The sequence below is a fragment of the Streptomyces sp. CWNU-52B genome (assembly GCF_047444975.1).
Classification (GTDB): domain Bacteria; phylum Actinomycetota; class Actinomycetes; order Streptomycetales; family Streptomycetaceae; genus Streptomyces.
The window spans coordinates 1-115,343 of sequence record NZ_JBLFJV010000030.1 but is presented as its reverse complement, the minus strand read 5'-3'; the positions used below and the strand labels follow the sequence as shown (position 1 = coordinate 115,343).

Here is a 115,343-nt window from a genome sequence, read left to right as displayed (position 1 = left end):
CGTCCGCGCGGTTGCCCGAGGAGACGAACGTCGACACGCCCGTCACACCCGTGACGCCACCGCCGCGCCGGTGCAGCCGGGACAGCAGGGCCACCCCGATGGCCCCGGACTGGGCGAACAGGCCGATGCGCCCGGTGCGCGGCATCTCCGGCGCGAGCGAGGCGTTGAGCCGGGTCCGTGAGGAGGTGTTGATGACCCCGAAGGCGTTCGGTCCGATGAGGCGCATGCCGTACGTACGCGCCTGGCGCACGAGCTCGCGCTGGCGCTCCCTGCCCTCGGGGCCGCTCTCCGCGTACCCGGCTGAGACCACGACGAGGCCCTGCACCCCGTGCTCCCCGCACTGGGCGACGGCTTCGGGGACCCGCTCGGCCGGTACGGCGATCACGGCGAGGTCGACGGGTTCGGCGATGTCCCGCACGGAGCGGTGGGCCGGGACTCCGGCCAGCTCCTTCTCCTCCAGTGCGCCGTTCACCGCGTGGAGGCGGCCGGTGAATCCCGCGTCGCGCAGATTCTCCAGGATGCTGCGTCCCACTCCCCCCGGGGCGCGGCCCGCTCCGACGACCGCGACCGAACCGGGGGCCAGGAGCCGGGCCACGGAGCGCGCCTCCGCCCGCTGTTCCCGCGCACGCTGCACGGCGAGCGAACGATCGGTGGGCTCCAGGTCGAACTCCAGGCGTACGACGCCGTCCTCGAAGCTGCGCTTCTGCTGGTAGCCCGCGTCCGTGAACACCTTGATCATCTTGTTGTTGGCGGGCAGCACCTCGGCGGCGAAACGGCGGACGCCCCGCTCGCGCGCGACGGCCGCGACATGCTCCAGGAGGGCGGACGCCACGCCACGGCCCTGATGGGCGTCCTGGACTAGGAAGGCGACCTCTGCCTCGTCCGCGGGGGCGGAGGCGGGCCGGCCGGCCGCGTCGATGCGGTCGTAGCGCACGGTGGCGATGAACTCGCCGCCGACGGTGGCCGCGAGGCCCACCCGGTCCACGAAGTCGTGGTGGGTGAAGCGGTGGACGTCCTTGGCGGACAGGCGCGGGTACGGCGCGAAGAAGCGGTAGTACTTCGACTCGGCGGACACCTGCTCGTAGAAGCTGACGAGACGGTCGGCGTCGTCGGCCGTGATGGGCCGGACGCGCGCGGTACCGCCGTCGCGCAGGACGACGTCGGCCTCCCAGTGAGCGGGGTACTCGTGCCGGTCCGGCGGGGTCTGCATGGGGCCCAGAGTACGACTCGGGTCCGACAACGGCGGGGTCACCGCCCGGCCGTGGGACCGCCCGGCGGCGGGCGGACCGCTGCGCGGGCGTGGGCGGGCTCGCGTCCGGCGAGGGGGCGAGGCAGGCTTGGGGGTCTCGGCCGTTCCGGTCCGGGGCCACGTGGGGCCGGACCTGGGCCACGTGGGGCAGGACCGGGGCCCGAGGCTGACCAGGGCGGGCCGGGCCTCGTCCGCCGGGGCACGCTTCACCGTATGGAACACTGGTCTAGACAACCTTGAGACATCTGAAGGGCAGCATCACATGGCTGAGCGCCGCGTCAACGTCGGTTGGGCCGAGGGCCTTCACGCCCGTCCCGCCTCCATCTTCGTCCGGGCCGCCACGGCCTCCGGCGTCCCCGTGACGATCGCCAAGGCCGGTGGCGACCCCGTCAACGCCGCTTCCATGCTCGCGGTCCTCGGCCTGGGCGCCCAGGGCGGCGAGGAGGTCGTGCTGGCCTCCGACGCCGAGGGCGCGGACGCCGCGCTCGACCGTCTGGCGAAGCTGGTCGCCGAGGGCCTCCAGGAGCTCCCCGAGACGGTCTGACCGTCCGACACGCCTGATCGGTCCGACCGACCAGACCAGTCCGACCGGCCAGTCCGACCGGCCTGAACGGACCGGTCTCGCGGATCTCTTACGGCGGAGCGGCGTCCCCCGCGTCCCGGGTGGCGCCGCTCCGCCGTATGCACGTCCGGAGCCAGCCGCGTACAGGGCACGACACCTATTGAGGTACGGCGCGTCCGAGACGGGGATATCCGCGTCCGCCCCCGATTTCCGCGCACACGAAAATCACGTGCCCGGCAATTGCGGGCACGCGGAAAAATAGGCAGCGGAAATAGTCTCCTGCCGAATAACTCTCTTTGTATACGGCGCTTCTGTTAATGCCGCAGGCCCTCTGTGTTTACGGGATGTTGCGAAGTCCTCACACGCTCGACGCGGTCCCCGCCGGGAAAGCGGAGCCGGTGCGCGCTCGTCGCCCGCTCGGTGTGCAGCGCCGTGATCGCCCGCGCCCGGTCGCTGTCGCCGCGGGCGACGGCGTCCACGATGGCGCCGTGCTCGGTCCAGGACTCGGCCGGGTGCGCGGGCGCCTCGACCGAGTACATCCAGGCGATCTTGTGCCGCAGCTGACCGAGTGTCGAGGTCAGCGCCGGGCTGCCCGACGCCTGCGCGAGCGTCTCGTGGAACCAGCCGCCCAGGGAGCGCAGGTCCTCGCTGTTCCCCCGCCTGGCCCGCTCCTGACCGAGCCTGACCAGACCCCGCAGCACCTTCAGATGGGCCTCGGTGCGCCGTTGCGCGGCACGGGCGGCGCCCAGCGGCTCCAGCAGCACACGCATCTCCAGGAGATCGGCGGCCTCCTGCTCCGTGGGCTCCGCGACGCACGCGCCCGCGTGCCTGCGGGTGACCACGAACCCCTCCGCCTCCAGGGTGCGCAGCGCCTCGCGCACGGGGACCCGCGAGACGCCGTAGCGGCGCGCGAGCAGTTCCTCGGTGAGCCGGCTGCCGCGTTCGTAGACACCCGCGACGATGTCGTCACGAATCGCCGTGCATACCGAGCGCGCGGGAATACGCATGACCGGACCTCCGCCTTAATCCCCGCGAAACGCGGTCGATTGACGCCTGTTCGGTGACTCTATTGCAGAGAACGGGAAATTCCGAAGGCAGCCGGGAATCCATGGATATTTTTTGGACACACGGCGCCTCTGAACAGGCAGTCGTCCGGTACGAAAGTGTCCGGAAGGGGTCGGAGCACGCGAAGGCCCCGGCTCGGTGAGCCGGGGCCTTCGACAGGGTGTCGCGGTCAGACGTTCACGCCGTGCGAGCGGAGGTAGGCGACCGGATCCATGTCCGAGCCGTACTCCGCGGTGGTGCGCGCCTCGAAGTGCAGGTGCGCTCCGGTGACGTTGCCGGTCGCCCCGGAGAGGGCTATCTGCTCTCCCCCGGTGACCGTCTGGCCGACCGAGACTCCGATGGACGAGAGGTGCCCGTACTGGGTGTACGTGCCGTCGTTCATCTTGAGGACGACCTGGTTGCCGTACGAACCGCCCCAGCCGGCCTCCACGACCGTGCCGGAGCCCACCGCGTGCACGGCGGTGCCGCTGGCGGCGTGGAAGTCGATGCCGGTGTGACTGCCCGAGGACCAGACACCGCCGCCGGCCTGGTAGGCGGTGGAGACGTACGAGCCGGTGATCGGCGCGGTGAACGCGTTGAGCCGCTTGCGCTCGGCCTCGCGGGCCGCACGGGCCTCGGCCTCGCGCTCCTTCTCGGCTTTCGCCTTGGCCTTCGCCGCGGCTTCCTCGGCGCGCTCCTTCGCGGCGGCCTCGGCCTTCTCCCTGGCCGCTGTCTGGGCGGCGGCCTGCTGCTGGGCCGCCGCCTGTGCGTCGATCTCCTGGGCGACCGAGTCACCGAGGGTGACCGCCTGGGTGAGGCCGGTCTGCTCGACGGGGCTCTCGGCAGCGAGGGCGGGGGCCGCCAGGGTGCCTACGACACCGGTGGTGGCGAGTGCGGCGACTCCCACCGTCCTGCGGGTCGAGCGGGTCGTGCGGGTCATACGACCGGGAAGACGGTGCTTCCCCGTGGCGCGGGTGAACGCCATGAAGTGGCTGGTCCTTTCCTTCCTTCTCGCCTACCGGGTTAGCTGACGGGTTCGGAGCAGGAAGGTCTCCTACAGACCCCCTTCGGGAAGGGCGTCCGATTCACCCCAGGGACACACGGGTCCCCGGCTCCCCTGGCTCGCGCCGTACGGGGACTCGGCGATGACTGTCCGGTGCCGCGGACGCGGCGCACTGCCTGACGAACAGCCGGACCGACGCTAAGCGGGGCCGCTTTCGATCGACAAACGGAACCCGGCTTTTGTAGCGCACGCCACAGGGCAGACAGGCAACCTCCGCATCAATATGGATAAACAGTGGACGAACCAGTACACGAAGAGACCCGGGCGACCGATGGGTCACCCGGGCCTGTCCCAGTCCCTGCCGCAGTTCCTGCCGCAGTTCCCTGCCGCGGTCTCTGCCGCAGTTCCTGCTCCGGTCCTACTCCGGTGCCACGACGCTGACTTCGCCGATCCCGAGGGCCTTGACGGGCTCCTCGATCTGCGAGGCGTCACCGACCAGGACGGTCACCAGACGGTCCACCGGGAAGGCGTTCACGGCGGCCGCGGTGGCCTCCACGGTGCCGGTCGCGGCGAGCTGCCGGTACAGCGTCGCCTGGAAGTCGTCCGGCAGGTGCTGCTCGACCTGGTCGGCGAGGGTGCCCGCGACGGCTGCCGCCGTCTCGTACTTCAAGGGCGCCACACCCACCAGGTTCTGCACGGCGACGTCGCGCTCGGCGTCCGTCAGGCCCTCGGCGGCGAGGGTACGCAGCACCTTCCAGAGGTCGTCGAGCGCCGGGCCGGTGTTCGGGGTGTCCACGGAGCCGCTGATGGCGAGCATCGAGACGCCCGTACCGTCCGGAGCGGAGCGCAGTACCTGCCCGAACGCCCGTACACCGTAGGTGTATCCCTTCTCCTCGCGCAGGACACGGTCCAGGCGGGAGGTGAGGGTGCCACCGAGGCAGTACGTGCCGAGCACCTGGGCCGGCCACACGCGGTCGTGCCGGTCGGCGCCGACACGGCCGATGAGCAACTGTGTCTGGACGGCTCCGGGGCGGTCGACGATGATCACCCGGCCGGTGTCGTCGGCGGTCACCGACGGCACGGGACGCGCCTCGGCCTGCGATCCGGTCCAGGTGCCGAGCGTGTCGCCGAGCAGCGCGTCGAGGTCGATGTCGGTGAGGTCTCCGACGACGACCGCGGTGGCCGTGGCGGGGCGCACGTGCCGCTCGTAGAAGGCACGGACGGCCGCCGAGTCGATCGCGGTGACCGTCTCCTCGGTGCCCTGGCGCGGGCGCGACATGCGCGAGGTCGCCGGGAAGAGCTGCCGGGACAGCTCCTTGGCGGCCCGGCGGGCCGGGTTGGCGCTCTCGTGCGGGATCTCGTCGAGCCGGTTGCGCACCAGCCGCTCGATCTCGCCGTCCTCGAACGCGGGCGCCCTGAGGGCGTCGGCGAGCAGGCCGAGCGCCTTGGGCAGCCGGGAGACGGGGACTTCGAGGCTGAGCCGTACGCCGGCGTGGTCGGCGTAGGAGTCCAGCGTGGCGCCGCTGCGCTCCAGCTCGGCGGCGAACTCCTCGGCGGAGTGCTTGTCGGTGCCCTCCGAGAAGGCTCGCGCCATGATCGTGGCGATGCCGTCCAGGCCCTTCGGCTCGGCTTCCAGCGGGGCCGCCAGAAGGACCTCGACGGCGACGACCTGCTGGCCGGGGCGGTGGCAGCGCAACAACGTCAGGCCGTTGTCGAGCGCGCCGCGCTCGGGTGCCGGGAAGGCCCAGGGCCTGGCCTCGCCGGCCTGGGGCTGCGGGTGGAACTCCATCGTGGCGAGCTCGGTCACTTGGCCGCCTCCTCGTCGGTGTCTTCAGCGGCGGCGCCGGTGTGCTCGGCGGCGTCGGTCTCTTCCGGGGCGTCGGTCTCCTCGGCGGCGGTCGGCTCGTAGACCAGCACCGCGCGGTTGTCGGGGCGCAGGCGGGCCTTGGCGACCTCCTGGACCTCCTCCGCGGTGATGTCGAGGACACGCTGGACGGCGGTCAGGGCGAGCTGGGGGTCGCCGAACAGGACCGCGTACCGGCACAGTTCGTCGGCGCGGCCCGCGACCGTGCCCAGCCGGTCCAGCCACTCGCGCTCCAACTGGGCCTGGGCGCGCTCCATCTCCTCGGCCGTGGGGCCCTCCTCGGCGAACCGGGCGAGCTCCTCGTCGACGGCGGTCTCGATCACCGGGACCTCGACGTCGCCCGACGTCTTCACGTCGAGCCACCCCAGGGAGGGCGCTCCGGCGAGGCGCAGCAGGCCGAACCCGGCCGCGACGGCGGTGCGGTCACGGCGTACGAGCCGGTTGTAGAGCCGGGACGACTCGCCGCCGCCCAGAACGGTCAGGGCCAGGTCGGCGGCGTCCGCCGCGCGCGTGCCGTCCTCCGGGAGCCGGTAGGCGGCCATCAGCGCGCGGGCCGGGACCTCCTCCTCGACGACCTCGCGCAGCTCCTCACCGATGGTCTCCGGGAGCGAGCCGTCGCGCGGGGCGGGCTTGCCGTCGTGGCCGGCGACGGAGCCGAAGTACTTCTCGACCCAGGCCAGCGTCTGCTCCGGGTCGATGTCGCCGACGATCGACAGCACCGCGTTGTTGGGCGCGTAGTAGGTGCGGAAGAACGCGCGCGCGTCGTCGAGGGTGGCCGCGTCCAGGTCGGCCATCGACCCGATCGGCGTGTGGTGGTAGGGGTGCCCCTCCGGGTACGCGAGGGCGGTGAGCTTCTCGAAAGCGGTCCCGTAGGGGACGTTGTCGTAGCGCTGCCTGCGCTCGTTCTTGACGACGTCCCGCTGGTTCTCCATGGACTCGTCGTCGAGCGCGGCGAGCAGGGAGCCCATGCGGTCGGCCTCCAGCCAGAGGGCGAGCTCCAGCTGGTGGGTCGGCATGGTCTCGAAATAGTTGGTCCGCTCGAAACTCGTCGTCCCGTTGAGCGAACCGCCGGCTCCCTGCACCAGTTCGAAGTGGCCGTTGCCCTTCACCTGGCCGGAGCCCTGGAACATCAGGTGCTCGAAGAGATGGGCCAGCCCGGTGCGGCCCTCGACCTCGTGGCGCGAGCCGACGTCGTACCAGAGGCACACCGCCGCGACCGGGGTCAGGTGGTCCTCGGAGAGCACCACACGCAGGCCGTTGGCCAGGCGGTGCTCGGTCGCTGTCAGGCCGCCGGAACCGGCCTCGGCTGTGGCCGTGTGACCCATGGGCATGTACGTCCCTTCGATCGCGGAAAACTGCTGAATTCCTGCTAGTCGTGCCACTGTATGCAAGCGCGCGGACGGCTGGCGAAGTTCCCGCGTCGGCTACGCCGAGAGCGAGCACCCGGGCGCCCTCTGGTACGCGGCCTCCGGCGGCGTGCGGAGGGCGGCACGGCCGCACCCGAGGGGCGCGGGTGGCGGTATCGTCCTCGGCGGCCGAGCCTGCGGACGCCTCCGGATGCCGCCGGACGCCTCCCGCGAACGGTCGCACGCCGACCTCCCGGGCTTCGTACGGGCGGTGACGCGATAGCGTCCGGGGATCTTGGCAAACGGTCGGAACCGGGGTTCCGAGGTCTGCCGAGGTCGCTGGAACCGCGGTCCACGTGGCCTGTTGAGGCGGTCACGCACCCGCCCCACGAGGCCCGTACGGACGGGTCGTGGTCCGCGTTGTCAGTACTCCGGTCCACAATGGACCGCGTCAGAACCCGTTCATGCCCCGGCAGAGACCGTGAAGGAGTCGCAGCAGCGATGGCCCGCCGCAGCACGAAGACCCCGCGACCCGATGACGACGCCGACTTCGAGGAGCGCATCCTCGACATCGACGTCGTCGACGAGATGCAGGGCTCCTTCCTCGAGTACGCGTACTCGGTCATCTACTCCCGAGCCCTGCCGGACGCCCGCGACGGCCTCAAGCCCGTGCACCGCCGCATCGTCTACCAGATGAACGAGATGGGGCTCCGCCCCGACCGCGGCTATGTGAAGTGCGCCCGCGTCGTCGGCGAGGTCATGGGTAAGCTCCACCCCCACGGCGACGCGTCGATCTACGACGCCCTGGTCCGCCTGGCCCAGCCCTTCTCCATGCGGCTGCCCCTGGTCGACGGCCACGGCAACTTCGGTTCGCTGGGCAACGACGACCCGCCGGCCGCCATGCGGTACACCGAGGCGAGGATGGCCGACGCCACCTCCCTCATGACGGAGTCGATCGAAGAGAACACGGTCGACTTCAGCCCGAACTACGACGGCCAGGAGCAGGAGCCGGTCGTCCTCCCGGCCGCGTATCCGAACCTCCTGGTCAACGGCGCGTCGGGCATCGCGGTCGGCATGGCGACGAACATGGCGCCGCACAACCTCGGCGAGGTGATCTCCGCCGCCCGCCATCTGATCCGCCACCCCGGCGCCGATCTCGAGACGCTCATGAAGCACGTCCCGGGACCCGACCTGCCCACGGGCGGCCGGATCGTCGGCCTCTCCGGGATCAGGGACGCGTACGAGTCGGGCCGCGGCACCTTCAAGATCCGCGCGACGGTGGCCGTGGAGAACGTGACGGCGCGCCGCAAGGGCATCGTCGTCACCGAACTGCCCTTCACCGTCGGCCCGGAGAAGGTGATCGCGAAGATCAAGGACCTGGTCGGCTCGAAGAAGCTGCAGGGCATCGCCGACGTCAAGGACCTCACCGACCGCGCCCACGGTCTGCGCCTGGTCATCGAGGTCAAGAACGGCTTCGTGCCCGAGGCCGTCCTGGAGCAGCTCTACAAGCTGACGCCGATGGAGGAGTCCTTCGGCATCAACAACGTGGCACTGGTCGACGGCCAGCCCCTCACGCTGGGCCTGAAAGAGCTGCTGGAGGTCTACCTCGACCACCGCTTCGACGTCGTGCGCCGCCGCAGCGAGTTCCGCCGCACCAAGAAGCGCGACCGGCTGCACCTGGTCGCGGGCCTGCTCGTCGCGCTGCTGGACATCGACGAGGTCATCCGCCTCATCCGCTCCAGCGAGAACTCCGCCCAGGCCAAGCAGCGCCTGATCGAGCACTTCTCCCTGAGCGAGATCCAGACGCAGTACATCCTGGACACGCCGCTGCGCCGGCTCACCAAGTTCGACCGCATCGAGCTGGAGACCGAGCGCGACCGGCTCAACGGCGAGATCGACGAGCTGACCGGCATCCTGGATTCGGACGCCGAGCTGCGCAAGCTGGTGTCGGCCGAACTGGCCGCGGTGGCCAAGAAGTTCGGCACCGACCGGCGTACGGTGCTGCTGGAGTCCGCCGGTTCCGCCGCCACGGCCGTCCCGTTGCAGGTGGCGGACGACCCGTGCCGGGTGCTCCTGTCGTCGACGGCGCTGCTCGCGCGTACGGCCAACGGTGACCCCTTCGGGGAGAGCGAGAGCCGGCGCGTCAAGCACGATCTGATCATCTCGGCCGTCCCGGCGACGGCACAGGGCGAGATCGGCGCGGTCACGTCCGCCGGACGGCTCCTGCGGATCAACGTCATCGACCTCCCGCAGCTGCCCGAGACCGCCTCGGCGCCCAATCTCTCCGGGGGCGCTCCGGTCTCGGAGTTCCTGACCCTGGAGGGCGACGAGCAGGTGGTCTGTCTGATGACGCTCGACGAGTCGTCACCGGGCCTGGCGCTCGGCACGCAGCAGGGTGTGGTCAAGCGTGTGGTCCCGGACTATCCGTCCAACCGGGACGAGCTGGAGGTCATCACGCTCAAGGACGGTGACCGCATCGTCGGCGGGGCCGAGCTGCGCACCGGCGAGGAGGACCTGATCTTCATCACCGACGACGCGCAACTGCTGCGCTACCAGGCCTCCCAGGTCCGCCCGCAGGGCCGGCCCGCGGGCGGTATGACCGGCGTGAAGCTCGTGGACGGCGCGAAGGTGATCTCGTTCACGGCGGTCGATCCGGCCGTGGACGCGGTGGTCTTCACCGTGGCGGGTTCGCGGGGCACGCTGGACGACTCGGTCCAGACGACCGCGAAGCTGACCCCCTTCGACCAGTATCCGCGCAAGGGCCGGGCCACGGGTGGCGTGCGCTGCCAGCGGTTCCTGAAGGGCGAGGACTGCCTGAGCCTGGCCTGGGCCGGACCGGCTCCGGCGCGCGCCGCGCAGAAGGACGGCACACCGGCGGAGCTGCCGGAGATGGACCCGCGACGTGACGGCTCCGGGGTCTCGCTGGCGAAGACGGTCTCGGTGGTGGCGGGCCCGGTCTAACCCCAGCCCCCGGTCCGTTCTTCCTGCTCCTCCTGCTCCTGTACGTATCGAAGGACGCCCCACATGTCGCGCTCGTCGGCGTGTGGGGCGTCGTCCTTGCACGCCTCCAGTTCCTTGGCGAGGGCGGGGGCGTCGATGCCGGAGCCGATGAGGACGAGCTGGGTGAGACGCTCCCCCGGAGGCCAGGGCTCCGGGTAGAAGCGCAGGAACCGGCCCACGGCGTGCACGGCGTAGCGGTTACGGGGGTCGGCGAGGCCGAAGTCGACGTAGCCCTTGATGCGGTACAGGCCATCGGGCCTGCTGTCGAGGAAGTCCATCAACCGCCGGGGCCCCAGGGGCACTTCGGAGGTGAAGGAGACGGACTCGTAGGCGGAGTGCAGATGACCGGGATGCTCGCCGGCGTCCCCGTGATCAGCGTCTTCCCGCCGATGGAGGTCGTCGAAGGACAACTGCCCGATACGCTCCTCGGTCGGGCGGCAGTCGAAGAGGAACTCGGGGTCGACCCGCCCGTACGAGGCGGGTACGACAGCGGCGCCGTCGGCGAGTGTCCGCACGAGCCCGATCACCTGGTCGGGGTCGTCCACGCGGTCCGCCTTGTTGACGACGACCAGGTCGGCGATGGCGAGGTGCCGGTCGATCTCGGGATGCTTCTCGCGGGTGGGCCCGAACTCGGCGGCGTCGACGACCTCCACGAGGCCGCCGTAGACGATGCGCGGGTTCTCGCTGGCGAGGAGCATCTTCACCAGTTCCTGCGGTTCCGCGAGACCGCTCGCCTCGATGACGATCACGTCGATCCGCGCGGAGGGCCGGGCGAGCCGGTCCAGGTAGAGATCGAGTTCACTGGCGTCGACGGCGCAGCACAGGCAGCCGTTGCCGAGGGAGACGGTGGAGTCGCCGAGGGCGCCGGCGACGGCCATGGCATCGATCTCGATGGCGCCGAAGTCATTGACAACGGCGCCGATACGGCTTCCGCCGCCGTGGTGCAGGAGGTGGTTGAGCAGGGTGGTCTTCCCGGAGCCCAGGAAACCGGCGAGAACGAGGACCGGGATCTGCTGGGGGCTCGCCTGACTCAACGCGCGACCTCTCTCGCCAAAGCGTGCACCGGCTCACGGACCGGCTCTCACGACGGGGAACGAATGCTCACCAAGGATACGAGCCGTCGGAATGCGCCTGAAGTGAACGATTGTTAGCGGCGCTCGCGGGGCACACGTCAGGCATGGCGCCGAGTTGCGCGACCCGCGCTTCCCTCCGTGCGCCGCCTCTCCGCCTCCCAGCCGATCAGAGCCGCTCGGCATCCTGGGAGACGGCAAGCGCCGCCCAACGCTCGCCGGTCCGCTCCCTGTCGACCCGCACCGACGACCGGCGAACGGTCGCCTGATTCGGGGGTTGACATGAACACACGGAATTACGGAATCCGGGGGTGCAGCTCGGCCGTAGCGGCCGGGCTGACTTTCACAGTTGCCGTCAGCGTCATCATCGCTCAACAGTGGCAGTTCAAGAAGCTGCGCCTGAGCGAGCAGCAGCACACCAACCTGGCCAACCAACAGCGGCTCCACTGGGAACTACTGAGCAAGGCCATGGAGGACCCAGCGCTGGCCGCCGTGCTCGACACGCACGACGGCGCCATTCCACCGGACAAGCACCGTCAGTTTCTCTTCGCCAACGCGCTGTACACGAACGCGCTGCTCGCTTATCGCATCGGCAACATCAATCGGGCCGAATTTTTCGGACATCTGCGTAACACCCTACAAAACCCAATTTTCCGGGAGTACTGGGAAGCGAGTCGGCCGGCTCGCGCCAGCCTCGTCGCAGATTCGGTCGAGGCACAAGTGGGCCGCATGATCGACGGCTTGATCAACGACCTGGACGAGGCCGACACCGACGAATGGTGGGTGGTGGGCGATCTGCCCGACTGAGCCCCCACCCTGCAGGCACCCGCACAGGCAGCGAAACATGCGAGCGAGTTGCCGCCCCACACCGGCAGAGGCTCACTGACCCCTCGAACATGACAGGCGCCTACGGCCGGACCCGATCCACACAGTATGAATGACCACCATGAGGCCGCTCGCAAAGCATTGCCGAAGATCAGCCGCGGGCACTTGACCCACGTCAAGGGCGACATTCCCGCCATTGAACACGTCAAACAACTGCAACGACGGCTCACGACCACCTCTCTGTCCCGCGACCGGGCACCCCAGCACCCCATGAGAGACAGAAGGATGGCCAAAAATCGATGATCAATCGTTTCAGGCGAGATCGATCTTAATGATTGGCTACCGTCTGTGACATCACCAGACATCACCCGCCGCATTGGCGCATCCCCTAGGCAGCGCGGAAGCGTCGATGGTCAAACCTGTCCAGACATTTTCGAGCTGAGCGACGGCTCCTTCGCCATCATCGGTGCCGACAGAACCAGCACTCTTGACGGCAAACTACCGACCGACGCAGGACGATCGAGCGACGAACGGATCGTCGTCATCACTCGAGAAACACTAATTCGCGCCAAGATCGACATCCCTGACGCCTGACCAAGAGGCCGCAGGCCTGGCAAGAGACCCACAGCCCTCCCCGTCCACCCATTACCAATAGTTACACAAACAGGGATATAGCGGACCCGCGGATTGGGCCTGACTGCACTGCCGGTCAGGCCCAATCCGCTCATGCGGGCTCAGCACACTACGGGCCACCGTCCGACCATGCCTACACTCAGCCCCTCGGCGGCACCGCCACCGGCGCCCCCGGCCCCACATACCGCGCCGCCGGTCGAATGATCTTCGGGTCCTCCGCCTGTTCCAGGATGTTGGCGCTCCAGCCGACCACCCGTGCCGCCGCGAATGTCGGTGTGAACATCTCGCGTGGGAGGCCGCAGAGCTCCATGACCACGCCCGCGTAGAACTCCACGTTGGTGTGCAGCTCACGACCCGGCTTGAGCTCCGCGAGGATCGCCTCCACCCGCCGCTCCACCTCGACCGCGAAGTCGACCAACGGCCCACCGAACCGCTGCGCGATCTCACGCAGCATGCGCGAGCGCGGATCCTCCGTGCGGTAGACGGGGTGCCCGAAGCCCATGATGCGCTCGCCGGCCAGGACCCGTTCCCGAATCCAGGGGTCGATACGGTCAGGCGTCCCGATCGCGTCGAGGGTGTCCAGGGCTCGGCTCGGGGCACCACCGTGCAGCGGGCCGGAAAGGGCCCCCACCGCCCCGACGAGGCACGCCGCCACATCCGCCCCCGTCGACGCGATCACCCGGGCAGTGAAGGTTGATGCATTGAATCCGTGATCAATAGTTGAGATCAGGTACTGCTCGACGGCCCGGGCCCGGCCGGGCTCCGGCTCCGAACCCGTCATCATGTAGAGGTAGTTGGCTGCATACGACAGATCGTCCCTCGGCTCCACCGGATCAAGGCCCCGCCCGAGCCGGTGAAGCGCCGTCAACAGCGTCGGCACAGCCGCCGAGGCCGCGAGCGCGTCCTCCCGGCGCCGCTCGCCGTCGAGGTCGTACACCGGCCGGAACCCACGCGCCGCACCGAGCAGCGACAACCCGGTCCGCATCCCCGCGAGCGCCCCGGCCCGCCCGCCGGCCGCGGCGATCCCGGGCAGCGCAGCCCACACCTCCCCGGGCAGCCGACGCAGTGCCGCCGTCCGCGCGACAAAGGCGGAACGCTGCGCCGCGTCCGGCAGTTCACCATGCGTCAGCAGATGCCACACGTCCTCGAAGCCGCGGCTCCGCGCGAGTTCCACGGCCGAGTACTGGCGGTAGTGATAGAACCCCTCAAGTCCTCTGACGTCACCCAGCACGGTGTCGGTGACGACGACGCCCGCGAGTCCTCGCGGAACCTCGACAGAAGCGACTGCGGCCCGGCCGGTCACGGCCTGGTTGATCGACATGTTTGCCTCCCTGGACTTGATTCGACTGTCCATGCTTGACTCGATCCTTGTCAATATTGATTCAGTCAATACAACCGCGCAGATACCTCGCAGATACGGTGATGCCCATGAGGGATCAAGAAACGGCCCCGGCGTACGAAGGGCGACGCATCAGCACCGTCGAAGCCGCCGAACTGCTCGGCGTGAAGCCGGAGACGGTGTACGCCTACGTGAGCCGTGGCCGGCTCAGCAGCCGGAGCAACCCGGGCGGCCGAGGCAGCACCTTCGACCCGAAGGAGGTGGAGGCCCTCGCCCGCCGCAACCGGCGTGAACCCGCCGAGAGTTCACCGGCCGCGGGCAAGCTCTCCGTGCGCACCCGGATCACCCTGATCGACAGGGACCGCTACTACTTCCGAGGCGTCGACGCGACCGAACTCGCCGCACGCCACTCCTACGAGGAAGTCGCGGAGTGGCTCTGGACCGGCGTACTGCGCCCCGGCGTCACCTTCACCGCCCCCGAGGCCTCCGTCACGGTGGCGCGCCGCGCCGTCGACTCCCTGCCCGAGCACACGGGCCCCACCGACCGGCTCCGCGTGGCCGCCATCGCCGCGGCGACCGCCGACCCTCTGCGGTTCGACCTCTCCGAGGAAGCCGTCCTCGGCACGGCCCGCACTCTGATCCCCACACTCGTGGCCGCCCTGCCCCCCATGAGGCACGACAGTCGGGGGGACGACGGTCCACTGGCCCACCGCCTGTGGTCCCGGCTCAGCGGCCGCGAAGCCCCGGAGGCGTCCCTGCGGGCCCTGGACACGGCCCTCGCGCTGCTCGTGGACCACGACCTGGCCGCCTCCACACTGGCGGTCCGGGTGGCCGCCTCGGCCCGCGCCCACGCGTACGCCGCCGTCTCGGCGGGCCTCGGCGTCCTCGAAGGCCCACTTCACGGAGCGGCCAGCGGCCTGGCCCACCGGATGCTCCTGGAGGTCCTGGACCTCGGCACGGCGGCTCCGGTGATCGCCGACGAGCTCCGCGCCGGCCGGCGCGTCCCGGGCCTCGGCCACCGGATCTACCCGGGCGAGGACCCCCGTGCGCGGGCCCTGTTCGCTCTCCTGGAGGAGATCCCCGAAGCGGCTCCCGCCCTGGCGGCGGCTCGCGACGTCGTGGCCACCGCGGCCCGCCACGTCCCGCTGCACGCCAACGTCGACCTGGCCCTCGCCGTCCTCACCGCCTCGTCCGGCATGCACGCCTCGGCGGGCGAGACGATCTTCGCCGTGGCCCGCACGGCCGGGTGGATCGCCCACACCCTGGAGGAGTACGGCGAGGCGCCCCTGCGGATGCGCCCGAGCGGGCACTACGTGGGCGAACGGCCGCCCCAGCCACTTCCGGAGCAGTGACACCAGCGGCCCCGGAGGCCGCCACGAGCCAAGTCAGGTTAGGCTCACCTCTGTGAGTACGTGCGCGAAGGTCTCACGAGACCTGGAGGAGCCCCTCGCGGGGACCGCCGCCACGGCGAGGACGTGGCTGCTGGTCGAACAGCCCGGTCCCTGGGGCGCTAACGCGCTGACATCGAGCCACCTGGATCCCGTACTGGGTCGTGCCCTGGAGCAGGCCGCCGAGGGCACCGGCGTACGCATCGCCCTGATCCGCCGCCCCGGACGCCACGCGGACTGCCACACCGTCGCCGAGCGGCAGGTGTACGCGGCCCACACCACTCCGGGCAACGTATGGCTGCACAGCGCCACCACGTCAGCCCCCGAACGCCTGCTCACACTTGATTTCACCGCGCTGGGCAGAGGCCTGCCCCGCACCTTCGAGACGACGCTCGACGGCCGCCCCCACACCGGGGACCCGCTCGCCCTCGTGTGCACCAACGGCAAGCGCGACCGGTGCTGCGCCCTGCTCGGCCGCCCCCTCGCCGCCGAGCTCGCCGCCTCCGGAGTGGAGGGAGCGTGGGAGGTCACCCACCTGGGAGGCCACCGCTTCTCGCCCACCCTTCTCGTGCTGCCGTTCGGCTACGCGTACGGGCGCGCCGAAGCCCACGCCGTCAAAGAGGTCCTCCAGGGCGTGCGGGAAGGACGGGTCGTCACCGAGGGGTGCCGGGGCAGTTCCGCCTGGGAACGCCCCGGCCAGGCCGCGGAGCTGGCGGTCCGCGAGAGCGTGTCCGAGGACGCGGCGGGCACGCTGAGCGTGGTCGGCACCGAGGGAGAGGCGCCCCGCTGGGAGGTGACCGTCGCCCACAGGGACGGCCGCCGCTGGCTCGTCACGGTCGTGCGGGGCGCCGCCTCGCCGCCCCGTGCGGAGAGCTGCGGGTCGGCGCTCGGTTCTCCCGCCCGGATGGACGTGGCAGCGGTGCGCGAGCTGTCGCAGACCGCCGCCGTGCGGCCCCCGCCCCGCTGACCAGGGCTTCCGAACGAGATCCACGCCACACCCGTTACGGCCCGGCGCACGGCTCCCCGTACCGTCATGGGTATGAGCCCCACTCCCCCTGCTCGACGACTCCGCCTCGGCATGCCCAGGCGGATGTTCTCGCAGGTGCTGCTGATGCAGGTGGCGATCGCCGCCGGAGTCGCCGTACTCGCCACGGGCCTGTTCCTCGCGCCGCTCAGCGACCAGCTGGACGACCAGGCGATGCGACGCGCGCTCGCGATCGCGCAGACCACGGCCGCGCAGCCTCGGCTCGCCGAGGAGCTGACGTCGACACGCCCCTCGGCGGACGGGCCCGTCCAGGCCGAGGCGGAGCGGGTCCGCACGGCGAGCGACGCCGAGTATGTCGTGATCATGGACATGCGCGGCGTGCGCTGGTCGCACACCAACCCCGCCGAGATCGGGGAGCGCGTCTCCACGGACCCTCGGCAGGCTCTGGCGGGCCAGGAGGTCATGCAGATCGACGACGGCACGCTGGGCCGCTCCGCCCGCGGCAAGGTGCCGCTGCGCGATGCCGACGGCGTCATCGTCGGCGCGGTCTCCGTCGGCATCGAGTACGACAGTGTGCGGGCCCGTCTGGTCCATGCGATCCCCGGCCTTTTCGCCTACGCGGGCGGGGCGATGGCCGTCGGCGCGCTGGCCGCGTACCTGATCTCACGGCGGATGCAGCGTCAGACCCGTGACCTGGCCTTCTCGGACATCGCCGGGCTCCTGGCGGAACGTGAGGCCATGCTGCACGGCATCAGGGAGGGCGTCGTCGCGCTGGACCGCGAGGGCCGGATCCGGCTGCTCAACGACGAGGCCCGGCGGCTGCTCGGCCTCGGCGACGAAGCCGTGGGGCAACCTCTGGGCACGGCGCTCGGCGAAGGGCGTACGACCGATGTGCTGGCCGGCACCGTCAGCGGAACCGATCTGCTGACCGTCCGCGGGCAGCGGGTCCTGGTCGCCAACCGCATGCCGACCGACGACGGTGGCGCCGTCGCCACGCTGCGGGACCGCACGGAGGTGGAGCAGCTGGGCCGCGAACTCGACTCCACCCGCGGTCTCATCGACGCCCTGCGCGCCCAGGACCACGAGCACGCCAACCGGATGCACACACTGCTCGGGCTGCTGGAACTGGAGATGTTCGACGACGCCGCGGAGTTCGTCGGCGAGGTGGTCGGCGACCACAGGGCCACCGCGGAACAGGTCACCGAGAAGATCCACGACCCGCTGCTCGCCGCTCTCCTGCTGGGCAAGGCGACCGTCGCGGCGGAGCGCGCGGTGGCCCTGCGGATCTCCGACAGGACGCTCTTCCCCGACCTGCTGGTCGACGCCCGGGGACTGGTCACGATCGTCGGGAACCTCGTCGACAACGCGCTCGACGCCGTCGCGGGCACCCTCCACGCACGCGTGGAGGTCGAATTGCGCGCCGAAGGGCGTACGGCCGTGCTCAAGGTGCGGGACACCGGGCCGGGTATCCCTGAAGGACAACGTGAGTTGATCTTCACGGACGGCTGGTCCACCAAGGAACCGCCGGCCCACCGCGAGCGAGGGATCGGCCTGTCGCTGGTGCGCAGGCTCGCCGAACGGCAGGGTGGCAGCGCACGCGTCACTCAGGCGCGGGGCGGGGGCGCGGAGTTCACGGTCGTGCTGCCGGAAGCGCTGGCGGAGGCCGGGCTCACATCCGAGCCTGAGCCCGGCACCGCGCCGAAGAGAGCCACCACGACCACCGAGGAGGAGCCGCGATGATCGAGGTACTGGTCGTGGACGACGACACCCGGGTCGCCCGGGTCAACGCCGCCTATGTGGAGAAGGTCGCGGGTTTCCACGTCGCGGGCGAGGCACACTCGGCGGCTGAGGCGCTGCGGCAGGTGGAAGCGCTGCCCCAGCTGGACCTGGTGCTGCTCGACCACTACCTGCCCGACGAGACGGGTCTCACGGTCGTCCAGGAGATGCGGCGGCGCGGTCACCAGACCGACGTGATCATGGTGACCGCGGCCCGTGACATCACCACGGTCCAGGCGGCGATGCGGCACGGCGCCCTCCAGTACCTGGTGAAACCGTTCGCCTTCGCCGGGCTGCGCGCGAAACTCGAGGCGTACGCGGAACTGCGCCGCACTCTCGACGGCGGCGGCGAGGCGGAACAGGCCGAGGTCGACAGGATCTTCGGCGCCCTGTCGGCGGGCACCGAACCGGATCTGCCCAAGGGGCACTCTCCCACCACGACGGAGGCCGTCCGCCAGGCACTGATGACCGCGGAAGGCCCCCTGTCCGCCCAGGAGATCGCCGAACGGACCGGCCTCAGCCGGCAGACCGCCCAGCGCTATCTGAAGCTCCTGGAGCGCACCGGCAGGGCCACGCTGAGTCTCAAGTACGGCGACGCGGGCCGCCCCGAACACCGCTATGTCTGGGCGACCCGCGCCTGAAAGCCCTGCCGGAGCGCCCCGAAGTTTCGGGGCGCCTCAGACGGCGCCCGCTCCTGTGAGCGCCCGCACCTCGGTCTCCGCGTGCCTGGCCTCGTCCGGCGGCTCCGGCGACGTGACCGTGCCGACCCAGCCCGCGAGGAATCCCAGCGGGATGGAGACCAGGCCCGGATTCTCCAGCGGGAAGTACTGGAGGTCGACTCCCGGGAACAGCGAGGCGGGGCTGCCGGACACCACGGGCGACAGCAGCACGAGCACCAGCGCCGGCACCAGGCCCCCGTACACGGACCACACCGCGCCGCGTGTGGTGAAGTTCCGCCAGAACAGCGAGTACAGCAGGACGGGCAGATTCGCCGACGCGGCGACCGCGAAGGCGAGTCCCACCAGGAACGCCACGTTCAGGTCGCGTGCGAGCAGGCCGAGCGCGATGGCCACGACGCCGATCCCGACCGCGGCGGTCCGCGCCACGGCCACCTCACTGCGCGGCTTCGCGTGCCGGCTGCGCAGGGACGCATACAGGTCGTGGGCCACGGACGCCGAGGAGGCGAGGGTGATGCCGGCGACCACCGCGAGGATGGTCGCGAAGGCGATCGCGGCGACGACCGCGAAAAGGACCGCCCCTCCGGTGGACCCGGCGCCGCCGCCCAGATCGAGAGCCAGGAGCGGAACCGCCGTGTTCCCGGCCGCGTTCGACCCACGGACCGCGTCGGGGCCGACGATCGCCGCCGCTCCGAACCCCAGCACGATCGTCATCAGGTAGAACCCGCCGATCAGGCCGATCGACCAGACGACCGAGCGCCGGGCGGCCCTGGCGGTCGGCACCGTGTAGAAGCGCGACAGGATGTGCGGCAGCCCGGCCGTGCCGAGCACCAGCGCGAGCCCCAGGCTCATGAAGTCGAGGCGGGACGTCCAGTCCCCGCCGTACTTCAGCCCCGGTGCGAGAAACGCCTTCCCGTGCCCGCTCCGCTCCGCCGCCGTACGCAGCAGGTGGTTGAAGTCCCCGTGGAACCGCATCAGGACGAGCACGGTCAACGTGACCGCCCCGCCCATGAGCAGGACCGCCTTGACGATCTGGATCCACGTGGTGGCCCGCATCCCCCCGAACGACACATAGACGACCATGAGCGCGCCGACACCGATGACCGTCCAGGCCTGGGCCGCCTCGCTCGTCCCTCCGAGCAGCAGCGCGACCAGGCTGCCCGCCCCCACCATCTGCGCCACCAGATACAGCACGGACACGGTCACCGAGGAAGTGCCCGCGGCGATCCGCACCGGCCGCTCACTCATACGTGAGGCGACGACGTCGGCGAGCGTGAACCGTCCGCAGTTGCGGACCAGCTCGGCGACCAGGAACAGCACGACGAGCCAGGCGACGAGGAACCCCACCGAGTACAGCAGCCCGTCGTAGCCGAAGAGCGCGATCAGCCCTGAGATGCCGAGGAAGGAGGCGGCGGACATGTAGTCGCCCGCGATGGCAAAACCATTCTCCATCGGCGAGAAGAGCCGGCCGCCGGCATAGAACTCCTCCGCCGAACCGTGCCGGTGACGGCTCACCCAGGTCGTGATCCCCAGCGTGACCGCGACGAACACGCTGAAGAGCAGCAGGGCCAGCGTCTGATGGTTCCCGGTCACCTCGCACCACCCGTGACGCCGCGCGTCAGTTCCTGTGTGTCCCAGCGCAGATCGAGCGCGGCACGGTCCCTGCGCAGCCGGGCGTGCCGCGCGTAGGCCCAGGTGAAGAGGAACGTCGTGAGGAACTGGCCGAGCCCCGCCACCATCGCCACGTTCACCGCGCCGACGACTGGCCGCGCCATGAGACCCGGCGCCGTGGTCGCCGCCACGACATAGGCCACGTACCAGGTGAAGAAGACGGCGACGGCCGGGATCACGAACCTCCGATACCGGCTGCGCACCTCCTGGAAGGCGGCACTGCGCTGCACCTCCAGATAGACGTCGGCGGCACGGGCGCTGCGGTCCTCCTGTTCCTTGCGCGCGGGCGGCACGACGGGAGCGGGCGCGCCCGTACCGTCCAGCTCCCCCCACCCGGAGGCGAGCGCGTCGTACCAGGGGTCGTCGGTCCGGACCCTTGCGGGGTCGGGACCGTCGTGCTTCTCCACCGAACTCTCCTTGTCCGCCGCCCGTTTCGGCCGCGTACCCAAGGATGGACAGATGGGGAAGATCCCTGACTCTTCTCACCGCGCACTTCACCCCATCAGGTGACTCACCCCCCTGGAGGGCGCACAAGTCCCTTCGCGAAGGCGTAACGGACTGCCTGCGCACGGTCCTTGAGCCCCGTCTTGGCGAAGAGGTTGTTGATGTGTGTCTTCACCGTGGCCGTGGACACGTGCAGCTTGCGCGCGATCTCCTGATTGGTCAGGCCGTCGGCGATCAGCACCAGCACCTGTGCCTCCCGCGCGGTGAGCCCGTCCGGCGCCTCCGGCGAAGGCGCGTCCGGTTCCGGCTCCGACAGACGCTCCAACAACCGCCGCTGGATGCCCGGCGAGAGCCCGGCGTCCCCGGACAGCACGCTCCGCACGGCCCGTACGATCTCGTCGCCGCCCGCGTCCTTGGTGAGATAGCCGCGGGCCCCCGCCCTCAGCGCGGGAAACAGCGACTCGTCGTCCGCGTACGTGGTGAGCACCACGACCTGTGTCCTCGGGTACTCCGACCTGATGCGTCTGGTCGCCTCGGCTCCGTCGCAGCGGGGCATGCGCAGGTCCATCAGCACCACGTCCGGGTCGAGCTCGGCCACCAGCCGTACGGCCTCGTGGCCGTCCGCGGCCGCGCCGACGACCTCGATCCCCGGCAGCAGCCCGAGCAGCATCACGATGCCCTCACGCACCACGGTCTGGTCGTCCGCCACGACCACTCGGGCCGGCGCCGCACCGCCCTCCTCCGTCATACGGGCACCTTCAGCGTCACCATGAACCCCTCCTCGTACGGTCCGGCCTCCAGCGAGCCGCCCAGCAGCTCGGCCCGCTCCCGCATTCCGAGCAGACCGTATCCGGCGCCGGTGTGGGTGAACTCCCCCGCCGGCGCGCCCGAGTCCCGTACGTTCAGCGTCACTTCGTGCGGGCCGTAGTCCATCCGGATGCGGACCTTGGCGCCCGGCGCGTGCTTGCGGACGTTCGTCAGGGCCTCCTGAGCAACTCTGCGGGCAGCCTGGGACACCTCGGCCGACAGCAGCCTCCGTTCACCCGTGACAGTGACTTCGGCACCGTCGGTCTCGGCGACGAGCTCGCTCAGGAACTCCTCCAGCGGGGACAGCTCACCCCTCAGCGCGGAGAGCGCCTGTCTGGTCTCGGCGAGCCCTTCGCGGGCCATCCCGCGGGCCGCCACCACCCGGTCGAGGACCTGGTCCCTCTCCGCGCCTCTCTCGATCAGCAGCCTGGCCGCCTCAAGGTGCACGAGCTGGGCCGAAAGGCTGTGCGCCAGTACGTCGTGGATCTCCCGGGCTATCCGGGCCCTCTCCGCCAGGGCTGCCGACTCCGCCTCGGCCGCACGCGCCGCGCGCTCCTGGACGAGCAGGCGCTCGGTGCTGCCGCGGGCCTCGGCGTCCAGCCGGAGCACGTAGCCGAGCAGGGCCAGCCCTCCGGTCGTGGCCACGGTGGGCAGCCAGCCGTCGTGATCGACGACCGCGTAGGCCCCCAGCGCCGCGGAGGCGGCCGGAAGGGCGGCCGTCAGGGGCAACCGCTCCATCGCGGTGACACCGCACACGCACCACAGGACGAGGGACGGCACCCGCAATCCCACACCGTGTGCCACCGCCGCGGCGGCGAACAACATCATGAACAGACCCAGGGAGGGCAGGAGCCGGTGGTCGAGTGTGGCCCTCCTGAACCCCCAGACCCCGAAACCGCACGCGAGGACCCCCAGAACGGCGGCCGCGACACTCCAGCCACGCAGGTCGCTGTGCGCGAAGGTCGTCCCCAGGAGGACCCCGAGGGCGAGGAGGCGCGCGCCCATGTCCAGTGCGCGCCGAGGCCTGGGCACTCCCGCTCGGGAGAGCGCCTCGCGGGAGGGCCAGCGCTGCCAGACGTTCTCTGTCACACACGCTCCTTCCGCAGGGACCGGGGCACGGCTTCACCGTATGCCGCGCTCGGCCCGCCCATCGGATGTGGTCCCTGCGCCCGCCAGGCCAGGATGCCGGAGCGGACGAGCAGTGTCAGGGCGAGCCCCAGGAGCAGGGCGGAGGTGTCCTGGTGGAGACCGATCGCAGCGCCCAGGCCGATCAGGGCGGCTCGCAGGGCCATGCCGATGACCCAGACGAGAACGCTGCCCTTGCTGCCCCTGCTCCACACCGCTCCGTCCGGCGTCGCCCAGACGCGCGTGGTCCAGGCCCAGCCGAGGCCGGTGGCCAGAGCGATGAGGAGTTCGAAGCCGAGCAGGACGGCCGATGCCGTCCGATGCCCGGGGTCGATCAGGCCGGGCTCGCGCAGGGCGAGAAAGACCAGTACAGCGGGCGCGACCCACCAACGCCTGTCAGCCGCTATCCGCTGGGTACGGAACTGGCGGGCGATCACCAGGACGGCAACGGCGAGAATCGCCAGCACATCGACAAAACCGGACATCGCGGCCTCCGTGGGCGAAGAGTGGAAGGTGACGCCAGCTGGTGCTGTCGACGCCTTCGACGCTACGGAAACGGGCCGGGCGGCAGATCGGAGCCAGGGTGGATCATGGGTGGATCCCGGAGACGACTGGCCTCCACCCACGGGTGGAGACGATCGCCGCGCCGCCCCGCGACCGCCACGGTCTCGCGTCGTCATGCCCTCGCGTCCTCGGCCTTCGCGCCCTCGCACACGCGGAGACCGGATGCCCGGCAGGCCGCAGGGGCCCGGCCGGACATCCGGCCGGGCCCCATAGATCCGCCTTGTGCGACCTCCGCGGCCCGTGCGCCCACGCAGCCTGCGCGTCGGTCCCTACGGACTACGCGTCGATGCGCGAACGATCCAGCGTCGCAGCCGAGCTGGAGATGAACTCCTTGCGCGGAGCGACGTCGTTGCCCATCAACAGGTCGAACACCTGCTCGGAGGCTTCGAGGTCGGTGATGTTGATCCGGCGCAGCGTGCGGTGGCGCGGGTCCATGGTCGTCTCGGCCAGCTGGTCCGCGTCCATCTCCCCGAGGCCCTTGTAGCGCTGGATCGAGTCCTTGTACCGCACGTTCTTGCGCTGGAGCTCCAGCACGGTCTCCCGCAGCTCACGGTCCGAGTACGTGTAGATGTACTTGTCCTGGCCCTTCTTGGGCTGGCTCAGCTCGATGCGGTGCAGCGGGGGCACCGCCGCGAACACTCGTCCCGCCTCGACCATCGGCCGCATGTAACGCTGGAAGAGCGTCAGCAGCAGGATCCGGATGTGCGCGCCGTCGACATCGGCGTCGACGAGAAGAATGATCTTCCCGTAGCGTGCCGCGTCGATGTCGAAGGTCCGGCCGGACCCGGCTCCTATGACCTGGATGATCGCACCGCACTCGGCGTTCTTCAGCATGTCCGTGACGGACGCCTTCTGAACGTTGAGGATCTTTCCGCGGATCGGCAGCAGCGCCTGGAACTCGGAGTTCCGGGCCAGTTTGGCGGTACCGAGCGCGGAGTCCCCCTCGACGATGAACAGCTCGCTGCGCTCCACGTCGTCGCTGCGGCAGTCGGCGAGCTTGGCCGGCAGGGAGGAGGATTCCAGGGCGGTCTTCCGCCGCTGGGCGTCCTTGTGCTGACGGGCCGCGATCCTCGTACGGGCGGCGGAGACGGCCTTCTCCAGGACGACGCGAGCCTGAGCGGCCGCGTCCCGCTTCGTGGAGGTCAGGAACGCCTTGAGCTCCTTGGAGACCACGTTCGTCACGATGCGGCGGGCCGCCGAGGTGCCGAGCACCTCCTTCGTCTGCCCCTCGAACTGAGGTTCGGCGAGGCGCACGGTGACGACGGCGGTGAGGCCCTCCAGGGTGTCGTCCTTGACGACGTCGTCCTCGGCGACGCGCAACAGCTTCTTGGTGCGCAAGACCTCGTTGATCGTCTTGGCGACAGCCTGTTCGAAGCCCGCGACGTGGGTTCCGCCCTTGGGCGTGGCGATGATGTTCACGTACGACCTGAGCGTCGTGTCGTAGCCCGTGCCCCAGCGCATCGCGACGTCGACGCCCAGCTCCCGTGTGACCTCGGTCGGAGTCATCTGACCGTGGTCGTCGAGGACCGGGACGGTCTCCTTGAAGGTGCCCTGGCCGGAGAAGCGGAGCACGTCGCAGACGGGCTTGTCGGAGGCCAGGTACTCGCAGAACTCGCTGATGCCGCCGTCAAAGCGGAACGACTCCTCACCCTTGCTGCCCCCTTCGCCGAGCCCGACCTCGTCGCGGACGACGATGGTGAGGCCGGGCACCAGGAAGGCCGTCTGCCGGGCGCGCTGGTGCAGGTTCTCCAGGGAGAGCTTCGCGTCCTTGAGGAAGATCTGCCGGTCGGCCCAGTACCGGATGCGCGTGCCGGTGCGGGTCTTGGGGATCCTCTTGAGCTTGCGCAGCCCGGACGACGCCTCGAACGTGGCACTGTCGCCGTCGCCCTTGAAGGCGCCGGGCGTGCCCCGCCGGAAGCTCACCGCGTGGGTGCTGCCGCCCCGGTCCACCTCGACGTCCAGGCGGGCCGAGAGCGCGTTCACCACGGAGGCGCCCACGCCGTGCAGGCCGCCGGAGGCCGCGTACGAGCCGCCGCCGAACTTGCCTCCCGCGTGCAGCTTGGTCAGTACGACCTCGACACCGGACAGGCCGGTTTTGGGCTCGACATCGACCGGAATGCCCCGGCCGTTGTCCCGCACCTCGACCGAACCGTCGTCGTGCAGGGTCACGTCGATGTGGTCGCAGTAGCCTCCGAGGGCTTCGTCGACGGAGTTGTCGATAATCTCCCAGAGGCAGTGCATCAGACCGCGGCTGTCGGTCGATCCGATGTACATGCCCGGGCGCTTCCGCACGGCCTCGAGGCCCTCGAGGACGAGCAGGTGCCGCGCGGTGTAGTTGGAACCGTCCCGGTCTGCTCCGGTCAGCAGGGCTGTGGACGGCACGGACGTCTCGGCGGTCACGCGGTTCGCTCCTCGCTGAATTTCAGTTGGGGCCCTTTTGGGTAAGGGCCCGGCTTCGGTCACCGGTCCGAGGGTACCGAGGCCTGGTAGAGCCGTTGTAACGCCACCCTCGTCCGAAACGCAGACTAGTCCAGAGTCGCATGCTTGTTCGATCCCTCGTTGGAGTGAAGTACATATCACGTTCCCTTCCAGGCATGAACCATTTAGGCTCCGGGCACGTCCTCAAGAACAACCGGCAAGCCAGCCGGGAGGACTGAACCTGACAGAGCGCGAACCCGTAAGACACGAAGACACGCAATACGGCTCATTCGCCGCCAACCGGCAGCAGACAGCCGACTCGGAAAGATTTTTTTCGAGGAAGAGCCACGAGCGGGAACGTTTTCGGCCTGGTTGGATGTTGACCCTGGTACGACAGCTCGTCGAGCTAGAGAAGAGGCGACGTGACTACTGTTCTGACCCCCGCGAGCCCACTGACGGCCGCTGACCGCTGCGACCGTTGCGGCGCCCAGGCATATCTGCGCGTCGTCCTCCTCAGCGGTGGTGAACTGCTCTTCTGCGCCCACCATGGGCGTAAGTTCGAGCCGGAACTCAAGAAGATCGCCGCTGAGATACAGGACGAGACGGAGCGGTTGACGGCCGCCCCGGCAAGCGCCAATGACGAAGAGCACTGACACTTCGCGCAGACGACGAGCCATCTCCGGCACAGGCCGGTGACCGGGCGGCCGCCCCTGGATGCAGGGGCGGCCGCCCGCGCTCGTGCCTGCGGAGCGCCCCTCGCACCTCAGCGCCACCCGACCACCCAACCCCCAGCCACCCCCCGCCCGAGGAAGCCGTCAGGCGGCCCTCAGTGGTCCCCTCCGAGCGCTGTGACGACTCCTGAGGCCCTCGTGTAGACCCCGGGGCTGCCGGCCCGCCCACAGCCGCTCCCCCACGACACAAGGCCGATCAGGCGCCCCTGAGCGACCAGCGGCCCGCCGCTGTCCCCCTGGCAGGCGTCCCGGCCACCGCCCTCCTCGCCCGCGCACAGCATGGAGCCGGAGAGATACGTTCCGTCCGCGCTGCCCGGATAGGCCTCCTCGCAGACGGCGTCGGACAGCACCTGCACGCGCGACGCACGCAGGGAACTCGCGTAGTCGCCGCCCCCTGTCGTGTCGCCCCACCCGTAGACCACGGCGTCCGTACCGGGCTCGTAGGCGGCGTCACCGGGGCCCGCCATGCGCATGACCGACTCGGCGGCGAGCGGCTCCGCGAGAGTGAGCACAGCGAAGTCCCCCGCGTTCGTGTAGGCGTCGTGCCGTGGATTGATCCAGATGTCGCGGACGGCGACCTCACTGCCCCCGTCGGCACTCAGGTCGCCACGCCCCGCGACGACCTTCAGATCCTGGACCTGCCGACGCGGCGCACCCAGCACTTCCTCGCTCAGACAGTGGGCGGCCGTCAGTACCGTGGACCGCCCGATCACCACGCCCCCGCAGAACTGCCCCGCACGCGTACCCCCGAACCGGTCACGGCTGGACAGGGCCACCGTCCAGGGGGTCGCGGAGATGTCCACCGGATAGCCGCCGATGACGACGTCGGCCGTCGCGGGGACCGGGCACACCAGCGGTATCGCGGCCACCGAGGCCACGAGGGCCAGCGCTCGGGCGAAAGAACGACGCATGCGCACTCCTCACTCCTGGGCTGTCATGAGACACCCAGGGTGATCCACACGGTGGCACCTCGCACTCCGCACAGACTCCGCACAGACCGAGGGCCCGGCTCCCTCCACGGGAACCGGGCCCTCGGTGACGTACTGCGGCCGAGGCCTAGTCGAGGTAGTCGCGCAGAACCTGCGAGCGCGAGGGGTGACGCAGCTTCGACATCGTCTTGGACTCGATCTGACGGATGCGCTCACGCGTCACGCCGTAGACCTTGCCGATCTCGTCGAGAGTCTTCGGCTGGCCGTCGGTGAGACCGAAGCGCATCGAGACGACGCCCGCCTCACGCTCGGACAGGGTGTCGAGCACGGAGTGCAACTGCTCCTGGAGGAGCGTGAAGCTCACCGCGTCGGCCGGCACGACCGCCTCGGAGTCCTCGATGAGGTCACCGAACTCGCTGTCGCCGTCCTCACCCAGGGGGGTGTGGAGGGAGATCGGCTCACGACCGTACTTCTGGACCTCGATGACCTTCTCGGGGGTCATGTCGAGTTCCTTCGCCAGCTCCTCCGGCGTGGGCTCGCGGCCCAGGTCCTGGAGCATCTGGCGCTGCACGCGCGCGAGCTTGTTGATGACCTCGACCATGTGCACCGGGATACGGATGGTGCGGGCCTGGTCGGCCATGGCGCGGGTGATCGCCTGGCGGATCCACCACGTGGCATACGTCGAGAACTTGTAGCCCTTGGTGTAGTCGAACTTCTCCACCGCGCGGATCAGACCGAGGTTGCCCTCCTGGATGAGGTCCAGGAAGAGCATGCCGCGGCCGGTGTAACGCTTGGCCAGGGAGACCACCAGACGGAGGTTGGCCTCCAGGAGGTGGTTCTTGGCCCGGCGGCCGTCCTCGGCGATGATCTCCAGCTCGCGCTTGAGCTTCGGTGCGAGCTTGTCGGCGTTGGCCAGCTTGTCCTCGGCGAACAGTCCGGCCTCGATGCGCTTGGCGAGCTCGACCTCCTGCTCGGCGTTGAGCAGCGGGACCTTGCCGATCTGCTTGAGGTAGTCCTTGACCGGGTCGGCGGTGGCACCGGCGGCGGCGACCTGCTGCGCGGGCGCGTCGTCCTCGTCCTCGTCGGACAGGACGAAGCCTTGGGCACCGTCCTCGGTGGTCTCCTCCGTACCGGTCTTGGCCGCGCCCTGAGTCTCCTCGGTCGCGTCGTCGTCGACCGCGTCGGCGTCGTCCTTCTTGGCCGTGGTCTTCTTGGCCGCCGTCTTCTTGGCGACGGTCTTCTTCGCGACCGCCTTCTTGGCGGTCGTCTTCTTGGCCGCGACCTTCTTGGCGGCCGCGTCCTCGGCGGGAACGTCGGCGTCAATCACCGGCGTGGCGGTGGCGGTGGCCTTCTTGGCCGTCGCCGTCTTCGCCGCGACGGTCTTGGTGGCGGTGCGCTTGACGGGACTCTTCGCTGCGACGCTCTTCCGGGTGCGCTTTGGCTCCGCGGCACTGACCATCAGCGTCACACCCTCTTCCTCGAGGATCTGGTTGAGGCTGCGCAGTACGTTCTTCCACTGAGTGGCCGGAATCTGGTCAGCTTCGAAGGCCCGACGCACGTCATCGCCGGCGATCTGCCCCTCAGCCTTTCCCCGCTCAATGAGCGCCATGACAGAGACGGACTCGGCGATCTCCGGCGGGAGCGTACGGGATGTGCTGGCCGACACGAACAACCTCTCGGAACGTTGGAAAACGGCTTCCGGCACCGTCCACTGCGGACAGGAGCCGACGACCGCCGACTTCGGAATGGGCCGACGGCGCGGGCGGGAGCCGGAGAAGAGTCACAGCGCCTGGAACGGCGCCCTTATTCCCTGCTCGACTGTCACCTCTTAGGTCATCGTGCTGTCCCCAAGAGCGTTACGCCCAATCTGCGTGGCCCGAGTCACACCTCGTAAGCATGTAAAAGTGTGCAGACATGGTCAGAGACGGTCATCCCGGGGGCCAGCACCCCATCGCACCGTCGGGCCCCGCCGGATCCTCCTGGGATCCGGCGGGGCCCGACGGCAGACGGTTCGCCGGCCAACGATGCCGTGCGGGGAGTCCGCTCCCGACCGCGCCATCCGCGGTACGCGATCAGTGCTCGCGCGGCGCGGGCACGACGCGCTCCACCTCGGGGTGGGCGGTGAGCAGCTGCCGCATGGCTGTCTCCGCGGCCGTGGCGTCGCCCGCCGCGAGCGCGTCGGCGATACGGCCGTGGTGCGCGAGGGACGCCTCGGTCGGCCGGTCGCAGCCCGCGACCGGTCCACCGGAGACCTGGAGCGCGGCCGACACGATCCCGGAGAGGTGCTCCAGCATGCGATTGCCGGCGACCTGGATGAGCAGGGAGTGGAACTCCGCGTCGGCCCGCGAGAAGGTGAGCGCGTCACCCTGCCCCATCGCGTGTCCCATGATCTCGACCATGTCGGTGATCCGCTGCTGGACCTCCGGCCGGCCGTGTCCGGCTGCCAGGCGGGCGGCCAGCGGCTCGATCGTCCAGCGCAGCTCGCCGAGCTCACGACGCTGATCGTCGCGCTGCGGGCCGAAGGCGCGCCATTCGATGATGTCCGGGTCCAGGAGGTTCCAGTCGCTGACCGGACGCACCCGCGTGCCGACATTGGGGCGGGCACTGACCAGGCCCTTCGCCTCAAGGACTCGGAGCGACTCACGGACGACGGTGCGGGACACCTCGAACCGCTGGCCGATCTCCTCGGGCACGAGCGGGCGATCGGCACCCAGGTCGCCGGAGACGATCATCTGACCGAGCTGTTGAACCAGTTGGCCATGCAGGCCGCGTCCACGGCTGCCGGCGGTACGTCGGCCCACGCGGCCCAGCTCGGGGTCCGTGGCGTCCCACACAGATGCGCCCAGGCGGTCCGCGCCGGGGCCCTCCGCATAGGGATAGCGGTCGAGTTCGCCCGGACCGGCGAGGCCGGAGTCTGCGGAACGGGCGGCGGTCATCATGGCGTGCGCAAGGGTAGTCACGGATCCTTTGTCGGCGTCGTCTCCAACTCCCTTGAGGTCTTTGGTGAAAAGCACACGAAAGGGTGATCGCTCACCCCGTCGCAATTGACGCCTTATCGGAAAGAAATGGGCGTTCTGCATGGAGTTGTGCGCAGGAGGGGAACACGCGTGCACGGACGGTCGTCATCGAACCCTGCTCCGCAGGGTCGTGAGCAGATATGCGCAGAGCAGAGCCGTAAGTGACAACATCAGTGCACCACCGACGGGTTGAGCGATCACACCTGCCACGGCGGCCACATATTGCTCACCTCCGAACGGCCACTGCACCAGCACCAGCTCACGGAGCCTGGCCGAGAACCCGGCAGCCGTCCGAACCGACGGCCCCTCCAGAACCTTTTGTACGACCGGCACGACGACGATCGGCACCGCGAGAACCGCCGCGAGCCCGGCGGTCGTGGACCGGAAGATGCCCGCCGCCAGAACGCCCGCCCAGGCACAGCCGACCACGAGGCCGATCCAACTCGCGCCCAGTGAGATCCAGTCCGGGGGAACTCCGGCCAGTTCCCGTCCGTAGACGATGTGGAGCAGTTCGGCGTTCAGGCCCACCACGACGACGGCCAGCGTGAGCGCGGTGGCCGCGGCGACGACGAGCTTGGCGGCCAGGAGCCCCAGACGGCGGGGGACGGTGCCGCGGTCCGCGGCGAGAGCGGGATGACGGAACTCGTCACCGAAGGCGAAGGCGCCGAGCAGTCCCGCGCCGAGCGCGGCGGGCGGCAGGGGGAAGTCCCGCGGCCACGCGGCGAGCAGCCGCGCCTGCGGCGTATGTCCCGACCTGGCCAGAAGTACGGAGATGAGGACGGAGGCGACGAGCACCGCGGCGGCCGTCAGATACCCCGTGGCGACACCCGCCGCACGGCGCAGTTCGTAGCGCAGCGGACGCAGCGGGCCCGCGCTCTGACGGACGGTGATGGGCGGCGGAAGAGGCGACAGTTCGTGCGCGCCCCGGGTCTGCGTGGCCTGACTCCGCATGGCCTGCGTCGGCGCCTCGCTCGTACGAGGACCCTCCTCCTGCGCCTCGGCCTCACCAGGACCCTCCTCCGGTGCCCGCGCGGGCACCGGCCCCATGTCGCCGACCTCGTCCGCGAGTTGGTGTACGAGGATGCCGTGGCGGTAGGCGGTCTCGCCGACCTCGGCACAGGTGCTGCCGTAGACGGAGAGGCGATTGCCGTCCTCCCGCACGACCTCCACGGAGCATCGCGCGGTCCGGGATTCCTTGGCCAGCACAGCGCCGAGCCGGGCGGCGTGCGGGCTGCGGACGGCGACGCGGGGCCGGAGCCTGGTGCGCGAGAAGTCCGCGGCCTCCTGGTCGGCGACGAGCCTGCCCTTCTCCAGCGTGACGACCCGGTCGGCGGTACGTGCGGCCTCCTTGGGGTCGTCCGTGGCGAACAGCACGGTGCCGCCCGCACCGGCGTGCGCACGCAGAATCCCGTGCAGCCAGCGGCCTTCGCGCGCGGAGAGCCCGTCGGCGGCGCAGTCGAGGACGAGGGTGTGCGGGTCGGGCAGCAGAGCGCAGGCCAGCCCCAGACGGCGGTCCATGCCGCGCGAGAGGGTGCCCAGACGTTCGTCGCGCAGACTGACGAGACCCACCACCTCCAGGACGTCGTCGGCGCGCCCGGCAGGTACGCCCGCCGCTGCACACAGCATGCGGAGTTGGCCTCGGACCGTACGTGCCGGGTGACCGGGGACCTCGCCGAGAAGGACGCCCACCTCGCGCGACGGATGGGCGATGCGGTGCAACGGGCGGCCTCTGAAGTAGGTGATCCCACGACCCTGTTGGAGTTCGAGCATCAGCCTGAGCGCGGTCGTCTTGCCCGCGCCCGGGGCTCCCAGGAGCGCCGTGACGCAGCCTGCGGACGCCTCGAAAGAGACGTCGTCGACAGCGGGGGGAAGCTCCTTGCGGGCGTTACTGGTCAGTCCGATGGCCTGGATCACCCGAAGCAAGATAGCGCGGTATGTACCGTTTTACGGGCACCTCGAGCGCGCCCGGGAGCAGACTCCGTGCCGTCCCGGCCACTTGACCGGACCACCCGCACCGGGACCGGGGAGATTCCGGGACGGCGTCAGACCTCGGGGCGGAGCATCGGCGGGTTGAGCAGGGTGGCGCCGCCCGCGCGGAAGAGCTGGGCGGGACGGCCCCCCTGCCGGGTCGTCGTACCTCCCGTGGGCACGAGGAAGCCCGGCGTACCCGTCACCTTCCGGTGGAAGTTGCGGGGGTCGAGCGCCACGCCCCACACCGCCTCGTACACCCGGCGCAGTTCACCGACGGTGAACTCGGGCGGGCAGAACGCGGTGGCCAGCGACGAGTACTCGATCTTGGAACGGGCTCGCTCCACTCCGTCCGCGAGGATCTGGGCGTGGTCGAAGGCGAGCGGCGCGGCCTGTTCTCCGTCGCGGCCGTAGCCGCCCTGCTTGAGCAGGTCTTCGACGGGAGCCCAGCGTGCGCTCTTCGCGTCACCGCCCGCCCGGGGCGCCGGCAGATCGGGTGCGAGGGCGAGATGGGCGACGCTGACGACCCTCATCCGCGGGTCGCGCTTGGGGTCGCCGTAGGTCGCGAGCTGTTCCAGATGCGCTCCGTTGGCCTGCGCGGGAGCGTCCGGGTCGTGGGCGCACAGCCCTGTCTCCTCCAGCAGTTCGCGCGCCGCGCCCTGCGACAGATCCTCGCCCGGCCGCACAAAACCGCCGGGCAGCGCCCAGCGCCCCTGAAAAGGCGGCTCACCCCTCCGTACCGCCAGCGCACACAGGGCATGACGACGCACGGTCAGTACGACCAGGTCGACGGTGACGGCGAAAGGCGCGAAGGCTGACGGGTCGTAAGGCATGCCGTGATCTTAGTCGTCTTCCTGACGATAAACACTCCCTTCACCGGTCGCTCACATGGCTGATCCGCAGCTCTCGGACAGGACGGCCCGCCCCCGCCGCGGGGAGCGGGTCCCACGGCGGACGAACCCTCATACCCCCAGCTCAGGCCCGTCGGCTGCCTCCTCCGTCACCGCCGCGGGCCGACGGCATCGCCCCGCACAGTCCCTCGCGCCCCTCCCCTTGCCCCTCCTTCTGCCCGCACCACCGATCCGGCCTGCTCCGCACGCCCCTCTGCGCCCTCACACCTCCTCTTTCGGCGTCCCCGGCTGTCCGACGCCAGGGGTGGACCGGGGACGCCGAGCCCCTCCGGTCCCCGTCGGCCGGGTGGCAGGCCGGCCGACAGCGCTCTCCGGGCTCCGCGTCCCGCGCCGGCGGCGGGAGGGGCCCCTCGGCGGCCTCGCCGGAGCATGCCCGGTCGGCCGGCCGACATCGACCGACACCCCTTCACCCTCCCTTGCCACTGTCCCTGCCCCTGTCCCTGTCCCTGCTTCAGTTTCAGTTTCAGTTTCTGCTTCAGCCTCTGTGGGGTTCGCTGAGCCTGCCGGGGCGACCGCCTCCTCCTCGATGCGGTCCGCACGCGCACCGCGCAGGCAGCGGCGAATCGACTCCGGGTCCAGGCCCTCGTTGCACGCCTGGTGGAGCAACCGGGCGAAGAGATACCCGGAATCCGCCCCCAGCGCCATGGCCAGGGCTTCGCGGGCTTCCAGCTCGTCGCCGGAGGACCAGGCGACCCACCCGGCGAGCGTGAGGGGAGCAGCGGCGTGCTCCCCGTACGGGCCGACGCAGCGGCGGGCCAGGGCCCGCCAGAGGCGCAGGGCCCATCGGGCTTCGTCGCCCTCCATCCACTCCGCCGCCCGGTCCCGTGTCGTGCGGTCCTGCAGGCCGAGGATCAAGGTGGCCGCCTCGTCATGGGTCAGCAGTCCGTCGTCCCGGAGATCCGCCGGAAACGTGCCGGGCCCACCGGTCTCAGCTGCGGCGCCGGCGAACCGGCGCATGATCCGGTGAGCCAGTTCCAGGGTCTCGGCCGCCACACCGGCGCGGTTCTCGTCGTCCAGGATGCGAGGGATCAGCGCCATGCTCCCCGCGTCGAGGGCCGACTCCTGCTCCCGTGACGCCTCGGTCTCCCACGGCATGAGCCGCGCCCGCAGCTCCCGCAGGGTGCCCCGCACCTGGAGCCCGGCATAGGTGGCTGCGGCGGCCAGCACAGACGTACCGGGCAGCCCCAAGGACGTACCGTCCGGCGGGCAGCAGTGCTCGCTGGGGCAGCAGTACGACCAGAAGTGGCCGTCCGAGATGCACAGGGCTTCGATCACCGGGACGTCCAGCACGCCGCAGGCCTTGCGGAGCAGTTGCGCCAGCGGACGCAGACGCTCCATGACGGCCCGGCCCGACTCTCCCGCCCCGGGGTCCTGACAGAGGAAGGCGACCACGCTCTCGGGCAGTGCGCCCCTGCGTTCGCTGCCCTTCACCAGGCCGTGTGTCAGCTGTTCCGCCACGGACGGCCAGTCCTCCGCGTGGCTCGGGATTCCGAGCCGCGCCCGTCCGCCGAAACGGCCCCGCCCGTCACTGTCGTGGAGCGCGACGAGCACGATGCTGTCCTCGGGTCGGTACCCGAGCAAGTAGGGCAGGGCATCGGCCAGTTCGGCCGGAGTACGGAGGGTGACCTGGTGCTCGGGGTAGGGACCGCCGTCCCCGCCGTGTGCCGGGCCGCCGGTGATCACGCCGTCACGGTCGTGCCCCTGAACGCCGTGTCCACCTCGGCCGCCGCCCGGCCCGTCCGACTCGCTCCGTCCGTGCCGCCCGCTCTGCCCGTGCCGCCCGCCCTGCCCGGCGATCTCGTCGCATCCGCTGATGTCACCGTCACCGAGGTTCTCGGCCGGTTCGCTGTGGTTCGTCATGCCGTGACCATCCCGCGAAACCCGGAATCCCGTCGCGCCCTGTGGATAACCACGATCATGACCGCGTCAGGAGTTGTCCACAACGGACGGTCCCATTCGCGCTATGTCCGACCCATCGGGTTGCATGGGGTCATGAGCAACGAAGAGCTGCGCACCGCGGCCGACACCGTCCTCGCCCGCCTCGTCGGCGCGCCGGGAGGCGACGCCAGGCTGCGCGAGGACCAGTGGCGCGCCATCGAGGCCCTGGTGGCCGACAAGCGCAGGGCCCTGGTCGTACAGCGCACCGGCTGGGGCAAGTCCGCCGTGTACTTCGTCGCGACCGCGCTGCTGCGGCAGCAGGGGGCGGGCCCCACCGTCATCGTCTCCCCGCTCCTCGCCCTCATGCGCAACCAGGTGGAAGCCGCCGCGCGCGCCGGCATCAGCGCCCGGACCATCAACTCGTCCAACATGGAGGAGTGGGACACGATCCAGGACGAGGTGGCGGCGGGTGAGGTCGACGTCCTCCTGGTGAGCCCGGAGCGGCTCAACAATCCGGACTTCCGGGACCAGGTACTGCCCAAGCTCGCCGCGGCGACCGGCCTCCTCGTGGTGGACGAGGCGCACTGCATCTCCGACTGGGGCCACGACTTCCGGCCGGACTACCGCCGCCTGCGGACGATGCTCGCCGACCTCCCCTCGGGTGTCCCGGTCCTCGCGACCACCGCCACGGCCAACGCGCGCGTGACCGCCGACGTCGCCGAGCAGCTGGGCACCGGAACCAGCACGGACGCCCTCATCCTGCGCGGCCCGCTGGACCGGGAGAGCCTGAGCCTCGGCGTGCTGCAGTTGCCGGACTCCGCCCACCGGATGGCCTGGCTCGGCGAGCACCTCGGTGAGCTGCCCGGTTCCGGGATCATCTACACGCTCACCGTCGCCGCCGCCGAGGAGGTCACCGCCTTCCTCCGGCAGTGCGGGCACACCGTGACGTCGTACACGGGAAAGACGGAGAACGCGGACCGTCAGCAGGCGGAGGAGGACCTGCTGGCCAACCGGGTCAAGGCCCTCGTGGCCACCTCGGCGCTGGGCATGGGCTTCGACAAGCCCGACCTCGGTTTCGTGGTGCACCTGGGCTCTCCCTCGTCACCCATCGCCTACTACCAGCAGGTGGGCCGAGCGGGCCGAGGTGTGGAGCACGCCGAGGTGCTGCTCCTCCCCGGCAAGGAGGACCAGGCGATCTGGCAGTACTTCGCGTCGATCGCGTTTCCGCCGGAGGAGCAGGTCAGGCGCACCCTGGACGTACTCGGCCAGGCGGGCCGGCCGCTTTCGCTCCCCGCTCTCGAACCGCTGGTGGAGCTGCGCCGGTCACGGCTCGAGACGATGCTCAAGGTCCTGGACGTGGACGGCGCCGTGAAGCGCGTCAAGGGCGGCTGGATCTCCACCGGCAACCCATGGATGTACGACACCGAGCGTTACGCGTGGGTCGCCAAGCAGCGCGCGGCCGAGCAGCAGGCCATGCGCGACTACGTGACGACGACGGGCTGCCGGATGGAGTTCCTGCGGCGGCAGCTGGACGACGAAGGGGCCACCCCGTGCGGTCGCTGTGACACGTGCACCGAGCCGCGGTTCACCGAGGCCGTGTCCTCGTCCGCCCTGGACTCGGCACGCGGGGAGCTCGGCCGCGCGGGTATCGAGGTGGAGCCCCGGAAGATGTGGCCGACGGGTCTGACCGCCGTGGGTGTCGATCTGAAGGGCCGGATCCCGGCCGGTGACCTGGCCTCGACCGGACGGGCGCTCGGAAGGCTTTCGGACATCGGGTGGGGCAACCGGCTGCGGCCGATGCTCGGCCCCCAGGCTCCCGACGGGCCTGTTCCGGACGATGTGGCCCAGGCCGTCGTCGGCGTCCTGGCCGACTGGGCGAAGGGACCGGGCGGCTGGGCCTCGGGCGGCTCGGACGCCCTGCCCCGTCCGGTCGGCGTCGTCACCATGGCATCGCACCGCCGGCCGCACCTGGTCCGGTCGCTGGGCGCGCGGATCGCCGAGGTCGGCCGCCTGCCCCTGCTGGGCTCCATCGAATACACCCCGGGCGCCGACTCCACACAGGTCTCCAGGAGCAACAGCGCGCAGCGGCTGAAGGCCCTCGACGGCGCACTCGTCCTGCCGCCCGCTCTGGCCGAGGCGCTCGCTCGGGCCGAGGGGCCCGTCCTGCTCGTGGACGACGCGACCGATACCGGCTGGACGCTCGCGGTGGCCGCGCGCATGCTCCGGCGGGCCGGCGCACAGGGGGTGTTGCCGCTGGTCCTCGCCGTGCAAAGCTGATCCTTGCGGTGCTGTGGTGGACACTGGGCAGGGATATAAGCGGCGGATCGCCAGATAACGGCCGGTGGTCCCAATTGCTCGTTGCCGCAACCAAGTTCGACAGGAAGAATTGGCCTCGCGCCCCGTGTGGCCTCCCGAGGTCTCCCGTTCGGGCTGTGCTGCGGCGCGCTCCCCCAGTCCGACCCCCCGCCCGCAGTGTGGGCGCGTAGCCGAAGGGAGGACCGTGACCTTCGGATTCGCTCCGTCCTCGACGGCATCGATGTCGACGTCCGCCGCTTCCGCCAACCCACTGACCCGAATACTCGAACCCGCCGAGTGGGCCGCTGCGGGGATCCCGCTCCTGCGCAGTCCCCGGGAGGTCGTCAGCGGACTGCACTCCCGGCATCGGCCCCGACCCACGACCGCGATCGTGGCCGTGCTCGATCCCGACGAGCGGCTGACCGCCAGCGCCTCCTTCACCAGACGGCCGGCTCCGGCGGACGGCTGGATGTTCCGCAACGCGCTGCTCGCGCAGCTGCGCCGGGTCATCCCGCACGATCTGCGGCGCCGCACACCGGTGCGTACGGCCGTGCTGCTCTACTGCCGGGACGGCGACGCACGGTGGACGGAGGAGGACGGGGCCTGGATGTGGGGGCTGCGGGACGCCTGCACGCTGCACGGCCTGCGCTGCGGGGCGTACATCACGCTGACCCGTGACGGCTGGCAGGTGCTCGGCGAAGGACGCGGAGGGCGCCGGCCCAACGCGGACTCGCCCCCGCAGTCACTGGAGTTGTCCGCTGCCGCCGAGCCGATCCAGCCGCGCACCGGTGGCGCCGCCTCGGAGATACTGCGCCGCGCCGCCGCCCGCTGAGCGGACAGCCGCGTCCCGCCCTCGGCGCGGACTCGGGCATGGAGTGCCGTTTGTGGCGGCCCACGGCCGCACCGGCCGACGGAGCGACCGGAGCGACGCCCCACGCGGGCGGCCGCGCCGACGGGTACATGCCGACTCGTCCCCGTATAGAACATCCCTGTACAGGGCCTCCGCGGCGACACAGACCAACGGGACCGCCGAACGAGACAGCCTCGCGGGACAGCTACCGCCGAACGGGACGGCCGCAGCCAAGGACCCCAACCGCCGCCGTCCACAGGGACGCCGCGGTCACGGCCAATACTCACGGCCGTCCACCGCCACGCCACCACGACGGGCGGCGGCGTGCCGGCACATCCCCCGTACCGGCACACGTCTGACCGACCTCTGTGCATGCTCCGAGCAGGTGCCACCGCGGTGGCACCTCGGCCGTGAGAACCCCCCAGGAAGTGCAGGGGTCCCCAGCGGAACGGGGGTCCTCAGACCCCCGCGCCCAGCACCGAGTTGATCTGCTGCGGATCCCCGCAGACGATCAGCAGGGCACCGGCTCGGCCACGGGCCAACGGCAGGACGGTGGCGACGGTGTCGTCGGGTCCGCCGTTGACGGCGACAACGACCACGGTCCGGGAACCGGCACGACCGACAGCGGAGGCGCCGGCGTAGAACACGTCGTCTCCCGCGTCGTGCTGGGCCCAGTACGCGGCCTCGCCGAAGGAGAGCTCGTGCGTGGCCCACGGGTGGGGTTCGCCGGTGGTGATCACCAGCACCTCACCGGGGGCCCTGCCCGAGTCGAGGAGTAGGTCGACCGCTTCCTCGGCAGCGTCCAGCGCGCCCTCGGCCGTGGCCGGGATCAACTGGAGCTGCGGGGTCGAGGCTGCGGCGGGGGCCGCCGGAGCGGGCTGCTCCGGCTTGGCCACGGCCGTGTCGCGCGGCGTGCGTTGCACAGGCGGCATCGGCCGGACAGGACCCGGACGGCCTGGACGCGGCGGAGCCGCGGGACGGGGGCCGGGTACAGGACGGGGGGTCGGCGTGGTCCGGCCGGTGGCCGGACTGACGCGGGGACCCTGGGCACTCTCGTGAATCTGAGGCTCCTCGGGAATGAGAGGCATGAGCTGATTTTTATCAAACACCGGTGCGACTCGCGTCAGCGGGTGGCACATGAGTGCGAACGGGACCGTCAGAAGTCGAAGCCGAGTTGCCCCTCGATCTCCGGAACGCTTCCGTCCGCCCAACTGCGGACCTTCTTGAGATGCCGCCACTGGGGCAGCGCATCAAGATACGCCCACGACAGCCGGTGGTACGGGGTGGGGCCCCGCATCTCCAGCGCGGCCCGGTGAACCGGTGACGGATACCCGGCGTTGGCCGCAAAACCGAAGTCTGCATGGTCGGTACCCAGTTCGGCCATCATTTTGTCGCGCCGGACCTTGGCGATCACCGAGGCCGCCGCGACGGAGACGCAGGACTGGTCGCCCTTGATCACCGTACGGACCCGCCACGGAGTGCCGAGGTAGTCGTGTTTCCCGTCGAGGATGACCGCGTCGGGACGCACCGGCAGCGCTTCGAGGGCGCGACAGGCCGCCAACCGCTGCGCGGCCGTCATCCCCAGCTGGTCGATCTCCTCCGGAGAGGCATGTCCCAGGCCGTACGACGTCACCCACTCCGCCAGTATCTCGGCGAGGGCTGTGCGCCTCTTGACGGTGAGGAGCTTGGAGTCGGTGAGGCCTTCGGGCGGGCGGCGCAGGCCCGTGACCGCCGCGCAGACGGTGACCGGGCCGGCCCAAGCACCGCGCCCCACCTCGTCGACACCGGCAATGACCTTCGCTCCGGTCGTGGCGCGCAAGGAGCGCTCGACGGTGTGGGTTGGTGGTTCGTACGGCATGGCGTCCTCAGACTACGCCGCCCGGAACTCCACGCGACACCCGGTTCCCCCGAGCACCCCGGGAGCCTTCGGCGGCGCCGGTCCGAAGGCGCCCGGCCGACCCGCTGACGCGGCCTGCTCAGGCAGCCGCCGGCCAGCGCTCAGGCCGGACCGGAAGCCCGGTCGGCACCTTCGTGCCGCAGCAGCGGGACCATGAGTTGGTCGATCATCTCCTCGATGTCCTGCTCCCCCCATTCGCTCGCGCACATCTTCGAGCGGTACATCATCATGGCCGGAATGGCGTCGAGGACATAGGAGTTCGCCGCGTCGGGCCGCACTTCCCCCCGCAGGATTCCCCGCTGGACGACGTCCCTGAGCAGCCGGATGGCCGGTTCCACGACCCCGGCCAGGATCACGTCGTGGAAGCGCTGGGCCTGAAAGGTGTCGCATTCGTGAATCACCGAGCGCAGCGCGAAACCGGGTCGTGAGTACATCGCCTCGCGCGCCCATCGGCACAGCTCCAGCAGGTCGTCCCGCACGCAGCCCAGGTCGGGCGCCTTCGTGAGCGGCGGCAGTCCCGCCCGGAGCGCGTCCGCGACGAGGTCCTCCTTCGAGGGCCAGCGGCGGTAGACCGCGGCCTTGCCCGTCTGGGCACCGGCCGCGACGCCCTCCATCGTGAGGCCGTTCCAGCCGACCGTGCTGAGTTGCTCCAGCGCGGCGTCGAGGATCGCGCGTTCGAGTACGGCACCACGCCTGCGTGGGGCGGCCGCCTGAGCGGGGGCGGCCGTCCAACCCGAAGTAACCATGAGCCAGTCTCCGTTTGAGCGGGCTAGGGGCACGCACGTTCGTACGTACGCGCCGGATGCGGACCGGGGTCCGCGAGCGGTCAAGTGGCAGAATTCGGCAGCGACTTCAGTGAACGCTTGCGTTCACTGTCGGGGACTCACTACCTTTTGACGCGACAGTGAACGCGAGCGTTCACTAACGCACCTGTGGGGGACTCAATAGTGACAACCTCTCCGTTGATTCAGGATCAGAAGCCAGGAGCGGCCCGCCGGGAGGGACATCCCGGCATGGCACTCATCGTCATCGCGGCCTGCCAACTCATGGTGGTACTCGACACGACGATTGTGAACATCGCGCTCCCGCACATTCAAGGCGCACTCAAGTTCTCCACCACGGATCTCACCTGGGTGGTGAGCGCCTACACACTCACGTTCGGCGGTCTGCTGCTGCTCGGCGGCCGGGCCGGTGACATCCTCGGCCGGCGCCGGGTCTTCATGTTCGGCATCCTGCTCTTCACGGTCGCCTCGCTGCTCGGCGGCCTCGCCCAGGAGCCCTGGCAGCTGCTGGCGGCACGCGCCCTCCAGGGGGTGGGCGGCGCGATCGCCTCCCCCACCTCGCTGGCGCTGATCACCACGACGTTCCCCGAAGGGCCCGAGCGCAACAGGGCGTTCGGAGTGTTCGCGGCGGTCTCGGCCGGCGGCGGCGCGATCGGCCTGCTGGCCGGTGGCATGCTCACCGAGTGGCTCGACTGGCGCTGGGTGCTCTTCGTCAACGTACCCATCGGTCTGCTGATCGTCGTGGTCACACCGCTCTACATCAGCGAGTCCGAGCGGCATCCCGGCCGCTTCGACATCGCGGGCGCGCTGACCTCGACGATCGGTATGGCCTCGCTCGTCTACGGCTTCATCCGGGCCGCCGAGGAGGGCTGGCGGGACAGCGTCACCATCGGGTCCTTCAGCACCGCGGTGGTCCTCCTGGTGGCCTTCGCCCTGGTCGAGTCCCGGGCCAAGGAACCGATCACGCCGCTGCGCATGTTCGCCGACCGCAACCGCTCGGGCACGTACGTGATCATGCTGAGCCTGGCCGCGGCGATGTTCGGCATGTTCTTCTTCATCGTTCTCTTCGTACAGAACGTGCTGCAGTACACGCCGATCGAGTCGGGCCTGGCCTTCCTCCCCGTGACGGTCGCGATCGGCGTCGGCGCGGGTCTGTCGCAGCGGTTCCTGCCGGTGTTCGGCCCGAAGCCGTTCATGGTGATCGGGTCGACCCTCGCCACGATCGGGCTCGCCTGGCAGACCTTCATCGACCCCGGCAGTTCGTACGTCAGCGGTGTGCTCGGCCCGATGCTGGTGTTCGGCTTCGGCATGGGGCTGAACTTCGTGACGCTCACCCTGACGGCGGTCTCCGGCGTCGGCGCGCACGAGGCGGGCGCCGCGTCGGGTCTGCTCAACGCCACGCAGCAGGTGGGCGGTTCGCTCGGCCTCTCCATCCTGACCACGGTCTTCGGCACGGCGAGCCGCGACGAGGCGCAGAAGCAGGTCACGGACTTCATGGCCAACGCCTCGGCCGAGCAGAAGGCGGAGTTCGCCAGAACACACCAACTGCCCGCTCCCTGGAGTCACGAGGTGCTCTCCCAGGGCATCTCCACGGCCTTCGTGCCGGCCGTCGCGATGGCGGTACTGGCCCTTGTCGTCGCCACCGTGGTGATCCGGGTCCGCAAGAGCGACCTGGAGGCGCTGTCGGGCACGGCGGGGCCCGCGGCGGGCTGAGCACCGGCCAGTACACCGAGCGGGCCTGGCAGCCGTCCCGAGGACGGCTGCCAGGCCCGCTCGGCGCGTTCGCGGTACGCGGTACGCGGTCGACTCGCTCGGCACCCGCACCCGCACCCGCACCCGCACCCGCCCAGCGGTATCAGCGATACGCCAACTCCTGGGTCAGCCGGCCGCACATGCGCCAGTCGGCCTCGGGCGACGGCTCCCACCCGTCAAGGATGTTCCGGGCACGCGCTTCGCCCCAGCTCGTGGCGTACCAGGGCTTGGCGTCCTCCTCCAGGTCCTCAGCCATGCCTTTCAGGGCACAGGAACGAAGCGGTTCGTCAAGTTTGTCCAGAGCGGGCACCGCGTCGTCCGACAGCCCGCGCGCGTAGTCGAGGTCGAACACGCCCGTCTTCTCGTACCTCTGGACGTTGCGCTCGGCGATCAGGGCGTCGGGCGACATGATCCCGAAGACGAGCACTGCCGCCGCGGCACTGGCCAGTACCACGCGCGGCAACCAGCGGGCACCCAGGACACCGGCCGCCATGATGAGGACGAGGACCAGTCCGAGCCAGAGCTCGACGGTCACCACGGAGATCCTCAGCCGGGTCAGCCCGTACGCCTCCACGTACATGTCCATACGCCGTACCGCCGAGGCCACGACGACGAGGGTGAGGGCACAGAGGGTGCCGAGGACGGCGCGCACCAGTGTCAGGTCGCGCGAGCCGTCCCGCGGGGCCCAGCGCAGCGCGAAGCCGATGACGAGCAGAGTGAGGAGCGTGACCAGGAGCAACTGCCAGAAGCCCTGGCGCGCGTACGCGGAGTACGTCTGTCCGGTCTTCTCCAGGACGGCGTCGTATCCGCCCAGCAGGACGGCCAGCTGGACGGCGTTGAAGACCGCGAAGAGCACGGCGAGCACGACCAGGGGCAGCGCCCACTCGACGCGGCCCCGGGCGCGGCCCGGGGGTATTCGGACACGGTCCCACCGCACGGGCGCCGCGGCCGTGTAGGCCGCCGCGAGGGCGCCGACCACGCCGATCACGAACAGGACCAGCTGCCAGGGCCCGCCGGAGACGGAGGCGTCCGGGACGAGGCTCGCGACGAGGTCCGCGAAGGCCGCGTCCGCGCCGGCGAACAGGGCGCCGAAGACCACCAGCAGGACCACCGCCACCGCGGTCGCGCGCAGTACCGGGCCGAAGTTGCCGCGCGCACTGCCGGTCCGCTCACGCAGGCCGCGCCAGCCCCAGCCCGGACCGGTGACCAGTGAGGTGTAGAGGCCGATCGGGCCGAACAGCATCCCGGGCCAGGTACGGCCACCGTGCAGGGCGAGCGAGCCCGTCGTCAGAGCGGCGACGACGGCGAGGAACGACGGCCAGTCGGCGTCACGCAGCGCCGGAACGATCAGCAGGGCGAGCCCTCCGACGCCCCAGACCAGCGTCCAGGGACGCAGACGTCGGCCCGCCGCCCGTGCCGCGAAGTACGCGCCGAGCGTGATCGGGATCGCCACCAGCAGGAGGTTGAGCGCCAGGCCGTCGCCGAGCAGGAACATGCTGAGCAGGCCGGCGGCAAGAGCGGCCCAGAGGGTCGCGGTACGGACGGGCTCCGGGGTCCCCGCCTGGATGTCCGCGAACCAGGACTCGATCGCGGGGCCGTCCCGGCCATCGGCCTCGCCCTCGCCCTCACCCTCACCCTCGCCCTCCTCCTCGTCCTTGCCTTCGCCCTCGTGGCTCTTTTCGGGCTCCGACTCGGCCTCGGCGACGTGCTCCTCAGCGACGGCATTGATGTCAGCGACGCCAGTCACCTCGGCGACGTCAGTGACTTCACCATCCGTCTTCGGACCTCTCTGCTCGGTCTCTGACGTCTTGTCGTACTCGGACGGTTCGTCGGACACGGGACCCCCTCCCCGTCGGCCCGTGATGATCAACGGGCGGCGTGGCCGAAAGGCTAACCGGGGGACATTCGACACAGCGGGTCACGGTCTGTCTGTGGCAGGGCTGTGACAGTGATCGGCACGTGGCCATCAGAAAGAGGGGCACGCGCGCGTGCGACGCCGGATCTACCCGGCAGCCTCCCGCGTCACCCACCCCGGCAGCGCCTCGGTGTGGTCCAGCCACTCGGCGGGCGGTGCCCCGGCCGCCCCCGCGGCGGCCACGACGCCTCCGACGATGGCGCAGGTCGTGTCCATGTCGCCGCCGGCGCGGGCGGTCGCCCAGAAGCCCTCTTCGTAGTCACCGAGGGCGCGTGCGGCCGACCAGAGGGCGAACGGCACCGTGTCGTGCGCGGTCGTGCGCCGCCCGCAGCCGAGGACCGCCGCGACGGTCGTCGTGTCCCCGTAGTCGAGCATGTCCCGGGCGCGCCGCAGCCCCGCGCCCACGGCACTGCGCGGCACGAGCGCGATGACCCCTTCGAGCAGCGCGTCGGGGCTGGGCGGGCCTCCTCGCGCCGCGGTCAGCGCGGCGGCGGCCGCCACGGCCATGGCGCCGACCACCGCTTCGCGGTGCTGGTGGGTGGGGTACGCCGAGATCTCGGCCTGGTGCGTGGCCTGCTCCGGGTCGTCGGCGTACCAGGCGCCCAGGGGGGCGACCCGCATCGCCGCGCCGTTGCCCCACGACCCCTGTCCCTTGAAGAGGGCCGAGGACAGCTCGCGCCAGTCGCCGCCCTCCCTGAGTTGCCGCAGCAGCCGGTCGACCGCGCGTCCGTACCCCCGGCCGGCGTCGTGCCGCTCGGCGAAGGAGCCGGCGAGCGCGTCCTGGTCGATGCGGTGGTGGGCGGCCAGCGTGGCCACCACGGAGGCGGCCATTTCCGTGTCGTCGGTCCAGTTCCAGGGTCCGGGCGGCAGGGTGCGGTCCCTGAGGAACCGGTGGTTCGAGGGCGCGAGGAACTGTGCTCCCAGCGCGTCCCCGACCGCCAGCCCGCGCAGGCTGGCCAGGGCGCGGTCGAGGCGCCCGCCGGAATCGGAAGAAGAGCCGGAGGAGCCGGAGAGGTCAGAGAAGTCAGAGAAGTCAACGGTCATCGCTATGTCAGCTTATCCGGTGACACCGTAGGGTTCCGGGTCTCGCCAGCGTTCGAAGGGGCGGTCGATGGTGTACCTGCCGTCCTCCCCGAGCACGAGCATCCGCATCTCCGCGTTCCCGGGGTTCGACAGCGACTCGAACTCGGCGACCGTCCAGTGGAACCAGCGCATGCAGAACAGCCGCATGGCCAGGCCGTGGGTCACCAGGAGCACGTTGGGCGGGTGATCGGGCGCCTCGAAGCTCCGGAACAGGCTCTCCAGGAAGTTGCCGACCCGGTCGTACACGTCGGCACCGGACTCACCCTGTGCGAAGCGGTAGAAGAAGTGCCCGTACGCGTCGCGGTAGGCCTTCTGGAGGCGTACGTCGTCACGGTCCTGCCAGTTCCCCCAGTCCTGCTCGCGCAGCCGGGGCTCCTCTCGGACACGCACCTGACCGGGGCCGAGGCGAAAGGCCCGGAAGGTCTCGTGGGTGCGGCGGTACGGGGAGACGTAAACGCTTACCTGCTCGCGCCCGAAGACGTCCCGGAGCCGCTGACCGGTCTCCTCCGCCTGTCGCCACCCCTTCTCTGTGAGTGCGAGAGCGTGGTCGGGTTCACGCTCGTAGACGGAGTCATCGGCATTGCCCACCGACTCGCCGTGCCGGACAAGAACGATGCGCCGTGGACGTGCCATACCGGAACCCTAGATCGGGTCGCGCCCGATCGAGCACTCGTACGGGCTCCATACGTCACAGGTCACACAAATCGCAGCCCGCCTCAGACCGTCCAGCCCGGTTCCAGCTGGACGATGTCCCCCGTGAGCGCCACGACGTCCGCCTCTATCTGGGCCCGCAGGGAGAGCCGCTCCACCCGCTCGGCGCGGTATTTGCCGTGCTCGGCGGCCGACTGCCACATCGACAGGACCAGGAACTCGTGGCCGGGCGCCTCGCCGAACATGCCCCGGACCATGCCGGGCGAGCCGGCCATCGCCGGGTTCCAGACCTTCTCCTGCATCAGCGCGAAGTGCTCGGCGCGCTCCTCGTGGACGCGGCAGTGCGCCACCCGCACGACATCGGACTCCGTGAAGCGCGGTTCGAAGCCCGTCTTCACGTCGAACCGGTAGTCGAAGAGCGTGGAGTGCTGGTCCTTGAAGGTGCCCACCTGGGAGGACGCCAGCCGGTCATGGGAACGCGCCATGAAGGAGTCGTAGAAGGCACGGCTCTCCCAGAAGGTGAAGATGTGGGCCACTCCGGGCCTTCCCCGGCTCCAGCCCCCGCCCTGCCCCCGGAATCCCGGCTCCCCCAGAAGTCCCGCCCATTTCCGCTGCCCCCGTTCGAAACCGCGGCGGTCCACCACGTTGCAGCGAATCCACTTGACCAGCACCGCGCCATCGTACGGCCCAGGAACGTGGCCCCGGTCACGCTCGGGCACACTGATCCGCCCGTGCGCCCCCCTGCGCGTGGCACCATGGACAACACGCCTCACCTGCCCGGCAGTTGAGGCGGCCGATGCAGGGGGACCAGGAGGGATATGCGGTGAACGGCCTCAACAAGGGCATCAGCAAGGTCGAGGTCTCGGTGAAATGGGATCCCGGTGCCACCGGTGAACCGGCCATCGATCTCGACATCGTCGCCGCCACCTACCTAGCGACCGACACCCGTGAGAACCCCGACTACGTAGTGCACTTCGGCAGCCGTGCCCCGGACGGCACCATCGTGCTCAACCGGGACAGCAAGGACGGCAAGGGCTTCGGCTGGGACGAGGTGATGACCCTGGAGCTGAACCGTCTCAACAAGCGCTACACGCGCGTGATGGTCGGTGTCGCCATCCAACAGGGCGCCGGACGGCGCACGTTCGTCGGGGTGAACAACCCCGCCCTGCGGATCCGCGAGGGCTACACCGTCCTGTCCGAGAACGACTTCGGCGGTGTCCTCGGGGCCACGGCCACGACGGTCGCGGAGTTCACGCGTGACGACGGCTCCGGGGAGTGGACCTTCCGTCCGGTCGTCCAGGGCTTCGACGCGGACCCGGCGACCTTCGCGAGGATCATGGGCAACGCCGACGCGTCCTGACCCGCACGTCCCACGCGCAGGCCGAGATCCACGCACACGCCGAAGGGGCGGTACAGCTGGTGGCTGTACCGCCCCTTCGGCGTGTGGGTCCGTCCTGGATCAGCTGCAACCGCTGGTCGAGCCGCAGCCCTCGCAGATGTAGCAGGAACCGGCCCGCTGCATCTTCGTACCGCAGGAGAAGCACAGCGGGGCGTCCGCCTGGATGCCCAGCTGCATCTCCACCAGCTCGGCGCTGGTGTGCGCCTGCTGCGGGGCCGGCACGGCCGCCACGGCCTCGACCGGCGGTGTCACGACGGCCTTCAGCTCCTGCGCGAGGGGCGCCGACTGGGCCAGTCCCTCGACGTCGACCTCGTCGTCGCTCGGCTCGTACGAGCCGGTCTCCAGGTGCCGCTGCCGCTCGTCCGCCGAGTGGATGCCGAGCGCGGAGCGCGTCTCGAAGGGCAGGAAGTCGAGCGCCAGGCGACGGAAGATGTAGTCGACGATCGACTGCGCCATCCGCACGTCCGGGTCGTCCGTCATACCGGCCGGCTCGAAGCGCATGTTGGTGAACTTGGAGACGTACGTCTCCAGGGGCACGCCGTACTGCAGGCCCACGGAGACGGCGATGGAGAAGGCGTCCATCATGCCGGCGAGGGTGGAGCCCTGCTTGGACATCTTCAGGAAGACCTCACCGAGACCGTCGTCCGGGTAGGAGTTGGCGGTCATGTAGCCCTCGGCGCCGCCGACCGTGAAGGACGTGGTGATCCCCGGGCGGCCCTTGGGGAGGCGCTTGCGGACGGGACGGTACTCGACGACCTTCTCGACCGCGGTACGGATGGTGTCCTCGGCCTTGGCGGTGACCTCGACCTTCTCCTTCTCCTTGGTCTTCGCGGAGAGGGGCTGGCCGACCTTGCAGTTGTCGCGGTAGATCGCGAGCGCCTTGACGCCCATCTTCCACGCCTCGAAGTAGACCTCTTCGACGTCCTCGACGGTCGCCGTCTCCGGCAGGTTGACCGTCTTGGAGAGCGCGCCGGAGATCCACGGCTGGATCGCGGCCATCATGCGGACGTGGCCCATCGCGGAGATGGAACGCTCGCCCATGGCGCAGTCGAAGACCTCGTAGTGCTCAGGCTTGAGGCTCGGGGCGTCGATGACATTGCCGTGGTCGGCGATGTGGGCGACGATCGCCTCGATCTGCTCCTCCTGGTAACCCAGGCGGCGCAGGGCCTGCGGGACGGTGCCGTTGACGATCTGCATCGAGCCGCCGCCGACCAGCTTCTTGAACTTGACCAGCGCGAGGTCGGGCTCGAGACCGGTGGTGTCGCAGGACATCGCGAGACCGATGGTGCCGGTCGGGGCGATGACCGAGGCCTGCGCGTTGCGGAAGCCGTTCTTCTCGCCGAGGCGCAGCACGTCCTGCCAGGACTCCGTGGCGGCCGCCCAGACCGGCGTGTCCAGGTCGTCCACGCGCGGGGCCACGGCGTTGGCGTCGGAGTGCTGCTTCATGACGCGCTGGTGCGGCTGCGCGTTGCGGGCGTAGCCGTCGTACGGGCCGACGACCGCGGCGAGCTCCGCGGAGCGCTTGTACGAGGTGCCGGTCATCAGCGACGTGATGGCGCCGGCCAGGGAGCGGCCGCCGTCGGAGTCGTACGCGTGGCCGGTCGCCATCAGCAGGGCGCCGAGGTTGGCGTAGCCGATGCCCAGCTGACGGAAGGCGCGGGTGTTGTCGCCGATCTTCTGGGTCGGGAAGTCCGCAAAGCAGATGGAGATGTCCATCGCCGTGATGACGAGCTCGACGACCTTCGAGAAGCGCTCGACGTCGAAGGACTGGTGGCCCTTGTTGTCGTCCTTCAGGAACTTCATCAGGTTCAGCGAGGCGAGGTTGCAGGACGTGTTGTCCAGGTGCATGTACTCACTGCACGGGTTCGAGCCGTTGATCCGGCCGGACTCCGGGCACGTGTGCCAGCGGTTGATCGTGTCGTCGTACTGGATGCCCGGGTCGGCGCAGGCCCAGGCGGCCTCCGCCATCTTGCGGAACAGCTCCTTGGCGTCGACCTCCTCGATGACCTCGCCGGTCATCCGGGACGTCAGGCCGAACTTCTCGCCGTTCTCGACGGCCTTCATGAACGTGTCGTTCACGCGGACCGAGTTGTTGGCGTTCTGGTACTGGACCGACGTGATGTCGTCGCCGCCCAGGTCCATGTCGAAGCCCGCGTCGCGCAGGGCGCGGATCTTCTCCTCTTCCTTCACCTTGGTCTGGATGAAGTCCTCGATGTCGGGGTGGTCGACGTCGAGGATGACCATCTTGGCGGCACGGCGCGTGGCGCCGCCCGACTTGATCGTCCCTGCGGAGGCGTCGGCACCGCGCATGAAGGAGACAGGGCCTGAGGCGTTGCCGCCCGAGGAGAGCAGTTCCTTGGAGGAACGGATCCGGGAGAGGTTCAGGCCGGCGCCCGAGCCGCCCTTGAAGATCATGCCCTCTTCCTTGTACCAGTCGAGGATCGACTCCATGGAGTCGTCGACGGCCAGGATGAAGCAGGCGGAGACCTGCTGCGGCTGGGGCGTGCCGACGTTGAACCACACCGGCGAGTTGAAGCTGAAGATCTGGTGCAGGAGGGCGTACGCCAGCTCGTGCTCGAAGATCTCGGCGTCGGCCGGCGAGGAGAAGTACTTGAAGTCCTCTCCGGCCTTCCGATACGTCTTCACGATGCGGTCGATGAGCTGCTTGAGGCTCACCTCGCGCTGCGGGGTGCCCACGGCGCCCCGGAAGTACTTGCTGGTGACGATGTTGACCGCGTTCAACGACCAGAAGTCGGGGAACTCGACGCCACGCTGCTCGAAATTGACCGAGCCGTCGCGCCAATTGGTCATGACGACGTCACGGCGCTCCCAGGCCACCTCGTCGTACGGGTGCACGCCCGGGGTGGTGTGGATGCGCTCGATACGCAGTCCCTTGGTGGCCTTGGTGCCCTTCGCGCGGGAACCTCGTGCCGGACCGCTCGCCGTCTCTGTCATGCCGCCTCCCTGTATCAGGCTAAAACGCCCTGAAGTGCCTCGTTCTTCCCGGGGCACGGTATGTGTCTGGTGTTGCGCGCACCGCATACGCGGCCGCTCGCAACGGGTCTGTTTCGCCGATCGGCAGGGCCGGTACAGGCCCCTCTCGTCAGTCGGCGGCGCCGGCGGGCACGGGGACTTCGACAGTCTCTCCGGACCCGCGGTCACTTTCCTGGCACCCTTCGCGCACGTCTTCGTCGGCCGTGGCGGGGGCCTGCGTCTCTTCCCTGAGTTCCGTGATGGCGGCCTCGAAGTCCTCCAGCGAGTCGAACGCCCGATAGACGGACGCGAACCGCAGGTAGGCGACGAGGTCGAGCTCCTGCAAGGGGCCGAGTATGGCCAGTCCCACGTCGTGGGTGGTCAGTTCGGCACTCCCGGTGGCCCGCACCGCCTCCTCGACCCGCTGGCCGAGCTGGGCGAGCGCGTCCTCGGTGACCGGCCGCCCCTGGCACGCCTTGCGCACGCCGTTGATGACCTTCGTACGGCTGAAGGGTTCGGTGACCCCGGACCGCTTCACCACCATCAGGGAGCACGTCTCCACCGTCGTGAACCGACGGGTGCAGTCGGGACACTGGCGGCGCCTGCGGATCGACGTACCGTCGTCCGTCGTACGACTGTCGACGACGCGGCTGTCGGGGTGCCTGCAGAAGGGGCAGTGCATCGGCTCCAACCCTCCTTGCGCAGCACGAATCGATAGCCTCGGCAGGCCCTTTGAGCCCCTCGAAGCAAGCCCAAGCATAGGCGATGACCATGAGCTTGGAAGACCGGGGACCACAACTTCTGGGCCACTTGGGCAATCCAACCACTACATGTGGGGCCTGACCCGGAAATTTACACCCGCCGCGCGTGTCGCGCCCGTAGGAGCACGTACCGCGCGGCCGTTCCGGCCAGGAGCGTACGGGGATACGGTGGGCGCCACAGGAGCGGGGCCCGGTCCCCGATCCACAAGGCACCTGGTGACAGACTGGCCTTCGCTCGACTCCGGCCCACAAGGCCACGACGTCGGCGGCGAAGAACACGAAAAACGCGACGCTCGGCACCCTTGCCCGTAACGGGACAGTCGCAGCCATACACCCAGACGCGTGATCACGTCAGGTCAACCACGGTTTTTCACTCGAACGTGTGTTTGGCGCAACCTTTCGAAAGCAACTACCGTTGTCCAGCAGGGAGACGAACGAGAGGGGCCGACGTGACCACCACCGCAGACAGTGCCACCATCACTGCCCAGGACCGCTCCCAGGGCCGATTTGAGCCGGTGCATGCCATGAATGAAACCGCGAACCAGGAGGGGCCCAAGCCCGCCCGCTCCCTGCCGGGCCGACCTCCAGGCATCCGGGCGGACAGCTCAGGACTCACCGACCGGCAGCGCCGCGTCATCGAGGTCATCAGGGACTCCGTGCAGCGGCGAGGTTACCCGCCGTCCATGAGGGAGATCGGGCAGGCGGTCGGCCTCTCCAGCACGTCCTCGGTCGCCCATCAGCTGATGGCGCTCGAGCGCAAGGGCTTCCTGCGCCGCGACCCGCACCGCCCCAGGGCGTACGAGGTCCGCGGATCGGACCAGTCCACGGTGCAGCCCACCGACACGGCGGGCAAGCCGGCGGCGTCGTACGTCCCGCTGGTCGGCCGGATCGCCGCCGGTGGCCCGATCCTCGCCGAGGAGTCGGTCGAGGACGTGTTCCCGCTGCCCCGGCAGCTGGTCGGCGACGGCGAGCTGTTCGTGCTGAAGGTCGTCGGCGACTCGATGATCGAGGCCGCGATCTGTGACGGCGACTGGGTGACCGTCCGCCGCCAGCCGGTCGCGGAGAACGGCGACATCGTGGCGGCCATGCTGGAGGGCGAGGCCACGGTCAAGCGCTTCAAGCGCGAGGACGGCCATGTGTGGCTGCTCCCGCACAACAGCGCGTACCAGCCCATCCCCGGCGACGAGGCAACCATCCTCGGGAAGGTCGTCGCGGTGCTCCGGCGGATCTGAGGATCCCCCCTGACCGGGCCCCGGGACCCCTGCGCCGGTTCCGGGGCCCTGTGCCGTCAGCCTCGGCGCACACATGCCACACCACACCCTGTGCCACACGCCACGCGTCTCCCCCACGCACGGCAAGGGCTGCCCCCGACAGACGTCCGCGACGGACGCCGGGAGGCAGCCTTCGCCATGTGCGAGGCGGGGCGAGGCGTGCCGTGGCACCTGCCCCGCACACGGCCCCATGACCATGACCATGTGCCCGTCTTATGCCTCTGCGGACTCCTGCGTCCGTGCCCCGGCCTCTTCGGACTTCCGTGCCGTCTCGTCGATGGCGGCCAGTGAGCGCCGCACCTGGTTACGGTCCGTGGTGTACCAGAAGTCGGGCAGTGACGCCTTGAGGTAACTGCCGTAGCGCGCGGTGGCCAGGCGCTGGTCCAGTACGGCGACCACGCCCCGGTCCTGTGTCGCCCGTACGAGGCGGCCGGCGCCCTGGGCCATGAGCAGGGCCGCGTGCGTGGCCGCGACGGCCATGAAGCCGTTGCCTCCGGCGTCCTCCACGGCCTTCTGGCGGGCGCTCATCAGCGGGTCGTCGGGGCGGGGGAAAGGGATCTTGTCCATGACGACCAGCTGGCAGCTGGCGCCCGGCACGTCCACGCCCTGCCAGAGCGAGAGCGTGCCGAACAGACAGGTCTTCGGGTCCGCCGCGAAGTTCTTGATCAGCTCGCCGAGCGTCTCCTCGCCCTGGAGCAGGATGGGGAACTCCGGGACACGGGAGCGCAGCTCCTCCGCGGCGAGCTGGGCGGCCCGCATCGAGGAGAACAGGCCGAGTGTGCGGCCACCGGCCGCCTGGATCAGCTCGGTGAGTTCGTCGAGCATGTCCCCGCGGTCGCTGTCCCTGGCGGGCCTGGCCAGGTGTTTCGCGACGTACAGGATGCCCTGCCTGCCGTAGTCGAAGGGCGAGCCGACGTCGAGGCCCTTCCAGACCGGGATGTCCTCCCCCTCGGCGCCTTCCGGGGACAGGCCGATCGAGGCGCCCACGCCGTTGAAATCGCCGCCGAGCTTCAGGGTGGCCGAGGCCAGGACGACGGAGCGGTCGGTGAAGAGCTTCTCGCGCAGCAGGCCCGACACGGACATCGGAGCGACCCGCAGGGACGCGCCGAAGCGGTCGTGCCGCTCGTACCAGACGACGTCCCACTCCGAGCCGTTCGTGATGCGCTCCGCCACGTCGTGGACGCTCTCCAGGGAGGCGAGGGCCTGCTTGCGGACCGCGTCCTCGTCGGTGACGGACTTGTCGCGGGTCGCGCCGATCCCCGAGATCACCGTGCGGGCGGCGTCCCGCAGGGCCATCAGCGCGTAGCCGAGGTCCTCCGGGATCTCCTCCAGACGTCCCGGCAGGGCCAGTTCCATCAGTCGCTCGAAGCCCTCGGCGGCTGTCTGGAGCTGGTCGGCAGCCTTCTCGTTGACGAGTTTGGCCGCTCGGCGTACGGCGCGGTTGACCTGGCCCGGGGTGAGCTCGCCGGTCGCGACTCCGGTGACCCGCGAGACCAGTTCGTGCGCCTCGTCGACGATCAGCACCTCGTGCTGCGGGAGGACGGGCGCGCCTTCGATGGCGTCGATCGCCAGGAGCGCGTGGTTGGTGACGACGACATCGGCGAGCTTGGCACGCTCACGGGCGGCCTCGGCGAAGCACTCCGCTCCGTAGGCGCACTTCGAGGCACCCAGGCACTCCCTGGAGGAGACGGAGATCTGGGACCAGGCGCGGTCCGAGACGCCCGGGGTGAGATTGTCGCGGTCACCCGTCTCGGTCTCGTCCGACCACTCCCGCAGCCGCAGCAGGTCCTGGCCCAGCTTGCTGGTGGGCGCGGCCGCCTCGAACTGGTCGAAGAGCCCCTCTTCCTCGTCCTGCGGCGCCCCTTCGTGGAGGCGGTGCAGGCACAGGTAGTTCGACCGGCCCTTGAGCATGGCGAACTCGGGGCGGCGGCGCAGCAGCGGATGCAGCGCGTCCACCGTGCGCGGCAGGTCACGCTCCACGAGCTGGCGCTGGAGCGCCAGGGTGGCCGTCGCCACGACGACCCGCTCCCCGTGCGCCAGTGCGGGGACCAGATAACCGAGCGACTTGCCTGTGCCGGTACCGGCCTGGACCAGCAGGTGGGAACCGTCGTCGATGGCCTGCGCGACGGATTCGGCCATGGTCACCTGGCCGGGGCGCTCCGTACCGCCGACGGCTGTGACGGCGGCATGCAGGAGTTCGGGGAGTGAGGACTCTGTCATAGCGCGACCACCCTACGGGTCGGCACCGACAGCCGGGGCACGCTGTGGACGAAGGGGACACGATCAAGACGCGTACGTGTCCGAGCGGACGGGCATACTCGGAAACCAGATCGACGCGGTCGCACGGTCGTCGCGAGCGGAGGGACCGCGCCCTGACCGCCCAAGACGCCCCGGGCGCCCAGGACGCCCAGGTGGAGGCAGCAGTGGATGTCCCGGACAGGTCGCACGGCGCGCGTCTCAGCGCTCATGGCGCGGTCTCCACGGCCCTGGCCCTGTGCAGTGATCACGCGCTCGGCGAGCTCGTGGACGCGGCCGTGCCGATCGGCGCCGGCATCGGCGGGAAGTCGGCCCTGCTGGAGATCGCCGGCACCCCGGTCTTCGTGAAGCGGGTGCCCCTCACCGACCTGGAGCGGCGGCCCGAGCACATCAGGTCCACCGCGAACCTGTTCGAGCTCCCCGTCCACTGCCAGTACGGCATCGGCACGATCGGCACACCGGGCTTCGGCGCCTGGCGAGAACTCGCCGTGCACACCATGACCACGAACTGGGTCCTCGCGGCGGAGCACGAGGGGTTCCCGCTGATGTACCACTGGCGGGTGCTGCCCGACTCCACGCCCCTGCCCGAGGAACTGGCCGACATCGAACAGGCCGTCGCGTACTGGGACGGCGGGGCGCGGATGCGCGAGCGGATCGAGGCCCTCCAGGAGTCCTCGGCGAGCATCGCGCTGTTCCTGGAGTACATCCCGCAGAACCTCCACCAATGGCTGGGCACTCAGGTCGAGGCGGGAGACCGGGCCACCGACCTGGCTTGCGCCCTGGTGGAGAGGGAACTGGCCGCCGGTACCTCGTTCATGAACAGCCACGGGCTCCTGCACTTCGACGCGCACTTCGAGAACGTCCTGACCGACGGCCGGCGTCTGTACTTCGCGGACTACGGCCTCGCGATCTCCTCCCGGTTCGAGCTGTCGCCCGACGAGGCCGACTTCTTCGACCGGCACCGTGCGTACGACCGCTGCTACACCTCCACGTATCTGGTGAACTGGCTGGTCACCGCCCTGTTCGGATACCAGGTGGCGGACCGGGACGGCCGTTACGAGCTGGTGCGCGCCTATGCGGAGGGCGGGCGCCCGACCGGAATCCCGCCTGAGGCCGCGGCGGTCCTCGCCCGGCACGCACCGGTCGCCGCCGTGGTGTCGGACTTCCACCGCACGTTCCAGCGCCGGAGCAGACAGACCCCGTACCCGCTGGAGGAGATCCGCCGGCTCGACCGCGTGCGCAGCCCGTCGGACGGGAGTCCGCCGAGGTAGTGGCATGGGAATGAACGATGAACGCGGATGCCGCGTCCCCCGTACGTACCCACGACGAGGACCGCCAGGACCACACGGACCGCTCGGGGCGGCGGCGGATCGAAGATCCCTGCCGTGACGGAACCGTTGCGGGTCCGTCGGAAGTCCCCCACAGCGACGGCATAGTCTGTGGTGCCGTTCGGCGGTACTCGCTGATCAGCACCCACGGTCCACGTCGGGCCCGTCCGGTTCCCCGGTTCCGTACGAAGTCCCGAGTGGCAGCACAGAGTTGTTCGTTCACCTCCAGGGGGAGTCACACCATGCGACCGATACGCCCGCTCTTCGCCGCCCGTCGAGGGGGGAGCCCGCGCCGCAGAACCGCCCCCGTGCTGGCCGTGGTCGGCATGGCCACCGTGCTGGCCCTGACCGCCACCGCCTGCGGCTCCGACGAGGACACCGACGCGGGTGCCGAGGCGTCGGCCGCCACAGCGGGCGACGGCAAGATCCAGATCCCGGACGGTCTCAAGGACCGGCTCAAGGAGCACGGGATCGACCTCGACAAGTGGAAGAACGGTGCCTGGAAGAACTGGGACAAGGACGACTGGCTGCGCGAGGCCGGCGACTACATCAACCCGGTCATCAACGACCTGTGGGACCCGGACCGCATGCGCGAGGCCGAGGACCCGGACCAGGGCAAGGGCGTCGACGAGAACGACCTCTCGGGCGACCAGGGCGTGACCGACGCCGAGCCGGCGCCGGTGGAGGCGCAGGCCGTTCCGGCGGGCTACCACGAGAACGCGGCCGAGGCCGGCAAGGTGTTCTTCGACTCCCCCGAGGGCACGATGGTCTGCTCGGCGACCGTGGTCGAGGACCCGGCCCACCCGGGCAAGTCCAACCTCGTATGGACCGCGGGCCACTGTGTGCACGCGGGCAAGAAGGGCGGCTGGTACCGCAACATCGCCTTCGTGCCCTCGTACAACGACGCCGCCATGTCGGCGACGGAGATCCAGGGCGCCACGAAGGAGCAGGTCGCTCCGTACGGCGTCTGGTGGGGTGACTGGGCGCAGACCTCCGACCAGTGGATCGAGCAGGGCGGCGCGACGGGCGGCGAGGGTGCCTCGTACGACTTCGCCGTCATCCATGTGACTCCGGAGAAGGGCAGCGACGGCAAGTCCCTGGAGGAGATGGTCGGCTCGGCGCTCCCGGTGGACTTCAACGCTCCGGCCGTGTCCCAGGTCGGGGACATCACCGCGACCGGTTACCCGGCGGCGAAGCCGTTCGACGGGGAGACCATGTACCGGTGCACGGACAAGCCGGGCCGGCTCTCGATCGCCAAGTCCCAGCCCACGATGTACCGCATCGGGTGCACGATGACCGGTGGTTCCTCGGGTGGCGGCTGGGTCGCGACGGGCTCGGACGGCGGTCCCGCGCTGGTCTCCAACACCTCGATCGGCCCGGTGACCGCGGGCTGGCTGGCCGGTCCGCACCTGGGCACCGAGGCCAAGGGGATCTACGACGCGGTGAGCAAGAAGTTCGCGTCGCAGTAACAGCACCAACAGGAGTAACAGGAGTAACAGGAGTAGTCGCGGTAACAGCCGGAACGGACGCGCAGACGCAGTAGCAGGCGTAGACCTGGGCGTAGTGGTAGCGGCAGGAGGACGGACGGCGGCAGGGTGGGTCTCACGGAAACCTTCACCAGCCGGCCGCCGTTCGTCCTCGACTCCGCGGGCATAGTGGGGTCGCGCGGTGGCAGGGGCTCCGCGGAGAGCCTGATCCGTGTGCTCTCCGCACCTGACCGCGGGTGAGAGATGCACGTTCTATCGGGGGTAACAACACCATGCGTTCGACACGTCCGTCCTTCGTGAAGAGTCGTGGGCGGCACCGTCTCCTCGTCGCCACCGGACTCGTCGCGGCGCTGGCGCTCACCGGCACCGCCTGTGATTCGGGCGACGGCGAGGCCGCCGGCAAGACGGCCGCGACCGGTTCCGACAAGACCGGGATTCCGACCGACATCGCCGACATCGCCGACCGGCTCAAGGAGCACGGCATCGATGTCGACGACTGGAAGGACGGCGACTGGAAGAACTGGGACAAGGACAAGTGGCTCAGTGAGGCCCGTGACTTCGTCAACCCGGTGATCGAGGGCCTCTGGAAGCCGGAGCGGATGACGTCCGCCGAGGACCCGGACAAGACGATCTCCGCCAAGGACGCGGCGGCCGAGCAGGGTGTCAGCGACCCGGCTCCCGCACCGGTCACGGCGACGCGCGAGAACACTCCGTACCACGACAACGCGGCCCCGGTCGGGAAGGTCTTCTTCGACTCGCCCGAGGGCTCGATGGTCTGCTCGGGCACGGTCGTCAAGGACCCGCGCAACCCGGGGAAGTCCAACCTCGTGTGGACCGCGGGCCACTGTGTGCACGCGGGCGGTGGCGGCGGCTGGTACCGCAACATCGCCTTCGTGCCCGCCTACAACGACCTCGGCAAGTCCGAGGCTCAGCTCGGCGCCGCCACGCAGCAGGAGATCGCTCCGTACGGCCAGTACTGGGCGGACTGGGCCTCGACCTCCGACGAATGGATCGAGGGCGGCTCGGAGTCGGGCGGCCAGGGTGCCCCGTACGACTACGCGGTGCTGCATGTGAAGCCGGAGGCCGGCTCCAAGTCCCTGGAGGAGACGGTCGGCAACGCGCTGGACGTGGACTTCTCCACGCCCGCCGCCGCGGACGCGGGCACGATGGGCGCCTGGGGATACCCGGCCGCCGCGCCGTACAACGGTCTGATCATGCACAAGTGCGTCGACCGCCCTGGCCGGCTCTCGCTCGACCCGGGTCTGCCGACGATGTACCGCATCGGATGCACGATGACCGGAGGGTCGTCCGGCGGTGGCTGGTTCCGGGTCGTCGACGGCAAGACCGTGCTCATCTCGAACACGTCGATCGGCCCGACCGACAGCACCTGGCTCGCGGGTCCGCAGCTGGGCAAGGGCGCCGAGGCGGTCTACGACAACATGAGCAAGCAGTACGGCGCCGAGTAGTCGACCGACCTGCCCTGCACGTCGCGCTGCACGCGTGTTGCGGTACGCGTGCAGCGGTACGCGGCGTGCCGCACATCCTGCTCGGTGCCAGGCGTACGTGAAGGCCCGCCCCCTGCGAGAGGGAGCGGGCCTTCACGTATGAACCGCGGACGGACCGCGGACGGACCAGTCAGGTCGTGTCGATCAGGCCGCGGGAACCGGGACGTACGGAGCGAGCTCCGCCGCCAGTTCCTCGTGCACCCGTGCCTTCAGCAGCGTGCCCTCCGGGGTGTGCTCCTCGGAGAGGACCTCACCGTCGGCGTGGGCGCGCGCGACCAGCCGGCCCAGCGTGTACGGCACGAGCACCTCCAGCTCGACCGAGGGGTGCGGCAGTTCGACGTCGATGAGCGCGAGCAGCTCCTCGATGCCCTGGCCGGTACGGGCCGAGACCGCGATGGAGCGCTTCTCGTTCCGCATCAGCCGCTGGAGCACCAGCGGGTCGGCCGCGTCCGCCTTGTTGATCACCACGATCTCCGGCACCTTGGTGGCGCCCACGTCGCGGACGACCTCGCGCACGGCGGCCAGCTGCTCCTCCGGCGCCGGGTGGGACCCGTCCACGACGTGCAGGATCAGGTCGGAGTCGCCGACCTCCTCCATCGTGGAGCGGAACGCCTCGACGAGGTGGTGCGGCAGGTGGCGTACGAAGCCGACGGTGTCCGCCAGCGTGTACAGCCGCCCGCTCGGGGTCTCGGCCCGGCGCACGGTCGGGTCGAGGGTCGCGAACAGGGAGTTCTCGACGAGCACTCCGGCGCCCGTGAGGCGGTTGAGCAGCGAGGACTTGCCGGCGTTGGTGTAGCCGGCGATCGCGACCGAGGGCACCTTGTTGCGACGGCGCTCCTGGCGCTTGATGTCGCGGCCCGTCTTCATGTCCGTGATCTCCCGGCGCATCTTCGCCATCTTCTCGCGGATCCGACGCCGGTCGGTCTCGATCTTGGTCTCACCGGGACCACGGGTGGCGAGGCCGCCGCCCGAACCGCCGCCCATCTGACGGGACAGCGACTGACCCCAGCCGCGGAGCCTCGGCAGCATGTACTGCATCTGCGCGAGGGCGACCTGCGCCTTGCCCTCTCGGGACTTGGCGTGCTGGGCGAAGATGTCGAGGATCAGGGCCGTCCGGTCGATGACCTTGACCTTGACGACGTCTTCGAGGTGGATGAGCTGGCCCGGCGACAGTTCACCGTCACAGATGACCGTGTCCGCGCCGGTCTCCAGCACGACGTCCCGCAGTTCGTTGGCCTTGCCGGAACCGATGTACGTGGCCGCGTCGGGCTTGTCCCGGCGCTGGACGACGCCGTCGAGCACGAGCGCTCCCGCGGTCTCCGCGAGGGCGGCCAGCTCGGCCAGCGAGTTGTCCGCGTCGGTCGCGGTCCCCGAGGTCCACACACCGACGAGGACCACGCGCTCCAGACGGAGCTGCCGGTACTCGACCTCGGTGACGTCCTCGAGCTCGGTGGAGAGGCCCGCGACGCGGCGCAGGGCCGCACGCTCGGAGCGGTCGAACTGGTCGCCGTCCCGGTCTCCGTCGATGTCATGGCTCCAGGCGACGTCCTCTTCCATCAGGGCATCGGCCCGAAGACCGTCGGGGTTGTTCTGCGCGAAGCTCTGCTTGTCCTGGGAAGGGGAAGAAGAGGAGGTCATTGGGTCCTTACGTCGATGGGGAAACCGGGGTGGCGGACTTGTCGCCCGTCACCCTGCAGAACGTCCGGAGCCGCCGGGAGATTCCCGTCCGGGGCCCCCGGGGCCGTGCCGCCCTGCGGCTCTGGCGCCGCGTCGTCGAGCTGGTGCGTCGTCGACGTGAAGATGTTCGCACGGTACGCCCCGTCTCGTCACTCGATTTCCCGGCGCTCTCCCGGTGCTGTCCCGGTGCTCTCCCGGCGGCTCCGGGCGCTCTCCCGCCGGCCTCCGGGCAGTCTTCGGGCGCGGCCCCGCCGCTCAGCGGGCGCGTTTCGCGGTCTTCTCCGCGGGTTCCGCGCTGCGCCAGTCGGGGTGCCCCGGCATGGGCGGGGTCTTCTCCCCGTAGAGCCATGCCTTGAAGAAGCCGCTCAGATCGCGGCCTCCGATGCCCGAGGCGAGGCGTTCGAAGTCGGCGGTGCCTGCGACACCGTCCTCGTGGACGCTCACCCACGCGCGCTGCAGCCGCTCGAAGGCGGGGCGGCCGATCTCCTCGCGCAGCGCGTACAGGACGAGGGCGCTGCCGTCGTAGACGTTCGGCCGGAAGATGCTGAGCTTCTCGCCGGGCTCGGCCTCCTTCGGGGCGGCGGGCGGACCGCCGGTCGCACGCCAGGTGTCGGACGCCCGGTAGGCGGCCTTCATCCGTGCCTCCATGGGCCTGTCGCCCTTCTCCTCGGCGTAGAGGGCCTCGTACCAGGTGGCGTGTCCTTCGTTGAGCCACAGGTCGGACCAGGTCCGCGGGGAGACGCTGTCGCCGAACCACTGGTGGGCCAGTTCGTGCACCATGATCGACTCGACATACCACTTCGGGTACTCGGACCGCGTGAAGATCTCCTTCTCGAAGAGGGAGAGGGTCTGTGTCTCCAGTTCGAACCCGGTCCTGGCCTCGGCGATGAGCAGCCCGTACGTCTCGAAGGGGTAGTCGCCGACCTTGCTCTCCATCCAGGCGATCTGGTCGGGCGTCCTCTTGAGCCACGGTTCCAGCCGGTCGCGGTCCTTGGTGGGCACCACGTCACGTACGGGCAGGCCCTCGGGGCCGCTGCGGCGCAGCACGGAGGAACGGCCGATCGACACCTGGGCCAGCTCGGTGGCCATGGGGTGCTCGGTGCGGTACGTCCAGGTGGTGGCGTCGGCGCGGCGGGTCTGCCCCGCGGGGAGCCCGTTGGCGACGGCCGTGTAGCCCTTGGGCACGGTCACCCGGAAGGTGAACATCGCCTTGTCCGAGGGGTGGTCGTTGCTGGGGAAGACGCGGTGTCCCGCGTCGGCCTGGTTGGCCATCGCGAGCCCGTCCTCGGTCCGCACCCAGCCGCTCTGCTGGTCCTTCGTGGACACCGGGTCGCTGTCGTGGCGCACGGTGATCCGGGTCCGGACGCCGGGGGGCAGGGGCTCCGCCGGTGTGACGACCAGGTCCTCGCCGGCGCTCCGGAACTCCGCCGGTTCGCCGTCGACCTCGACGGACCGCACTGTCCCGTGCGAGTAGTCAAGGTTGACCGATTCGAGCCAGTCGGTGGTGCGGGCGTCGATGGTGGTCACGGACGGGAGCGGCTTGCTGTTGTCGCCGGGGTAGGTGAAGGCCAGGTCGTACGCCATGACGTCGTAGCCGGGGTTGCCCAGGTGCGGAAAGAGGCGGTCGCCGATACCGAGGGGCGCGGGTGCGGGGGCGCTCGCGGCGATGAGGCAGGCGGACGCCGCGCAGGCGACGACGGCGGTGCCGATCCGGCGGGGGTGTTTGAGGCGCGGGGTGCCGGTGCGGGGGGTCGGGCGGGTGTGCAGCATGGACCACGGCTATCAGCGTGGGTGTGCTTCGCGGTGACGGCTCGCACCGGGGCCACCCGAACGGGGGGCTGTGCGGTGGTCGGGTGCGGTGGTCGGGTGCGGGTTCGTCGTGGCTGGTCGCGCAGTTCCCCGCGCCCCTTGGGGCCAGGGGTCTGCGCTGTTTTCCCCGCGCCCCTGCGAGTCGGGGCGCCGATGGTCCGTTACGGAGTCGTCGACTGGTGGTGGGCTCGGCTCACGTCGAAGACGCCCGGGACGTTGCGCATGGCCCGCATCAGTGCGGGGAGGTGGGCGGCGTCCGGGAGTTGGAGTGTGTAGGTGTGGCGTACGCGCTGCTGGCTGGGCGGTTCGACGGTCGCCGAGACGATCGCGACGCCCTCCATGGCGATGGCTTCGGTGAGGTCGGCCAGGAGGTGGGGCCGCCCGAAGGACTCGGCGAAGAGCGTGACCCGGCACTCGCTGCTGTCGCCCCAGCGCACCTCGACCTCCGCGCGCCCCACGCTCTTCATGCGCGCCGCCCCGGCACACTCGACGCGGTGCACGGTCACCACTCCCCCGCGTACGGAGAACCCGGTGATCGCGTCGGGCGGTACGGGCGTACAGCAGCCCGCGAGGCGTACGGTCGCGCCGGGCCGGTCGACGACGACGTCCGCGTCGGCCGGGCGGGCGGCGGGCCCGTCCACAGCCGGGCGGCGCGTCTCGGCGGGTGCCTCGGACGGTGCGGCCGACGCCGGGTGCGCGGCGAGCCACCGGGTGATGGCGATCCGCGCGACGGGCGTGTGCGCGTGCTCCAGCCACTCCCTGGAGGGCTCCGAGGTGGGGTCCTGGCCCATCAGCAGCTGAACGGTGTCCCCGTCGCTCAGGACCGTGCTCAGCCTCGCCAGGCGGCCGTTGACGCGGGCGCCGATACAGGCGTGCGCGTCCTCCCCGTACTGGGCGTAGGCGGCGTCCACGCAGCTGGCGCCCGCGGGCAGTCCGAGTGTGCCGCCGTCGGGGCGGAAGACGGTGATCTCCCGGTCCTGGGCGAGGTCCTCGCGGAGCGTGGACCAGAACGTGTCGGGGTCCGGCGCGGCCTCCTGCCAGTCGAGGAGGCGGGACAGCCAGCCGGGACGGGTGGGGTCGGCGCGCTCGCCGTCCGCGGGACGCACTCCGCCGCCGTCTCCGTCCGTCTGCTCCTCCGCGGGAGCCGCGTAGGGATTGCCGAGCGCGATGACGCCGGCCTCGGCGACCTTGTGCATCTGGTGCGTACGGATGAGGACTTCGGCGACCTGCCCGTCGGGGCGGGCCACGGCGGTGTGCAGCGACTGGTACAGGTTGAACTTGGGAACGGCGATGAAGTCCTTGAACTCCGAGACCACCGGTGTGAGACAGGTGTGCAGTTCGCCGAGGACCCCGTAGCAGTCGGCGTCCTCGTTCACGAGGACGAGCAGGCGCCCGAAGTCGGCGCCGCGCAGCTCGCCCCGTTTGCGCGAGACCCGGTGCACGGAGACGAAGTGCCGCGGCCTGATGAGGACTTCGGCCTGCAGCCCCGCCTCGCGCAGGACCCCGCGCACCTCTTCGGAGATCTCGGCGAGGGGGTCGTCGGCGCGCGAGGAGTTCTTGACGATGAGTTCGCGGGTGTGGGCGTACTCGTCGGGGCGCAGGATCGCGAAGACGAGATCCTCCAGCTCGGTCTTCAGCGCCTGGACGCCCAGCCGTTCGGCGAGCGGGATCAGTACGTCCTTGGTGACCTTGGCGATGCGTTCCTGCTTCTCGGGGCGCATGACTCCGAGGGTGCGCATGTTGTGCAGCCGGTCGGCCAGTTTGATCGACATCACGCGTACGTCGCTGCCGGTGGCGACGAGCATCTTGCGGAAGGTCTCGGGCTCGGCGGCCGCCCCGTAGTCGACCTTCTCCAGCTTCGTCACGCCGTCGACGAGATAGCGGACCTCCTCGCCGAACTCCTCGCGGACCTGATCGAGCGTCACCTCCGTGTCCTCGACCGTGTCGTGGAGGAGGGAGGCGGTCAACGTCGTGGTCTCGGCGCCCAGTTCGGCGAGGATCAGCGTCACGGCCAGCGGGTGCGTGATGTAGGGCTCGCCGCTCTTGCGCATCTGGCCGCGGTGCGAGGACTCAGCGAGGACGTAGGCGCGGCGCAGCGGGTCCAGGTCGGAGTCGGGATGGTGGGCCCGGTGCGCCTCGACCACATGGCCGATCGCGTCGGGCAGCCGGTCGCGGGCCGTGGGCCCCAGGAGAGCGGCCCGGCCCAGCCGTCGCAGATCGATCCGCGGGCGGCTCCGCCTGCGCTGTACCGCGGGCGTGATGGGGCCGGGCGTCGCGGGGTTCGTGGCCTCCGCACTCATGGGCACCTCCGGCTGCGTTGACCGGCGGACGGGGCGCCCCATGGCGTACGCGGCACTGGGGATGGCGTCGTTCCCCCGTCCGGGCCGGTCCTTGATGCTACCGAGCCCACCACGCCCGACCGACCGCCTCTCGCCGAGCGTGAAACGGATCACCCATTCGAGCGAGGGTTCAGGGGGTCATGCTTTCGAGCCATTCGGTGTCGATCTCACCCTCTGCGACGATCACCGCGGGCCCGGTCATCTCGATCTCGCCGTCCGGGCGCTCGGTGATCACGAGCCGGCCACCGGGCACATCGACGGTGTAGACCGCCGGAACACCGGTCACGGCGGGGTCGGCGCCATCCCTGCGGGCCGCCGCCACGGCCACGGCGCACGCGCCGGTGCCGCACGATCTGGTCTCGCCGGAGCCTCGTTCGTGGACACGCAGAGCGACGTGATGAAGGCCACGGTCGACGACGAATTCGACGTTCACGCCGTCCGGGTACGCGGACAGCGGGCTGAACGGCGGCGGTTCGTACAGGTGTCCGGCGTGGTCGAGGTCGGCCACGAAGGCGACGGCGTGGGGGTTGCCCATGTTGACGTTGCGCGCGGGCCAGCTGCGCTCTCCGACGGTCACGGTGACGTCTCCCTCGGGCCCTTCGGGAAGGAGCGCCCTGCCCATGCCGACGGTGACGTCGCCCTCCTTGGCGAGGTGCACGGCCTTCACGCCCGCGCGCGTGGCGACCGTGATGTCGCCTTCGGCCACGTGTCCGGCGCGCTGGAGATAGCGGGCGAACACCCGCACTCCGTTGCCGCACATCTCCGCGATCGAGCCGTCGCCGTTGCGGTAGTCCATGAACCATTCCGCTTCGGCCGCCATCGACCGGGCCTCGGGGTGCGCCGCTGACCGGACGACGTGCAGCAGACCGTCGCCGCCGATGCCCGCGCGGCGGTCGCACAGGGCGGCGGCGGTGGCCGGGGACAGGGCGAGGGTGTTGTCGGGATCCGGGAGGATCACGAAGTCGTTCTCGGTCCCGTGCCCCTTGAGGAAGGCGATCCGCGTGCTCATTCCTCGATCGTAAGGGTTCCCTACGACAGCCGGTCCGACCGGCCCGGCGGACGGGCCGGGTGACGGCACGGGGGCCGGTCCGGCGGCCCGGCAGGCGCCCGGTAGAGGTCCTGGACGCCTCAGCGCAGGCGGGCCACGCGCCACACGGCGAGCACCACGACCGCGGCGACGACCACGGCGTACGCGATCACGACCCGCCAGTCCGGGCGGTGCGCGGAACCGCGCTGCGGCAGGCCGGGCCAGGTGTGACCCACGCGACGGGCGGCCATCATGCCCCAGCCGGCGGCACAGGAGCTGAGCAGCAGACCGAGCATGGCGATCACGGCTCCGCTGTCGCCGAAGTCGAACGCCAGCGGGAAGGCGAACATCAGGGACCCGAGTGCGGCGAGGCCCACGATGGGAGCGAGCTGCCAGATGCGCATGCGGCGCTGCGGGCGCAGCTCGACCTCGACCTCGGGCTCCGCGAACATCTCGCCGGGCTCGGGCCCGTCGGCGGTCACGCCGTCAGTGCTCTCGTCGGGTCCGTCCGGGCTCAACCGGTCCCCGTCGGGGTCCTGCTGATCCTGTGCGGTGTCGTGCGCCCCGTCGGTGACGGTGCTCTGCTCCGTGCCGTGTGCGGTGTCACGAGGGCCGGCCTCCATCGCCACGCGCCCTCCCCACTCGGACTCCACTTGGTCGATCGAAGCTCGATGATGGCACGGCGCCGGAGGCCCGGATGACGGCCGGAGCGTCCCGATGCCAGGACGTGATCAGGCTGTGACCGGTCGTTCGACCAACGCCAGCGCGAGCTGCGGAAGTTCCGTGAGATCCGCCGCGGCCCCACTGAGCCAATGCACCCGCGGATCGCGTCTGAACCAGGAATCCTGACGGCGCGCGAAGCGCTTGGTGGCGCGCACGGTCTCGGCACGTGCCTCGCCCTCGGTGCGCTCCCCGGCGAACGCCGCGAGCATCTGCTGGTAGCCGAGGGCACGCGACGCCGTACGCCCCTCACGCAACCCCTGCGCCTCCAGTGCGCGCACTTCCTCGCCGAGACCCCCCTCCCACATGCGGTCCACGCGGCGGGCGATGCGCTCGTCGAGCTCGGGGCGCGCCACGTCGACGCCGATCTGCAGGGTGTCGTAGACCGAGTCGTGGCCCGGGAGGTTGGCGGTGAAGGGCCTGCCGGTGATCTCGATGACCTCCAGGGCCCGGACGATACGGCGGCCGTTGCTCGGCAGGATCGCGTGGGCGGCCTCGGGGTCGGCGACGGCCAGCCGCGCGTGCAGGGCGCCTGAGCCCCTCAGGGTGAGTTCCTCCTCCAGGCGGGCCCGCACCTCGGGATCCGTGCCGGGGAACTCCAGGTTGTCGACGGCGCCGCGGACGTACAGGCCCGACCCGCCGACGAGGACCGGCCAGCGGCCCTCCGCGAGCAGCGCGTCGATACGGATGCGCGCGAGCCGTTGGTACTCGGCGACGCTCGCCGTCACCGTCACGTCCCAGATGTCCAGGAGGTGGTGGGGAACGCCGCCGCGTTCCTCGGGCGTCAGCTTGGCGGTGCCGATGTCCATCCCCCGGTAGAGCTGCATCGAGTCTGCGTTGACGACCTCACCACCGAGGCGCTGGGCCAGGTGGACGCCGAGATCGGACTTTCCGGCCGCGGTGGGACCCACGACGGCGATGACCCGCGGAGCGGGAGCTGCTCTACTCACCGTCACAGTCTCGCAAACCTCGGGCCCACTTCTCGAACGAGCTACGTGACGGCACTCGACGGGGGTCGTTGCCTGTTGCGAGATTCCAGCCACCGGTTTCAAGGACCGGTGACCCTGGCGACGCAATGGGGCGCACCGCGCAACGCGGAATTTCGCCCGCACGAGTAAGGTATGGAGATGAAATGGGCGTTTTTGCACGATTTATTCGCAAGGAGAGGCCTCAGCCGGGAGGGCCGGGGAAGGCACCGACCGACGAGCACACCGACAGCCTGAAGCAGACCGCATCCGCAGCCGAGGCGGAGCCGGAGACTGCGGAAGCCGCGGAGGCCGTAGAGATTCCCCAGCAGCAGTCCGTCGACAGGGCCGCCGACAACGAGGTCGGCGAGAACGCCCGTAAATGACGGTAATGACTGTCGAAACGACTGCCCGAACGCATGACTGTCCCGCATGACTGCCCACGAGGTAACACGAGGGAAGGTGCACCATGGGTCTCCTGGACAACGTGTTGGCCAGGCTCGCGCCGGCCAAGGAGAAGGTCTCTGACCTCGCGCAGCAGCACGGGGGAAAGATCGAGCAGGGTCTCGACAAGGCCGCGAGGATGGCCGACGAGAAGACCAAGGGCAAGTACAGCGACAAGATCCGGACGGGCACCGGCAAGGCCAAGGGTGCTCTGGACCGGATCGCGCACAAGGAGGACGGCGGCACGGACGGGGGCGGGACACCGCCGTCGACCCCACCGTCACCTCCGCCGACGCCGCCCTCGGCGTACTGAGCGGCACCACTGGCGACACCACTTCGGCGGGCGCCCTCGGACCGGCCTACGGCTCCGACGGCGCCCGCCGTCCGCTCACGACCAGGTCGCGACCAAGTACCCCACTCCGTAGGGCGCGTCCTCGTACAGCAGCGCCCCGCCGAGCCCCGCTCCCTGCGCCGCGCCCGCGAGCACCTGCCAGGGAGCCCGGCCGGAGGCCTTGAGCGCGTACGCCAGCTCGGCGTCCAACGCCTTGAGTGCGGGCACGTCCGCCGCGCCCAGCGCACGGGCCACCTCCGCGTCGAAGCCCACCGCGCGCTCGTCCAGGTAGCCCGGCGCCTTGAGCGTGCGGCACGCGCTGGAGTCCCCCATGACGAGCAGCGCCACCCTCCCGCTCCGGGCGGCGATCCGCTCACCGGCTTCGACGCACCCCTCGGCGGAGAGCGGCTCGCCCACGCCCAGGCCCTCGACGGGGGCGTCGGACCAGTCCGTACGGCCCAGGAGCCAGGCGGCGACGGCCAGCGCGGGCGGAAGCTCACGCCCCGCGGCCGCGGAGGCGGGCTCGGCGGTGCGCCGGGACGCAACTGTTCCGTTCCCTCCGATCCCACCGAGCCGCACGTCGAGATCGACACCGAAGCCGCGGAAGGAGCCGCGCGAGCCCTCGGGGTGCGGCCCGCGGCCGTTCCCCTCCGCCGGCCCGACGACCACCAGCCGGTCGGGGCGGGCGGCGGCCAGTACCCCCAGGGCGTCCGTGCACGCGGCACGCGCCGCGTCCAGTTCGGGCGCGGCCCCCGCGGCGACGTCGGGCACGAGCAGGGGCGGGCAGGGGCACACGGCGGCGGCGACAAGCATGATCGGCAGCGTAACCCCCGTGAGCCGAGCCGACAGGGTGGGCCGGTGAGCTGGTGCGGAGGTCAGTCGCAGCCGCAGCCGGCCGCGGCGACGGGCAGCGGCTGCGGCGCGCCGATCGTCGGCAGCCCCAGCATGACGCCGGCGGGCTTGACGGCCTCGGCGGCGTTGCGCTTCTCCCAGGCGTCCCCCGCGCGCGTGTGACGCACGTCCAGGGTGGCGCCCTCGGCGAGCAGGTGGTGCGGAGCGGCGTACGTGATCTCGACGGTGACGACGTCGCCGGGGCGGACCTCGACGTCGGGCTTGGTGAAGTGCACCAGGCGGTTGTCGGGGGCGCGGCCGGAGAGGCGGTGGGTGGCGCCGTCCTTGCGGCCCTCGCCCTCGGCGACCATCAGTTCGAGCCTGCGGCCGACCTGCTTCTTGTTCTCGTCCCAGGAGATCTCGTCCTGGAGGGCGGCGAGACGCTCGTACCGCGCCTGCACGACCTCCTTGGGGATCTGCCCCTCCATGGTGGCCGCGGGGGTCCCCGGACGCTTGGAGTACTGGAAGGTGAAGGCCTGTGCGAAGCGGGCCTCGCGGACCGCGTGGAGGGTCTCCTCGAAGTCCTCCTCGGTCTCGCCGGGGAAGCCCACGATGATGTCGGTGGTGATCGCGGCGTGCGGGATCGCGGCCCGCACCTTGTCGATGATCCCGAGGTACCGCTCCTGGCGGTACGAGCGGCGCATCGCCTTCAGGACGGTGTCCGAACCGGACTGCATCGGCATGTGCAGCTGCGGCATGACGTTCGGGGTCTCGGCCATCGCGGCGATGACGTCGTCCGTGAAGTCGCGCGGGTGCGGCGAGGTGAAGCGCACCCGCTCCAGGCCCTCGATCTTGCCGCAGGCCCGCAGGAGCTTGCTGAAGGCCTCACGGTCACCGATGTCGGAGCCGTAGGCGTTCACGTTCTGGCCGAGGAGGGTGATCTCGGAGACGCCCTCGCCGACGAGTGCCTCGATCTCGGCGAGGATGTCGCCGGTCCTGCGGTCCTTCTCCTTGCCGCGCAGCGCCGGGACGATACAGAAGGTGCACGTGTTGTTGCAGCCGACGGAGATGGAGACCCAGGCGGCGTACGCGCTCTCGCGGCGGGTCGGCAGCGTCGAGGGGAACGCTTCGAGCGACTCGGCGATCTCGACCTGTGCCTCCTCCTGGACGCGGGCGCGCTCCAGGAGGACAGGAAGCTTGCCGATGTTGTGCGTGCCGAAGACGACGTCCACCCAGGGCGCCCTCTTCACGATGGTGTCGCGGTCCTTCTGGGCGAGACAGCCGCCGACGGCGATCTGCATGCCGGGCCGCTTCGTCTTCATCGGCGCGAGCCTGCCGAGGTTCCCGTAGAGACGGTTGTCGGCGTTCTCCCGCACCGCGCAGGTGTTGAAGACGACGACGTCGGCGTCCCCGTCGGAGCCGTCGGGAGCGCGTACGTAACCGGCGTCCTCCAGCAGCCCGGAGAGGCGTTCGGAGTCGTGGACGTTCATCTGACATCCATAAGTGCGCACTTCGTACGTTCTGGTCAGGTCCACTGCCCGGCTCCGGTCGCTGCTGCTCATGTGACAAGGGTAGGCGGTGCCCGGAGTGGGCCCGGCCCCCACTTGCGTCCCCTCCCTCCCACGCGCCTCGTACGCGCTCCGCCGCGCCGGGCCGTGAGCGCGCCCGGTACGCCCGGCCCTGGTCATCCGGACCGGTGAGCTGGCAGGATCGCGCCATGTTCCAGGCACTTCCCCGTATCGGCAGACGCCGGGCCCTGCAAGGTTCGGCCGCCGCCTTCGTGGCCTTCGCGCTGCTGCTGTGGTGGCTGCTGCCCCTCGGCGAGAGCTCACCGGGCGGAAAGATCGTATTCAGCACGGGGACACCCAACGGTGTGTACCAGGTGTACGGGGACATGTTGCAGGTGGCGCTCGCCAAGGACATGCCGAACCTGGACGTGACCCTGGAGGAGAGCGAGGGCTCGCAGGAGAACGTGGAGCGGGTCGCCACCGGACAGGCCGACTTCACGATCGCGGCGGCCGACGCGGTCGAGAAGTACCAGGCGAGCGGCAGGCCCGGCGCGGACCTGCTGCGCAGCTGCGCACGTCTGTACGACGACTACGTGCACGTGGTCGTCCCCCGCTCCTCCTCCGTGGAGTCCATCGCGGAGCTGAAGGGCAAGCGGGTCGCGGTGGGGCAGGAGGGTTCCGGGGTGCGCCTGATAGCGGATCAGGTGCTGGCGGCGGCCGGCCTCGACATCGAGAAGGACGTCACCCAGGTGAACGTCGGGATCGCGGACGCGACGAAGATGCTCGAGGCGAAGAAGATCGACGCGTTCTTCTGGTCCGGCGGACTCCCGACGCGGGCCGTGACCGAACTGTCCGGGCACTTCGACATCAAGCTGGTCCCGATCGAGGCCGACCTGGTCGCGAAGCTGCACCAGCCGCGCGCGGGGTCCGACTACTACCGGTCCGCGCTCATGCCTGCGGACGCCTATCCCTCGGCCCAGCGCATCGGCGTACCGACCGTGGCGGTGGCGAACCTGCTGGTGACGCGGAAGGGGACGGACGAGGCCCTCACCGAGGGCATGACCCGCACGGTGATCAACAGCCGCGACCGCATCGGCAAGCGGGTCCACGCCGCACAGCGGGTGGACCTGCGGACCGCCATCTACACCGATCCACTGGAGCTGGACGAGGGCGCGCAGCGCTACTACCGCTCGGTCAAGCCGTAACGGCTGCCCCTCGGCCGTCCACGGGCCCCTCGGCCGCATGAGGCGGACGGAGAAGACGGAGAAGGACGGAGAAGGACGGCTCAAAGGGGGCCGGGCCCACCCGGCGCACGCCACAGTCGGCGCAAGGCGGTGAGCGGGCCCACAGGCCCCCTGTGCGCCCGCTCAGACCCCGGGCATGGTCCGCGGCACCGTCACCGTCACCTTGAGCCCGTGCGGCTCGTGGTGGGCGTACGCGATGGAGCCGCCGCCCGCGGAGAGCAGGGCGCGGGAGATCGACAGGCCCAGGCCCGAGCCCTTGACGTTCTGGTGGCCGGTGCTGCGCCAGAAGCGGTCCCCGACGCGGGTCAGCTCCTCGTCGCTCAGTCCTGGCCCGCAGTCGGTGACGACGATCGTCGAGGCCTCGCCGTTGGAGGCCACCACGACCTCGACGGACTCCCCCGTGGACGTGAACTTGATCGCGTTGTCGACGACCGCGTCCAGGGCGCTGGAGAGCGCGACGGGGTCGGCCCAGGCGGTCGTGGCGGGGCAGGTCCCGATGAGCCGTACGCCCTTCTCGTCGGCGACGGGGGACCAGGACGCCACGCGTTCGGCGGTGAGCTCGCCGATGTCGGTGAGCCGCAGGTCCGCCTCGGCGTGCTCGGCGAGGGCCAGGTCCAGGAGGTCGTCGAGGACGTGGGCGAGGCGCTTGCCCTCCGTACGGACGGAGGCGATCTCCTCGTTGCCCTCGGGCAGTTCCAGGGCGAGCAGTTCGATGCGCAGCAGCAGGGCGGACAGGGGGTTGCGCAGCTGGTGGGAGGCGTCGGCGACGAAGGCGCGCTGCTGCTCCAGGACGTCCTCGACGTTGTCGACCATCTCGTTGAACGACCGGGCCAGGCGTCTGAGTTCCGGTGGCCCGCCGGCCACGGCGACCCGGGACTTGAGGCGGCCGGTCGCGATGTCGTGGGTGGTGGCGTCGAGGACGCGTACGGGCCGCAGCACCCAGCCGGTCAGGCGCAGCGCGGCGCCGAGCGCGAGGAGCATCGCGAAGATCTCACCGGCGCCGATGACCAGCCAGCCGTGCAGGATCCTCGACCGCATCTGACCGGTGGGCGAGTCGGTGACCACCACCGCGACGACGTCACCGTCCCTGATGACGGGGGACGCGACGACGAGGCGGTCCCGCTGCCACGGCCAGACCTGCTTCGGGTCGTGGCTGCGGCGGCTCTGCAGCGCCTCGTCGAAGGCCGCGCGCACCTCGTCGGCCTTGCCGCCCCTGACGACCTTGGGCAGGTACCAGTCCTCCGGCGCGTGCGCCATGGCCTTCTCGTCGCGGTAGAAGACACCGACGTTGATCTTGTACAGCTCCCGGTAGATGCCGAGTTCCTTCTTGAGCGTCTCCAGGCGCTGTTCCGGGGAACTGACCCGTGAACCGTCCGAGCGGTCGGCCACGAACTGGGCGAGGGACGCGAAGCGCGCCGTGTCGTCGATCCGGTCGACGACCACGTCCTGCTGCTGGGCCGCCGCCAGGCTCACGGCGAGTGGGACGCCCAGGGCGAGCAGGATGCCCGCCATCAGGACGATGAGCAGCGGAAGGAGGCGGGTACGCACCTGGGCCCGCTAGGCGGCGGGCGCGACGAGCCGGTAGCCGACGCCGCGCACCGTCTCGATCAGGGCCGGCATGCGCAGCTTGGAGCGCAGCGACGCGACATGCACCTCCAGGGTGCGGCCGGTCCCCTCCCAGCTGGTGCGCCAGACCTCGCTGATGATCTGTTCCCGCCGGAAGACCACGCCGGGCCGCTGGGCGAGGAGCGCCAGCAGGTCGAACTCCTTGCGGGTCAGCTGGACGACCGAACCGTCGACGCTGACCTGTCGTGTGGGCAGTTCGATGCGTACGGGGCCCAGGCGCAGCGCGTCCTCCCCGGAGGCGGCCGGGTCGTCGGCGGCCGTGCGCCGGCTGACGGCGTGGATGCGGGCGAGGAGCTCGCCGGTGTCGTAGGGCTTCACCACGTAGTCGTCGGCACCGAGGTTGAGGCCGTGGATGCGGGAGCGCACGTCGGCCCGCGCGGTGACCATGATCACCGGTGTGGTGGTCCGTTTGCGGATCTTCCCGCAGACCTCGTAGCCGTCCTGGTCGGGCAGCCCGAGGTCGAGAAGCACCACTCCGAAGCCGTCGCCTTCCGGGACGAGCGCCTGGAGGGCCTCCGCTCCGGTGCGGGCGTGGGTGACGGCGAAGCCGTGGCGCGCGAGGACCGCGGACAGCGCGGCTGCCACGTGGTTGTCGTCCTCGACGAGGAGCAGTCTCATCACGGCCCTCTTCAGTTCATCGTGCGTACGTTCTCGGTGGATAGACAGTTCTCGGTGGTGAATCGGCATCGGTATCGGTGAGGAATCGGCACGGGCACGCGCGCGTGCCCACTGGTGGAAGTCAGGCGGATGGACGCGGACGGCGTCAAGCGTCATCGGGGCATGGCCCACTTCCGTTACGCAGCCGGTACGCGCCCGGGGCGGCCTCGGCGAACAGTGCCGCCGCGCTGCCGGATCGTTATGCTCAATTTCAGCTCAGATGTGATGACGCTGGTTGTGCGGCGTCACTACTGTCCTCCGCAACCGAGGAGGACGGAGCAAGAGGCCGATGACCGAAGTATCGGTGACCAAGGACGCCGTACCGGCGGCCGATGATCTGGTCGTACTGAAGAACGTCAACAAGCACTTCGGTGCTTTGCATGTGCTTCAGGACATCGATCTGACCATCGCCCGCGGTGAGGTTGTCGTGGTCATCGGACCCTCTGGGTCCGGAAAGTCCACCCTGTGCCGCGCGATCAACCGCCTGGAGTCGATCGAGTCGGGATCCATCACGATCGACGGAAAGCCGTTGCCCGAGGAGGGCAAAGCACTGGCCCGCCTGCGCGCCGACGTCGGCATGGTCTTCCAGTCCTTCAATCTGTTCGCGCACAAGACAGTGCTCGAAAATGTGATGCTGGGCCAGCTCAAGGTCCGTAAGTCGGACAAGAAGGACGCGGAGGAGAAGGCACGCGGGCTGCTCGACCGGGTGGGCGTCGCCGCCCAGGCGGACAAGTACCCGGCGCAGCTCTCCGGCGGGCAGCAACAGCGTGTCGCGATCGCACGGGCGCTGGCGATGGGCCCCAAGGTCATGCTCTTCGACGAGCCGACATCGGCTCTCGACCCGGAGATGATCAACGAGGTCCTGGAAGTCATGCAGCAGCTCGCGCGTGACGGTATGACGATGGTCGTAGTCACCCACGAGATGGGATTCGCCCGTTCGGCGGCCAACCGCGTCGTCTTCATGGCGGACGGACGCATCGTCGAAGAGGCTGTGCCGGACCAGTTCTTCAGCAATCCGCGCAGTGACCGGGCGAAGGACTTCCTGTCGAAGATCCTGCACCACTGACGGCCCACGGCACCCGCACGCCGGATCGCACATCTTCACCACATCAAAGGATGTTCACCATGAAGCTTCGCAAGGTCACCGCCGCCTCGGCTGCCGTCCTCGCGCTCGCTGTCGCCGCCACCGCGTGCGGTTCCGACGACAAGGACGACAGCGGCAGCTCCTCCTCCGGGGGCGGCAACAAGAAGATCACGATCGGCATCAAGTTCGACCAGCCCGGCATCGGCCAGAAGACGCCGGACGGCTACACGGGCTTCGACGTCGACGTGGCGACGTACGTCGCCAAGGAGCTCGGCTACGGCGAGGACCAGATCCAGTGGAAGGAGGCGAAGAGCGCCGACCGCGAGACCATGCTCCAGCGTGGTGACGTCGACTTCATCGCCGCCTCCTACTCGATCAACGACGAGCGCGCGGCCAAGGTCGACTTCGCCGGCCCGTACCTCCTCGCCCACCAGGACGTGCTGGTCCGCGCCGACGACAAGTCGATCAAGTCGCCGGAGGACCTCAACAACAAGAAGCTGTGTTCCGTGGCCGGCTCGACCTCGGCGCAGAACGTCAAGGACAAGCTCGCCCCCAAGGCGCAGCTCCAGCAGTACCAGACGTACTCCCAGTGTCTGAACGGTGTGCAGAGCGGCGCCATCGACGCGCTGACCACGGACGACTCGATCCTCGCCGGTTACGCCTCGCAGGCGAGCTTCAAGGGCAAGTTCCGGCTCGGTGGTTTCAAGATGACCAACGAGAACTACGGCATCGGTGTCAAGAAGGGCAGCGACCTCAAGGCCAAGATCAACACGGCCCTGGAGAAGATGGTCTCCGACAAGTCGTGGGACAAGGCCGTCGAGACCAACTTCGGCCCGGCCCAGTACAAGAACGAGCCCGCCCCGAAGATCGGTGACGTCGTCAAGTAAAGCGGGATCCGACCTGACCGGTGCGTCGCCCTCCTGGGGCGGCGCACCAGTCAGGAGGGCCCTCCCCACACGCGGAAGCGCGGGAGATCGTGTTCGATTTTCTTGAAGGTTACAACCTGTGGGAAGCCTTCTGGACGACGGTGCAACTGACCGTCCTGTCCGCAGTCGGCTCCCTGGTCTGGGGAACCATGCTGGCCGCCATGCGTGTCGGCCCGGTACCTCTGATGCGCGGTTTCGGTACCGCTTATGTCAATACCGTGCGGAACATTCCGCTGACAGTGATCATTCTGTTCACGTCCTTGGGCCTCAACCAGACGTTCAGGGTCACCCTCGGCTCGGACAACTTCGACACCACCAACTTCAGGCTCGCGACACTCGGACTGATCGCGTACACCTCGGCGTTCGTGTGTGAGGCGCTGCGGTCCGGCATCAACACGGTGCCCGTGGGCCAGGCCGAGGCGGCACGTGCCCTCGGTCTGAACTTCACTCAGGTGCTGACGCTCGTCGTGCTGCCCCAGGCGTTCCGTTCGGTCGTCGGTCCGCTGGCGAACGTACTGATCGCGCTGACGAAGAACACCACGGTGGCCGCGGCCATCGGCGTCGCCGAAGCCGCGCTGCTGATGAAGGAGATGATCGAGAACGAGGCACAACTCGTCCTGATCTCCGCGGTCTTCGCGTTCGGATTCGTCTGTCTGACACTGCCGACCGGTCTGATCCTCGGCTGGGTGAGCAAGAAGGTGGCGGTGAAACGATGAGTTCGGTCCTCTATGACGCCCAGGGCCCGAAGGCCAAGCGGCGGAACGTCGTCATCTCGGTGGTGTTCGTCGTCGTCCTCGCGGCGGTGCTGTGGTGGATGTACGACCAGCTGGACAAGAAGGGCCAGCTGGAGTGGGGGCTGTGGAAGCCCTTCTTCGAGGCGGAGGCCTGGAGCACCTACCTCTGGCCGGGTCTACTGAACACGCTCAAGGCCGCGGCGCTCGCCATGGTCATCGCGCTGCCGCTCGGAGCGTTCCTCGGTATCGCCCGGTTGTCGGACCACACCTGGGTGCGTGTGCCGGCCAGTGTGGTGGTCGAGTTCTTCCGTGCCATCCCGGTGCTGGTCCTGATGATCTTCGGCCTGGCGCTGTTCTCCGAGTACACGGACGTCAGCACGGACGACCGTCCGCTGTACGCGGTCGTCACGGGTCTGGTGCTCTACAACGCCTCGGTCCTCGCCGAGATCGTCCGGGCGGGCATCCTGTCGCTGCCCAGGGGACAGGCCGAGGCCGCGTCGGCCATCGGTCTGCGCAAGAACCAGGTCATGCGGTTCATCCTGCTGCCGCAGGCGGTCACCGCGATGCTCCCGGCGATCGTCAGTCAGCTCGTGGTGATCGTGAAGGACACGGCGCTCGGTGGCGCGGTCCTCACCTTCCCCGACCTGATGGCGTCCGTCAGCCCGATGAGCTCGTACTACGGTGCGAACACCATCGCCAGCTTCACGGTCGTGGCACTGATCTACATCGTGATCAACTTCTCGCTCACGACCTTCGCGAGCTGGCTCGAGCGCCGGCTGCGCCAGGGCAAGAAGTCCACCGGCGCGGTCGTCGGAGCTGACGCGGTGGACGAACTCAGCACCCCGGGTGAGCATGTGGAAGGCAAGAAGTAGGCAGCCCCGCTAACAGGGCGCGCTCAGTGCAGAACTGACGAGATGTGAGCAACCGGAGGCAGTGGCGTGATCGCCACTGCCTCCGTCACTTGACGCAAGCAGCGGCAATAGGTTGCATACGTTCTGTGATCGTGTACCCCGCTCCACCTGCAAGTCCCGGTAGGACACTCTGGACGCCGCTCCGGGCAGGGGGTAACGCGCCGTGGACCCGGTGATCATCGTCGGAGCGGGACCCGTAGGTCTGACGCTGGCCCTGGCGCTGGCCCGTCAGGAGGTCCCGTCGGTCGTCCTGGACGAGGGGTCCGGCGACGACGAACAGAGGCTCGCACGGACGGCCGTCCTGCGCGAGGACACCACAGCGCTGATCGAGCGGCTGACCGGCTTCCCGGTCGGCCGGGCCGGTTTCCATTGGGCCGGATGGCGGTCGATGCGGCGCAAGCAGGTGATGCGCGAGATCACCTTCGGCGAGGACGACCCCGTGCTCCTGCACCTGCCCCAGCACGTTCTGACCGCCGCCCTGCGAAAGGCGATCTCGGCCGAACAGCTGGTCAGCGTCTCGGTGGAGAGCCGGCTCGACTCCGTCGAGCAGGAGGGCGCCGGCGTCACGGCGCACACCCGGGGCCCCAAGGGCACCTGGTGGCGCGGCAGCTACCTGGTCGGCTGCGACGGGCCGCGCTCGACGGTACGCAAGCTCCAGGACATCCGCTTCCCCGGCCGCACCGCGGTGGAACGGCACGCCGTCGCCGCGCTGCGCGCCGAACTCCCGTGGCCCGGAGAGGCGTTGCTGCACCGTAATCCGCCGTGGCGGACCTCGGGCCCCCCGGTCACCGAAGTGACGGCGCGTCCCCTCGCCGAGGACGTCTGGCGGATGGACTGGCTGCTGCCGCCGGGAAAGGACCTGGTCACCCCCGACCTGCTCGTGGCACGGGTCCGCGAGACCCTCGCCGGCTGGAGCGGGACGGGCACTCCGCCGTACGAGCTGCTGGACACCGGGGTCCACACGGTGCACCACCGGCTGGCGCGCAGGTGGCGGGCCGGCCGGGTCTTCCTCGCCGGGGACGCGGCGCATCTGCTCGGCGCGCTGGGCACCCAGGGTCTCGACGAGGGGCTGCGGGACGCCGACAACCTCGCGTGGAAGCTGGCCCTGGCCTGGCATCACGGCCCGCACGAGGGGCTGCTGGACAGCTACCAGGTGGAGCGGCGCGCGGTCGTCGCCGCCCGGCTGCGCGCCGCGGACCAGACACTGCCGGTGCTGCGTGGCGGAGGTCTGCGGTCCGCGGTGCCCGGGGCGGCCCGCGGCCATGACACTCTGCTCACGGACGGTCACCTGGGGCGCGGCCCTCTGGGCGAGCGGGGGGCGTACGCCGATTCACCGCTCGCACCTCCACACGCCGACTCCTCCGTGGAGGTCGACACGGCGGTGGGCGCTCAGGTCGCCGACGTACTGGTGACGGCGGAGGACGGTTCGTCCGTGGCGCTGCGCGACCGGCTGGGCCGAGCGGCGCTGCTCGTGCTGCTGATCGCGCCGGGGACGGTGGTGTGGGAGCGCAAGCACTGGGTGACGGCCGGGATCATGCCACGGCTCGCCGCCGCCGTGACCGCGCTGCCGCAGCGGGCCGAGCTGCTGGTCGCGGAGAGCTACCCGGGCGCGGCCGCGCACACGGTGCTGCTGATCCGCCCGGACGGGCACCTGGTCACCGCGTTGAGCGGGGTGCGTCCCGCTGACCTGTACGAGGCCGCGGAGGCGGCCCTGGGCGGCCCCCGGGTCACGGCGGAGGCCGCCGCGGGCAGGCAGTGAGGGGCCGGTTGTCCAATCAGTGACACTGAGTTGACCGGCCCACACCGTCATGGTGTACTCCGAACCGTGACCGACACCTGTGTGCGCCTGTGGCGGAGGGTCCATATGGACCTCATCCGCTATGCGGGCTGCGTGTGTCGCCCGTCCTGCTGAATTCGCATCCCTCTTCATCCCGCGCGTGAGGCCCTGTCGCTGCCGCGCGCATCCACGCGAACGCTTGTCAGGACGGTACTTGTGTCTGTGTCACCCTCTGTTCCCGGCTCCGCCGACGTCACCTCCCCCGTGGACTCCGTTCCGGCCGGTGCTCCCACTCAGGCCGAGCTGCTGGACTTCGTGCGGCGCACGGCCGCCGACGCCGAGCTGATCGCCTCCCTGCCGCTCGATCCCGAGGGCCGTACGTGGGTCCGTCTCGAAGGTCCCGGTGGCAGCGAGGCGTGGCTCATCGGCTGGCCGCCCGGCACGGGCACCGGCTGGCACGACCACGCCGAGTCGGTGGGTGCTTTCCTCACCGCGTCCGGTGAGCTCAAGGAGAACTCGCTCGTCGCACGGCTGCCCACCGACGGCTGGAAGACCCTCGAACTCAACGAGGGCATCGACCGTGCGCGACGGTTGTCGGCCGGCAAGGGCCGTTCCTTCGGCCGCCACCATGTGCACGAGGTGCTCAACGAGTCCACCGAGGAGCACGCCGTCTCGGTGCACGCGTACTATCCGCCCCTGCCGCGGATCAGCCGCTACAGCCGCAGCGGTCAGGTGCTGCGGCTGGAGCAGGTGGAGCGCCCCGAGGACTGGCAGTGACGGTCGGGCGCCCCGAGCCGGCCGGCCCCCAGGTGGGGCCCGACCATCCCGTGGGGACCGAACGTCCCGTGGGAATCGACGAGTTGCTGGAGCGGGTCCGTGCGGACCTGGACCGGGTGACGGCGGAAGCCGCCCATGACGCCGCGCGGGCGGGCGAGGCCCTGCTCGTCGACATCCGGTACGCGGCGCTGCGTGAGCGCGACGGTCTGATTCCCGGGGCGCTCGTCGTCGAGCGCAACGAACTGGAGTGGCGGCTCGACCCTCAGGGCAGCCATCGCGCGCCGGAGGCCACGAGCCACGACCTGCGCGTCGTGGTCGTCTGCAACGAGGGCTACGCGTCGAGCCTCGCGGCCGTGTCCCTGCGGCAGTTGGGCCTCCACCGGGCCACCGATCTGGTGGGCGGTTTCCAGGCCTGGCGATCGGCGGGCCTGCCGGTGGATGCGACCACGGCGAACACCACGAACCCGGCCACGGCCGCTTCGACAGCCTGAACACGAACCGCTCCCCCAGGCGTATCCCCTCAGCCTGTTGGGCATAGCCAGCAGTGGGGGCCCCTTCATGTAAGGGGCCCCCACCATTGCGTACTGCCCCTTACTCCCCGATGGCTCCGGCGCTCCCGCAGTACGGTTCCGGGCCCGAACGCGATGGGCGCCCCCGCGCGTCCACCGTGCCCGGTCCCGGAACCGGACCCCGAACCGTCGGCCGGGGCGAACGGCCCCGAGCCGACGCCGCCACCGATCCGAGAGCCCCGCCTCGGGGTCCCCCTCGGAAATCCCTCCCGGAAGCCGTCGTCAGAACCCCCCGTCAGAACCCCTCGTCGCCGAGGAACTCCGTGTCCTCGCCCTCTTCCTCCAGCGCCTGCCGGACCACGCGGAGGGCTGTGCCCTGGGAGTAGCCCTTGCGGGCGAGCATGCCCGCGAGGCGTCGTATGCGCTTGTCGCGGTCGAGGCCGCGGGTGGCGCTCAGTTTGCGGGCCACGAGTGCGCGGGCGGTCGTCTCCTCCTGGTCGGAGTCGAGTTGTCCGACCGCCTCGTCGATCAGCGTGGGGTCCACGCCCTTGGTCCGCAGCTCCTGGGCGAGCGCCCGTCGGGCGAGGCCCCGGCCGCGGTGGCGGGACTCCACCCAGGCGTCCGCGAAGGCGCCGTCGTCGATCAGCCCGACCTCTTCGAACCGGGACAGCACCTCGTCCGCCACGTCGTCCGGGATCTCGCGCTTGCGCAACGCGTCCGCGAGTTGTTTCCGTGTGCGTGGGTTCCCGGTGAGCAGGCGCAGACAGATCGCGCGCGCCCGCTCAGCCGGGTCGCCCGGGGACTCCCCCTTCTCGGCCCTCGACGAGGCAGGGATGTCTCCGTCCTGTGCGCCGCCGGACGACTCCCCGAAGCCGCGCCGCCGACCGCGCGCCCGTCGCGCACGGCCTGTGCGGCTCGGGTCGCTCTCGTCCTGTGTCCCGCCGCCCGGCTCCGTGTGGTCCTCTCCTCCGCCTCTGTACGGCCAGTCACCGGAGCCACGCCCTGAGACGCCGCCCGGTGCACCTCCGCCCTCCCGCTGACCGTCACCGCGGGTCCTGCCACCGCTGCGTCGTGAACCGCCGACCGGCCGGCGGCCGCCTCCCTGTTCGTCGTACGCGCTGTCCGTGTCCGTGTCCGAGGCCGTGTCGATGTCTCCCCCGTGGCCCTGCCCTGGGGAGGCGACGGGGTAGACGTACTCGGCCCAGTCCGTTCGCCGTGTCACGGGCTAGCTCTTGGCCGCCGCGGCCTTGGGCTTGGTGGTCTTGGCCGCGGGAGCGGGAACCGTCTTCGCGGCCTCGCCGGGAGCGGCCGACACCGCCGCGTCCACGCCGGGCTCAGCGGTGGGCGGCTCCGGCTTCACACCGACGCCCAGCTTCTCCAGGATCTTCTTCTCGATCTCGTCGGCCAGGTCGGGGTTGTCCTTCAGGAAGTTGCGCGCGTTCTCCTTGCCCTGGCCGAGCTGGTCGCCCTCGTACGTGTACCAGGCGCCGGCCTTGCGGACGAAGCCGTTCTCCACGCCCATGTCGATCAGGCCGCCCTCGCGGCTGATGCCGTGCCCGTACAGGATGTCGAACTCGGCCTGCTTGAAGGGCGGTGCGACCTTGTTCTTGACGACCTTGACGCGGGTGCGGTTGCCGACGGCGTCGGTGCCGTCCTTCAGGGTCTCGATGCGACGGATGTCGAGGCGCACCGAGGCGTAGAACTTCAGCGCCCGGCCACCGGTGGTGGTCTCCGGGGAGCCGAACATCACGCCGATCTTCTCGCGGAGCTGGTTGATGAAGATCGCGGTGGTCTTCGACTGGTTGAGCGCGCTGGTGATCTTCCGCAGGGCCTGGCTCATCAGACGGGCCTGCAGACCCACGTGCGAGTCGCCCATCTCGCCCTCGATCTCCGCGCGCGGCACCAGGGCGGCGACGGAGTCGATGACGATGAGGTCGAGCGCGCCGGAGCGGATCAGCATGTCCACGATTTCCAGGGCCTGCTCGCCGTTGTCCGGCTGCGACAGGATGAGGTTCTCGATGTCGACGCCGAGCTTTTTCGCGTACTCGGGGTCGAGGGCGTGCTCCGCGTCGACGAAGGCCACCTGGCCGCCGGCCTTCTGCGCGTTCGCCACGGCGTGCAGGGTCAGGGTCGTCTTTCCGGAGGACTCCGGGCCGTACACCTCCACCACTCGGCCACGCGGCAGGCCGCCGACACCGAGGGCGACGTCGAGCGCGGTCGATCCCGTGGGGATGACCTCGATGGGTTCGTTCGGGCGCTCGCCGAGGCGCATCACCGCACCCTTGCCGAACTGCCGTTCAATTTGTGCGAGGGCGGCGTCGAGTGCCTTCTCGCGGTCGGTTCCTGCCATGGGTTCCACCCGATTTGCTTGAGTCGATCGCTTCACGTCAAAGACGCTAACGCCTGCCACTGACAATGCGCCCCGACGCCCGTCCAGCCTGTGGATAACTCGGGCACTTCGGCATGAAATTCCCGCTCGCATCCCGTCTCGAGCTTCGCCAGAGCTTCCATAAGAATGGATGTTCGATTTCGATGTCAAGCGCATCCCGGCCGCGGCAAGAGCGTGTCGCGACCCGTGCCGCCCCGTCGTCCCAAGGCGGACGGACAGCTGTTCCGGGGCAGAAGGGCGGCGTGGTGGCGTGGTGGCGTGGGGCGACGTCAGGAGGAGTCGCGGGGTCCGTCGTCCACCGGCAGCGGCTCCCGGGACCTCGGTTCCCCGGACCGCGGCTCCCGGAACTTCAGGGGGCCGCTCCGCAGCAGACGTCGTACGCCCTTGAGGAGGCCGCCTGAGCCGCGTTCACGGCGCCCGGACACCCGCGGGTCGTCCGTGACGTCGTACCGCTTCACGTACGCCCCCAGGAAGGCCTGGAGCGTGGCGACCGCCGGGATGGCGATCAGCGCGCCGACGGCGCCGAGCAGGGCGGTGCCCGCGATGACCGATCCGAAGGCGACCGCCGGGTGGATGTCCACGGTCCTCGCGGTCAGCTTGGGCTGCAGCACGTAGTTCTCGAACTGCTGGTAGATCACCACGAAGACCAGCACCCACAGCGCGTACCAGGGGTTGACCGTGAAGGCGATCAGCATCGGCAGGGCGCCCGCGAGGTACGTGCCGATGGTGGGGATGAACTGCGAGACCAGGCCCACCCAGACGGCGAGCACGGGCGCGTAGTCCACACCGAGGGACTCCAGCAGGATGTAGTGCGCCAGTCCGGAGACGAGAGCCATCAGACCGCGTGAGTACAGGTACCCGCCGGTCTTGTTGACGGCGATCTCCCACGCGCGCAGCACCTCCGCCTGCCGGGCCGGCGGCAGCACCGAGCACAGCGCGCGCCGCAGCCGCGGCCCGTCGGCGGCGAAGTAGAACGCGAACAGTGTGATCGTCAGGAGCTGGAAGAGGCCGCCCAGCACCTGCGCGGACACGTCCAGTACGCCCGTCGCGCTGTTCTGCACGTACTTCCGGAGCCAGTCGGAACGCAGCAGGCTGTCCTGGATGTCGACGCGGCTGAGCTCCGTGTGGAAGGTGCTGTTGATCCAGCTGATCACCGAGTCGACGTACTTCGGGAAGTCCTCGACGATGTCGATGATCTGCCCGGCGAGCATCGAGCCGAGCAGGGCGACGAATCCGGCGCTCACGACCATCAGGATGAGGAACACGAGGCCGGTGGCCAGTCCTCTGCGCATGCCGAACGAGGCCATCCAGCTCACCGCGGGCTCGATGGCGAGAGCCATGAAGAACGCGATCAGGACGTTGATCAGCAGCCCGGTCAGCTGGTGGAAGGCCCAACTGCCCAGCTGGAAACAGGCGATGAGCGCGAGCGCGAGCACCATGGCCCGCGGCAGCCAGCGCGGCATACCGCTGCCTCCCTCGGCCCCGTCGGGAGCCGGATGCCTGGGAGGTGTCGTGCCGAGGGGGGAAGCCTGCTGTCCGACCTGCGCTGTCTCGTCTGTCGATGCCACGGGCCAAGTCTCGCCCACGTCAGCGACGATCGAACCCAATCCCCGGGATCTCCGTGGCCGCTCAGCGCGATTCGGGGGGAACGTTCACCGCCGTACACACCGCGCGCCACACGTCCTTCGCCTCCCAGCCCACGTCAAGCGCCTGCTGCACCGTACGTCCGCCGAGCTCCGACATGACGTGGTCGCGCGCGAAGGTGTCGGCGTACTCCGCACCGAAGTGATCCGCCATCCGCTCCCAGAAGACCGTCAACCGCATGACTCCAGTATCCCGCCCCTGAGAGTGGGCCCGAGCCGGGACCGCTTGCCGAGAACGCTTTCCGTCCTACGGTCTGACCCATGGCCGAAACATCCCCACTCCCCCCGACGCCCCCGGCGCCCGCTCCCGTCGCCCGTGCCGAGCACTTCGTCTGGCTCACCGCGCGCGTGCTGGAGCAGCGCCGCTTCGAGTACCACTTCCTCGGCGGCGGCGCGGACGCGGTCGAGACCGCGCTGTCCGCCTACCTCAACGAGGACGACGGGTACGGCCACGCGCTGGAACCCGATCTGCGCGGCCCGGTCAGCCAGCCCCTGCACGTCGGGCACGCACTGCGCGTCCTGGACTCGATCGGGCGCTGTGACGGACAGCGGGTGGAACGCGTGTGCCGCTATCTGACCGCCGTGTCGACGCAGGACGGCGCGCTGCCGGCGATCCTTCCGAGTCAGCGGGGCTATCCGGCGGCGCCCTTCGTGCCGATCGTGGACGACCCGCCCAGTGAGCTGCTCGCCACCGGCCCCGTGGTCGGCCTGCTGCACCGCAACGAGGTGTGGCACGCCTGGCTGTTCCGGGCCACCGACTTCTGCTGGCAGGCGGTGGAGTCCCTGGAGAAGACACATCCGTACGAGATCGAGGCCGCCGTGGCCTTCCTGGACTCCGCGCCCGACCGCCCGCGCGCGGAGGCGGCCGCCGACCGGCTCGGCCGTCTGGTGCGCGAGCAGCAACTCGCGGTACTGGATCCGGACCACATCGAGGCGTTCCCCGTGGCACCCGGCTACGCGCCGGGGGAACGTCATCTGCCGCACGACTACGCGAAGGCTCCGGGCTCCCTCGCGCGCGCGTGGTTCACCGACGAGGAGATGGCCCGCTCCCTGGACTTCCTCGAGGCGCAGCAGCAGGAGGACGGCGGCTGGCCGATCCGCTGGCGCCGGTGGGCACCGGGTACGGCCCTGGAGGCGCGCCCGATCGTCACCGTCGAGGCGCTGCGCACCCTGCGGGCGTACGGACGGCTGGCCGGCTGACGGCTGCCGGGTGTCCCGGAGCGCGACGAGTGGCACCGCGACGGGCGGTGCCACAGCCGTGCCGCACGCGAGCGGAATCCCTCCCCCTGCCCCCTCTCCTCAGCCCAGCCCAGCCCAGCCCTCAGAGCGTCATGGCCCGCACCCCCGCGGTGACCAGCACGGCCGACGCCACGACCAGCAGGAAGGGTGCGCGCAACAGCAGCGCCACGGCGGCCGCCGCGAGCCCCGCGGCCTTCGCGTCCAGTACCAGGACACGGCCGTCGGCGAAGGTCTGCTGGGCCGTCAGGGTGGCCAGCAGGGCGACGGGCAGCAGGGCGGCCAGCCGCTGGACGAGGGGCCGCTCCAGAACGCCTGCGGGAATCAGCAGCCCGACGAGTTTCACCACGTAGCAACCGACAGCGGTCACGCCGATCGCGATCCAGATGTTCAACGCCGTCCCCCCGTCGGATCAGACTCGTCGGGTTCGTCACCCGGTTCTTCGTCGAGCCCCGTACGCACCCTGCGGCGGCCGTGCGCCCACAGGACGAACGGGGCGGCCAGCGCGGCCACCAGGACGGGCACACCGGCGGGCAGGACGGGCAGCAGGCCGAGCCCGAGAACGACCGCGAGACCCGCGACCGCCCGTTCCATGGTGGTCCTGAGCATCGGTGCGAGCAGCGCCAGGAAGACAGCGGGTCCGGCGGCGTCCAGGCCCCACGCGTCGGTGTCGCCGATGGCTTCGGCACCCAGCGCGCCGAGCAGGGTGGTCAGGTTCCAGAGCACGTAGAGCGACAGGCCGGTGACGGTGAACCCGATCCGCACGCTGCGGCGCGTGGGCTGGGCGAGGGCCACGGCCGTGGTCTCGTCGATGACCCATTGAGCGGCGAACGGGCGCACCGCGCGCGGGAGGGCCAGCAGCTGCGACAGGCGCAGCCCGTAGAAGGCGTTGCGCACTCCCAGGAAGAAGGCGCCCGCTGCGGCGGTGTACGGGTTGCCCCCGCCGGCCAGTGCCCCTACGAGGGCGAACTGCGAGGCGCCCGTGAACACCAGGAGGCTGAGAGCGCAGGTCTGCAGCACGGTGAGCCCGGTGCCCGCCGAGGTCACCCCGAACGCGAACCCGGAGAGTCCGACGGCGATCCCGACACCGAGAGCGTCCCGTACGACGGCGGCGTCGGGTTTTTCAGCGTCGACCCGTGGGTCAGCGAGAGATATGTCTTCTGTCACGCCTCGGACCCTAGGCCGGGCCCTGCCGTGGGTCTTGTACGTTCTTGCGCTCGCGCTGGTAGGCGCCCGGAGGTACGCCGACGATCCGGGAGAAGTGCCGGTTGAGGTGCGGCTGGTCGGTGAACCCCACGGTGAGCGCCGCCTCGGCGGGCACGACTCCCGCGTCCAGGAGCCGTCGTGCGCGCCGCACCCGGACGTCGGTGAGCCACGCGTGGGGCGGCATGCCGTAGGCGTCCCTGAAGGCGCGCAGCAACGCGAAGGGGCTGGTCCCGAGGTCACCGGCGAGCCGTTGCAGCGTGGGCGGCCGCACGATCCGCTCCTCGAGAACGGCACGCGCGCGTGCCGCCACCTGAGCCCCCGCCGTCCGCGGGGCCCGCTGCGGCAGCGTTCCGCCGTTCGTCCTCAGCAGCCGGGTCACGGCCACCCGCAACAGCGTGTCGGCGGCGAGCGCGTTGCCCTCCTCGGCGGCGCGCAGCACCTGATGGACCAGCTTCACGGTGTACGCGTCGTCGACCACCGGGCTCGTGAAACCGGGGGCGCCCCGCAGGACGGTCGTGTCGGCGGCGATCTCCGCCACCAGTTCGGGCGAGGGGTAGACCGCCCCGTACCGCCAGCCCTCGGGAACACCGGCGCGCCCCGTGTGCGGGGTGTCGGGGTTGACCAGGGCGAGGGCCCCGGCCCCGGCGTACTGATCGGCGCCACCGTGGTGGAAGACCTCGACCCCGTCGACGACGGCGGCGATGACGAAGTTCTCGTGCGTGTGCCGGACGAAGGTCTTCCGGACATACCGGGCGCGCAGCAGATCGACACCGGGCAGCTCCGCGTACTGCCAGTGCCGAGCCCGCTCCTGCGTCTCGCCCGCACCCTCCATGCCTCCATTCTCCGTCATCGGGCCGGTCTCCCGGCCGACCTGCACTCCGAAAGAGTTCGCAGGTCAGCGCGGTTGTCAGTGCTCGGGTGCAGGATGGACGCATGGTCAGCTCCGCACACCGAGCCCTCGACGGCTTCTCCCCCGCGACCCGCGCCTGGTTCACGGGGGCGTTCGACGCGCCCACCGAGGCCCAGGCCGGCGCGTGGCGGGCCATCGGTGAGGGCTCGGACGTGCTGGTGGTGGCCCCGACCGGCTCCGGCAAGACCCTGGCCGCGTTCCTCGCCGCCCTGGACCAGCTGGCCTCGACACCCGTACCGGCCGACCCGAAGAAGCGCTGCCGGGTCCTGTACGTGTCACCGCTCAAGGCCCTCGCGGTCGACGTGGAACGGAACCTGCGCAGTCCGCTGACCGGCATCCGTCAGGAGTCGGTGCGCCTGGGGCTGCCCGAGCCGGAGGTGAAGGTCGGCATCCGCTCCGGCGACACCCCGCCCGCCGAGCGCCGCACACTGGCCGTCCGCCCCCCGGACATCCTGATCACGACTCCGGAATCACTGTTCCTGATGCTCACGTCGGCCACCCGGGAAGCGCTGACGGGCATCGAGACGGTGATCCTGGACGAGGTGCACGCGGTCGCGGGCACCAAGCGCGGCGCCCACCTCGCCCTGACCCTGGAGCGGCTCGACGAGCTGCTGCCGAGGCCGGCGCGCCGGATCGGCCTGTCCGCCACCGTCCGCCCGGTGGACGAGGTCGCCCGCTATCTCTCCCCGCAGCGCAAGGTGGAGATCGTCCAGCCCCCGTCCGGCAAGGAGTTCGACCTCTCGGTGGTCGTGCCCGTCGAGGACCTGGGCGAGCTGGGCGGCTCCCCGGTGGCCGACGCGAACGAGGGCGCGGAGAAGCCCTCCATCTGGCCGCACGTCGAGGAAAGGATCGCCGACCTGGTCCAGTCCCACCGCTCGACGATCGTCTTCGCCAACTCCCGCCGTCTCGCGGAGCGCCTGTGCAACCGGCTCAACGAGATCGCGTACGAGCGGGCGACGGGCGAGCCCCTGGCGGAGCACCACTCTCCGGCCGAGCTGATGGGCGGCTCGGGCGCGGCCCAGGGCGCCCCGCCGGTCATCGCCCGCGCGCACCACGGCTCGGTCTCCAAGGAGCAGCGCGCCCTCGTCGAGGAGGACCTCAAAGCGGGCCGGCTGCCCGCGGTGGTGGCCACCTCCAGCCTGGAACTGGGCATCGACATGGGTGCGGTCGACCTCGTCGTCCAGGTCGAGTCCCCGCCCTCCGTGGCCTCGGGGCTGCAGCGCGTGGGCCGCGCGGGCCACCAGGTGGGGGCGGTCTCCACGGGCGTGGTCTTCCCCAAGTACCGGGGCGACCTGGTCCAGGCAGCCGTCGTCACCGAGCGGATGCGCACCGGCTCGATCGAGGCCCTCCGGGTCCCGGCGAACCCGCTGGACGTACTGGCGCAGCAGATCGTCGCGATGACGGCGCTCGACACCTGGCAGTACGACGACCTGCTGGCCACGGTGCGCCGCGCGGCGCCGTTCGCCTCGCTGCCCGAGTCGGCGTTCACGGCGGTGCTCGACATGCTCGCGGGCCGGTATCCGTCGGACGCCTTCGCCGAGTTGCGGCCGCGCGTGGTGTGGGACCGCGTCGCCGGTACGGTCATGGGGCGCCCCGGCGCACAGCGCCTCGCCGTGACGTCCGGGGGCACGATCCCGGACCGCGGTCTGTTCGGAGTGTTCCTCGCCGGCTCCGACCCCAAGAAGGGCGGCGGCCGGGTCGGCGAGCTCGACGAGGAGATGGTCTACGAGTCCCGGGCGGGGGACGTCTTCACCCTGGGCACCAGCTCCTGGCGCATCGAGGACATCACACGCGACCGCGTCCTGGTCTCCCCCGCGCCCGGTGTGCCGGGCAGGCTGCCGTTCTGGAAGGGCGACCAGCTGGGGCGCCCGCTGGAGCTGGGCCGCGCGCTGGGCGCGTTCCTCCGCGAGGTCGGCTCCATGCCGAAGGACGACGCCCGGCTGCGGCTGCTCGCCGCGGGCCTGGACGCCTGGGCCGCGGACAACGTCCTGTCCTATCTGGCCGAGCAGCGGGAGGCCTGCGGCCACATCCCGGACGACCGCACCGTCGTCGTCGAGCGGTTCCGCGACGAGCTGGGCGACTGGCGGGTCGTCGTGCACTCCCCCTTCGGTGCTCAGGTGCACGCCCCCTGGGCGCTCGCGCTCGGCGCCCGGCTCTCCGAGCGGTACGGCATGGACGCGCAGGTCATGCACGCCGACGACGGCATCGTGCTGCGCCTGCCGGACGCCGATCTGATGAGCCTGGACCTGCTGGACCAGGACCCGGTGAAGCTGGGCACGGAGTACGACGCCGAGCGGGCCCCCGTGGGCGCCGCGGACGTCGTCTTCGACAAGGGTGAGGTCAACCAGATCGTCACCGACCAGGTCGGCGGCTCAGCGCTGTTCGCGTCCCGCTTCCGCGAGTGCGCGGCCCGCGCCCTGCTGCTGCCGCGCCGCAGCCCCGGCAAGCGCACCCCGCTGTGGCAGCAGCGCCAGCGCGCCGCCCAGCTGCTGCAGGTGGCGAGCGAGTTCGGGTCCTTCCCGATCGTCCTGGAGGCGGTCCGGGAGTGCCTCCAGGACGTCTTCGACGTACCCGGCCTCGTCGAGCTGATGGGCGACGTGGAGTCCCGCAAGGTGCGCCTCGTCGAGGTCACGACACCCGAGCCGTCCCCGTTCGCCCGTTCCCTGCTGTTCGGCTACGTCGCCCAGTTCCTGTACGAGGGCGACTCACCCCTCGCCGAGCGGCGCGCCGCCGCCCTGTCGCTGGACTCGCGTCTGCTCGCCGAGCTCCTCGGCCAGGCGGAGCTGCGCGAGCTCCTGGACGCGGACGTCCTGACCGAGCTGGAGCGCGAACTGCAGTGGCTGACCGAGGACCGCAAGGTCAAGGACGCCGAAGGTGTCGCGGACCGGCTGCGGATGCTCGGCCCGCTCACCGACGCCGAACTGGCCGAGCGCGGAGCCGAGCCCGAGTGGGCCCGTGAGCTGGCCGCGGCCCGCCGTGTCATCCGGGTCCGCGTCGCCGGGGCCGATCACTGGGCGACGGTCGAGGACGCGGGCCGGCTGCGTGACGCGCTGGGCACCGCGCTGCCCGTCGGTGTGCCCGAGGCCTTCACCGAGCCGGTCAAGGACCCGCTCGGCGACCTCCTCGCCCGGTACGCCCGCACGCACGGCCCGTTCACCTCGACCGCCGCGGCGGCCCGCTTCGGCCTGGGCACCGCGGTCACCGAGGGCGCCCTGCAGCGGCTCGCGGCGGGCGGCCGTGTCGTACAGGGCGAGTTCCATCCGGCGGGGATCGGTCAGGAGTGGTGCGACGCGACGGTGCTGCGCAGGCTGCGGCGGCGCTCGCTGGCCGCGCTGCGCCACGAGGTGGAGCCGGTGCCGCCCGCCGCACTCGCGCAGTTCCTGCCCCAGTGGCAGCACCTGGGCAGCGGGCACGGGCTGCGCGGTCCGGACGGGCTCGTGCGCGCCGTCGAGCAGTTGCAGGGCGCTTCGGTGCCGGCGTCGGCGCTGGAGAAGCTCGTCCTGCCGTCCCGCGTCTCGGCCTACGCTCCCGCGATGCTCGACGAGCTGACCGCCGCCGGTGAGGTGGTCTGGGCCGGCGCCGGCGCGCTGCCCGGCAAGGACGGCTGGGTCTCCCTGTACCTGGCGGACACGGCGCCTCTCCTGCTGCCCGCCCCGCACCCCCTGGAGCTGACCGCGCTCCACCAGTCGGTCCTGGACGCCCTGTCCGGCGGTTACGGCCTCTTCTTCCGCCAGATCACCGACCAGGTCCGGGCCACCACGCATCCGGAGGCCACCGACCCCCAGCTCGCCGACGCCGTCTGGGACCTGGCGTGGTCGGGCCGCCTGACGAACGACACCCTGGGCCCGATGCGCTCCCTCCTCGGCTCGGGCCGTACCGCAGGCTCCACCGCGCACCGCGCGAAGCGCACGGTGCCCCGCGGACGGTACGGCAGCCTCACGGCCGCCGCGCGGCCCACCTCACGCACAGGACCGCCGACCGTCGCGGGCCGCTGGTCGCTGCTGCCCGGCCGCGAGCCCGACGCCACGGTGCGCGCCCACGCTCTCGCCCGCACCCTGCTCGACCGGCACGGTGTGGTCACCCGGGGCGCGGTCGCCGCGGAGGGGGTGGAGGGCGGCTTCTCCGCCGTCTACCGCGTCCTGGCCGTCTTCGAGGAGAGCGGGCAGGCCCGCCGCGGCTATGTGGTGGAGGGGCTCGGGGCCGCGCAGTTCGCGATGGACGGCGCCGTGGACCGGCTGCGCGCGGCGGCCACCGCCCGTGAGCGGGGCGAGTCCCCGGGCGACCGCGCGAGCGCGCACCCGCCTGGCCCCTCCGGCCCGGACGGCCCTGCCGGGCACCAGGCCCCCGACCCCTTCGCCGACGCCCTGGGCCTCCCGTCCGCCGACGCCGTGAGACCGGACGACGACCCGTACTCCCTGCGCGGCGGACCGTCCCTGGGCCCCACGGCCTCGACGCCCGGATCCGAACGGGGTCACGCGTCCCCCTTCGTCGAGTCACCCCGTTCGGCCCCGCACGCCTTCCCGGGAGACCCCTCCTCCCGTGCCCGCGCGAGCGGCGCGAGCCGCGCCGTCGTGCTGGCCGCCGCCGACCCCGCGAACGCCTACGGCGCGGCCCTGCCCTGGCCCGAGCCCCCGACCGGCGCGGGCCACAAGCCCGGCCGCAAGGCGGGCTCCCTGGTCGTGCTCGTGGACGGCGAGCTGACCCTGTACATGGAGCGCGGCGGCAAGACCCTCCTGGCCTGGCCCGCCGCGCCGGACGAGACTCCCCTGCACGACGCCCGCCTGCGCACGGCCGCCGAGGCGCTCGCGGCGGCCGCCCGCGCGGATTCCCTCGGCACGGTCACCGTGGAGCGGGTCAACGGCGCCTCCGCGCTGACGTCCGAGTTCGGCACCCTCCTGGAAGGAGCCGGTTTCCACGCGACACCCCGCGGACTGCGCCTGCGCGCGTGAGCGACCCGGCGAGGACACCCGCCCGGACCCACCCGCCGCACCCACCCGCGCGCCGGCCCACCGGCAGCCCATCTCCACGCGCCCCGCCCCACCACGTGCCACCCTGGATCCCATGCCCGAAGGAGACACCGTCTGGCAGGCCGCGCGGCGACTGCACAAGGCCCTCGCGGGCCAGGTGCTCACCCGTTCCGATCTGCGGGTCCCCCGGTACGCCACGGCCGACCTCACCGGACGCACGGTCCTGGACGTCACCCCGCGCGGAAAGCACCTGCTCACCCGCGTCGAGGGTGGTCTGACCCTGCACTCGCACCTGCGCATGGACGGTTCCTGGAAGATCTACGCCCCCGGTGAGCGCTGGCGCGGCGGCCCCGGTCACCAGATCCGCGCGATCCTCGGCACCGCGGAGCGCACGGCGGTCGGTTACCGGCTGCCCGTCCTGGAACTGCTCCGCACCGCCAACGAGGACCGCGCGGTAGGCCATCTCGGCCCCGACCTCCTGGGCCCCGACTGGGATCCGGACAAGGCCCTGGCGAACCTCCTGGGCGACCCGGACCGAGCCCTCGGCGAAGCCCTCCTCGACCAGCGCAATCTCGCCGGAATCGGCAACGTCTACAAGAGCGAACTCTGCTTCCTGCTCCGCGTCACCCCCTGGCTCCCCGTCGGCCGGCTCCCCACCGAGTACGCCGCCCGCCTGCCGGCACTCGCCAGGAAGCTCCTCGAAGCCAACCGGGACCGCCCCACCCGTGTCACCACCGGCCGGGCCGACCAGAACCTGTTCGTGTACGGCCGTGCGCCCCGGCCCTGTCTGCGCTGCGGCACACCGATCCGCGTGGCGAGCCAGGGCGACGGCTCCCGCGACCGCCCCACCTACTGGTGCCCGGTCTGCCAGCCGGGCCCGGCCCCGCCACCCGGCACGTACGACGCCCGGTCGGTCCAGCCCCGCCGGACTAATTGACGACCCGTCAGATGACTCGTACGGTCCCTTCATGCCCGTCACCGCGTACGACCTCACCGGACGCACCGCATTCGTCACCGGCGCGGCGAGCGGCATCGGCCGCGCCTGTGCCGTGCTGCTCGCGGGGGCGGGGGCGGTCGTCCACTGCGCGGACCGGGACACCCAGGGCCTCGACGGGACGGCCGCGCTGATCAAGGACGCCGGCGGTACGGCCCGCACCCACACCCTCGACGTCACCGACCGTGCCCTGCTCGGCGAGGCGGTCGCGGCCTGCGCACGTCTGGACGTCATGGCCGCCGTCGCCGGCATCATGCACAGCAGTCCGGTCCTGGACACCCGGGACGAGGACCTCGACCGGGTCCTCGGGGTCAATTTCAAAGGTGTCCTGTACGCCTGCCAAGCGGCCGCCCGCTCGATGCTGGCCTCCGGTACCCGCGGCAGCATCATCACGATGACCTCGGGAGCCGTCGACACCGGCGGGCCGGGGCTGCTCTGCTACGGGGCCGCGAAGGCGGCCGTCGTGCAGCTGACGAAGACCCTGGCGACCGAGATGGGCCCGCACGGCATCCGGGTCAACGCCGTCGCGCCGGGCTGGATCCGTACTCCGATGACCGACCGCGACGACGACGAGGCGCAGGCGCGGACGGAGAAGTTCATGGCCCGCATGTCACCACTGGGCCGAGTCGGCTCCCCCGACGACGTCGCCCACGCGGTGCTGCACCTCGCCTCCGACGCGTCGTCGTTCACGACGGGCCAGATCCTCCGCCCCAACGGGGGCGTGGCCATGCCTTGGTAGCAACCTGCACCCGTCCCCACGGAGCAACCGGCACCCGTCCCCACGCACCCCTGTCGCCGCACTCAGCCGCTCGGGAGATCCGCCCGCTCGGGAGGTTCGCCCCGCCCCATCAAAGGCTCGCGTCTCCTACGCCAGGCCCGAGCAGCCCTCCGCCGCCACTGGTCCGACCCTGCCGCCCCCACGGCCCGCGCCTTGGACACGCAGTGCACCGGCAACAGGCTGAGCCCCCATCCACCGGCGGCGACCGCCCCTTCCAGCACGCCGGGGTCGGCGGCGAACGCCAGCCGTATCACCGCCCACCACCACAGCGCTCCGGCGCCCAGAGCCAGCCCCCACCTGCCTATTCGTCCCATCCGCCCTGCCATGGCGCCACCTCCAGCCCGACGCTAGACCGCCGCGTTCCCGTATCGACAGGGCGCACCGACCCAGCTGAAGCACGCCGGGCGCGCCATCGGCGCCCACCGCGCCGCGGCGCGCCCCGAGGCCGACACCCGTCAGAGCGGACACCCGTCAGATCTGTCAGACCCGTCAGCCGTTCTCCGCCTGGAACATCCAGTGGTGCTTCTCGAGGTCCGCGGTGATCCCGATGAAGATGTCCTGGCTCACCGGGTCCGCGTCCCCGGTCGCCTCCACCCGCTCCCTCATCCGCGCGATCACGGCTCCGAGTGCGTCCACCAGGGCCCCCACCGCGTCGGTGTCCTTCACCCATCCGTCCTTCACGGGACCGATCCCGCTGGTGTTCGAGACGGTCGCGGCCCGTCCGTCCGGCGAGACCCCGAGCGTCGAGGCCCGCTCCGCCACGGTGTCGGAGTGCAGCCGGGCGGTGTCGACGACCTCGTCGAGCTGGAGGTGGACGGACCGGAAGCGCGGGCCGACCACGTTCCAGTGGATCTGCTTCGCCACCAGCGACAGGTCCACCAGATCGACGAGCGCGCCCTGCAGCGCCTCGGACACGGTTTTCAGGTCGGCATCGGACAGCGGGCTCTTCACGACGTACATCGACATCCTCCGGTCAGCAGCGACCCCCGGCCTTGCCCCCGCCACTCCACCATGACCGCCCCGAGCGATACCGGCAAACGCGACAAAACCCCACGCTTGCGTCCGGCGTCCGAGTCCGGCATCTGATCCCGGGCACACCCCGCCGACGCGACCCCGCGACGCGAAAACCCCGACCGCGCTCCTCCGGGTCTCCCCGGAGAACCCCGGCCGGGGCTCTCACACAGTTCTTCTCAAGCTCTTCCAGAGCCCGTTCCCAGGCTCTTCCCGAGCTCTTGTCAGCTCACGACAACGTACCCGTGGGCCATCATCAGGCGGCGACGACGTCGACCGCCTCCGCAGGCGCCTTGATGGTCACTCGTTCCGGTGGCACACCGGCCACCGAGACGGAGTTCAGCCTGGGGCGTACCGGTGTCGGTACAGGCTCGGTGGCGGCAGCCGACTGAGCCAGTTCGGCCAGTGCGAGTTCGTCGCTCACTTCCCTCATGAGCTCGGACATCCGTACGTCCAGCGCGTCGCAGATCGCCGAGAGCAGCTCAGAGGATGCCTCCTTCTGCCCCCGCTCCACCTCGGAAAGATAGCCGAGTGAAACTCGGGCGGACGAGGAGACTTCGCGCAGAGTACGGCCCTGGCGCTGGCGCTGCCGACGCAGCACGTCACCAAGCAGGCGACGGAGCAGAATCATCGGTGGCTCCCTCCTCGGACCGCGTAGCCGCATCCTTCTCGCCCCACCGTACCGCCTCGCGCCGCGGCCGTGCGGGGAGCGATGTCGTGTTCACTCAGGGCTGCAAACATCAAAACCCCCCGTTCTGTTCCGTATCCTGTGCCCGCTCATTCCCAGGTTGTTCGCCCACAAGCCGCTCCAGAAGCAGTGCGAGCACGCTCCGTACACTCTCCATACGGATTTCCGTACGGGAGCCGTTCAACCGCAGCGCCGCCACTTTCCCGCCAAGCGCGCGTTCATTCATCCCCCCGGCAGGCCCGTCGACGGCGACGAAAACCGTACCGACCGGCTGCCCGTCCTGAGGCTCGGGCCCGGCGACCCCCGTGGTCGACATCCCCCAGTCCGCGCCGAGCACCTTGCGCACGCCGGCCGCCATCTGGGCCGCGACCTGCGGATCCACGGCGCCTCGCTGATCCAGCAGAGCGGCGTCGACACCCAGTACGTCACGCTTGAGGTCCGTGGCGTACGCGGTCACCGAGCCGCGGAAGGCCTTGGAGGCCCCGGGCACCGCCGCGAGTTCCGCGGCCACCAGACCGCCGGTCAGCGACTCGGCGACAGCAAGGGTTTCCCCTCTCACCGTGAGTAGTCGCAGCACTTCGGCGGCGGTGGTCGTCACGCTCCCGGCTCCTCGGCGGCGGCCTTGCGCTCGGCCAGTCCCTGACGCCGCAGCACAATGGCCTGTCTCACATAGTCGGCTCCCGTGACGACGGTCAGGGCCACCGCCACAGCCATCACCCAGAACCTCAGGGTCGCCAGCGGCCCCGTCAGCGCCAAGACGTACATCCCGACGGCCACGCCCTGGGTCAGCGTCTTCACCTTGCCGCCGCGGCTGGCCGGGATCACGCCGTAGCGGATCACCAGGAAGCGCAGCAGGGTGATTCCGAGCTCTCGCCCGAGGATCACTCCCGTCACCCACCACGGCAGATCGCCGAGATAGGAGAGACAGATCAGGGCCGCTCCCATGATCGCCTTGTCGGCGATCGGGTCGGCGATCTTCCCGAAGTCGGTGACGAGGTTGTACGTGCGCGCGAGGTGGCCGTCGAAGACGTCCGTGATCATCGCGACGGCGAAGGCGGCCCAGGCCCAGGCCCGCCACACCGGGTCGTAACCGCCCTCGGCCAGCATCAGCGCCACGAAGCCCGGGACGAGCACGAGGCGGAGCATGGTGAGCAGATTGGCGACGTTCCACAGGCTGGCCTGGTTGACGGCCGCGGCGCTCAGCTTGGCGCCGCGTGGTGTCCTGGGCCCCTGGGAGTCGGCAGCGCCCGTACCGGAGGCCGCCGCCCTGGGTGTCGTACCGGATTCCTCACCGGCTCCCGTGACGGCGGTCTTCCCCGTACCGGAAGTGCCCGAACCGGAGGTTCCCGTACCGGAAGCTCCCGAACCGGAGGTTCCCCTGCTGGAAGCTCCGGTGGCACCGCGGGTACCGGGCGCACCGGGGCCGCCCGCCGCGGATGCCGGGGCTCCGGTCATCTGGCCGCCTCCTCAGTACACGCGAGCGAGCCCGGAAGCGGCTCGGCGATCAGGTCGACACCTTCCGTACCGACCACCTTCGCCTCGACCATACGGCCGACGGTCAGTCCTTCGCCGCTCGTGAAGAGCACCTGGCCGTCGGTCTCGGGCGCCTGGTGCGCGGCGCGGCCGTACGCGGCCTCGTCCTCGGCGGCCGAACCGGTGGACTCGACCAGCACTTGCAGGGTCTCGCCGAGGCGCTCCTCCGCCCGCTGGGAGACCAGTTCCTCGGCGAGCCGGGACACGCGCGCGAGCCGCTCGGCGACGACGTCCTCGTCCAGCTTGTGCTCGTACGTGGCCGCTTCGGTGCCGTCCTCGTCGGAGTACCCGAACACTCCGATGGCGTCCAGCCGCGCGGCGGTCAGGAAGCGCTCCAGCTCGGCCAGGTCGTCCGCGCTCTCGCCCGGGAAGCCGACGATGAAGTTGGACCGGACACCGGCCTGCGGGGCCTTGGAGCGGATCGTGTCGAGGAGTCCCAGGAACTGCTCGGTGTTCCCGAACCGGCGCATCGCGCGCAGCACCCCGGGGGCGGAGTGCTGGAAGGACAGGTCGAAGTAGGGGGCGACCTTCGGCGTGGAGGTCAGCACGTCGATGAGGCCGGGCCGCATCTCGGCGGGCTGCAGGTAGCTGACCCGCACCCGCTCGATCCCGTCGACGTCGGCCAGCTCGGGCAGCAGCGTCTCCAGGAGGCGGATGTCGCCGAGGTCCTTGCCGTACGAGGTGTTGTTCTCGGAGACCAGCATGATCTCCTTCACGCCCTGCTCGGCGAGCCAGCGCGTCTCGCCCAGTACGTCACTGGGGCGGCGCGAGATGAAGGAGCCGCGGAAGGACGGGATGGCGCAGAAGGAGCAGCGCCGGTCGCAGCCGGAGGCGAGCTTCACGGAGGCCACCGGGGAGCCGTCGAGCCGCCGGCGCAGGGGCGCGCGGGGGCCGGACTCCGGAGCGAGCCCTTCGGGAAGGTCGGCGGGGCCGTGTCCCGGAAGGGCGACCTCCGCGCCCGCGCTCTGCCGCTCGGCGGGGCTGATCGGCAGCAGCTTGCGCCGGTCGCGCGGGGTGTGGGCGGCGTGGATTCCGCCGTTCAGGATGGTCTGGAGACGGTCGGAGATGTCGGCGTAGTCGTCGAAACCGAGGACACCGTCGGCTTCGGGCAGGGCCTCGGCGAGTTCCTTGCCGTACCTCTCGGCCATGCAGCCGACGGCCACGACCGCCTGGGTTCTGCCGTGACCCTTGAGGTCGTTGGCTTCCAGGAGGGCGTCGACGGAGTCCTTCTTGGCGGCCTCGACAAAGCCACAGGTGTTGACGACGGCGACGTCCGCGTTCTCGGCGTCCTCCACGAGGTGCCAGCCGTCCGCCTCCAAGCGGCCTGCGAGCTCCTCCGAGTCCACCTCGTTACGGGCGCAGCCAAGAGTGACGAGTGCGACGGTACGGCGTTCAGGCATGGGCTCAAGACTACTTCGTCCCACCGACAGCCCACGTCGACGGGGTTGGCCGATCTCGGCCAACCCCGTTTCCGCGTGCCCGGTGGACCGGGCTGCCACAGGCCCGTACGACCGGGCGAATCCGTGCACGTGTGTCCGCCGACACATATCGGCGGAGCCGCCCGCTCAGCCGACCTCGGGGTCGCCCTTCGTGTACGAGAGGCGTTCCACCTGGCCCGGCTGGAACTCGTCGTCGATCTTCTTGCCGTTCACGTACAGCTGGATGGCGCCCGCGTCGCCGAGGACGAGGTCGACCTTCTCCTTGTCCTGGAAGGTCTTGGAGTCGCCCTGCTCCAGCAGGCCGTCGAAGAGCAGCCGGCCGTTGTGGTCCTTCGCCGAGATCCAGCTGCGGCCGTCGGGGGCACTGACCTGGACGGTCACCTTGTCCTGCGGCGCGGCGGCGATGGCACTGTCGGACGGGTCGGCCTTCGGGACGTCCGGCTTGGTGGGCGTCGGCTTGGTCTTGGCGGGCTTGCTGGCAGTGGCCGTGGACCCTTCGGCGACGTTGGCCTTCGTGTTGTCGCCGTCGTCGCCGCTGAACAGGGTGAATCCGACGAAACCGATCACCGCGACGATCGCGGCGACCATGGCCGCGGTCCAGTTGGGACCGCGGCGCTCGGGACGGATCCGCTCCGCCTCGAACATGGGTGCCGCCGGCGTCGGCGCGGGCCGCCCGCCGTGGTCGGCGTCGTAACGGGCGAGCAGCGGCGCCGGGGCGAGACCGACCGCGCGGGCGAGGGTCCTGATGTGACCGCGCGCGTAGACGTCACCGCCGCACGGGGCGAAGTCGTCCTGCTCGATCGCGTGCACGATGGCGATACGGACCCGGGTGGCGTTGCTGACGTCGTCGACGGTCAGCCCGGCCGCGATCCGCGCCTGCTGAAGGGCACGGCCGACCGAAGGCTGATCGTCCTCTACGGAGGAGCGCTCGTCCTGAGGGGTGTTGTCGTCAGAGGGGTTGTCGTCAGGAGAGTTGCCGATGGACACGGGGGCGCCTTTCGAGCGTTAAGCCACCTGTGCTGGAGGTTCAGTCTAGGGGGGGTGTGAAAGAGAGGGGCAACCGGGCGGTGGGACTTTGTACGCCATCAGAATGGCCGGTCATCCTGATGTCGGCCTGATGCTGGGACATGGACCTGTCCCCTCCCTCAACTTGACGTACGACGCGGGGAAACGGTTGCTCACCGTTTCCTCACGGGTGAGTCACGTTCGGATCACTCCGGTGGCCGACACGGTCACCCGGGTGGCCCGACCCACCTCGCGAGGGAAGCGACCCCCTCTCGTGGAAGGAGACGGTCCGCTCTGTTTCCCTAAGGTTGCGCCTGCCCACGGATCACCGCGAGCACTCCGTCCAGCTCATCAGCCTTCACAAGAACGTCACGAGCCTTGGAGCCCTCGCTGGGTCCGACGATGTTGCGGGACTCCATGAGGTCCATCAGCCGGCCGGCCTTGGCGAAGCCGACCCGCAGCTTGCGCTGGAGCATCGAGGTCGACCCGAACTGTGTGGAGACGACCAGCTCGGCGGCCTGGCACAGCAGGTCGAGGTCGTCGCCGATGTCCTCGTCGATCTCCTTCTTCTGCTTGGTGCCCACGGTGACGTCGTCCCGGAAGACCGGCGCCATCTGGTCCTTGCAGTGCTGCACCACGGCGGCGACCTCGTCCTCGGTGACGAAGGCGCCCTGCATACGGGTGGGTTTGTTGGCGCCCATCGGCAGGAAGAGCCCGTCGCCCTTGCCGATCAGCTTCTCGGCGCCGGGCTGGTCGAGGATGACGCGGCTGTCGGCGAGCGAGGAGGTGGCGAAGGCGAGCCGGGACGGCACGTTCGCCTTGATCAGACCGGTGACGACGTCGACGGACGGCCGCTGTGTGGCGAGCACCAGGTGGATGCCGGCCGCGCGCGCGAGCTGGGTGATCCGCACGATCGAGTCCTCGACGTCCCGCGGCGCGACCATCATCAGGTCGGCGAGCTCGTCCACAATCACCAGCAGATACGGGTACGGGGACAGCTCCCGCTCGCTGCCCTCGGGCAGCTTGACCTTGCCCTTCCTTATGGCGGCGTTGAAGTCGTCGATGTGCCGGTATCCGAAGGCCGCCAGGTCGTCGTAGCGCAGGTCCATCTCGCGCACGACCCACTGCAGGGCCTCGGCGGCCTTCTTCGGATTGGTGATGATCGGCGTGATCAGGTGCGGGATGCCCTCGTACGCGGTCAGCTCGACGCGTTTGGGGTCGACGAGGACCATGCGGACGTCGTCGGGGGTCGCCCGGACCATCACGGACGTGATCAGGCAGTTGATGCACGAGGACTTGCCGGAACCGGTCGCTCCGGCCACCAGGACGTGCGGCATCTTCGCGAGGTTGGCCATCTCGTAGCCGCCCTCGACGTTCTTGCCGAGCGCGACGAGCATCGGGTGGTCGTCCTCGGCGGCGTCCGCGAGGCGCAGTACGTCACCGAGGTTGACCATCTCGCGGTCGGAGTTCGGGATCTCGATGCCGACCGCCGACTTCCCCGGGATCGGGCTGATGATCCGCACATCGGGGCTGGCGACGGCGTACGCGATGTTCTTGGCGAGCGCCGTGATCCGCTCGACCTTCACGGCGGGGCCCAGCTCGACCTCGTACCGCGTGACCGTCGGACCGCGGGTGAAGCCGGTGACGGACGCGTCGACCTTGAACTCCCTGAAGACGTTCTGCAAGGAGGCGACCACCGCGTCGTTGGCGGCGCTGCGCGTCTTGCCGGGGCCGCCGCGCTCCAGGAGGTCGAGCGAGGGCAGCGAGTAGGTGATGTCGCCGGAGATCTGGAGCTGCTCGGCCCGTGCCGGGAGATCCCGGGGCGCGTCGGGAGCGGGTTTGGTCAGGTCGGCGACCTCGGCCTTGAGCATCTCCTGCTTGGGCCTGGCGCCCTTGGCACGCGCGGCCGGCACCGGCGTCGGCGTCGGCTCCTCGCTCCGGCCGGAGTCCTCACGCTCACCGCGGTCCGTACCGACGCCCTGCGTCAGGTCGGCCACGAGCGGCGAGGGCGGCATCCCGTGCAGCACGGCACCGTCGAGCGCCGCGGCGGCCGCGGCGGCCACGTCGACCGCGTCCATGGGCCGGTCCAGCGCGGGCTGCGGCACGGCGGGGCGCCTGCGGCGGCTCCGTCGCTCGGCGAGCGCCTCCTGTTCGGCGTCGTCCGGGGCGTACTCCTCGGGCGCCGCCCGGCGCCGCCGCCGGGAGGTCTCGGGCAGTGCCTCGCGCCACTGCTCCTCGTAACGCTCGTCGTCCTCCTCGGCGAACACGTCGTCCTCGGCCCTGGGCTGCAGGAGACCGAGCCGTACGCCCAGCAGCCGCAGTCGCTGCGGGATCGCGTTGACCGGTGTCGCGGTGACCACCAGCAGGCCGAAGACCGTGAGCAGCGCGAGCAGCGGCACGGCGAGGACGTCACCCATCGTGTACGTCAGCGGGGTCGCCGCGCCCCAGCCGATGAGCCCGCCCGCGTCCCTTATCGCCTGCATGCCGTCGCTGCGCGCGGGCGCCCCGCAGGCGATGTGGACCTGGCCGAGCACACCGATGGCCAGCGCGGACAGACCGATGACGATGCGTCCGTTGGCGTCGGGCTGCTCGGGGTGCCGGATGAGCCGGGCCGCGACGACCGCCAGCAGTATCGGCACGAGCAGGTCGAGGCGGCCGAAGGTGCCGGTCACCAGCATCTCGACGAGGTCGCCCACCGGACCGCGGAGGTTGGACCAGGTCCCGGCGGCGATGATCAGCATGAGGCCGATCAGGAGCAGCGCGACGCCGTCCTTGCGGTGCGCCGGGTCGAGTCCCTTCGCGCCCCGCCCTATGCCGCGGAACACGGCGCCGACGGCGTGCGCGACGCCCAGCCACAGGGCGCGTACGAGCCTGTACACGCCCCCGGTCGGATTGGGCGCCGGCTTCGGAGGTGCGGCTTTCTTGGCTGCGGCCTTCTTGGCAGGCGCCTTTTTCGCGGGGGCTTTCTTCGCGGGGGCCTTCTTCGCCACAGCCTTCGTCGGAGCGGCCGCCTTCTTCGCGGGCGACTTCTTGGCTGCGGGCTGACGTGAGGCCATGGGTGTGAGGTTACCGGTGGAGGCCACTGGGGACACGTGTGCCTACTGCTTCACCCGTTCGTGTCGCCCGTCAGCGGCACGGAACTGACGCCGTGTCGACGGCGATCCGGCGCCGCCGCCACGCCAATTCCCGCCCGACGCACAGCCGTTCCGGCCCACGGGGCGACGGCGAAGTGGTGGTGAGGCGGCTGCGCGGCACACGGCGACCGCCATGCCCGACCGCACCGGTCCGGCCTGGCCCCGCTCCTCAGCCGCGACGAACGCTCCAGAAGAACCGGCTCCGAGCCCGCCCAACCCGGTCAGGCCCCAGGACACCGAAATCCCAGGACCCGGGACCTCAGGCACCAGAACTCCGGACACCAGGGCTTCAAGCCTCCAGATATCCGGGGCATTCAGCCCGGGACGCGAGCCCTCCGGCCTACCCGGCCCAGCCGTCCAGACCCGGGCCACCGGCCCCCAAGGCTGCCTCCAGCCCCCGCCCCCCCCAGCCCCAAGCACTCAAGACCGCTGGGGCGCTCCGCTCAGTTCTGCGACGGCAGCGAAGCCGCCCCGCTCCCGGTGCCCGGTTCCAGCGCGTCGAGCGCGCGACGCAACCCCGTGAGCTTGCGCTCCAGATGGGCCGCGGTGGCCACCGCCGCCGCGTCCGCCGATTCGTCGTCCAGCTGCTTGGAAAGCGCCTCGGCCTGCTCCTCGACGGCCGCGAGGCGCGCGGAGAGCTCGGCGAGCAGTCCGGCGGGCTCCTTGGCGTCACCGAGCAGTGCCTTGCCGCCACCGCCCTCCAGCTGCAGGCGCAGCAGCGCCGCCTGCTCCCGGAGTTGGCAGTTCTTCATGTACAGCTCGACGAACACCGAGACCTTCGCGCGCAGCACCCACGGATCGAACGGCTTGGAGATGTAGTCCACCGCACCTGCCGCGTATCCCCGGAAGGTGTGGTGCGGGCCGTGGTTGATCGCGGTGAGGAAGATGATCGGGATGTCCCGGGTCCGCTCTCGCCTCTTGATGTGCGCGGCGGTTTCGAAACCGTCCATACCCGGCATCTGGACATCCAGCAGAATGACCGCGAAGTCGTCCGTGAGCAGTGCTTTGAGCGCTTCCTCCCCGGAAGATGCCCGAACCAGTGTCTGATCGAGCGCAGAGAGGATGGCCTCCAGCGCCAGCAGATTCTCCGGCCGGTCATCGACCAGGAGGATCTTGGCCTTCTGCACCATGGCCCGCCCTCCTCGTCCCGGCAGTGCACCGGGCGCCGCCCCAGGGGACGGCTCTCTGGCGCCGCCCGTCCTTGTGCCGGTCATGGTAGCCGCACCCCGCCTGTCGCCACACCCTGTCACCGCGATGTCACTGTGCACGTAGCAGAAACGCGACGGGAGACCAGAAGGTTCCCCGAATCCCGGGTTTCCACACGGCTCCGGGCACAGTCAGTCAGCAACTCGGCACACCGATCACCGTCCGACGCGCCCCGTGCACGCGGTCATTTCCCTACCACTCAATCATCCCCGGCCGTCCGATCAAACCCCGCCGCCCGCTCACGCCCCTCGCATCCACTGCTGCATCACCTCGAGCAGGTGATCGGGATCGACCGGCTTGGTCACATAGTCGGAGGCACCCGACTCGATGGCCTTCTCCCGGTCGCCCTTCATCGCCTTCGCGGTGAGCGCGATGATCGGCAGGCCCGCGAACTGGGGCATCCTGCGGATCGCCGTCGTGGTCGCGTACCCGTCCATCTCCGGCATCATGATGTCCATCAGGACGACCGTCACGTCGTCGTGCTGTTCCAGGACCTCGATGCCCTCGCGGCCGTTCTCGGCGTACAGCACCGAGAGGCCGTGCTGCTCCAGGACGCTGGTGAGCGCGAACACGTTGCGGATGTCGTCGTCGACGATCAGCACCTTCTCGCCCTCGAAGCGGAAGACGGACCGCGACCGCGACGACACCTCCGTGCCGCCCGTGCCCCAGTCGTCCGCAGCCTGCGTCTGCGGCCCCGAGAGCGCCGGCCGCTGCTCGGCGGCGGGCACCGCCCTGCGACGCCGCCTGAAGAGCGCGGCGGGCCCGTTCTGGGTCTCCTGGTACGACTTGACCTCCGCCGGTGTCTCCACCCGGGCCTCTGCCGCGTCGTCCGGGCCCGCCGGGAGCGCCCCGCTCTCCAGCGGCGGGGAGAGCTGCGGGTAGCCCTGCGGCGGGAGTTCGCTCGGGTGCAGCGGCAGATACAGCGTGAACGTCGAGCCGCGTCCGGGCTCGCTCTGGGCGTGGATCTCGCCGCCCAGCAGCCGCGCGATCTCCCGCGAGATCGACAGACCCAGGCCCGTACCGCCGTACTTGCGGCTCGTCGTGCCGTCCGCCTGCTTGAACGCCTCGAAGATCACCCGCATCTTGCTGGCCGCGATGCCGATACCCGTGTCGGTCACGGAGAACGCGATCAGATCGCCGTCCGCGTCCCGCAGCGAGCCTGCCTCCAGCAACTGCTCCCGGATGGCGACCGGCACCTCCGCGCCCGCGGGCCGGATGACCAGTTCGACCGCTCCGGAGTCGGTGAACTTCACCGCGTTCGAGAGCAGGTTGCGCAGCACCTGGAGGAGCCGCTGCTCGTCCGTGTGCAGCGTGGCCGGCAGCTCCGGCGACACCCGTACGGAGAAATCGAGCCCCTTCTCCGCCGTCAGCGGGCGGAAAGTGGCCTCCACGTAGTCGACGAGCTGGACCAGTGCGATGCGGGTCGGCGACACGTCCATCTTGCCCGCCTCGACCTTCGACAGGTCGAGGATGTCGTTGATCAGCTGGAGCAGGTCGGAACCCGCCCCGTGGATCGTCTCGGCGAACTCGACCTGCTTGGGGGTGAGGTTGGAGTCCGCGTTGTCGGCGAGCAGCTTGGCGAGGATCAGCAGCGAGTTGAGCGGCGTACGCAGCTCGTGGGACATGTTGGCCAGGAACTCGCTCTTGTAGCGCATGGAGACCGCGAGTTGCTCGGCGCGCTCCTCCAGGACCTGCCGCGCCTCCTCGATCTCGGTGTTCTTCACCTCGATGTCACGGTTCTGCTGAGCCAGCAGCTCGGCCTTCTCCTCCAGCTCCGCGTTGGACTCCTGGAGGGCCTTCTGCCGGTTCTCCAGCTCCGCGGACCGCTCCCTGAGCTGTTCGGTCAGCTCCTGGGACTGCCTGAGCAGCACCTCGGTCTTGGTGTTGACCGCGATGGTGTTGACGCTCGTCGCGATCATCTCGGCGATCTGGCTGAGGAAGTCCCGCTGGATGTGCGTGAACGAGTGGAACGACGCCAGTTCGATCACCCCGAGGACGGTCCCCTCGAAGAGCACCGGCAGCACGATGACATGCGCCGGGGGCGCCTCCCCGAGGCTGGAGGCGATCTTCAGATAGCCCGTCGGCACGTTCTCCACGAGGATCGTGCGCTTCTCCTTGGCGGCCGTCCCGATGAGGGTCTCACCGGGCCGGAACGACGTCGGCATGGAGCCCATCGAGTAGCCGTACGACCCGTGCATCCGCAGTTCGTACGAATCGTCGTGCGCGGCGCCGACGTCCTTGCCGTCGTCCAGCGGCATCGCCAGGAAGAACGCGCCGTGCTGCGCCGAGACCACCGGGGTCAGCTCGCTCATGATGAGCGAGGCCACGTCGGCGAGGTCGCGGCGGCCCTGCATCAGACCGGAGATGCGGGCGAGATTGCCCTTCAGCCAGTCCTGTTCCTTGTTGGCGATGGTGGTGTCGCGGAGGTTCGCGATCATCTTGTTGATGTAGTCCTGAAGTTCCTGGATCTCGCCCGAGGCGTCCACGTCGATCTTCAGGTTGAGGTCGCCGCGGGTCACGGCGGTCGCCACGCGCGCGATGGCACGCACCTGCCGGGTCAGGTTCCCGGCCATCTCGTTCACCGACTCGGTGAGGTCGCGCCAGGTGCCGTCGACGTCGCGTACGCGCGCCTGGCCGCCCAGCTGGCCCTCGGTGCCCACCTCGCGGGCCACCCGGGTGACCTCCTCGGCGAACGACGACAGCTGGTCGACCATCGTGTTGATGGTCGTCTTCAGCTCCAGGATCTCGCCGCGCGCGTCGATGTCGATCTTCTTGGTCAGATCGCCCTTGGCGATGGCCGTGGTGACCATCGCGATGTTGCGCACCTGTCCGGTCAGGTTCGACGCCATGCCGTTCACCGACTCGGTGAGGTCCTTCCACGTGCCCGACACGCCCGGAACGCGCGCCTGACCGCCGAGGATGCCGTCCGTACCCACCTCGCGGGCCACCTTGGTGACCTGGTCGGCGAACGAACTCAGCGTCTTGACCATCGTGTTGAAGGTGTCGGCGAGCTGCGCGACCTCGCCGCGCGCCTCGATCGTCACCGTCCGGGTCAGGTCGCCGTTGGCGACGGCCGCCGCGACCTGGGAGATGTTCCGCACCTGCATGGTCAGGTTGTTGGCCATCAGGTTGACGTTGTCGCTGAGGTCCTTCCAGATGCCCGTGACGCCGGGTACCCGCGCCTGGCCGCCCAGCTGGCCCTCGGTGCCCACCTCACGGGCCACCCGGGTCACCTGCTCGGCGAACGACGACAGCTGGTCGACCATCGTGTTGACGGTGGTGACGAGTTCGAGGATCTCGCCCTTCGCGTCGACGGTGATCTTCTTCGACAGGTCGCCCTTGGCGACGGCGGTCGTGACCTCGGCGATGTTGCGCACCTGGATCGTCAGGTTGTTCGCCATGAAGTTCACGGACTGCGTGAGGTCCTTCCAGGTGCCGGAGACACCCTGCACCTCGGCCTGCCCGCCGAGGATGCCCTCGGTGCCCACCTCGCGGGCCACGCGGGTGACCTGCTCGGCGAAGTTCGACAGCTGGTCCACCATCGTGTTGAGGGTGTTCTTCAGCTCCAGGATCTCGCCGCGCGCGTCCACGTCGATCTTCTGGGAGAGGTCACCGCGCGCCACCGCCGTCGCGACCTGCGCGATGTTGCGCACCTGGGCGGTGAGGTTGCCGGCCATGCCGTTCACCGAATCGGTGAGGTCCCGCCACACACCGGCGACACCCGGCACCTGCGCCTGACCGCCGAGACGGCCGTCCGTGCCCACCTCACGGGCCACCCGGGTCACCTGCTCGGCGAAGGCGCTGAGCTGGTCGACCATCGTGTTGATGGTGTTCTTCAGCTCCAGGATCTCGCCGCGCGCGTCCACCTCGATCTTCTGCGAGAGGTCACCGCGCGCCACCGCCGTCGTCACCTGGGCGATCTGCCGCACCTGGGACGTGAGGTTGCCCGCCATGAAGTTGACGGAGTCGGTGAGGTCCTTCCACGTACCGGACACGCCGTCCACGCGCGCCTGACCGCCGAGACGGCCCTCCGTGCCCACGTCACGCGCCATCCGCGTCACCTGGTCGGCGAAGGACGACAGCTGGTCGACCATCGTGTTGACGGTGTTCTTCAGCGCGAGCATCTCGCCGGAGACGTCCACCGTGACCTTCTGCGACAGGTCGCCGTTGGCCACCGCCGTCGTCACCTGAGCGATGTTCCTCACCTGTCCGGTGAGGTTCCGGAACGCCGTGTTGACGGAGTCGGTGAGGTCCTTCCACGTACCGGCCGCGCCGGGCACCTGCGCCTGGCCGCCCAGCTCACCCTCGACACCGACCTCCCGCGCCACGCGGGTGACCTCGGCGCCGAAGCTCGACAGCTGGTCGACCATCGTGTTGACGGTGTTCTTCAGCTCCAGCATCTCGCCGGCGACCTCGACGCTGACCTTCTGCGACAGGTCACCGTTGGCGACCGCAGTAGTTACTGCGGCGATGTCCCGCACCTGCGTGGTGAGGTTGCGGAACACCGTGTTGACGGAGTCGGTGAGGTCCTTCCACGTGCCCGCCGCGCCCGGGACGTTCGCCTGACCGCCGAGGCGGCCCTCGCCACCGACCTCATTGGCGACACGTGTGACCTCGTCCGCGAACGTCAGCAGCGTGTTGGTCATCTGGTTGATCGTCTCGGCGAGCTGCGCGACCTCGCCGCGCGCGGACACCGTCACCTTCTGCGACAGATCACCGTTGGCGACCGCTGTCGTGACCTGCGCGATACCGCGCACCTGCGCGGTCAGATTGCCGGCCATGAGGTTCACCGAATCGGTGAGGTCCTTCCACACGCCGGCCACACCGGGCACCTGCGCCTGCCCGCCCAGCTCACCCTCGGTGCCCACCTCGCGTGCGACGCGCGTCACCTCGGACGAGAAGGAGGACAGCTGGTCCACCATCGTGTTGACGGTGTTCTTCAGTTCGAGCATCTCGCCGGCCACGTGAACCGTGACCTTCCGGGACAGATCACCCTTGGCGACCGCCGTGGTCACCAGTGCGATGTCCCGTACCTGTGCCGTCAGCCGGTACGCCATCGTATTGACCGAGTCCGTGAGGTCCTTCCACGAACCGGACATACCGCGCACCCGGGCCTGCCCGCCCAGCTTGCCCTCGGTCCCGACCTCGCTGGCCACGCGCGTGACCTCGTCGGTGAACGTGGACAGCTGGTCGACCAGGTTGTTGACCGTGCGCCCGACCTTCAGGAACTCGCCGCGCAACGGATGCCCGTTGCCGTCCGGCGCCTGCGCGCGCAGCTCCATACGCGGCGACAGATCTCCCTCCGCCACCGCGGACAGCACCCGGCCGACCTCGGAGACGGGCCGTACGAGATCGTCGACGAGCGCGTTGGACGCGTCGATCGCGGCGGCCCAGGAGCCCTCGCAGGCCCCCGTCTCCAGCCGCTCCGTGAGCTTTCCCTCACGTCCGACCATGCGCCGCACCCGCGACAGCTCGCCGGTCAGCTGCAGATTCCGGTCGCCCACCTCGTTGAAGACGGCCGCGATCTCGGACATCACTCCGTCGCCCGAGACGGTGAGCCGCTTGCGGAAATTGCCGTCCCGCATCGACACCAGGGCCGACAACAGCCTGTTCAGAGCCGCGGTGTCCACCTCTGTGGTGCCACCCCGCGGCTTGCTCCGGTTACTCAGGGACTGTCCGCCTTTCGCGCGCGTCTTAGTGCCCCGCGTCGCTGCGCCAGACTCCACTGTGTCCCTCCCGCAAGGGTCGACCATCAACTGCTCGGCGTGCTCCGGTACTGCTGCTCCACTACTGCCGCTCCACGTGCCGGAAGGGCCTCAGCCTGCCAGGACCTTCTCCAGAAGCCTTCCCAGTGTTTCACCATGGTTGAACCAGGCCATAACAGTTCGGCAGCTTCGCACACGGTCCGCACACCCTCCGGCCGCAAACACCGGCGACCGGCATCCGCACGGACGGCGAAGGTAAGTAACCTTGCATGCGGCTGTCCAGCCACGCCGGTCCTTCCGGCCTGGGCGGTGGTACGAGCACGAGCGGGCAGGCAGGCATCGGAGGGCACCGCACCATGACCACCGGACTGCATCCTGGGGGACCGCCCCAGGATCCCCGGCCGACCGGGAACCAGCGCCTGCCCCGGCAGGGGCAGGTCGGCCACCGAGAGCTGCCCGCCGACGACCGGACAAGGAGTTCTGTGATCACCGCGCGCGCGGCCGCCAGCTTCGACCCTGTCGGGCGGTCCGTCGCGACCGCTCGTTCCTTCGTCCGTGACACCCTCCAGGGCTGGGGCTTCGCCGACATCGTCGACGACGCCGTGGTCCTCACCAGCGAACTCGTCACCAACGCGGTGGTGCACGCCGGCACGTCCGCGGACGTCCTGTGCCTGCGCAGCGACGACGGCGTGCGGATCGAGGTGGCGGACCGCTACCCAGAACGAGAGATTCCACTCCAGGGCAGCACCCACAACATGGGCAACCCCGACCGCGAGGGAGGCCGCGGCCTCCAGCTCTGTGCCGCCCTGGCGAACCGCTGGGGTGTCGAGTACACGCCCACCCACAAACAGGTCTGGTTCCAGCTGGGCCTCCCCGCGCGGGCGGTGGGCACCCGGACGGCGGGCCCCTCGCTCCCCGCCCACCTGCTGCCGCTCGCCGACGGCCGGGTACGCGTGGCGGTCGTCCAGATCGACCGCACGGGCGCCATCAACGCCTGGAACGAGGACGCCGAGGAACTCTTCGGCTACGCGGCCGAGCAGGTCATCGGCAAGCCGCTCACCGACCTCGCGGCCTGGCCGCACACCCCCGGCACCAGCACCGGCATCGTCGAGGCCCTCCAGCTCTCCCGCTGGGAAGGCAGCTACGGCCTGCGCGGCGCCAACGGCCGCGTCACCCCCGTCTACGCCTCCCACCTGCGCGTACGGGACACCGACGGCGAGCCCTCGACGGTCTGCCTCCTGGTGCGCGACCACGAACGGGCGGTCCTGCAGACCCCGTTGCGCGTCTCGGCCACGGACACGACCACCAGCTCCGAGGGCCATGCCTCGGACCCCTTCGAGGTCTTCATCGGCTCACCGGCCCCCGACGACCTCGACGGCCTCCTGCAGCGCACGGTGGAGCGGGCCCGCGACATGCTCGACGGCGACTCCGCCTTCCTGCTCCTGGCGACCGACGACGAGACCGAGCTGGAGGTGCGCGCCTCCACCGGGCTCCCCTCCGCCCGTCAGCGCTTCGCTCGCGTCCCCGTGGAGGCGGGCACCGGCCGTTACGGCTCGGCCCGCATGCCGGCCGTCCACGAGGACCTCACGGCCGTCCCAGGGGCCGTACCGCTCCTCAGCGGCACCGGCATGCGCTCGGTCGTCACGGTCCCGCTCAAGGTAGAGGGACGGCTCACCGGTTCGCTCGGCGTGGCGGCCGAGTCGCCGGGCCGCTACTCGAACGAGGAGGCCCTGCGCCTCCAGTTCGCCGCCGACCGCATCGCGCTCGCCGTGGAGTCCGCCCGCCTGGGCGAGCTGGAGCGCCTGCGCCGCGGCTCGCTGTCCTTCCTCGTCGAGGCCTCCGACCTCCTCGCGGGCACCCTGGACCGCGACCAGACGCTGGCCCTGATGGCCCAGATGACGGTTCCGACCCTCGCCACCTGGTGCGCCGTCTACACGATCGCCGACCAGGCCTCCGATCCCTTCCTCTCGTACGTCCTGCACGAGGACGAGGAGCGCATCGACGGCCTCAAGGCCCTCCTCTCCAAGATCGCCCCGCCGGACCCGGTCCCCACCCCGGGCGCCCGCGTCTGGGCGGCCCCCGCGGAGGCCGCCCACCAGGCCGCCCTGCGCACCTCCATGCGCAGCCTGGGCCGGGGCGAACCCGCCACGGTCAGTTCCGGCATCGGTACGACGCTCGCGACGGCCGCGGCGGTCGGCGGCGAGACGGTCGTCCTTCCGCTGGTGGCCCGCAACCGCGTCATCGGCATGCTGACCCTCGGCAAGCCGACGGACGAACACTTCCGCCAGGAGATCCTGGAACTGGCCGAGGACCTGAGCCGAAGGGCCGCGCTCGCCCTGGACAACGCCCGCCTGTACTCGGAGCGCACGGCCATCAGCCAGTCCCTCCAGCGCAGCCTGCTGCCCCCGGAGCTCCCCCACATCGACGGCGTGGAGGTGGAGGTCATCTACCGCGCGGCCGGCGAGGGCAACGAGGTCGGCGGCGACTTCTACGACCTCTTCCCCATCCGCGACGGCGCCTACGGCTTCGCCATCGGAGACGTCTGCGGTACGGGCCCCGAGGCGGCCGCGGTCACCGGGCTCGCCCGGCACGCGCTGCGCCTGCTCGCCCGCGAGGGCTACGGCGGCCCGGCGGTCCTGGACCGGCTGAACTCCGCGATCCTCGACGAGGGCGCCCGCAGCCGCTTCCTGACCCTCCTCTACGGGGAGCTGTGGCCCCAGGAGGACGGCTCGGCGCTCCTGAAGGTGGTCTGCGCCGGGCACCCGCTCCCGTTGCGCCTGCGTCAGGACGGCACGGTCGAACCAGCCGCCGAACCGCAGCCGCTGCTGGGCGTCATGGACGACCTGGAGCTGTACGAGCAGACGGTGACGCTCGACCCGGGAGACGTCCTGCTCTGTGTGACGGACGGCGTCACCGAACGCCGCGAGGGCACCCGCATGCTGGGCGACGACGGCCTCGCCGATGTCCTCACCACCTGCACGGGTCTGACGGCCGGCGCGGTGGCGGCCCGCATCATGCGCGCGGTCGAGCGGTTCGCGAGCGACGCACCCTCCGACGACATGGCCATTCTGGCGATGCGCGTCCCGGGTCTGCAGAAGGACTGAGCCGACCGGTCCGGGGGCCGCCGTCCGGCCCCCGGATACGCAAAGAGGCCCCCGCCCTGTAGGACGGAGGCCTCTTCTGGCTGAGCCCCCAAACGGAATCGAACCGTTGACCTTCTCCTTACCATGGAGACGCTCTACCGACTGAGCTATGGGGGCCTGTCGCCTTCGAAGTCTCCCCCGTGGCAACGGAATAGAGCATACCCCGAACGCCGGTGTGCTCCCAACTGCGTTCGATCACCTAGAAAGCAGGCTGGAGCAGTCCGCCGAGGGCATTGCACGCGGACACGATCCGCTGCATCTCCCGCTTCGTCAGCGACGCTTCGACGGGCAGCGCCAGTGTCTCGTCGGCGGCCCGCTCGGTCTCCGGCAGACAGACGTCCCGCCGGAACGCCGGCATCCGGTGCACGGGCGTCTTCACCGGCACCCGGCATTCGACGCCCCTGGCCCTCACCGCGCGTACGAACGCGTCGCGGTCCGGCCGTCCGTTGCCCGGCACCCGCACGACGTACTGCTGATAGGTGTGCCCCGCGCCGCGCTCCGGGGTCCGCACCCCCCTCAACCGCCCGTCGAGGAGCGTCGCGTGCGCCCTGCGCTCCTCGATCTCCGCGTACGGCGCCTCGGACTCGCCCTGTTCCAGCACCAGCAGCCCGCGCCGCCTGCCGATGTCCCAGAGGCGGGGCATGTCGGCGAGCCGGCCGAAGCGGTGGACGGCCACCAGCGCGACGGTTCGCGGCCCGGTGGCCGCCTCCACCTCGGAGGGGTCCAGGCAGTAGGTGGCAGGATCTATGTCCACGAAGACCGGCAGTGCGCCGGCCGTGATCACGGCCTCCGCGACCTCGACGTTCCCGAACGCCGGAACGATGACCTCGTCACCGATCCCCACACCCGCGGCCCTGAGCATTGCAGCAGTACCCATGCCGGTGATGTTGGTCGCGCAACGTGAACTCCAAGTGACGCACAACAAAAAAGAGCTGGTCCCTGAACCTAAGTTCAGGGACCAGCTCTTCAATAATTGTTCGGCGGCGTCCTACTCTCCCACAGGGTCCCCCCTGCAGTACCATCGGCGCTGT

89 protein-coding genes, 1 tRNA gene and 1 riboswitch (1 of these 91 running past the window's edge) are annotated in these 115,343 nt (G+C 70.4%); of the genes, 33 read left to right on the top strand and 57 right to left on the bottom strand.

Annotated features, from left to right (window positions below):
- A protein-coding gene (locus ACLVWQ_RS27320) for a GNAT family N-acetyltransferase (RefSeq protein WP_414111840.1) crosses the window boundary here: on the bottom strand, positions 1-1,210 show its 5' end (the start). The gene continues 1,706 nt to the left of window position 1, outside the view; 1,210 of the gene's 2,916 nt are visible here — the first part of the coding sequence; its start codon is at positions 1,208-1,210; its stop codon lies beyond the left edge, outside the window.
- 301 nt (positions 1,211-1,511) lie between these two features.
- Between ACLVWQ_RS27320 and ACLVWQ_RS27315 the strand changes: the two genes are divergently transcribed.
- Positions 1,512-1,793 carry an HPr family phosphocarrier protein gene (locus tag ACLVWQ_RS27315; protein ID WP_414111839.1) on the top strand — a complete coding sequence of 94 codons (282 nt, stop codon included), beginning with the start codon at positions 1,512-1,514 and terminating at the stop codon, positions 1,791-1,793.
- Positions 1,794-2,125: 332 nt separating this feature from the next.
- Here ACLVWQ_RS27315 and ACLVWQ_RS27310 read toward each other — a convergent pair whose 3' ends face one another.
- From ACLVWQ_RS27310 to ACLVWQ_RS27295, 4 genes are all read right to left on the bottom strand, one after another.
- A complete protein-coding gene (locus ACLVWQ_RS27310; protein WP_414111838.1) occupies positions 2,126-2,818 on the bottom strand; it encodes a GntR family transcriptional regulator in 693 nt (230 codons plus the stop codon).
- A gap of 227 nt (positions 2,819-3,045) precedes the next feature.
- Positions 3,046-3,840, bottom strand: a complete 795-nt coding sequence (locus ACLVWQ_RS27305; RefSeq protein WP_414111837.1) for a M23 family metallopeptidase — start codon at positions 3,838-3,840, stop codon at positions 3,046-3,048.
- Between the two features lie 12 nt (positions 3,841-3,852).
- Positions 3,853-4,010, bottom strand: a riboswitch (cyclic di-AMP (ydaO/yuaA leader).
- Between the two features lie 266 nt (positions 4,011-4,276).
- Entirely contained in the window at positions 4,277-5,665 is a 1,389-nt protein-coding gene (locus ACLVWQ_RS27300) for a M16 family metallopeptidase (RefSeq protein WP_414111836.1), read from the bottom strand.
- Positions 5,662-7,047: a M16 family metallopeptidase gene (locus tag ACLVWQ_RS27295; RefSeq protein WP_414111943.1), complete on the bottom strand. Its 1,386-nt coding sequence runs from the start codon at positions 7,045-7,047 to the stop codon at positions 5,662-5,664. Before ACLVWQ_RS27295 ends, ACLVWQ_RS27300 begins: the two co-directional genes overlap by 4 nt.
- A 522-nt stretch (positions 7,048-7,569) precedes the next feature.
- Here ACLVWQ_RS27295 and ACLVWQ_RS27290 point away from each other — a divergent pair.
- Entirely contained in the window at positions 7,570-10,029 is a 2,460-nt protein-coding gene (locus tag ACLVWQ_RS27290; protein ID WP_414111835.1) for a DNA gyrase/topoisomerase IV subunit A, read from the top strand.
- On the opposite strand, the gene ACLVWQ_RS27285 is transcribed toward ACLVWQ_RS27290, so the two are convergent.
- Positions 10,026-11,102, bottom strand: a complete 1,077-nt coding sequence (locus ACLVWQ_RS27285; protein WP_414111834.1) for a CobW family GTP-binding protein — start codon at positions 11,100-11,102, stop codon at positions 10,026-10,028. The two genes, ACLVWQ_RS27290 and ACLVWQ_RS27285, sit on opposite strands and share 4 nt — an antisense overlap.
- 318 nt (positions 11,103-11,420) lie before the next feature.
- Between ACLVWQ_RS27285 and ACLVWQ_RS27280 the strand changes: the two genes are divergently transcribed.
- A complete protein-coding gene (locus ACLVWQ_RS27280) occupies positions 11,421-11,945 on the top strand; it encodes a DUF6082 family protein (RefSeq protein WP_414111833.1) in 525 nt (174 codons plus the stop codon).
- 366 nt (positions 11,946-12,311) lie between these two features.
- Positions 12,312-12,557: a hypothetical protein gene (locus tag ACLVWQ_RS27275; RefSeq protein ID WP_414111832.1), complete on the top strand. Its 246-nt coding sequence runs from the start codon at positions 12,312-12,314 to the stop codon at positions 12,555-12,557.
- A gap of 178 nt (positions 12,558-12,735) precedes the next feature.
- On the opposite strand, the gene ACLVWQ_RS27270 is transcribed toward ACLVWQ_RS27275, so the two are convergent.
- Positions 12,736-13,917 carry a citrate synthase/methylcitrate synthase gene (locus tag ACLVWQ_RS27270; RefSeq protein WP_414111831.1) on the bottom strand — a complete coding sequence of 394 codons (1,182 nt, stop codon included), beginning with the start codon at positions 13,915-13,917 and terminating at the stop codon, positions 12,736-12,738.
- A 107-nt stretch (positions 13,918-14,024) separates the two neighbouring features.
- Between ACLVWQ_RS27270 and ACLVWQ_RS27265 the strand changes: the two genes are divergently transcribed.
- The 4 genes from ACLVWQ_RS27265 (at position 14,025) to ACLVWQ_RS27250 (ending at position 18,725) form a co-directional block, all read left to right on the top strand.
- Positions 14,025-15,287, top strand: coding sequence for a citrate synthase (locus ACLVWQ_RS27265; protein ID WP_414111830.1), 1,263 nt, complete (start codon positions 14,025-14,027; stop codon positions 15,285-15,287).
- A gap of 52 nt (positions 15,288-15,339) precedes the next feature.
- Complete coding sequence (locus ACLVWQ_RS27260; RefSeq protein ID WP_414111829.1) at positions 15,340-16,290, top strand: sucrase ferredoxin; 951 nt, start codon at positions 15,340-15,342, stop codon at positions 16,288-16,290.
- 72 nt (positions 16,291-16,362) lie between these two features.
- Entirely contained in the window at positions 16,363-18,048 is a 1,686-nt protein-coding gene (locus tag ACLVWQ_RS27255) for an ATP-binding protein (protein ID WP_414111828.1), read from the top strand.
- Positions 18,045-18,725 carry a response regulator gene (locus ACLVWQ_RS27250; RefSeq protein ID WP_414111827.1) on the top strand — a complete coding sequence of 227 codons (681 nt, stop codon included), beginning with the start codon at positions 18,045-18,047 and terminating at the stop codon, positions 18,723-18,725. Before ACLVWQ_RS27255 ends, ACLVWQ_RS27250 begins: the two co-directional genes overlap by 4 nt.
- Before the next feature lie 36 nt (positions 18,726-18,761).
- Here the strand turns inward: ACLVWQ_RS27250 and ACLVWQ_RS27245 are convergent, their stop codons facing one another.
- From ACLVWQ_RS27245 to ACLVWQ_RS27220, 6 genes are all read right to left on the bottom strand, one after another.
- Positions 18,762-20,354: a cation acetate symporter gene (locus tag ACLVWQ_RS27245; protein WP_414111826.1), complete on the bottom strand. Its 1,593-nt coding sequence runs from the start codon at positions 20,352-20,354 to the stop codon at positions 18,762-18,764.
- Entirely contained in the window at positions 20,351-20,839 is a 489-nt protein-coding gene (locus ACLVWQ_RS27240) for a DUF485 domain-containing protein (protein WP_414111825.1), read from the bottom strand. Before ACLVWQ_RS27240 ends, ACLVWQ_RS27245 begins: the two co-directional genes overlap by 4 nt.
- Before the next feature lie 104 nt (positions 20,840-20,943).
- Entirely contained in the window at positions 20,944-21,624 is a 681-nt protein-coding gene (locus tag ACLVWQ_RS27235) for a response regulator transcription factor (protein ID WP_414111824.1), read from the bottom strand.
- The gene (locus ACLVWQ_RS27230; protein ID WP_414111823.1) at positions 21,621-22,772 is read right to left on the bottom strand and encodes a sensor histidine kinase; all 1,152 of its coding nucleotides are present in this window, start codon (positions 22,770-22,772) and stop codon (positions 21,621-21,623) included. Before ACLVWQ_RS27230 ends, ACLVWQ_RS27235 begins: the two co-directional genes overlap by 4 nt.
- Complete coding sequence (locus tag ACLVWQ_RS27225) at positions 22,769-23,293, bottom strand: DUF1453 domain-containing protein (RefSeq protein WP_414111822.1); 525 nt, start codon at positions 23,291-23,293, stop codon at positions 22,769-22,771. Before ACLVWQ_RS27225 ends, ACLVWQ_RS27230 begins: the two co-directional genes overlap by 4 nt.
- Before the next feature lie 355 nt (positions 23,294-23,648).
- Entirely contained in the window at positions 23,649-25,772 is a 2,124-nt protein-coding gene (locus ACLVWQ_RS27220; RefSeq protein ID WP_414111821.1) for a DNA gyrase/topoisomerase IV subunit B, read from the bottom strand.
- A 440-nt stretch (positions 25,773-26,212) separates the two neighbouring features.
- Between ACLVWQ_RS27220 and ACLVWQ_RS27215 the strand changes: the two genes are divergently transcribed.
- On the top strand, positions 26,213-26,443 hold the full coding sequence (locus tag ACLVWQ_RS27215) for a hypothetical protein (protein ID WP_055513118.1): 231 nt from the start codon (positions 26,213-26,215) through the stop codon (positions 26,441-26,443).
- 173 nt (positions 26,444-26,616) lie between these two features.
- Here the strand turns inward: ACLVWQ_RS27215 and ACLVWQ_RS27210 are convergent, their stop codons facing one another.
- The 6 genes from ACLVWQ_RS27210 to ACLVWQ_RS27185 all read right to left on the bottom strand — a co-directional run bounded on the left by ACLVWQ_RS27210 (position 26,617) and on the right by ACLVWQ_RS27185 (position 35,206).
- Positions 26,617-27,432 carry a S1 family serine peptidase gene (locus ACLVWQ_RS27210; protein WP_414111820.1) on the bottom strand — a complete coding sequence of 272 codons (816 nt, stop codon included), beginning with the start codon at positions 27,430-27,432 and terminating at the stop codon, positions 26,617-26,619.
- Between the two features lie 145 nt (positions 27,433-27,577).
- Complete coding sequence (locus ACLVWQ_RS27205; RefSeq protein WP_414111819.1) at positions 27,578-29,116, bottom strand: RNA polymerase sigma factor; 1,539 nt, start codon at positions 29,114-29,116, stop codon at positions 27,578-27,580.
- Between the two features lie 406 nt (positions 29,117-29,522).
- Positions 29,523-30,410 carry a FadR/GntR family transcriptional regulator gene (locus tag ACLVWQ_RS27200; protein ID WP_414111818.1) on the bottom strand — a complete coding sequence of 296 codons (888 nt, stop codon included), beginning with the start codon at positions 30,408-30,410 and terminating at the stop codon, positions 29,523-29,525.
- Positions 30,411-30,572: 162 nt separating this feature from the next.
- Complete coding sequence (locus ACLVWQ_RS27195; protein WP_414111817.1) at positions 30,573-32,381, bottom strand: ATP-binding cassette domain-containing protein; 1,809 nt, start codon at positions 32,379-32,381, stop codon at positions 30,573-30,575.
- 128 nt (positions 32,382-32,509) lie between these two features.
- A complete protein-coding gene (locus tag ACLVWQ_RS27190; protein WP_414111816.1) occupies positions 32,510-33,268 on the bottom strand; it encodes an NUDIX hydrolase in 759 nt (252 codons plus the stop codon).
- 279 nt (positions 33,269-33,547) lie between these two features.
- Entirely contained in the window at positions 33,548-35,206 is a 1,659-nt protein-coding gene (locus ACLVWQ_RS27185; protein ID WP_414111815.1) for a DUF4192 domain-containing protein, read from the bottom strand.
- 132 nt (positions 35,207-35,338) lie between these two features.
- On the opposite strand from ACLVWQ_RS27185, the gene ACLVWQ_RS27180 reads away from it, so the two are divergent.
- Together ACLVWQ_RS27180 and ACLVWQ_RS27175 are read left to right on the top strand one after the other, a co-directional pair.
- Positions 35,339-37,501: a RecQ family ATP-dependent DNA helicase gene (locus tag ACLVWQ_RS27180; protein ID WP_414111814.1), complete on the top strand. Its 2,163-nt coding sequence runs from the start codon at positions 35,339-35,341 to the stop codon at positions 37,499-37,501.
- Positions 37,502-37,724: 223 nt separating this feature from the next.
- The gene (locus tag ACLVWQ_RS27175; protein ID WP_414111813.1) at positions 37,725-38,351 is read left to right on the top strand and encodes a hypothetical protein; all 627 of its coding nucleotides are present in this window, start codon (positions 37,725-37,727) and stop codon (positions 38,349-38,351) included.
- Positions 38,352-38,827: 476 nt separating this feature from the next.
- Here ACLVWQ_RS27175 and ACLVWQ_RS27170 read toward each other — a convergent pair whose 3' ends face one another.
- The 3 genes from ACLVWQ_RS27170 to ACLVWQ_RS27160 all read right to left on the bottom strand — a co-directional run bounded on the left by ACLVWQ_RS27170 (position 38,828) and on the right by ACLVWQ_RS27160 (position 41,012).
- On the bottom strand, positions 38,828-39,457 hold the full coding sequence (locus ACLVWQ_RS27170) for a hypothetical protein (protein WP_414111812.1): 630 nt from the start codon (positions 39,455-39,457) through the stop codon (positions 38,828-38,830).
- 68 nt (positions 39,458-39,525) lie between these two features.
- Complete coding sequence (locus tag ACLVWQ_RS27165; RefSeq protein ID WP_414111811.1) at positions 39,526-40,227, bottom strand: ribonuclease HII; 702 nt, start codon at positions 40,225-40,227, stop codon at positions 39,526-39,528.
- Between the two features lie 140 nt (positions 40,228-40,367).
- Positions 40,368-41,012: a TetR/AcrR family transcriptional regulator gene (locus ACLVWQ_RS27160; RefSeq protein ID WP_414111810.1), complete on the bottom strand. Its 645-nt coding sequence runs from the start codon at positions 41,010-41,012 to the stop codon at positions 40,368-40,370.
- 201 nt (positions 41,013-41,213) lie between these two features.
- Here ACLVWQ_RS27160 and ACLVWQ_RS27155 point away from each other — a divergent pair, with 201 nt between their 5' ends.
- Entirely contained in the window at positions 41,214-42,761 is a 1,548-nt protein-coding gene (locus ACLVWQ_RS27155; RefSeq protein WP_414111809.1) for an MFS transporter, read from the top strand.
- 142 nt (positions 42,762-42,903) lie between these two features.
- Here the strand turns inward: ACLVWQ_RS27155 and ACLVWQ_RS27150 are convergent, their stop codons facing one another.
- The 4 genes from ACLVWQ_RS27150 to ACLVWQ_RS27135 form a co-directional block, all read right to left on the bottom strand.
- Positions 42,904-44,295 carry a DUF4153 domain-containing protein gene (locus ACLVWQ_RS27150; RefSeq protein WP_414111942.1) on the bottom strand — a complete coding sequence of 464 codons (1,392 nt, stop codon included), beginning with the start codon at positions 44,293-44,295 and terminating at the stop codon, positions 42,904-42,906.
- Positions 44,296-44,802: 507 nt separating this feature from the next.
- Positions 44,803-45,759 carry an ADP-ribosylglycohydrolase family protein gene (locus ACLVWQ_RS27145; protein WP_414111808.1) on the bottom strand — a complete coding sequence of 319 codons (957 nt, stop codon included), beginning with the start codon at positions 45,757-45,759 and terminating at the stop codon, positions 44,803-44,805.
- A 12-nt stretch (positions 45,760-45,771) separates the two neighbouring features.
- On the bottom strand, positions 45,772-46,431 hold the full coding sequence (locus tag ACLVWQ_RS27140; RefSeq protein ID WP_414111807.1) for a histidine phosphatase family protein: 660 nt from the start codon (positions 46,429-46,431) through the stop codon (positions 45,772-45,774).
- An 83-nt stretch (positions 46,432-46,514) separates the two neighbouring features.
- Positions 46,515-47,120: a YdbC family protein gene (locus ACLVWQ_RS27135; protein ID WP_414111806.1), complete on the bottom strand. Its 606-nt coding sequence runs from the start codon at positions 47,118-47,120 to the stop codon at positions 46,515-46,517.
- 152 nt (positions 47,121-47,272) lie between these two features.
- On the opposite strand from ACLVWQ_RS27135, the gene ACLVWQ_RS27130 reads away from it, so the two are divergent.
- Positions 47,273-47,809 carry a TerD family protein gene (locus tag ACLVWQ_RS27130; RefSeq protein WP_414111941.1) on the top strand — a complete coding sequence of 179 codons (537 nt, stop codon included), beginning with the start codon at positions 47,273-47,275 and terminating at the stop codon, positions 47,807-47,809.
- 99 nt (positions 47,810-47,908) lie between these two features.
- Here the strand turns inward: ACLVWQ_RS27130 and ACLVWQ_RS27125 are convergent, their stop codons facing one another.
- Together ACLVWQ_RS27125 and nrdR are read right to left on the bottom strand one after the other, a co-directional pair.
- On the bottom strand, positions 47,909-50,803 hold the full coding sequence (locus ACLVWQ_RS27125) for a vitamin B12-dependent ribonucleotide reductase (RefSeq protein ID WP_414111805.1): 2,895 nt from the start codon (positions 50,801-50,803) through the stop codon (positions 47,909-47,911).
- A gap of 148 nt (positions 50,804-50,951) precedes the next feature.
- Positions 50,952-51,503, bottom strand: coding sequence for a transcriptional regulator NrdR (gene nrdR, locus ACLVWQ_RS27120; protein WP_414111804.1), 552 nt, complete (start codon positions 51,501-51,503; stop codon positions 50,952-50,954).
- 528 nt (positions 51,504-52,031) lie between these two features.
- Here nrdR and lexA point away from each other — a divergent pair.
- Positions 52,032-52,814: a transcriptional repressor LexA gene (lexA, locus tag ACLVWQ_RS27115; RefSeq protein ID WP_414111803.1), complete on the top strand. Its 783-nt coding sequence runs from the start codon at positions 52,032-52,034 to the stop codon at positions 52,812-52,814.
- Positions 52,815-53,066: 252 nt separating this feature from the next.
- On the opposite strand, the gene ACLVWQ_RS27110 is transcribed toward lexA, so the two are convergent.
- Complete coding sequence (locus ACLVWQ_RS27110) at positions 53,067-55,073, bottom strand: ATP-dependent DNA helicase (protein ID WP_414111802.1); 2,007 nt, start codon at positions 55,071-55,073, stop codon at positions 53,067-53,069.
- A gap of 191 nt (positions 55,074-55,264) precedes the next feature.
- On the opposite strand from ACLVWQ_RS27110, the gene ACLVWQ_RS27105 reads away from it, so the two are divergent.
- The 3 genes from ACLVWQ_RS27105 (at position 55,265) to ACLVWQ_RS27095 (ending at position 59,390) form a co-directional block, all read left to right on the top strand.
- Positions 55,265-56,380, top strand: a complete 1,116-nt coding sequence (locus ACLVWQ_RS27105; RefSeq protein WP_414111801.1) for a protein kinase family protein — start codon at positions 55,265-55,267, stop codon at positions 56,378-56,380.
- A gap of 299 nt (positions 56,381-56,679) precedes the next feature.
- Complete coding sequence (locus ACLVWQ_RS27100; protein WP_414111800.1) at positions 56,680-57,906, top strand: trypsin-like serine peptidase; 1,227 nt, start codon at positions 56,680-56,682, stop codon at positions 57,904-57,906.
- Positions 57,907-58,196: 290 nt separating this feature from the next.
- Positions 58,197-59,390 carry a trypsin-like serine peptidase gene (locus ACLVWQ_RS27095; RefSeq protein ID WP_414111799.1) on the top strand — a complete coding sequence of 398 codons (1,194 nt, stop codon included), beginning with the start codon at positions 58,197-58,199 and terminating at the stop codon, positions 59,388-59,390.
- A gap of 183 nt (positions 59,391-59,573) precedes the next feature.
- Here ACLVWQ_RS27095 and hflX read toward each other — a convergent pair whose 3' ends face one another.
- The 6 genes from hflX to miaA form a co-directional block, all read right to left on the bottom strand.
- On the bottom strand, positions 59,574-61,067 hold the full coding sequence (hflX, locus tag ACLVWQ_RS27090) for a GTPase HflX (RefSeq protein WP_414111798.1): 1,494 nt from the start codon (positions 61,065-61,067) through the stop codon (positions 59,574-59,576).
- 294 nt (positions 61,068-61,361) lie between these two features.
- On the bottom strand, positions 61,362-62,876 hold the full coding sequence (locus ACLVWQ_RS27085) for a M1 family metallopeptidase (protein WP_414111797.1): 1,515 nt from the start codon (positions 62,874-62,876) through the stop codon (positions 61,362-61,364).
- 200 nt (positions 62,877-63,076) lie between these two features.
- Positions 63,077-65,215, bottom strand: coding sequence for a RelA/SpoT family protein (locus ACLVWQ_RS27080; RefSeq protein ID WP_414111796.1), 2,139 nt, complete (start codon positions 65,213-65,215; stop codon positions 63,077-63,079).
- A gap of 169 nt (positions 65,216-65,384) precedes the next feature.
- Positions 65,385-66,263: a diaminopimelate epimerase gene (gene dapF / locus ACLVWQ_RS27075; RefSeq protein ID WP_414111795.1), complete on the bottom strand. Its 879-nt coding sequence runs from the start codon at positions 66,261-66,263 to the stop codon at positions 65,385-65,387.
- 119 nt (positions 66,264-66,382) lie between these two features.
- Positions 66,383-66,904 carry a hypothetical protein gene (locus ACLVWQ_RS27070; protein ID WP_414111940.1) on the bottom strand — a complete coding sequence of 174 codons (522 nt, stop codon included), beginning with the start codon at positions 66,902-66,904 and terminating at the stop codon, positions 66,383-66,385.
- 108 nt (positions 66,905-67,012) lie between these two features.
- The gene (gene miaA / locus ACLVWQ_RS27065) at positions 67,013-67,951 is read right to left on the bottom strand and encodes a tRNA (adenosine(37)-N6)-dimethylallyltransferase MiaA (protein ID WP_414111794.1); all 939 of its coding nucleotides are present in this window, start codon (positions 67,949-67,951) and stop codon (positions 67,013-67,015) included.
- A gap of 182 nt (positions 67,952-68,133) precedes the next feature.
- Here miaA and ACLVWQ_RS27060 point away from each other — a divergent pair, with 182 nt between their 5' ends.
- Both ACLVWQ_RS27060 and ACLVWQ_RS27055 read left to right on the top strand, forming a co-directional pair.
- The gene (locus ACLVWQ_RS27060; RefSeq protein ID WP_414111793.1) at positions 68,134-68,352 is read left to right on the top strand and encodes a gliding motility protein; all 219 of its coding nucleotides are present in this window, start codon (positions 68,134-68,136) and stop codon (positions 68,350-68,352) included.
- An 83-nt stretch (positions 68,353-68,435) separates the two neighbouring features.
- Positions 68,436-68,723 (top strand): antitoxin, encoded by a 288-nt coding sequence (locus ACLVWQ_RS27055; protein ID WP_414111792.1) that lies wholly within the window; start codon positions 68,436-68,438, stop codon positions 68,721-68,723.
- A 75-nt stretch (positions 68,724-68,798) separates the two neighbouring features.
- On the opposite strand, the gene ACLVWQ_RS27050 is transcribed toward ACLVWQ_RS27055, so the two are convergent.
- The gene (locus tag ACLVWQ_RS27050) at positions 68,799-69,554 is read right to left on the bottom strand and encodes a class III extradiol dioxygenase subunit B-like domain-containing protein (protein ID WP_414111791.1); all 756 of its coding nucleotides are present in this window, start codon (positions 69,552-69,554) and stop codon (positions 68,799-68,801) included.
- A gap of 62 nt (positions 69,555-69,616) precedes the next feature.
- Positions 69,617-71,134: a tRNA (N6-isopentenyl adenosine(37)-C2)-methylthiotransferase MiaB gene (gene miaB / locus ACLVWQ_RS27045; protein WP_414111790.1), complete on the bottom strand. Its 1,518-nt coding sequence runs from the start codon at positions 71,132-71,134 to the stop codon at positions 69,617-69,619.
- Between the two features lie 155 nt (positions 71,135-71,289).
- Between miaB and ACLVWQ_RS27040 the strand changes: the two genes are divergently transcribed.
- Complete coding sequence (locus tag ACLVWQ_RS27040) at positions 71,290-72,285, top strand: TAXI family TRAP transporter solute-binding subunit (RefSeq protein ID WP_414111789.1); 996 nt, start codon at positions 71,290-71,292, stop codon at positions 72,283-72,285.
- Positions 72,286-72,447: 162 nt separating this feature from the next.
- Here the strand turns inward: ACLVWQ_RS27040 and ACLVWQ_RS27035 are convergent, their stop codons facing one another.
- The gene (locus ACLVWQ_RS27035; RefSeq protein ID WP_414111788.1) at positions 72,448-73,872 is read right to left on the bottom strand and encodes an ATP-binding protein; all 1,425 of its coding nucleotides are present in this window, start codon (positions 73,870-73,872) and stop codon (positions 72,448-72,450) included.
- A gap of 9 nt (positions 73,873-73,881) precedes the next feature.
- Positions 73,882-74,568, bottom strand: coding sequence for a response regulator transcription factor (locus ACLVWQ_RS27030; RefSeq protein WP_414111787.1), 687 nt, complete (start codon positions 74,566-74,568; stop codon positions 73,882-73,884).
- Between the two features lie 328 nt (positions 74,569-74,896).
- Here ACLVWQ_RS27030 and ACLVWQ_RS27025 point away from each other — a divergent pair, with 328 nt between their 5' ends.
- From ACLVWQ_RS27025 to ACLVWQ_RS26990, 8 genes are all read left to right on the top strand, one after another.
- Positions 74,897-75,673, top strand: coding sequence for an amino acid ABC transporter ATP-binding protein (locus tag ACLVWQ_RS27025; protein ID WP_414111786.1), 777 nt, complete (start codon positions 74,897-74,899; stop codon positions 75,671-75,673).
- A gap of 59 nt (positions 75,674-75,732) precedes the next feature.
- Positions 75,733-76,578, top strand: coding sequence for a glutamate ABC transporter substrate-binding protein (locus ACLVWQ_RS27020; RefSeq protein WP_414111785.1), 846 nt, complete (start codon positions 75,733-75,735; stop codon positions 76,576-76,578).
- Between the two features lie 89 nt (positions 76,579-76,667).
- A complete protein-coding gene (locus tag ACLVWQ_RS27015) occupies positions 76,668-77,333 on the top strand; it encodes an amino acid ABC transporter permease (protein WP_414111784.1) in 666 nt (221 codons plus the stop codon).
- A complete protein-coding gene (locus ACLVWQ_RS27010) occupies positions 77,330-78,223 on the top strand; it encodes an amino acid ABC transporter permease (protein ID WP_414111783.1) in 894 nt (297 codons plus the stop codon). Before ACLVWQ_RS27015 ends, ACLVWQ_RS27010 begins: the two co-directional genes overlap by 4 nt.
- A 202-nt stretch (positions 78,224-78,425) precedes the next feature.
- Positions 78,426-80,021: an FAD-dependent monooxygenase gene (locus ACLVWQ_RS27005; protein ID WP_414111782.1), complete on the top strand. Its 1,596-nt coding sequence runs from the start codon at positions 78,426-78,428 to the stop codon at positions 80,019-80,021.
- Between the two features lie 66 nt (positions 80,022-80,087).
- Entirely contained in the window at positions 80,088-80,174 is an 87-nt protein-coding gene (locus ACLVWQ_RS27000) for a putative leader peptide (RefSeq protein ID WP_310875732.1), read from the top strand.
- 81 nt (positions 80,175-80,255) lie between these two features.
- Entirely contained in the window at positions 80,256-80,816 is a 561-nt protein-coding gene (locus tag ACLVWQ_RS26995) for a cysteine dioxygenase (protein ID WP_414111781.1), read from the top strand.
- Between the two features lie 32 nt (positions 80,817-80,848).
- Positions 80,849-81,307, top strand: a complete 459-nt coding sequence (locus ACLVWQ_RS26990; protein WP_414111939.1) for a rhodanese-like domain-containing protein — start codon at positions 80,849-80,851, stop codon at positions 81,305-81,307.
- 313 nt (positions 81,308-81,620) lie between these two features.
- On the opposite strand, the gene recX is transcribed toward ACLVWQ_RS26990, so the two are convergent.
- The 4 genes from recX to ACLVWQ_RS26970 all read right to left on the bottom strand — a co-directional run bounded on the left by recX (position 81,621) and on the right by ACLVWQ_RS26970 (position 85,538).
- A complete protein-coding gene (gene recX / locus ACLVWQ_RS26985) occupies positions 81,621-82,547 on the bottom strand; it encodes a recombination regulator RecX (protein WP_414111780.1) in 927 nt (308 codons plus the stop codon).
- A gap of 3 nt (positions 82,548-82,550) precedes the next feature.
- Positions 82,551-83,675 (bottom strand): recombinase RecA, encoded by a 1,125-nt coding sequence (gene recA / locus ACLVWQ_RS26980; RefSeq protein WP_414111779.1) that lies wholly within the window; start codon positions 83,673-83,675, stop codon positions 82,551-82,553.
- A gap of 308 nt (positions 83,676-83,983) precedes the next feature.
- Positions 83,984-85,177 (bottom strand): AI-2E family transporter, encoded by a 1,194-nt coding sequence (locus ACLVWQ_RS26975; protein ID WP_414111938.1) that lies wholly within the window; start codon positions 85,175-85,177, stop codon positions 83,984-83,986.
- Between the two features lie 166 nt (positions 85,178-85,343).
- Entirely contained in the window at positions 85,344-85,538 is a 195-nt protein-coding gene (locus ACLVWQ_RS26970) for a DUF3046 domain-containing protein (RefSeq protein ID WP_414111778.1), read from the bottom strand.
- Positions 85,539-85,618: 80 nt separating this feature from the next.
- Between ACLVWQ_RS26970 and ACLVWQ_RS26965 the strand changes: the two genes are divergently transcribed.
- Entirely contained in the window at positions 85,619-86,557 is a 939-nt protein-coding gene (locus ACLVWQ_RS26965) for a hypothetical protein (RefSeq protein WP_414111777.1), read from the top strand.
- Between the two features lie 121 nt (positions 86,558-86,678).
- On the opposite strand, the gene ACLVWQ_RS26960 is transcribed toward ACLVWQ_RS26965, so the two are convergent.
- Genes ACLVWQ_RS26960 through ACLVWQ_RS26950 form a run of 3 tightly spaced genes read right to left on the bottom strand, consistent with a single transcriptional unit; the run spans position 86,679 to position 88,649 of the window.
- Positions 86,679-86,987, bottom strand: a complete 309-nt coding sequence (locus tag ACLVWQ_RS26960) for an AzlD domain-containing protein (RefSeq protein WP_414111776.1) — start codon at positions 86,985-86,987, stop codon at positions 86,679-86,681.
- The gene (locus ACLVWQ_RS26955) at positions 86,984-87,760 is read right to left on the bottom strand and encodes an AzlC family ABC transporter permease (RefSeq protein ID WP_414111775.1); all 777 of its coding nucleotides are present in this window, start codon (positions 87,758-87,760) and stop codon (positions 86,984-86,986) included. Before ACLVWQ_RS26955 ends, ACLVWQ_RS26960 begins: the two co-directional genes overlap by 4 nt.
- 10 nt (positions 87,761-87,770) lie before the next feature.
- The gene (locus ACLVWQ_RS26950) at positions 87,771-88,649 is read right to left on the bottom strand and encodes an AraC family transcriptional regulator (RefSeq protein ID WP_414111774.1); all 879 of its coding nucleotides are present in this window, start codon (positions 88,647-88,649) and stop codon (positions 87,771-87,773) included.
- 83 nt (positions 88,650-88,732) lie between these two features.
- On the opposite strand from ACLVWQ_RS26950, the gene ACLVWQ_RS26945 reads away from it, so the two are divergent.
- The 3 genes from ACLVWQ_RS26945 to ACLVWQ_RS26935 all read left to right on the top strand — a co-directional run bounded on the left by ACLVWQ_RS26945 (position 88,733) and on the right by ACLVWQ_RS26935 (position 95,409).
- On the top strand, positions 88,733-93,658 hold the full coding sequence (locus ACLVWQ_RS26945) for an ATP-dependent helicase (protein WP_414111773.1): 4,926 nt from the start codon (positions 88,733-88,735) through the stop codon (positions 93,656-93,658).
- A gap of 112 nt (positions 93,659-93,770) precedes the next feature.
- Complete coding sequence (locus ACLVWQ_RS26940) at positions 93,771-94,613, top strand: Fpg/Nei family DNA glycosylase (protein WP_414111772.1); 843 nt, start codon at positions 93,771-93,773, stop codon at positions 94,611-94,613.
- A 31-nt stretch (positions 94,614-94,644) separates the two neighbouring features.
- Positions 94,645-95,409 carry an SDR family NAD(P)-dependent oxidoreductase gene (locus tag ACLVWQ_RS26935; RefSeq protein WP_414111771.1) on the top strand — a complete coding sequence of 255 codons (765 nt, stop codon included), beginning with the start codon at positions 94,645-94,647 and terminating at the stop codon, positions 95,407-95,409.
- 528 nt (positions 95,410-95,937) lie between these two features.
- On the opposite strand, the gene ACLVWQ_RS26930 is transcribed toward ACLVWQ_RS26935, so the two are convergent.
- The 9 genes from ACLVWQ_RS26930 to ACLVWQ_RS26890 form a co-directional block, all read right to left on the bottom strand.
- The gene (locus ACLVWQ_RS26930; RefSeq protein WP_414111770.1) at positions 95,938-96,408 is read right to left on the bottom strand and encodes a Dps family protein; all 471 of its coding nucleotides are present in this window, start codon (positions 96,406-96,408) and stop codon (positions 95,938-95,940) included.
- Between the two features lie 307 nt (positions 96,409-96,715).
- The gene (locus tag ACLVWQ_RS26925; RefSeq protein WP_414111769.1) at positions 96,716-97,090 is read right to left on the bottom strand and encodes a helix-turn-helix domain-containing protein; all 375 of its coding nucleotides are present in this window, start codon (positions 97,088-97,090) and stop codon (positions 96,716-96,718) included.
- A 109-nt stretch (positions 97,091-97,199) separates the two neighbouring features.
- The gene (locus ACLVWQ_RS26920; protein WP_414111768.1) at positions 97,200-97,745 is read right to left on the bottom strand and encodes a CinA family protein; all 546 of its coding nucleotides are present in this window, start codon (positions 97,743-97,745) and stop codon (positions 97,200-97,202) included.
- Positions 97,742-98,602, bottom strand: a complete 861-nt coding sequence (pgsA, locus tag ACLVWQ_RS26915) for a CDP-diacylglycerol--glycerol-3-phosphate 3-phosphatidyltransferase (protein ID WP_414111767.1) — start codon at positions 98,600-98,602, stop codon at positions 97,742-97,744. Before pgsA ends, ACLVWQ_RS26920 begins: the two co-directional genes overlap by 4 nt.
- Complete coding sequence (rimO, locus tag ACLVWQ_RS26910; RefSeq protein ID WP_414111766.1) at positions 98,599-100,080, bottom strand: 30S ribosomal protein S12 methylthiotransferase RimO; 1,482 nt, start codon at positions 100,078-100,080, stop codon at positions 98,599-98,601. Before rimO ends, pgsA begins: the two co-directional genes overlap by 4 nt.
- A gap of 165 nt (positions 100,081-100,245) precedes the next feature.
- Positions 100,246-101,106: a helix-turn-helix domain-containing protein gene (locus ACLVWQ_RS26905; protein ID WP_414111765.1), complete on the bottom strand. Its 861-nt coding sequence runs from the start codon at positions 101,104-101,106 to the stop codon at positions 100,246-100,248.
- Between the two features lie 320 nt (positions 101,107-101,426).
- On the bottom strand, positions 101,427-104,180 hold the full coding sequence (locus ACLVWQ_RS26900; protein ID WP_414111764.1) for a DNA translocase FtsK: 2,754 nt from the start codon (positions 104,178-104,180) through the stop codon (positions 101,427-101,429).
- A 521-nt stretch (positions 104,181-104,701) separates the two neighbouring features.
- Positions 104,702-105,388 (bottom strand): two-component system response regulator, encoded by a 687-nt coding sequence (locus ACLVWQ_RS26895; RefSeq protein ID WP_414111763.1) that lies wholly within the window; start codon positions 105,386-105,388, stop codon positions 104,702-104,704.
- 315 nt (positions 105,389-105,703) lie between these two features.
- Entirely contained in the window at positions 105,704-111,190 is a 5,487-nt protein-coding gene (locus tag ACLVWQ_RS26890) for a HAMP domain-containing protein (RefSeq protein WP_414111762.1), read from the bottom strand.
- A gap of 335 nt (positions 111,191-111,525) precedes the next feature.
- On the opposite strand from ACLVWQ_RS26890, the gene ACLVWQ_RS26885 reads away from it, so the two are divergent.
- Complete coding sequence (locus tag ACLVWQ_RS26885) at positions 111,526-114,273, top strand: SpoIIE family protein phosphatase (protein ID WP_414111937.1); 2,748 nt, start codon at positions 111,526-111,528, stop codon at positions 114,271-114,273.
- An 83-nt stretch (positions 114,274-114,356) separates the two neighbouring features.
- On the opposite strand, the gene ACLVWQ_RS26880 is transcribed toward ACLVWQ_RS26885, so the two are convergent.
- Positions 114,357-114,429, bottom strand: a tRNA-Thr gene (locus ACLVWQ_RS26880).
- Between the two features lie 82 nt (positions 114,430-114,511).
- On the bottom strand, positions 114,512-115,174 hold the full coding sequence (locus ACLVWQ_RS26875) for a DegT/DnrJ/EryC1/StrS family aminotransferase (protein ID WP_414111936.1): 663 nt from the start codon (positions 115,172-115,174) through the stop codon (positions 114,512-114,514).
- Positions 115,175-115,343 lie beyond the last annotated feature (169 nt).

What these genes read in the sequence shown, in the direction of transcription:
- ACLVWQ_RS27315 (WP_414111839.1), top strand. Translation starts at nt 1,512, where the DNA reads ATGGCTGAGCGCCGCGTCAACGTCGGTTGGGCCGAGGGCCTTCACGCC.
- ACLVWQ_RS27310 (WP_414111838.1), bottom strand. Translation starts at nt 2,818, where the DNA reads ATGCGTATTCCCGCGCGCTCGGTATGCACGGCGATTCGTGACGACATC.
- ACLVWQ_RS27305 (WP_414111837.1), bottom strand. Translation starts at nt 3,840, where the DNA reads ATGGCGTTCACCCGCGCCACGGGGAAGCACCGTCTTCCCGGTCGTATG.
- ACLVWQ_RS27295 (WP_414111943.1), bottom strand. Translation starts at nt 7,047, where the DNA reads ATGGGTCACACGGCCACAGCCGAGGCCGGTTCCGGCGGCCTGACAGCG.
- ACLVWQ_RS27290 (WP_414111835.1), top strand. Translation starts at nt 7,570, where the DNA reads ATGGCCCGCCGCAGCACGAAGACCCCGCGACCCGATGACGACGCCGAC.
- ACLVWQ_RS27280 (WP_414111833.1), top strand. Translation starts at nt 11,421, where the DNA reads ATGAACACACGGAATTACGGAATCCGGGGGTGCAGCTCGGCCGTAGCG.
- ACLVWQ_RS27270 (WP_414111831.1), bottom strand. Translation starts at nt 13,917, where the DNA reads ATGTCGATCAACCAGGCCGTGACCGGCCGGGCCGCAGTCGCTTCTGTC.
- ACLVWQ_RS27265 (WP_414111830.1), top strand. Translation starts at nt 14,025, where the DNA reads ATGAGGGATCAAGAAACGGCCCCGGCGTACGAAGGGCGACGCATCAGC.
- ACLVWQ_RS27255 (WP_414111828.1), top strand. Translation starts at nt 16,363, where the DNA reads ATGAGCCCCACTCCCCCTGCTCGACGACTCCGCCTCGGCATGCCCAGG.
- ACLVWQ_RS27250 (WP_414111827.1), top strand. Translation starts at nt 18,045, where the DNA reads ATGATCGAGGTACTGGTCGTGGACGACGACACCCGGGTCGCCCGGGTC.
- ACLVWQ_RS27235 (WP_414111824.1), bottom strand. Translation starts at nt 21,624, where the DNA reads ATGACGGAGGAGGGCGGTGCGGCGCCGGCCCGAGTGGTCGTGGCGGAC.
- ACLVWQ_RS27225 (WP_414111822.1), bottom strand. Translation starts at nt 23,293, where the DNA reads ATGTCCGGTTTTGTCGATGTGCTGGCGATTCTCGCCGTTGCCGTCCTG.
- ACLVWQ_RS27210 (WP_414111820.1), bottom strand. Translation starts at nt 27,432, where the DNA reads ATGCGTCGTTCTTTCGCCCGAGCGCTGGCCCTCGTGGCCTCGGTGGCC.
- ACLVWQ_RS27190 (WP_414111816.1), bottom strand. Translation starts at nt 33,268, where the DNA reads ATGCCTTACGACCCGTCAGCCTTCGCGCCTTTCGCCGTCACCGTCGAC.
- ACLVWQ_RS27185 (WP_414111815.1), bottom strand. Translation starts at nt 35,206, where the DNA reads ATGACGAACCACAGCGAACCGGCCGAGAACCTCGGTGACGGTGACATC.
- ACLVWQ_RS27180 (WP_414111814.1), top strand. Translation starts at nt 35,339, where the DNA reads ATGAGCAACGAAGAGCTGCGCACCGCGGCCGACACCGTCCTCGCCCGC.
- ACLVWQ_RS27170 (WP_414111812.1), bottom strand. Translation starts at nt 39,457, where the DNA reads ATGCCTCTCATTCCCGAGGAGCCTCAGATTCACGAGAGTGCCCAGGGT.
- ACLVWQ_RS27165 (WP_414111811.1), bottom strand. Translation starts at nt 40,227, where the DNA reads ATGCCGTACGAACCACCAACCCACACCGTCGAGCGCTCCTTGCGCGCC.
- ACLVWQ_RS27160 (WP_414111810.1), bottom strand. Translation starts at nt 41,012, where the DNA reads ATGGTTACTTCGGGTTGGACGGCCGCCCCCGCTCAGGCGGCCGCCCCA.
- ACLVWQ_RS27150 (WP_414111942.1), bottom strand. Translation starts at nt 44,295, where the DNA reads ATGTTCCTGCTCGGCGACGGCCTGGCGCTCAACCTCCTGCTGGTGGCG.
- ACLVWQ_RS27145 (WP_414111808.1), bottom strand. Translation starts at nt 45,759, where the DNA reads ATGACCGTTGACTTCTCTGACTTCTCTGACCTCTCCGGCTCCTCCGGC.
- ACLVWQ_RS27140 (WP_414111807.1), bottom strand. Translation starts at nt 46,431, where the DNA reads ATGGCACGTCCACGGCGCATCGTTCTTGTCCGGCACGGCGAGTCGGTG.
- ACLVWQ_RS27125 (WP_414111805.1), bottom strand. Translation starts at nt 50,803, where the DNA reads ATGACAGAGACGGCGAGCGGTCCGGCACGAGGTTCCCGCGCGAAGGGC.
- nrdR (WP_414111804.1), bottom strand. Translation starts at nt 51,503, where the DNA reads ATGCACTGCCCCTTCTGCAGGCACCCCGACAGCCGCGTCGTCGACAGT.
- ACLVWQ_RS27110 (WP_414111802.1), bottom strand. Translation starts at nt 55,073, where the DNA reads ATGACAGAGTCCTCACTCCCCGAACTCCTGCATGCCGCCGTCACAGCC.
- ACLVWQ_RS27100 (WP_414111800.1), top strand. Translation starts at nt 56,680, where the DNA reads ATGCGACCGATACGCCCGCTCTTCGCCGCCCGTCGAGGGGGGAGCCCG.
- ACLVWQ_RS27095 (WP_414111799.1), top strand. Translation starts at nt 58,197, where the DNA reads ATGCGTTCGACACGTCCGTCCTTCGTGAAGAGTCGTGGGCGGCACCGT.
- hflX (WP_414111798.1), bottom strand. Translation starts at nt 61,067, where the DNA reads ATGACCTCCTCTTCTTCCCCTTCCCAGGACAAGCAGAGCTTCGCGCAG.
- ACLVWQ_RS27085 (WP_414111797.1), bottom strand. Translation starts at nt 62,876, where the DNA reads ATGCTGCACACCCGCCCGACCCCCCGCACCGGCACCCCGCGCCTCAAA.
- ACLVWQ_RS27080 (WP_414111796.1), bottom strand. Translation starts at nt 65,215, where the DNA reads ATGAGTGCGGAGGCCACGAACCCCGCGACGCCCGGCCCCATCACGCCC.
- dapF (WP_414111795.1), bottom strand. Translation starts at nt 66,263, where the DNA reads ATGAGCACGCGGATCGCCTTCCTCAAGGGGCACGGGACCGAGAACGAC.
- ACLVWQ_RS27070 (WP_414111940.1), bottom strand. Translation starts at nt 66,904, where the DNA reads ATGGAGGCCGGCCCTCGTGACACCGCACACGGCACGGAGCAGAGCACC.
- ACLVWQ_RS27060 (WP_414111793.1), top strand. Translation starts at nt 68,134, where the DNA reads ATGGGCGTTTTTGCACGATTTATTCGCAAGGAGAGGCCTCAGCCGGGA.
- ACLVWQ_RS27055 (WP_414111792.1), top strand. Translation starts at nt 68,436, where the DNA reads ATGGGTCTCCTGGACAACGTGTTGGCCAGGCTCGCGCCGGCCAAGGAG.
- ACLVWQ_RS27050 (WP_414111791.1), bottom strand. Translation starts at nt 69,554, where the DNA reads ATGCTTGTCGCCGCCGCCGTGTGCCCCTGCCCGCCCCTGCTCGTGCCC.
- miaB (WP_414111790.1), bottom strand. Translation starts at nt 71,134, where the DNA reads ATGAGCAGCAGCGACCGGAGCCGGGCAGTGGACCTGACCAGAACGTAC.
- ACLVWQ_RS27040 (WP_414111789.1), top strand. Translation starts at nt 71,290, where the DNA reads ATGTTCCAGGCACTTCCCCGTATCGGCAGACGCCGGGCCCTGCAAGGT.
- ACLVWQ_RS27030 (WP_414111787.1), bottom strand. Translation starts at nt 74,568, where the DNA reads ATGAGACTGCTCCTCGTCGAGGACGACAACCACGTGGCAGCCGCGCTG.
- ACLVWQ_RS27025 (WP_414111786.1), top strand. Translation starts at nt 74,897, where the DNA reads ATGACCGAAGTATCGGTGACCAAGGACGCCGTACCGGCGGCCGATGAT.
- ACLVWQ_RS27020 (WP_414111785.1), top strand. Translation starts at nt 75,733, where the DNA reads ATGAAGCTTCGCAAGGTCACCGCCGCCTCGGCTGCCGTCCTCGCGCTC.
- ACLVWQ_RS27010 (WP_414111783.1), top strand. Translation starts at nt 77,330, where the DNA reads ATGAGTTCGGTCCTCTATGACGCCCAGGGCCCGAAGGCCAAGCGGCGG.
- recA (WP_414111779.1), bottom strand. Translation starts at nt 83,675, where the DNA reads ATGGCAGGAACCGACCGCGAGAAGGCACTCGACGCCGCCCTCGCACAA.
- ACLVWQ_RS26975 (WP_414111938.1), bottom strand. Translation starts at nt 85,177, where the DNA reads ATGCCGCGCTGGCTGCCGCGGGCCATGGTGCTCGCGCTCGCGCTCATC.
- ACLVWQ_RS26970 (WP_414111778.1), bottom strand. Translation starts at nt 85,538, where the DNA reads ATGCGGTTGACGGTCTTCTGGGAGCGGATGGCGGATCACTTCGGTGCG.
- ACLVWQ_RS26965 (WP_414111777.1), top strand. Translation starts at nt 85,619, where the DNA reads ATGGCCGAAACATCCCCACTCCCCCCGACGCCCCCGGCGCCCGCTCCC.
- ACLVWQ_RS26950 (WP_414111774.1), bottom strand. Translation starts at nt 88,649, where the DNA reads ATGACGGAGAATGGAGGCATGGAGGGTGCGGGCGAGACGCAGGAGCGG.
- ACLVWQ_RS26945 (WP_414111773.1), top strand. Translation starts at nt 88,733, where the DNA reads ATGGTCAGCTCCGCACACCGAGCCCTCGACGGCTTCTCCCCCGCGACC.
- ACLVWQ_RS26940 (WP_414111772.1), top strand. Translation starts at nt 93,771, where the DNA reads ATGCCCGAAGGAGACACCGTCTGGCAGGCCGCGCGGCGACTGCACAAG.
- ACLVWQ_RS26935 (WP_414111771.1), top strand. Translation starts at nt 94,645, where the DNA reads ATGCCCGTCACCGCGTACGACCTCACCGGACGCACCGCATTCGTCACC.
- ACLVWQ_RS26930 (WP_414111770.1), bottom strand. Translation starts at nt 96,408, where the DNA reads ATGTACGTCGTGAAGAGCCCGCTGTCCGATGCCGACCTGAAAACCGTG.
- ACLVWQ_RS26925 (WP_414111769.1), bottom strand. Translation starts at nt 97,090, where the DNA reads ATGATTCTGCTCCGTCGCCTGCTTGGTGACGTGCTGCGTCGGCAGCGC.
- pgsA (WP_414111767.1), bottom strand. Translation starts at nt 98,602, where the DNA reads ATGACCGGAGCCCCGGCATCCGCGGCGGGCGGCCCCGGTGCGCCCGGT.
- rimO (WP_414111766.1), bottom strand. Translation starts at nt 100,080, where the DNA reads ATGCCTGAACGCCGTACCGTCGCACTCGTCACTCTTGGCTGCGCCCGT.
- ACLVWQ_RS26900 (WP_414111764.1), bottom strand. Translation starts at nt 104,180, where the DNA reads ATGGCCTCACGTCAGCCCGCAGCCAAGAAGTCGCCCGCGAAGAAGGCG.
- ACLVWQ_RS26895 (WP_414111763.1), bottom strand. Translation starts at nt 105,388, where the DNA reads ATGGTGCAGAAGGCCAAGATCCTCCTGGTCGATGACCGGCCGGAGAAT.
- ACLVWQ_RS26885 (WP_414111937.1), top strand. Translation starts at nt 111,526, where the DNA reads ATGACCACCGGACTGCATCCTGGGGGACCGCCCCAGGATCCCCGGCCG.
- ACLVWQ_RS26875 (WP_414111936.1), bottom strand. Translation starts at nt 115,174, where the DNA reads ATGCTCAGGGCCGCGGGTGTGGGGATCGGTGACGAGGTCATCGTTCCG.